Annotated in this window: 115 protein-coding genes, 2 tRNA genes and 2 pseudogenes (2 of these 119 only partly in view); 68 read left to right on the forward strand and 51 right to left on the reverse strand. The window is 59.6% G+C overall.

Going from position 1 to position 111,350, the window contains the following annotated elements:
• Positions 1-206, forward strand: partial view of an NAD(P)-dependent oxidoreductase gene (locus tag ABV589_RS21490; protein ID WP_367083514.1) — the end only. The gene continues 691 nt to the left of window position 1, outside the view; 206 of the gene's 897 nt are visible here — the last part of the coding sequence; the start codon falls outside the window, past its left edge; it ends in the stop codon at positions 204-206.
• Here ABV589_RS21490 and ABV589_RS21495 read toward each other — a convergent pair.
• Together ABV589_RS21495 and ABV589_RS21500 are read right to left on the reverse strand one after the other, a co-directional pair.
• Positions 97-2,379 (reverse strand): bifunctional diguanylate cyclase/phosphodiesterase, encoded by a 2,283-nt coding sequence (locus tag ABV589_RS21495; protein WP_045121932.1) that lies wholly within the window; start codon positions 2,377-2,379, stop codon positions 97-99. The genes ABV589_RS21490 and ABV589_RS21495 overlap by 110 nt on opposite strands.
• Before the next feature lie 147 nt (positions 2,380-2,526).
• On the reverse strand, positions 2,527-2,895 hold the full coding sequence (locus ABV589_RS21500; protein ID WP_007969491.1) for a YkgJ family cysteine cluster protein: 369 nt from the start codon (positions 2,893-2,895) through the stop codon (positions 2,527-2,529).
• A 301-nt stretch (positions 2,896-3,196) separates the two neighbouring features.
• Here ABV589_RS21500 and ABV589_RS21505 point away from each other — a divergent pair, with 301 nt between their 5' ends.
• On the forward strand, positions 3,197-4,546 hold the full coding sequence (locus tag ABV589_RS21505) for an MFS transporter (protein ID WP_367083517.1): 1,350 nt from the start codon (positions 3,197-3,199) through the stop codon (positions 4,544-4,546).
• Between the two features lie 186 nt (positions 4,547-4,732).
• Here the strand turns inward: ABV589_RS21505 and rapA are convergent, their stop codons facing one another.
• Positions 4,733-7,579: an RNA polymerase-associated protein RapA gene (gene rapA, locus ABV589_RS21510; protein WP_367083519.1), complete on the reverse strand. Its 2,847-nt coding sequence runs from the start codon at positions 7,577-7,579 to the stop codon at positions 4,733-4,735.
• Between the two features lie 252 nt (positions 7,580-7,831).
• Between rapA and ABV589_RS21515 the strand changes: the two genes are divergently transcribed.
• A complete protein-coding gene (locus ABV589_RS21515) occupies positions 7,832-8,173 on the forward strand; it encodes a hypothetical protein (RefSeq protein WP_003222394.1) in 342 nt (113 codons plus the stop codon).
• Here the strand turns inward: ABV589_RS21515 and ABV589_RS21520 are convergent.
• From ABV589_RS21520 to ABV589_RS21530, 3 genes are all read right to left on the reverse strand, one after another.
• Entirely contained in the window at positions 8,143-9,354 is a 1,212-nt protein-coding gene (locus tag ABV589_RS21520; protein WP_367083521.1) for an aminotransferase class V-fold PLP-dependent enzyme, read from the reverse strand. The two genes, ABV589_RS21515 and ABV589_RS21520, sit on opposite strands and share 31 nt — an antisense overlap.
• Positions 9,351-9,821 (reverse strand): RidA family protein, encoded by a 471-nt coding sequence (locus ABV589_RS21525; protein ID WP_007969495.1) that lies wholly within the window; start codon positions 9,819-9,821, stop codon positions 9,351-9,353. Before ABV589_RS21525 ends, ABV589_RS21520 begins: the two co-directional genes overlap by 4 nt.
• Positions 9,822-9,909: 88 nt before the next feature.
• Entirely contained in the window at positions 9,910-10,776 is an 867-nt protein-coding gene (locus ABV589_RS21530; protein WP_367083522.1) for a LysR substrate-binding domain-containing protein, read from the reverse strand.
• A 180-nt stretch (positions 10,777-10,956) separates the two neighbouring features.
• On the opposite strand from ABV589_RS21530, the gene ABV589_RS21535 reads away from it, so the two are divergent.
• Complete coding sequence (locus ABV589_RS21535) at positions 10,957-11,118, forward strand: hypothetical protein (RefSeq protein WP_007969497.1); 162 nt, start codon at positions 10,957-10,959, stop codon at positions 11,116-11,118.
• 149 nt (positions 11,119-11,267) lie between these two features.
• The gene (ccoM, locus tag ABV589_RS21540) at positions 11,268-11,381 is read left to right on the forward strand and encodes a cytochrome c oxidase subunit CcoM (RefSeq protein ID WP_003222396.1); all 114 of its coding nucleotides are present in this window, start codon (positions 11,268-11,270) and stop codon (positions 11,379-11,381) included.
• Between the two features lie 1,106 nt (positions 11,382-12,487).
• Here ccoM and ABV589_RS21545 read toward each other — a convergent pair.
• Positions 12,488-13,963, reverse strand: a complete 1,476-nt coding sequence (locus tag ABV589_RS21545) for an inorganic phosphate transporter (RefSeq protein ID WP_003222397.1) — start codon at positions 13,961-13,963, stop codon at positions 12,488-12,490.
• 376 nt (positions 13,964-14,339) lie between these two features.
• Positions 14,340-14,540: a hypothetical protein gene (locus ABV589_RS21550; protein WP_003222398.1), complete on the reverse strand. Its 201-nt coding sequence runs from the start codon at positions 14,538-14,540 to the stop codon at positions 14,340-14,342.
• A gap of 655 nt (positions 14,541-15,195) precedes the next feature.
• On the opposite strand from ABV589_RS21550, the gene pcaR reads away from it, so the two are divergent.
• The 11 genes from pcaR (at position 15,196) to pcaC (ending at position 26,281) form a co-directional block, all read left to right on the forward strand.
• Positions 15,196-16,038, forward strand: coding sequence for a pca regulon transcriptional regulator PcaR (pcaR, locus tag ABV589_RS21555; protein ID WP_007963153.1), 843 nt, complete (start codon positions 15,196-15,198; stop codon positions 16,036-16,038).
• Between the two features lie 294 nt (positions 16,039-16,332).
• Positions 16,333-17,679, forward strand: coding sequence for an MFS transporter (locus ABV589_RS21560; RefSeq protein ID WP_367083525.1), 1,347 nt, complete (start codon positions 16,333-16,335; stop codon positions 17,677-17,679).
• Positions 17,680-17,941: 262 nt separating this feature from the next.
• A complete protein-coding gene (locus ABV589_RS21565; protein WP_367083527.1) occupies positions 17,942-18,799 on the forward strand; it encodes a CoA transferase subunit A in 858 nt (285 codons plus the stop codon).
• On the forward strand, positions 18,799-19,578 hold the full coding sequence (locus ABV589_RS21570; protein WP_027614392.1) for a CoA-transferase subunit beta: 780 nt from the start codon (positions 18,799-18,801) through the stop codon (positions 19,576-19,578). The genes ABV589_RS21565 and ABV589_RS21570 overlap by 1 nt, the downstream gene beginning before the upstream one ends.
• On the forward strand, positions 19,575-20,780 hold the full coding sequence (gene pcaF, locus ABV589_RS21575) for a 3-oxoadipyl-CoA thiolase (RefSeq protein WP_367083529.1): 1,206 nt from the start codon (positions 19,575-19,577) through the stop codon (positions 20,778-20,780). The genes ABV589_RS21570 and pcaF overlap by 4 nt, the downstream gene beginning before the upstream one ends.
• Positions 20,781-20,816: 36 nt before the next feature.
• Positions 20,817-21,521: a protocatechuate 3,4-dioxygenase subunit beta gene (gene pcaH / locus ABV589_RS21580; RefSeq protein ID WP_007963162.1), complete on the forward strand. Its 705-nt coding sequence runs from the start codon at positions 20,817-20,819 to the stop codon at positions 21,519-21,521.
• 1 nt (position 21,522) lies between these two features.
• On the forward strand, positions 21,523-22,089 hold the full coding sequence (gene pcaG, locus ABV589_RS21585; RefSeq protein ID WP_003222412.1) for a protocatechuate 3,4-dioxygenase subunit alpha: 567 nt from the start codon (positions 21,523-21,525) through the stop codon (positions 22,087-22,089).
• Positions 22,090-22,368: 279 nt separating this feature from the next.
• Positions 22,369-23,664, forward strand: coding sequence for an MFS family transporter (locus tag ABV589_RS21590; protein WP_367083531.1), 1,296 nt, complete (start codon positions 22,369-22,371; stop codon positions 23,662-23,664).
• Positions 23,665-23,710: 46 nt separating this feature from the next.
• Positions 23,711-25,075 (forward strand): 3-carboxy-cis,cis-muconate cycloisomerase, encoded by a 1,365-nt coding sequence (locus ABV589_RS21595; protein ID WP_367083533.1) that lies wholly within the window; start codon positions 23,711-23,713, stop codon positions 25,073-25,075.
• An 11-nt stretch (positions 25,076-25,086) separates the two neighbouring features.
• A complete protein-coding gene (gene pcaD, locus ABV589_RS21600) occupies positions 25,087-25,878 on the forward strand; it encodes a 3-oxoadipate enol-lactonase (protein ID WP_367083535.1) in 792 nt (263 codons plus the stop codon).
• Between the two features lie 10 nt (positions 25,879-25,888).
• The gene (pcaC, locus tag ABV589_RS21605; RefSeq protein WP_003222417.1) at positions 25,889-26,281 is read left to right on the forward strand and encodes a 4-carboxymuconolactone decarboxylase; all 393 of its coding nucleotides are present in this window, start codon (positions 25,889-25,891) and stop codon (positions 26,279-26,281) included.
• Positions 26,282-26,374: 93 nt separating this feature from the next.
• On the opposite strand, the gene ABV589_RS21610 is transcribed toward pcaC, so the two are convergent.
• The 5 genes and pseudogenes from ABV589_RS21610 to ABV589_RS21630 form a co-directional block, all read right to left on the reverse strand.
• Positions 26,375-27,193, reverse strand: a complete 819-nt coding sequence (locus tag ABV589_RS21610) for a methyltransferase domain-containing protein (RefSeq protein WP_367083536.1) — start codon at positions 27,191-27,193, stop codon at positions 26,375-26,377.
• A gap of 21 nt (positions 27,194-27,214) precedes the next feature.
• Positions 27,215-27,571 carry a DUF1641 domain-containing protein gene (locus tag ABV589_RS21615; RefSeq protein ID WP_007963173.1) on the reverse strand — a complete coding sequence of 119 codons (357 nt, stop codon included), beginning with the start codon at positions 27,569-27,571 and terminating at the stop codon, positions 27,215-27,217.
• A gap of 26 nt (positions 27,572-27,597) precedes the next feature.
• Positions 27,598-28,788, reverse strand: coding sequence for an FAD/NAD(P)-binding oxidoreductase (locus ABV589_RS21620; protein ID WP_367083537.1), 1,191 nt, complete (start codon positions 28,786-28,788; stop codon positions 27,598-27,600).
• Between the two features lie 182 nt (positions 28,789-28,970).
• Entirely contained in the window at positions 28,971-30,230 is a 1,260-nt protein-coding gene (locus ABV589_RS21625; protein WP_367083539.1) for an OprD family porin, read from the reverse strand.
• A 363-nt stretch (positions 30,231-30,593) separates the two neighbouring features.
• Positions 30,594-30,761: pseudogene (locus ABV589_RS21630) on the reverse strand (multidrug transporter); the annotation flags it as partial.
• A 242-nt stretch (positions 30,762-31,003) separates the two neighbouring features.
• Here ABV589_RS21630 and ABV589_RS21635 point away from each other — a divergent pair.
• Positions 31,004-31,501 carry a hypothetical protein gene (locus ABV589_RS21635; protein WP_367083541.1) on the forward strand — a complete coding sequence of 166 codons (498 nt, stop codon included), beginning with the start codon at positions 31,004-31,006 and terminating at the stop codon, positions 31,499-31,501.
• Positions 31,502-31,581: 80 nt separating this feature from the next.
• Here ABV589_RS21635 and emhC read toward each other — a convergent pair whose 3' ends face one another.
• The 3 genes from emhC to emhA are packed head-to-tail and all read right to left on the reverse strand — an operon-like array spanning position 31,582 to position 37,346.
• Complete coding sequence (gene emhC, locus ABV589_RS21640) at positions 31,582-33,042, reverse strand: efflux RND transporter outer membrane subunit EmhC (protein WP_007963178.1); 1,461 nt, start codon at positions 33,040-33,042, stop codon at positions 31,582-31,584.
• A complete protein-coding gene (gene emhB / locus ABV589_RS21645) occupies positions 33,039-36,188 on the reverse strand; it encodes an efflux RND transporter permease subunit EmhB (protein ID WP_007963179.1) in 3,150 nt (1,049 codons plus the stop codon). Before emhB ends, emhC begins: the two co-directional genes overlap by 4 nt.
• A 3-nt stretch (positions 36,189-36,191) precedes the next feature.
• Positions 36,192-37,346: an efflux RND transporter periplasmic adaptor subunit EmhA gene (gene emhA, locus ABV589_RS21650; protein WP_007963180.1), complete on the reverse strand. Its 1,155-nt coding sequence runs from the start codon at positions 37,344-37,346 to the stop codon at positions 36,192-36,194.
• A 267-nt stretch (positions 37,347-37,613) separates the two neighbouring features.
• On the opposite strand from emhA, the gene emhR reads away from it, so the two are divergent.
• Entirely contained in the window at positions 37,614-38,246 is a 633-nt protein-coding gene (gene emhR / locus ABV589_RS21655) for an efflux system transcriptional repressor EmhR (protein WP_027614407.1), read from the forward strand.
• A 344-nt stretch (positions 38,247-38,590) separates the two neighbouring features.
• Here the strand turns inward: emhR and ABV589_RS21660 are convergent, their stop codons facing one another.
• The 4 genes from ABV589_RS21660 to ABV589_RS21675 form a co-directional block, all read right to left on the reverse strand.
• Entirely contained in the window at positions 38,591-39,040 is a 450-nt protein-coding gene (locus tag ABV589_RS21660) for a hypothetical protein (protein ID WP_367083543.1), read from the reverse strand.
• A gap of 159 nt (positions 39,041-39,199) precedes the next feature.
• Positions 39,200-40,249 (reverse strand): alkene reductase, encoded by a 1,050-nt coding sequence (locus ABV589_RS21665; protein WP_007963183.1) that lies wholly within the window; start codon positions 40,247-40,249, stop codon positions 39,200-39,202.
• Between the two features lie 30 nt (positions 40,250-40,279).
• Positions 40,280-41,446: an MFS transporter gene (locus ABV589_RS21670; RefSeq protein ID WP_108590685.1), complete on the reverse strand. Its 1,167-nt coding sequence runs from the start codon at positions 41,444-41,446 to the stop codon at positions 40,280-40,282.
• Positions 41,447-41,451: 5 nt separating this feature from the next.
• On the reverse strand, positions 41,452-41,772 hold the full coding sequence (locus tag ABV589_RS21675; protein WP_003222436.1) for a helix-turn-helix transcriptional regulator: 321 nt from the start codon (positions 41,770-41,772) through the stop codon (positions 41,452-41,454).
• A 169-nt stretch (positions 41,773-41,941) separates the two neighbouring features.
• On the opposite strand from ABV589_RS21675, the pseudogene ABV589_RS21680 reads away from it, so the two are divergent.
• Positions 41,942-42,505: pseudogene (locus tag ABV589_RS21680) on the forward strand (ACP phosphodiesterase); the annotation flags it as partial.
• A 45-nt stretch (positions 42,506-42,550) separates the two neighbouring features.
• Here ABV589_RS21680 and ABV589_RS21685 read toward each other — a convergent pair.
• The gene (locus ABV589_RS21685) at positions 42,551-43,342 is read right to left on the reverse strand and encodes a lysophospholipid acyltransferase family protein (protein ID WP_367083546.1); all 792 of its coding nucleotides are present in this window, start codon (positions 43,340-43,342) and stop codon (positions 42,551-42,553) included.
• Positions 43,342-44,097, reverse strand: coding sequence for an L-ornithine N(alpha)-acyltransferase (gene olsB / locus ABV589_RS21690; protein WP_007963187.1), 756 nt, complete (start codon positions 44,095-44,097; stop codon positions 43,342-43,344). Before olsB ends, ABV589_RS21685 begins: the two co-directional genes overlap by 1 nt.
• Before the next feature lie 153 nt (positions 44,098-44,250).
• On the opposite strand from olsB, the gene ABV589_RS21695 reads away from it, so the two are divergent.
• The 5 genes from ABV589_RS21695 (at position 44,251) to ABV589_RS21715 (ending at position 48,618) form a co-directional block, all read left to right on the forward strand.
• Positions 44,251-45,132: an acyl-CoA dehydrogenase family protein gene (locus ABV589_RS21695; RefSeq protein ID WP_367083548.1), complete on the forward strand. Its 882-nt coding sequence runs from the start codon at positions 44,251-44,253 to the stop codon at positions 45,130-45,132.
• A 137-nt stretch (positions 45,133-45,269) separates the two neighbouring features.
• Positions 45,270-46,349: a serine hydrolase gene (locus tag ABV589_RS21700; RefSeq protein ID WP_367083550.1), complete on the forward strand. Its 1,080-nt coding sequence runs from the start codon at positions 45,270-45,272 to the stop codon at positions 46,347-46,349.
• Positions 46,346-46,651 carry an amidase gene (locus ABV589_RS21705; protein WP_367083552.1) on the forward strand — a complete coding sequence of 102 codons (306 nt, stop codon included), beginning with the start codon at positions 46,346-46,348 and terminating at the stop codon, positions 46,649-46,651. The genes ABV589_RS21700 and ABV589_RS21705 overlap by 4 nt, the downstream gene beginning before the upstream one ends.
• Positions 46,652-46,868: 217 nt before the next feature.
• Positions 46,869-47,459 carry a YceI family protein gene (locus tag ABV589_RS21710; protein WP_367083554.1) on the forward strand — a complete coding sequence of 197 codons (591 nt, stop codon included), beginning with the start codon at positions 46,869-46,871 and terminating at the stop codon, positions 47,457-47,459.
• 1 nt (position 47,460) lies between these two features.
• Positions 47,461-48,618: a phosphatidylserine/phosphatidylglycerophosphate/cardiolipin synthase family protein gene (locus tag ABV589_RS21715; protein WP_367083556.1), complete on the forward strand. Its 1,158-nt coding sequence runs from the start codon at positions 47,461-47,463 to the stop codon at positions 48,616-48,618.
• 126 nt (positions 48,619-48,744) lie between these two features.
• Here ABV589_RS21715 and bglX read toward each other — a convergent pair whose 3' ends face one another.
• Positions 48,745-51,036: a beta-glucosidase BglX gene (gene bglX, locus ABV589_RS21720; protein WP_367083558.1), complete on the reverse strand. Its 2,292-nt coding sequence runs from the start codon at positions 51,034-51,036 to the stop codon at positions 48,745-48,747.
• A 258-nt stretch (positions 51,037-51,294) separates the two neighbouring features.
• On the opposite strand from bglX, the gene ABV589_RS21725 reads away from it, so the two are divergent.
• From ABV589_RS21725 to ABV589_RS21740, 4 genes are all read left to right on the forward strand, one after another.
• Positions 51,295-51,903: a LemA family protein gene (locus tag ABV589_RS21725; RefSeq protein WP_007963199.1), complete on the forward strand. Its 609-nt coding sequence runs from the start codon at positions 51,295-51,297 to the stop codon at positions 51,901-51,903.
• Between the two features lie 13 nt (positions 51,904-51,916).
• Complete coding sequence (locus tag ABV589_RS21730) at positions 51,917-52,669, forward strand: TPM domain-containing protein (protein ID WP_367083560.1); 753 nt, start codon at positions 51,917-51,919, stop codon at positions 52,667-52,669.
• Positions 52,670-52,702: 33 nt separating this feature from the next.
• The gene (locus tag ABV589_RS21735) at positions 52,703-53,320 is read left to right on the forward strand and encodes a hypothetical protein (RefSeq protein ID WP_367083562.1); all 618 of its coding nucleotides are present in this window, start codon (positions 52,703-52,705) and stop codon (positions 53,318-53,320) included.
• Between the two features lie 271 nt (positions 53,321-53,591).
• The gene (locus ABV589_RS21740; RefSeq protein ID WP_367083563.1) at positions 53,592-54,815 is read left to right on the forward strand and encodes an SAM-dependent methyltransferase; all 1,224 of its coding nucleotides are present in this window, start codon (positions 53,592-53,594) and stop codon (positions 54,813-54,815) included.
• Positions 54,816-54,874: 59 nt separating this feature from the next.
• Here the strand turns inward: ABV589_RS21740 and ABV589_RS21745 are convergent, their stop codons facing one another.
• Positions 54,875-55,780: a DMT family transporter gene (locus ABV589_RS21745; RefSeq protein WP_367083565.1), complete on the reverse strand. Its 906-nt coding sequence runs from the start codon at positions 55,778-55,780 to the stop codon at positions 54,875-54,877.
• Between the two features lie 325 nt (positions 55,781-56,105).
• Between ABV589_RS21745 and ABV589_RS21750 the strand changes: the two genes are divergently transcribed.
• From ABV589_RS21750 to ABV589_RS21760, 3 genes are all read left to right on the forward strand, one after another.
• A complete protein-coding gene (locus tag ABV589_RS21750) occupies positions 56,106-56,687 on the forward strand; it encodes a DJ-1/PfpI family protein (protein ID WP_367083567.1) in 582 nt (193 codons plus the stop codon).
• Between the two features lie 13 nt (positions 56,688-56,700).
• A complete protein-coding gene (locus ABV589_RS21755; protein WP_367083569.1) occupies positions 56,701-57,006 on the forward strand; it encodes a ribbon-helix-helix domain-containing protein in 306 nt (101 codons plus the stop codon).
• 193 nt (positions 57,007-57,199) lie between these two features.
• Positions 57,200-57,544, forward strand: coding sequence for a YegP family protein (locus tag ABV589_RS21760; RefSeq protein WP_041070456.1), 345 nt, complete (start codon positions 57,200-57,202; stop codon positions 57,542-57,544).
• A 129-nt stretch (positions 57,545-57,673) separates the two neighbouring features.
• On the opposite strand, the gene ABV589_RS21765 is transcribed toward ABV589_RS21760, so the two are convergent.
• Together ABV589_RS21765 and ABV589_RS21770 are read right to left on the reverse strand one after the other, a co-directional pair.
• Positions 57,674-58,555: a dihydrodipicolinate synthase family protein gene (locus ABV589_RS21765; RefSeq protein ID WP_367083570.1), complete on the reverse strand. Its 882-nt coding sequence runs from the start codon at positions 58,553-58,555 to the stop codon at positions 57,674-57,676.
• A gap of 25 nt (positions 58,556-58,580) precedes the next feature.
• Entirely contained in the window at positions 58,581-59,363 is a 783-nt protein-coding gene (locus tag ABV589_RS21770; RefSeq protein ID WP_367083572.1) for an aldolase, read from the reverse strand.
• Positions 59,364-59,469: 106 nt separating this feature from the next.
• On the opposite strand from ABV589_RS21770, the gene ABV589_RS21775 reads away from it, so the two are divergent.
• Positions 59,470-60,012 carry a helix-turn-helix domain-containing protein gene (locus ABV589_RS21775; protein ID WP_027614428.1) on the forward strand — a complete coding sequence of 181 codons (543 nt, stop codon included), beginning with the start codon at positions 59,470-59,472 and terminating at the stop codon, positions 60,010-60,012.
• Between the two features lie 136 nt (positions 60,013-60,148).
• Here the strand turns inward: ABV589_RS21775 and ABV589_RS21780 are convergent, their stop codons facing one another.
• A complete protein-coding gene (locus ABV589_RS21780) occupies positions 60,149-61,168 on the reverse strand; it encodes a DUF4917 family protein (RefSeq protein ID WP_367083574.1) in 1,020 nt (339 codons plus the stop codon).
• A 154-nt stretch (positions 61,169-61,322) separates the two neighbouring features.
• Between ABV589_RS21780 and yiaY the strand changes: the two genes are divergently transcribed.
• Entirely contained in the window at positions 61,323-62,471 is a 1,149-nt protein-coding gene (gene yiaY, locus ABV589_RS21785; RefSeq protein WP_367083576.1) for an L-threonine dehydrogenase, read from the forward strand.
• A 150-nt stretch (positions 62,472-62,621) separates the two neighbouring features.
• Here the strand turns inward: yiaY and ABV589_RS21790 are convergent, their stop codons facing one another.
• Complete coding sequence (locus ABV589_RS21790) at positions 62,622-63,110, reverse strand: DMT family transporter (protein WP_367083578.1); 489 nt, start codon at positions 63,108-63,110, stop codon at positions 62,622-62,624.
• Positions 63,111-63,187: 77 nt separating this feature from the next.
• On the opposite strand from ABV589_RS21790, the gene ABV589_RS21795 reads away from it, so the two are divergent.
• Positions 63,188-64,111 (forward strand): LysR family transcriptional regulator, encoded by a 924-nt coding sequence (locus tag ABV589_RS21795; RefSeq protein WP_367083580.1) that lies wholly within the window; start codon positions 63,188-63,190, stop codon positions 64,109-64,111.
• Positions 64,112-64,118: 7 nt separating this feature from the next.
• Here the strand turns inward: ABV589_RS21795 and ABV589_RS21800 are convergent, their stop codons facing one another.
• Together ABV589_RS21800 and ABV589_RS21805 are read right to left on the reverse strand one after the other, a co-directional pair.
• Positions 64,119-64,403, reverse strand: coding sequence for a type II toxin-antitoxin system RelE/ParE family toxin (locus ABV589_RS21800; RefSeq protein ID WP_367083582.1), 285 nt, complete (start codon positions 64,401-64,403; stop codon positions 64,119-64,121).
• A complete protein-coding gene (locus tag ABV589_RS21805; protein ID WP_103485684.1) occupies positions 64,393-64,632 on the reverse strand; it encodes a ribbon-helix-helix protein, CopG family in 240 nt (79 codons plus the stop codon). Before ABV589_RS21805 ends, ABV589_RS21800 begins: the two co-directional genes overlap by 11 nt.
• A 108-nt stretch (positions 64,633-64,740) precedes the next feature.
• Between ABV589_RS21805 and ABV589_RS21810 the strand changes: the two genes are divergently transcribed.
• From ABV589_RS21810 to ABV589_RS21835, 6 genes are all read left to right on the forward strand, one after another.
• A complete protein-coding gene (locus ABV589_RS21810; protein WP_367083584.1) occupies positions 64,741-65,457 on the forward strand; it encodes a hypothetical protein in 717 nt (238 codons plus the stop codon).
• A 4-nt stretch (positions 65,458-65,461) separates the two neighbouring features.
• Complete coding sequence (fos, locus tag ABV589_RS21815; protein ID WP_367083586.1) at positions 65,462-65,878, forward strand: fosfomycin resistance glutathione transferase; 417 nt, start codon at positions 65,462-65,464, stop codon at positions 65,876-65,878.
• A 60-nt stretch (positions 65,879-65,938) separates the two neighbouring features.
• Positions 65,939-66,577 carry a LysE family translocator gene (locus tag ABV589_RS21820; protein ID WP_367083587.1) on the forward strand — a complete coding sequence of 213 codons (639 nt, stop codon included), beginning with the start codon at positions 65,939-65,941 and terminating at the stop codon, positions 66,575-66,577.
• Between the two features lie 79 nt (positions 66,578-66,656).
• Positions 66,657-68,006, forward strand: coding sequence for a diguanylate cyclase (locus ABV589_RS21825; RefSeq protein WP_367083589.1), 1,350 nt, complete (start codon positions 66,657-66,659; stop codon positions 68,004-68,006).
• 118 nt (positions 68,007-68,124) lie between these two features.
• A complete protein-coding gene (locus ABV589_RS21830) occupies positions 68,125-68,283 on the forward strand; it encodes a KGG domain-containing protein (protein ID WP_003222499.1) in 159 nt (52 codons plus the stop codon).
• Between the two features lie 75 nt (positions 68,284-68,358).
• A complete protein-coding gene (locus ABV589_RS21835; RefSeq protein WP_027614439.1) occupies positions 68,359-68,862 on the forward strand; it encodes a DUF4142 domain-containing protein in 504 nt (167 codons plus the stop codon).
• A 100-nt stretch (positions 68,863-68,962) separates the two neighbouring features.
• Here the strand turns inward: ABV589_RS21835 and ABV589_RS21840 are convergent, their stop codons facing one another.
• Complete coding sequence (locus ABV589_RS21840) at positions 68,963-69,373, reverse strand: low affinity iron permease family protein (RefSeq protein WP_003222503.1); 411 nt, start codon at positions 69,371-69,373, stop codon at positions 68,963-68,965.
• A 187-nt stretch (positions 69,374-69,560) separates the two neighbouring features.
• Between ABV589_RS21840 and tam the strand changes: the two genes are divergently transcribed.
• Positions 69,561-70,331: a trans-aconitate 2-methyltransferase gene (gene tam, locus ABV589_RS21845; RefSeq protein WP_367083592.1), complete on the forward strand. Its 771-nt coding sequence runs from the start codon at positions 69,561-69,563 to the stop codon at positions 70,329-70,331.
• Positions 70,332-70,457: 126 nt separating this feature from the next.
• On the opposite strand, the gene ABV589_RS21850 is transcribed toward tam, so the two are convergent.
• The 7 genes from ABV589_RS21850 to ABV589_RS21880 all read right to left on the reverse strand — a co-directional run bounded on the left by ABV589_RS21850 (position 70,458) and on the right by ABV589_RS21880 (position 75,663).
• Complete coding sequence (locus ABV589_RS21850; protein ID WP_367083594.1) at positions 70,458-71,186, reverse strand: class I SAM-dependent methyltransferase; 729 nt, start codon at positions 71,184-71,186, stop codon at positions 70,458-70,460.
• A gap of 230 nt (positions 71,187-71,416) precedes the next feature.
• Positions 71,417-72,676: a type II toxin-antitoxin system HipA family toxin gene (locus ABV589_RS21855; protein WP_367083596.1), complete on the reverse strand. Its 1,260-nt coding sequence runs from the start codon at positions 72,674-72,676 to the stop codon at positions 71,417-71,419.
• Entirely contained in the window at positions 72,669-72,986 is a 318-nt protein-coding gene (locus ABV589_RS21860; protein ID WP_003222513.1) for a helix-turn-helix transcriptional regulator, read from the reverse strand. The genes ABV589_RS21855 and ABV589_RS21860 overlap by 8 nt, the downstream gene beginning before the upstream one ends.
• A 287-nt stretch (positions 72,987-73,273) precedes the next feature.
• Positions 73,274-73,347: transfer RNA gene (locus ABV589_RS21865), tRNA-Gly, on the reverse strand.
• 159 nt (positions 73,348-73,506) lie between these two features.
• Positions 73,507-74,391 (reverse strand): alpha/beta hydrolase, encoded by an 885-nt coding sequence (locus ABV589_RS21870; protein WP_367083598.1) that lies wholly within the window; start codon positions 74,389-74,391, stop codon positions 73,507-73,509.
• A 315-nt stretch (positions 74,392-74,706) separates the two neighbouring features.
• Positions 74,707-75,399: a pseudouridine synthase gene (locus tag ABV589_RS21875; RefSeq protein WP_097086657.1), complete on the reverse strand. Its 693-nt coding sequence runs from the start codon at positions 75,397-75,399 to the stop codon at positions 74,707-74,709.
• A gap of 33 nt (positions 75,400-75,432) precedes the next feature.
• Positions 75,433-75,663, reverse strand: coding sequence for a cysteine-rich CWC family protein (locus ABV589_RS21880; protein WP_367083600.1), 231 nt, complete (start codon positions 75,661-75,663; stop codon positions 75,433-75,435).
• Between the two features lie 265 nt (positions 75,664-75,928).
• Here ABV589_RS21880 and ABV589_RS21885 point away from each other — a divergent pair, with 265 nt between their 5' ends.
• Both ABV589_RS21885 and ABV589_RS21890 read left to right on the forward strand, forming a co-directional pair.
• Positions 75,929-76,192, forward strand: a complete 264-nt coding sequence (locus tag ABV589_RS21885) for a hypothetical protein (RefSeq protein ID WP_367083601.1) — start codon at positions 75,929-75,931, stop codon at positions 76,190-76,192.
• A 179-nt stretch (positions 76,193-76,371) separates the two neighbouring features.
• A complete protein-coding gene (locus ABV589_RS21890) occupies positions 76,372-76,770 on the forward strand; it encodes a hypothetical protein (protein WP_007963255.1) in 399 nt (132 codons plus the stop codon).
• 65 nt (positions 76,771-76,835) lie between these two features.
• Here the strand turns inward: ABV589_RS21890 and ABV589_RS21895 are convergent, their stop codons facing one another.
• Positions 76,836-77,948: an enoyl-CoA hydratase/isomerase family protein gene (locus ABV589_RS21895; protein WP_367083603.1), complete on the reverse strand. Its 1,113-nt coding sequence runs from the start codon at positions 77,946-77,948 to the stop codon at positions 76,836-76,838.
• A 132-nt stretch (positions 77,949-78,080) separates the two neighbouring features.
• Between ABV589_RS21895 and ung the strand changes: the two genes are divergently transcribed.
• Positions 78,081-78,773 carry a uracil-DNA glycosylase gene (ung, locus tag ABV589_RS21900; protein ID WP_096796634.1) on the forward strand — a complete coding sequence of 231 codons (693 nt, stop codon included), beginning with the start codon at positions 78,081-78,083 and terminating at the stop codon, positions 78,771-78,773.
• A 159-nt stretch (positions 78,774-78,932) separates the two neighbouring features.
• On the opposite strand, the gene ABV589_RS21905 is transcribed toward ung, so the two are convergent.
• The 5 genes from ABV589_RS21905 to ABV589_RS21925 all read right to left on the reverse strand — a co-directional run bounded on the left by ABV589_RS21905 (position 78,933) and on the right by ABV589_RS21925 (position 84,357).
• Positions 78,933-79,967 (reverse strand): AbrB family transcriptional regulator, encoded by a 1,035-nt coding sequence (locus ABV589_RS21905; protein ID WP_367083604.1) that lies wholly within the window; start codon positions 79,965-79,967, stop codon positions 78,933-78,935.
• Positions 79,960-81,474, reverse strand: a complete 1,515-nt coding sequence (locus ABV589_RS21910; RefSeq protein WP_115986177.1) for a tripartite tricarboxylate transporter permease — start codon at positions 81,472-81,474, stop codon at positions 79,960-79,962. Before ABV589_RS21910 ends, ABV589_RS21905 begins: the two co-directional genes overlap by 8 nt.
• Position 81,475: 1 nt before the next feature.
• Entirely contained in the window at positions 81,476-81,934 is a 459-nt protein-coding gene (locus tag ABV589_RS21915) for a tripartite tricarboxylate transporter TctB family protein (RefSeq protein WP_367083606.1), read from the reverse strand.
• Between the two features lie 58 nt (positions 81,935-81,992).
• The gene (locus ABV589_RS21920) at positions 81,993-82,970 is read right to left on the reverse strand and encodes a tripartite tricarboxylate transporter substrate binding protein (protein WP_027614454.1); all 978 of its coding nucleotides are present in this window, start codon (positions 82,968-82,970) and stop codon (positions 81,993-81,995) included.
• Positions 82,971-83,064: 94 nt separating this feature from the next.
• Positions 83,065-84,357: an OprD family porin gene (locus ABV589_RS21925; RefSeq protein ID WP_367083607.1), complete on the reverse strand. Its 1,293-nt coding sequence runs from the start codon at positions 84,355-84,357 to the stop codon at positions 83,065-83,067.
• A 236-nt stretch (positions 84,358-84,593) separates the two neighbouring features.
• On the opposite strand from ABV589_RS21925, the gene ABV589_RS21930 reads away from it, so the two are divergent.
• Positions 84,594-85,265 (forward strand): response regulator, encoded by a 672-nt coding sequence (locus tag ABV589_RS21930; RefSeq protein WP_003222545.1) that lies wholly within the window; start codon positions 84,594-84,596, stop codon positions 85,263-85,265.
• The gene (locus ABV589_RS21935) at positions 85,258-86,643 is read left to right on the forward strand and encodes a sensor histidine kinase N-terminal domain-containing protein (protein ID WP_367083610.1); all 1,386 of its coding nucleotides are present in this window, start codon (positions 85,258-85,260) and stop codon (positions 86,641-86,643) included. The genes ABV589_RS21930 and ABV589_RS21935 overlap by 8 nt, the downstream gene beginning before the upstream one ends.
• Positions 86,644-86,794: 151 nt before the next feature.
• Here ABV589_RS21935 and ABV589_RS21940 read toward each other — a convergent pair whose 3' ends face one another.
• Together ABV589_RS21940 and ABV589_RS21945 are read right to left on the reverse strand one after the other, a co-directional pair.
• Positions 86,795-87,616: an HDOD domain-containing protein gene (locus ABV589_RS21940; protein ID WP_367083612.1), complete on the reverse strand. Its 822-nt coding sequence runs from the start codon at positions 87,614-87,616 to the stop codon at positions 86,795-86,797.
• A gap of 35 nt (positions 87,617-87,651) precedes the next feature.
• A complete protein-coding gene (locus ABV589_RS21945) occupies positions 87,652-88,593 on the reverse strand; it encodes a folate-binding protein YgfZ (RefSeq protein WP_367083614.1) in 942 nt (313 codons plus the stop codon).
• A gap of 149 nt (positions 88,594-88,742) precedes the next feature.
• Here ABV589_RS21945 and ABV589_RS21950 point away from each other — a divergent pair, with 149 nt between their 5' ends.
• Together ABV589_RS21950 and ABV589_RS21955 are read left to right on the forward strand one after the other, a co-directional pair.
• Positions 88,743-88,997 carry a succinate dehydrogenase assembly factor 2 gene (locus ABV589_RS21950; RefSeq protein WP_003222550.1) on the forward strand — a complete coding sequence of 85 codons (255 nt, stop codon included), beginning with the start codon at positions 88,743-88,745 and terminating at the stop codon, positions 88,995-88,997.
• A complete protein-coding gene (locus tag ABV589_RS21955; RefSeq protein ID WP_367083616.1) occupies positions 88,981-89,433 on the forward strand; it encodes a protein YgfX in 453 nt (150 codons plus the stop codon). Before ABV589_RS21950 ends, ABV589_RS21955 begins: the two co-directional genes overlap by 17 nt.
• On the opposite strand, the gene nadB is transcribed toward ABV589_RS21955, so the two are convergent.
• Positions 89,402-91,018 (reverse strand): L-aspartate oxidase, encoded by a 1,617-nt coding sequence (gene nadB, locus ABV589_RS21960; protein WP_367083618.1) that lies wholly within the window; start codon positions 91,016-91,018, stop codon positions 89,402-89,404. The genes ABV589_RS21955 and nadB overlap by 32 nt on opposite strands.
• Positions 91,019-91,576: 558 nt before the next feature.
• Between nadB and rpoE the strand changes: the two genes are divergently transcribed.
• From rpoE to ABV589_RS21980, 4 genes are all read left to right on the forward strand, one after another.
• Complete coding sequence (gene rpoE, locus ABV589_RS21965; protein ID WP_003172477.1) at positions 91,577-92,158, forward strand: RNA polymerase sigma factor RpoE; 582 nt, start codon at positions 91,577-91,579, stop codon at positions 92,156-92,158.
• A 30-nt stretch (positions 92,159-92,188) separates the two neighbouring features.
• Positions 92,189-92,776: an RseA family anti-sigma factor gene (locus tag ABV589_RS21970; RefSeq protein WP_003222558.1), complete on the forward strand. Its 588-nt coding sequence runs from the start codon at positions 92,189-92,191 to the stop codon at positions 92,774-92,776.
• Between the two features lie 8 nt (positions 92,777-92,784).
• The gene (locus ABV589_RS21975) at positions 92,785-93,747 is read left to right on the forward strand and encodes a MucB/RseB C-terminal domain-containing protein (RefSeq protein ID WP_367083621.1); all 963 of its coding nucleotides are present in this window, start codon (positions 92,785-92,787) and stop codon (positions 93,745-93,747) included.
• 210 nt (positions 93,748-93,957) lie between these two features.
• On the forward strand, positions 93,958-95,388 hold the full coding sequence (locus ABV589_RS21980) for a DegQ family serine endoprotease (protein ID WP_007963275.1): 1,431 nt from the start codon (positions 93,958-93,960) through the stop codon (positions 95,386-95,388).
• An 80-nt stretch (positions 95,389-95,468) separates the two neighbouring features.
• On the opposite strand, the gene ABV589_RS21985 is transcribed toward ABV589_RS21980, so the two are convergent.
• A complete protein-coding gene (locus tag ABV589_RS21985) occupies positions 95,469-96,902 on the reverse strand; it encodes a M48 family metalloprotease (RefSeq protein WP_367083623.1) in 1,434 nt (477 codons plus the stop codon).
• A 98-nt stretch (positions 96,903-97,000) separates the two neighbouring features.
• Here ABV589_RS21985 and ABV589_RS21990 point away from each other — a divergent pair, with 98 nt between their 5' ends.
• Entirely contained in the window at positions 97,001-97,240 is a 240-nt protein-coding gene (locus ABV589_RS21990) for a sulfurtransferase TusA family protein (RefSeq protein ID WP_367083624.1), read from the forward strand.
• Positions 97,241-97,272: 32 nt separating this feature from the next.
• Entirely contained in the window at positions 97,273-98,343 is a 1,071-nt protein-coding gene (locus ABV589_RS21995) for an AI-2E family transporter (RefSeq protein WP_027614463.1), read from the forward strand.
• Between the two features lie 109 nt (positions 98,344-98,452).
• Here the strand turns inward: ABV589_RS21995 and ABV589_RS22000 are convergent, their stop codons facing one another.
• A complete protein-coding gene (locus tag ABV589_RS22000; protein ID WP_367083626.1) occupies positions 98,453-98,926 on the reverse strand; it encodes a peroxiredoxin in 474 nt (157 codons plus the stop codon).
• Positions 98,927-98,936: 10 nt separating this feature from the next.
• Positions 98,937-99,497: a glycine cleavage system protein R gene (locus ABV589_RS22005; protein ID WP_007963284.1), complete on the reverse strand. Its 561-nt coding sequence runs from the start codon at positions 99,495-99,497 to the stop codon at positions 98,937-98,939.
• A 324-nt stretch (positions 99,498-99,821) separates the two neighbouring features.
• Between ABV589_RS22005 and dapA the strand changes: the two genes are divergently transcribed.
• The 12 genes from dapA (at position 99,822) to ABV589_RS22065 (ending at position 109,493) form a co-directional block, all read left to right on the forward strand.
• Positions 99,822-100,700 carry a 4-hydroxy-tetrahydrodipicolinate synthase gene (gene dapA / locus ABV589_RS22010; RefSeq protein WP_367083628.1) on the forward strand — a complete coding sequence of 293 codons (879 nt, stop codon included), beginning with the start codon at positions 99,822-99,824 and terminating at the stop codon, positions 100,698-100,700.
• A gap of 17 nt (positions 100,701-100,717) precedes the next feature.
• A complete protein-coding gene (gene bamC, locus ABV589_RS22015; RefSeq protein ID WP_007963286.1) occupies positions 100,718-101,833 on the forward strand; it encodes an outer membrane protein assembly factor BamC in 1,116 nt (371 codons plus the stop codon).
• Positions 101,834-101,837: 4 nt separating this feature from the next.
• A complete protein-coding gene (locus tag ABV589_RS22020; RefSeq protein ID WP_367083630.1) occupies positions 101,838-102,599 on the forward strand; it encodes an MBL fold metallo-hydrolase in 762 nt (253 codons plus the stop codon).
• A 28-nt stretch (positions 102,600-102,627) separates the two neighbouring features.
• Entirely contained in the window at positions 102,628-103,341 is a 714-nt protein-coding gene (gene purC, locus ABV589_RS22025) for a phosphoribosylaminoimidazolesuccinocarboxamide synthase (protein ID WP_367083632.1), read from the forward strand.
• Between the two features lie 83 nt (positions 103,342-103,424).
• Positions 103,425-103,514, forward strand: a tRNA-Ser gene (locus ABV589_RS22030).
• 1,152 nt (positions 103,515-104,666) lie between these two features.
• Entirely contained in the window at positions 104,667-105,251 is a 585-nt protein-coding gene (locus ABV589_RS22035) for a hypothetical protein (protein ID WP_367083634.1), read from the forward strand.
• A complete protein-coding gene (locus ABV589_RS22040; RefSeq protein ID WP_367083636.1) occupies positions 105,248-105,511 on the forward strand; it encodes a hypothetical protein in 264 nt (87 codons plus the stop codon). Before ABV589_RS22035 ends, ABV589_RS22040 begins: the two co-directional genes overlap by 4 nt.
• On the forward strand, positions 105,508-105,888 hold the full coding sequence (locus tag ABV589_RS22045; RefSeq protein ID WP_367083638.1) for a hypothetical protein: 381 nt from the start codon (positions 105,508-105,510) through the stop codon (positions 105,886-105,888). The genes ABV589_RS22040 and ABV589_RS22045 overlap by 4 nt, the downstream gene beginning before the upstream one ends.
• The gene (locus tag ABV589_RS22050; protein ID WP_367083640.1) at positions 105,885-108,065 is read left to right on the forward strand and encodes a hypothetical protein; all 2,181 of its coding nucleotides are present in this window, start codon (positions 105,885-105,887) and stop codon (positions 108,063-108,065) included. Before ABV589_RS22045 ends, ABV589_RS22050 begins: the two co-directional genes overlap by 4 nt.
• Positions 108,065-108,346 carry a hypothetical protein gene (locus ABV589_RS22055; protein ID WP_367083642.1) on the forward strand — a complete coding sequence of 94 codons (282 nt, stop codon included), beginning with the start codon at positions 108,065-108,067 and terminating at the stop codon, positions 108,344-108,346. Before ABV589_RS22050 ends, ABV589_RS22055 begins: the two co-directional genes overlap by 1 nt.
• Before the next feature lie 347 nt (positions 108,347-108,693).
• Positions 108,694-108,861, forward strand: coding sequence for a hypothetical protein (locus ABV589_RS22060; RefSeq protein ID WP_367083644.1), 168 nt, complete (start codon positions 108,694-108,696; stop codon positions 108,859-108,861).
• Between the two features lie 20 nt (positions 108,862-108,881).
• A complete protein-coding gene (locus ABV589_RS22065) occupies positions 108,882-109,493 on the forward strand; it encodes a helix-turn-helix domain-containing protein (protein ID WP_367083645.1) in 612 nt (203 codons plus the stop codon).
• A 50-nt stretch (positions 109,494-109,543) separates the two neighbouring features.
• On the opposite strand, the gene ABV589_RS22070 is transcribed toward ABV589_RS22065, so the two are convergent.
• Positions 109,544-110,395: an AbiJ-NTD4 domain-containing protein gene (locus tag ABV589_RS22070; protein ID WP_367083647.1), complete on the reverse strand. Its 852-nt coding sequence runs from the start codon at positions 110,393-110,395 to the stop codon at positions 109,544-109,546.
• Positions 110,396-110,788: 393 nt separating this feature from the next.
• Here ABV589_RS22070 and ABV589_RS22075 point away from each other — a divergent pair, with 393 nt between their 5' ends.
• Together ABV589_RS22075 and ABV589_RS22080 are read left to right on the forward strand one after the other, a co-directional pair.
• Entirely contained in the window at positions 110,789-111,007 is a 219-nt protein-coding gene (locus tag ABV589_RS22075) for a hypothetical protein (RefSeq protein ID WP_367083649.1), read from the forward strand.
• Between the two features lie 130 nt (positions 111,008-111,137).
• On the forward strand, positions 111,138-111,350 hold the start of the coding sequence (locus ABV589_RS22080) for a recombinase family protein (RefSeq protein ID WP_367083650.1). Its footprint extends 357 nt past the window's final position; the window shows 213 of its 570 coding nt (coding positions 1-213); the start codon lies at positions 111,138-111,140; its stop codon lies off the right edge, out of view.

A 111,350-nucleotide genomic window follows, 5' to 3' on the forward strand; every position in this document is an offset into this window, starting at 1 on the left:
GCCGTTTTCAACCGGTGAAATGGCACGTGCGCACGCTGCTCAAAGACCTCGATACCGCAGTGAAATTCTCCCGCGAACAAGGCTCGGCCACGCCGATCAGCGGATTGGCCGCACAATTGATGCGCCTGCATGGGGCGCAGGGCTTTTTGCAGAAGGATCCAGCGACACTGGTACAAATGTACCGCGCGCCAGACTCAACGGATTGACCGCATGCGAGTGTTTACGCTGATTGATTTCTTCCAGCACCGGGCGTAACTCGTCCAGCGGCACCGGACGGCTGAGCAGGTAGCCCTGAATGAAATCGCAGCCCGAGCGCTCAAGGAATTCGTACTGCTCCAGGCTTTCCACGCCTTCGGTCACCACCTGCAGATGCAGGGTGTGGGCCATGACGATGATCGCCTGGACGATCTCCATGTCGGCGGTTGCCTTGGGGATGTCGAGGATGAACGAACGGTCGATCTTCAGTGTGTTGAGCGGCAGGCGCTTGAGGTAGGCCAGCGATGAATAACCGGTGCCGAAGTCGTCGATTGACAGCGACACCCCGAGGGCGCGGATCTGCCGCAGCAACACCAGGGTGTTGGCGATGTTGCCCATCAGCGCATTTTCGGTGACTTCCAGTTCCAGGCGTTCCGGCGCGACGCCAGCGGTGCGCAGCGCATTTTCGATTTCATCGGCGAGTTCTTCCCGGGCAAGGTTGAGCGGCGAGCAGTTCCAGGCGATTTTCAGTTCGTCGCAGCCGTGGCGCGTCAGTTCGCCAAGGTCGGTGCAGGCCCGGCGCAGAACCCAGTTATCCAGTTCGGCAATCAGGCCGTTGGTTTCGGCAATCGCGATGAAACGATCCGGGGCCAGCAAGCCATGCACCGGGTGCTGCCAGCGAATCAGCGCTTCGAGTTTGGTCACTCGACCGGTTTTCAGTTCGAAAATCGGCTGGTAGTAGAGCATCAGCCCGTTTTCTTCGCGCAGGGCGTGGCGCAGTTCTTCTTCCAGTTGCAGTTCGAGGCTGGCGCGGGTCTTCATGTTGGAGCTGAAAAAATGCAGGCCGTTACGCCCGGCGCCTTTGGATTGATAGAGCGCCAGATCCGCGTGCTTGAGCAGTTCTTCGCAGGTGGTGCCGTCGTCGGGAAACAGGCTGATGCCGATGCTGGTGGTCATCACCATACGCCGTCCGGCCAGTTCGATCGGCTCCTTCATTTTCAGCATGATCCGTTGCGCCATGTTGCGCGCTTCTTCGCGGTCATGCAGGCCGATCAGGATGCAGAACTCGTCGCCGCCGAAGCGCGCAACCACGTCTTCATGGCTGCGCACCGAGCCTTTGATGTGATTGGCGATGACTTTGAGCAGGGCGTCACCGGCGTCATGGCCGAGGCTGTCGTTGATCCTTTTGAAGTGGTCGATGTCGAGAAACATCACCGCGAGCATGCCGCCTTCGCTGGTTTTCTGGTTGAGTTTTTCGGCGAAGATCTGGTTGAAACCGCGGCGGTTGATCAGGTTGGTCAGCGCGTCGTAATTGGCCACTTGCTGCAGTGACATGCGCGCCTGATCGAGCTGGCCGAGCAGGGCGTTGACCCGGCGCAGGTCGTGCTCCTTGTTCTGCAGTTTCTTGTCGGCGAGTGCCGCACTGATCGCGCTGCCGAGAATCAGCAGGATGATCAGCGCGACCGTCAGACCCAGTTGCAGATGGCTGGTTTCGCTCGCCATGGTCGGCGCGGTGCCTTCGGGCAAGACCAGATGCAACGCGGCCATGCCGGTGAAGTGCATGCTGATGATGCCGGCGCCGAGGATCACTGCGGCGGTGTATTTGAGCAATTGATGAAAACGCCCGCTGCCTTCACGCAGATAACCGGCGACCCACAGTGCGGCGAAGCTGGCGCCGATGGCAATCACGATCGACAGGCAGAACAGCAGTGGCTGATAGTAGGCAGTGGCCGCCGAGTGCATCGCCGCCATGCCGACGTAATGCATGCCGGCGATGCCCAGGCCAATGACGATCGCGGTTTTCAGGTAGTGCACCAGGCTGGGTTGCGGCTCACTCAAGGTGTGCATCGCCAGCCACGAGGCGAGCAGGGCGATCAGCAGGGAGAACAGGGTAATCGCCAGATCGTAGTGGACTTCGATCGGCGCCTGGAATGCGAGCATGGCGATGAAATGCATGGCCCAGATGCCGCCGGCCAGGCACGAGGCGCCGATCCAGCGCCACACCCGTTGCGAGCCCGGGTCTTCGGCATGCCCGACCCGCTCGGCCATGTCGAGGGTGGCAAAACTCGCGGCGCAGGCGACCAGATAGGCCACCAGCACCAGCAAGGGATTATGGGTGCAATCGAGAATGACCTGCCCGCTCTCCGGCAGCTCGGTAACAAACTGCAAACCAAGCCACTCCATAGCATCCCCGTCTGTGAAGTCGTCCCTGCTGCGTCAGCAACGCAGGCGAATGAGAGGAGTATAGAGGCGGTTTTTGCCATGCAAGCGGTAGTGGCACATTGGCGCCAACGATTTCGGCATGAGCTTTATAGCGATTGGCGCTAAATCTCAGGCGCTTTGCTCGTAAGGGATCTGATTCCAGTCAGGCTCAAGCGGCGGCAAGCCGAAGCGGGCGCGCGCCTTGTCGCAATCGACATTCTGTTCGCCGTTTTCCCAGGACGACTCGAATTCGCGGCAGGGGCTGGAACGCTGTTCGTAAATCGAGCACTGCACCTGGCTGCCCACCTCGCCGACCAACGCCGTACACCGCGGCGATTTGCAGTCGGTGCCGTTCATTGCCACCCGACTGGGGCTGATCTGGGTGACCAGTTCATCGGGCACCGTTCCGCCGGAGGAGGCGCATTCACCCCAGAAAAAAGACACGCGAAAATGGGAACAGCAGGCACCGCAATTCAGACACGGACTGACTTCGGACATTGGGAGGGCATCAAAGGGGTTGATCGGCGAATCCGGACGGATCCGGCGGCTATTCTAGGCTTCGCCAAGAACTTGGGAAGGGGGGCGCGAAAGTATTTTTTTGTGGCAGGATTTTGCTGCAAAACCCCCGGTTTATGGGGGATTGCTGCGTTATCAAGGGCTTACGTTTCTTTACAGTGCCATGGCTCATTATCAGGCTGACGAATGATCACAGACAGCACTGGTCCGCCTGTCTAGATTGCAGGTTCCGGGCTCGGATGCGTCGGCAGTGAAGCCCTCATAACAATAAAGAGACGGACCCATGCAGAACTCGACCCAAGCGGCGAATGCCTGGCGCATTCTGTTCCTGTTGTTCCTTGCCAACCTGTTCAATTTCTTCGACCGCACCATTCCGGCGATCATCATCGAGCCGATCCGCATGGAATGGCACCTCAGCGACTTTCAACTGGGGATCGTCGGCACCGCTTTCACCCTGGTTTATGCGATCGCCGGCCTGCCGTTGGGGCGCATGGCTGATACCGGTTCGCGCAGCAAACTGATGGGCTGGGGCCTGGCGACCTGGAGCGCGCTGACGGCGGTCAACGGTCTGGTCGGCAGCTTCTGGAGTTTTCTGCTGGTGCGCATGGGCATCGGTATTGGCGAGGCCAGTTATGCACCGGCGGCCAACTCGCTGATCGGTGACCTGTTCCCGGCGCACCGTCGGGCGCGGGCCATGGGTATTTTCATGCTCGGCCTGCCGTTGGGCCTGCTGTTGGCGTTCTTCACCATCGGCGCGATGGTCAAGGCCTTCGACAGCTGGCGCGCGCCGTTCTTTATCGCGGCGGTGCCGGGGCTGATCCTCGCGGTGTTCATGTTCTTCATCAAGGAGCCGAAACGCGGTGCGGCGGAAACCGTCCAGGTCTCGCAGGAAAGAGTCGACAAGCCGATCCGCCGAGTACTCGCGGTGCCGACATTCTTGTGGCTGGTGATGGCCGGTTTGTGCTTCAACTTCGCCACCTATGCCTGCAACTCGTTCCTGGTGCCGATGCTGCAGCGCTACTTCCTGATGCCGTTGCAGGATGCGGCGGTGGCGACCGGGGTGATTGTCGGTATCACCGGGCTGATCGGCCTGACCCTCGGCGGCTGGATCGCCGACAAGATTCATCAGCGGGTCGCCAACGGGCGGCTGCTGTTTGCCGGCTTCAGTCTGATCATCTCGACCCTGTGCACGGCGTGGGCGCTGCATGCCGGACGGGTCGAGATCGGCGTGTTCGTTGCGGTGTTCAGCGTCGGCTGGCTGTTTGCCTATAACTTCTATACCTGCGTGTACACGGCGATTCAGGACGTGGTCGAACCGCGCCTGCGGGCGACGGCGATGGCGCTGTTCTTTGCCGGGTTGTACCTGCTCGGTGGCGGCTTGGGTCCGGTGGTGGTGGGAGCCTTGTCCGATCACTTTGCCAAATCGGCGATGCTCTCGGCAGGCGCCGAACAGATGACCGAGGCATTCAAGGCTGTGGGGCTGCATGATGCGATGTACCTGATTCCGGTGGCGCTGTTTTTCACCATGGTGTTTCTGTTTCTGGCAGCGCGGTGTTTTGTGCGCGATGCGCAGCGGATGAGGGAGGGGTTGGTGGCTGTGGTTGAGCCTGATGTTTCTGTGGCGACGGCATGATTGCTATCGCTGGCAAGCCAGCTCCCACAGTGACCGAGTCATACGCATAATTTGTAAACACTCCAAACCCTGTGGGAGCTGGCTTGCCAGCGATAAGGCCATCAGCATCAGCCGATAAATACCAGACAAACAAAAAGGCCCGCATCGCTGCGGGCCTTTTCATTTATAGCGTTGGAGCAGGGCGCTTTAACCCGCCACCAACACCCGGATCGCTTCCAGACGCAGTGCCGCTTTATCCAGCATCGCCAGGCCCAGTTCACGCTGCTTGCGCAACGCATCCAGTTCGCTGTCGCGTACGGTCGGGTTGACCGCTTGCAACGCGGTCAGGCGCGCCAGTTCTTCGTCGGTATCGGCGGCCAGACGACGACGGGCCTCGGCCACGCGCTCGGCGTGACGCGGGGTGATCTTGTCTTCACCGGCGTTGATCCGCGGCGTCAGCTGATCGCGCTGGGCCTGGATGAACTTGTTGGCGCTGGCACGTGGCACGCTTTCCAGTTGATCGTTGAGGGTTTCGAACGAGACCCGTGGCGACAGGTCGTTGCCGTTGGCGTCGAGCAGGCAGCGTAGCGCAGCCGGCGGCAGGTAGCGGCCCAGTTGCAGCGAACGCGGGGCCACCACTTCGCTGACGTAGAGCAGTTCCAGCAGCACGGTGCCCGGTTTCAGCGCCTTGTTCTTGATCAGCGCGACGGCGGTATTACCCATCGAACCGGACAGCACCAGGTCCATGCCGCCCTGCACCATCGGGTGTTCCCAGGTGATGAACTGCATGTCTTCGCGCGACAGCGCCTGGTTGCGGTCGTAGGTGATGGTCACGCCTTCGTCGTCGCCCAGCGGGAAGCTGGCGTCGAGCATCTTCTCGCTCGGCTTGAGGATCAGGGCGTTTTCCGAGTGGTCTTCGCTGTCGATACCGAACGCGTCGAACAGGGTTTCCATGTAGATCGGCAGGGCGAACTGGTCGTCCTGCTCAAGGATCGCCTCGACCAGCGCGTCACCTTCGCCAGCACCGCCGGAGTTGAGTTCCAGCAGACGGTCGCGACCGGTGTGCAGCTCTTGCTCCAGACGCTCGCGCTCGGCGCGCGCTTCGTCGATCAGGGCTTGCCACTCGCCGTCATCGGCTTCTTCAAGCAGTGGCAGCAGGCGCGGGCCGAACTGATGCTGCAAGGCGTTGCCGGTCGGGCAGGTATTGAGGAAGGCGTTCAGCGCTTCGTGGTACCACTGGAACAGGCGCTCTTGCGGGCTGGTTTCCAGGTACGGCACGTGCAGTTCGATGATGTGCTTCTGGCCGATCCGGTCGAGACGGCCGATACGTTGCTCGAGCAGGTCCGGGTGCGACGGCAGATCGAACAGCACCAGGTGGTGGGCGAACTGGAAGTTACGACCTTCACTGCCGATTTCCGAGCAGATCAGCACCTGTGCGCCAAATTCTTCGTCGGCGAAGTAGGCGGCGGCGCGGTCACGCTCGAGGATGTTCATGCCCTCGTGGAACACCGTGGCCGGAATGCCGGAACGTACGCGCAGGGCGTCTTCCAGATCCATGGCGGTTTCTGCGTGGGCGCAGATCACCAGCACTTTGGTGCGCTTGAGCATTTTCAGCTGATCGATCAGCCACTCGACGCGCGGGTCGAATTTCCACCAGCGCTGTTCTTCGCTGGCGTCCGGCTGGGCCTGGAAGCTGACTTCCGGGTACAGCTCGGCGTGATCGCCCAGCGGCAGTTCGAGGTATTCGTCCGGGCATGGCAGCGGGTACGGGTGCAGTTTGCGCTCGGGGAAACCCTGCACCGCGGCGCGGGTGTTACGGAACAGCACGCGGCCGGTGCCGTGGCGGTCGAGCAGCTCGCGCACCAGGCGGGCGCTGGCTTCGGTATCGCCATCGTTGACCGCGGTCAACAGGGCTTCGCCTTCGTTGCCGAGGAAACCGTGGATGGTCTTGTGTGCTTCCGGCGACAGGCGCCCCTTGTCGAGCAGTTCCTGAACGGCTTCGGCCACCGGGCGATAGTTCTCGCTCTCGGCGCGGAATGCGGCCAGGTCATGGAAACGGTTCGGGTCGAGCAGGCGCAGACGGGCGAAGTGGCTGTCCTGACCGAGCTGTTCCGGGGTCGCGGTGAGCAGCAGCACGCCGGGAATCACTTCAGCCAGTTGTTCGACCAGCGAATACTCGGGGCTGGCCTTGTCTTCGTGCCACACCAGGTGGTGGGCTTCGTCGACCACCATCAGGTCCCAGCCGGCGGCGAACAAGGCGTCCTGCGCCTTCTCGTCTTCGACCAGCCACTCCAGGGCAACCAATGCCAGCTGGGTGTCTTCGAACGGGTTGGTGGCATCGCTTTCGATGAAGCGTTCTTCGTCGAACAGCGCGACCTGCAGGTTGAAGCGGCGGCGCATTTCCACCAGCCACTGATGCTGCAGGTTTTCCGGCACCAGGATCAGCACGCGGTTGGCACGGCCCGAGAGCAGTTGGCGATGGATCACCAGACCGGCTTCGATGGTTTTACCCAGACCCACTTCGTCCGCCAGCAGAACCCGTGGCGCAATACGGTCGGCGACTTCACGGGCGATGTGCAACTGGTGCGCGATCGGTTGCGCACGCACGCCGCCCAGGCCCCAGAGCGAGGACTGCAATTGGCGGCTGGTGTGTTCCAGAGTGTTGTAGCGCAGGGAGAACCACGATAGCGGGTCGATCTGCCCGGCGAACAGACGGTCGCTGGCCAGACGGAACTGAATGAAGTTCGACAGCTGGGTTTCCGGCAGGGTAACGGCTTCGTTCTGCCCGTTGAGACCGTGATAGACCATCAGTCCGTCGACGTCGTCGACTTCGCGCACGGTCATCTTCCAGCCTTCGAAGTGCGTAATGGTGTCACCCGGCGAGAACCGCACGCGGGTGAGGGGCGCATTCCGTAGCGCGTACTGGCGGGTTTCGCCAGTGGCCGGGTAAAGCACGGTCAACAAGCGGCCGTCCTGTGCCAGAACGGTGCCTAAACCAAGCTCTGCTTCGCTGTCACTGATCCAGCGTTGCCCCGGTTGATACTGCTGCGCCATGCTGCCTGACTCCCACCTTGAAAAAGCGGGCTATCTTAACGGAATGCAGGCTTCAGGGCCAAAGATTACTGGGTAGGAGCTGCCGCAGGCTGCGATCTTTTGATCTACGGAAACACCTGAGTTCTACGTTGTCCCATTAAAAGATCGCAGCCTGCGGCAGCTCCTACAGTGCCAACCCGGTCACAAGTTTGCGACCAGTGGCTCAAGGCGCCTTTGCCGCAGCCGATAGCCTGCTGACAGGAGACCCTTTATATGCTGCCACCGATGCTCCCCCTGAGCGCTGTGCCGATCACTTCCCAGCAGGATCCGATTCGCCAGCGGCCGGACATTCCTCCGGTGGTGCCGGTGCAGGAGAGCTCCAACGAAAGCACGATCGACCTGCAAAAGCGCGATCCGGAAGAGGATCGACTGCTGGCGCGCGAAGAACAGCGTCGCCAGCAGGAGCGTGATCGTCGCCGTCGCGAAGCCGACGAAGACCCGGAAGAGCATCTGGCCGTGCCGGGCACCGAGCTGAATGCCGACAACACCGTGCCGGTGGTGCCGCTGATGGAAGATCAGCCGCGTCAGGGCTTGTGGGTCGATATCGAGATCTGAGGCGAGGCCGCCAGTTCGCCCAGATTGTCCAGCAACGCCTCGATTTCCTCTTCAGTGTTGAGATAACTCACCGCGACCCGCGCCAGGCTTTCGAGCCCGCGGGCCTGCATGTCGAGGGGCGTGTAGGCCACGCCGTTGGCGCCGATGTTGATTCGCCGTGCAGCCAGCGCCTGTTTCAGTTCGACACAATCCCAGCCTTCCAGGGTGAAGGCGATCAGCCCGGACTGTTGGTCCGCCGGACCGAGATTGCGCAGGGTCAGGCCGGGAATGCTCGGCAGGCGTTGACGCAGGTGATCGCTCAAGCGCTGGATGCGTTGGCGAATCGCCCCTGCGCCGATCCGATTGTGTTCTTCCAGCGCATTGGCCAGCCCGGCCAGCAGGGCCAGCGACACTTCACTGGTTTCAAAACGGCGCGCATCATCGCGCAAGGTGAAGCGCCGGCCATCCCACGGGGCTGACAACACATCACGTTGCTGTGGCAACAGCCGTTGCAGAAACGCCCCCCGGATGTACATCAATGCCGTACCGCGCGGGCCGCGCAAAAACTTGCGCCCGGCGCCCTTGAGCACATCGCACTGCAACGCTCGAACGTCGCAGGGCAACTGCCCCAGCGCCTGACCGGCGTCGATGAAGTAGGGGACTCCATGTTGTCGCGCGACCTGGCCGATCCGCTCGGCGGGGTTGATCAGGCCGCCATTGGCCGGCAGCCAGGTCAGGGCGATCAGGCGCACATTGCGGTCGATCATCCGCGCGAGCGCTTGCGGATCGACAGCGCCATCGGTATCGCAGGGGATCACCTGCAGTCGCGCACCGGCCTTTACCGCTTCAGCCATGCAGGCCAGATTACCGGCCCATTCGTGACGTCCGACGAGGATCCGCTCGCCGGGTTGCCATGGCCCCAGCGCATTGAACGCCTGACTCCATGCCGCCGAGCCGCTGCTGGCGAAAGCGACGTCTTCCGGGGCCGCATTGAGCAGTGTCGCGGCGGCGCTGCGTGCTCTGTGCTGCAGTTGAGTATCAGCGGCCTCCATCGGGCCGCCGAGCGCTTCGCGTTGCAACTGCTCGATGATTGCATCGAGGGTTGCCTGGCTCGGAAGGGAGGCACCCGCATGGTTGAAGTGAATGATCCGGGCGCAGCCGGGCGTGGCCGCTCGCAGATATCCGACGGCCTCGGCATTCACGGGAGCAGCTCGAAAATCGCATCGACTTCAACCGCCACACCGCTCGGCAGACTGCACACACCCACAGCGGTACGGACATGCCTGCCCTTTTCACCGAGTGCGTTGACCAGCAGATTCGAAGCACCGTTGGCCACAGCGCCCTGGCGTTGAAAGTCGGGCGTGGTGGCGATAAAAACGCCGAGTCGCAGGATACGTCCCAGCCTGGACAAATCATCGCCCAAGGCATCACCCAATTGCGCGAGCAGGCCCAAGGCCGCCAGTTCGGCAGCCTTGATCCCTTCCTCTTCGCTGATGGCTTCACCCAGACGCCCGATGAAGGCCGGTTTGCCGTCAATCAACGGAATTTGTCCGGAGATGTACAGGCGGTTTTGAGTACCGACCTGATTGACGTAATTGGCGATGGGCTGGCTGGGAGGCGGAAGTTGCAGCCCGAGTTGTTCAACGCGCTTGCTGAGCAGATCTGTCATGTTGAGTCCTCCTGAGTGAGGGCATCAGCATGTTGAAGCGACGGATCACCGACAAACGGATAGATCTAATCCGATGTATCGAAATCGCTCATGGGTGGGCCTTTGCATCCAGCCATTGGCTGAAACTCTGCACGTCTGCCTCGGGCGGGCGCTGGGGAGTGACCAGCCAATAACCGATTTCGCCGTGCAACGGCGGCGTGTCAAAGGCCGGGACCAGCGAGCCCTCCTTGAGCCGGCGTTCGATCAGGCATTGGCGGCCCATGGCGATGCCCTGACCGGCGACCGCCGCCTCGACGACGATGTTGTAGTCATGGAGCATCACGCTGGGGACGTGGCTCAGATCGATGCCGCTGTGCTGATACCAGTCTGTCCATTCGAAAGGCTGGTGCGACTTGGCCATCAGCAACGGACCGTTTTTCACGCCATTGGCCTTGAAGTCGGGGCTGCATACCGGGGTCAGGGTTTCGCTCATGAAGCGTCGGGCCAGGACTTTCGGCCAGCCACCCTTGCCATAGCGGATCGCCAGATCCACCTCGCCGCCAGCGACATCGGCCAGTTGCACGGAGGGCAGCAGTTCGACGTGGATGTGTGGGTATTTCGTGCTGAAATCCGCCAGTCGCGGTGCCAGCCATAAAGTGGCGAACGAGGCGAGCAGGCCAATGCGCAAGGTGCTTGGCTGCTCACCGCGCAGTGGCCGGGTGGCGGCAGCGATGGCGGCGAGGGCAGGTTCGATTTGCTGGTAGTACGCTTGCCCGGCCGGCGTCAGATCGATGGCGCGGGTGCGTCGGACAAACAGGCGCAGGCGGAGAAATTCTTCGAGTTTTTGCACCTGATGACTGACCGCACTCTGGGTCACTGACAACTCGTCGGCAGCCTTGATGAAACTCAAATGGCGGGCCACGGCTTCAAAGGCGCGCAGGGCCATCAGCGGTGGCAGGTCCTGATGCAGGGGCACGGCAAACATCCTTGGGTTCGCGGCAAAGTGCAGATTGTGCGGTGAAAACCGTCATGCGGTACATCAATTGTTCCAGGTCGCCAGCGTCGACGGCTGGTCAGGCTCGGCGCCAGGCGGCATTATTGGCGCAGTCCTGCCTTTGATGCGGCAGTTGTGATTCTTTCAAGCGATGCACCCGCCATGAGCCAAGACGACAAACTGATCGACCTCAGCACCGAACGCGCCAAGCGTGTGCATGACCTCAACGAGAAGCGCCTGAACGAAGTGCGCAAGGCCTTCGAGCAGGCGATGCCGTTGGGAAAAGTTAAGAAAAAGTCGAAAAACAAGCCGAAAAAGCGTTGATCTCCCCCCTGCATCCTTTGATGCAGGTCAGTTATTTTCCCGCCTTTGCCTTCTGTGTTGACCGGACTTGATCCTGGTCAATTTCTGCGCCTGCGTGATTGGTTAACTTAGCTCCATCGCAGCAAAGCAGGGGCCAGGAGGCCACAGTCATGTTTTTCGATAACGTGGTGTTTGCCGGGGTTCTGACCGTAGGTCTCATGGTTCTGTTTTTTGCAGGGTTTGGATTTTTTATCTGGAAGGATGCGAATAAGCGCAAGAAGTAGGTCTTTCCAGGTTTGATGAGCACGCAAGGCATTTTGGGGCGACTTCGGTTGCCCCTTTTTTTTTGTGTCTTGGCGGCCTTTGGGCCGACCAGACTTTGGGTGTGCTTTGTGAATATCCGTTGCTGCGGTAACGGCGGCTTAGGGTTCCGCCCTTACGGCGGGTCACTTTTGACAAACGCCTCAAAAGTAACCAAAAAGGCTTTACCCTGACGTTCGGCCCTCGCTTAGGCTCGGGTTCCTTCGCTGCGGGATTCATCCGGGGGGCAGCGCCTACGGTTTGCTTCGCTGCACCTCCTCTCGCTGTGTTTGGCTGCGCCAAACGGTCGCTGCGCTCCCACCCCCGGATAAATCCCTTCACTCAGCCTGCCGACGGGCCTTGAGATCAAAAGCGGTACTTGAGCTAACGCTCATCGTGTTGAGTGGGGCGGCTTCGCCGCATGGGGTGCACGCTCTCTAAATTGTAGGAGCCAGCCTGCTGGCGATGGCGGCCTACGAGCCGACCAGTCTCTAACTGACTACACCCCATCCAAATGTGGGAGCGAGCTTGCTCGCGAAGGCGGCCTTCCAGCCGACCAGTCTCTAACTGAAAACACCCAATCCCCTGTAGGAACTGCCGAAGGCTGTGATCTTTTGATCTGCTTTGGCTTTGGCTTTGGCTTTGGCTTTGGCTTTGGCTTTGGCTTTGGCTTTGGCTTTGGCTTTGGCTTTGGCTTTGGCTTTGGCTCTGGCTCTGGCTCTTGCTCTTGATGTGGCTTTTGATCTTCAGCCCCTTCGGCAGGCCGAGCGAAGGTGTCCATCAGGGGGTTAGGCGCGCAGCGCCATGCGGCGAAGCCGCATACATCGAGAGGAGGTGCAGCGAAGCAAACCGTAGGCGATGCCCCCGGATGGACACCGTAGCGAGGGAACACTGAGCCTAAGCGAAGTGCCGTACGCCGGGGCAAAGCCTTTTGGGTTACCTTTTCGGCGTCTGGAAAAGGTGACTCGCTGTAAGAGCGAAACCGCCAGCGGCAACAACCGCAGCAACGGATATGCCCCCAATCCAACCAAAGCAAAAAAGGCGCGATCCTTTCGAATCGCGCCTTTTCATCAAAGCTTGAAGCGGTCTATCAGCTACCCAACGCTTTGGACGCCAACCAGAACAGCCCAGCCGACAACGCCACAGTCGCCGGCAAGGTCAGCACCCACGCCAGCAGGATAGTGCGAACAGTCCCACCCTGCAGGCCGCTCTTGTTGGCGACCATGGTGCCCGCCACGCCCGAGGACAGCACGTGAGTGGTCGATACCGGCAGACTGAAGATGTTGGCCATACCGATCAAACTGGCAGTAGTGATCTGCGCCGACATGCCCTGGGAATAGGTCATGCCTTGCTTGCCGATCTTCTCGCCGATGGTCAGTACCACGCGTTTCCAGCCGACCATGGTACCCAGGCCAAGGGCCAGGGCCACCGCGAGAATCACCCAGAACGGGGCGTATTCAGTGGTGGTGGTCAGGTCTTTGCGCAGTTTGTCCAGGTCAGCCTTTTCACGGGCTTCAAGGCCCGGCAGCTTGCCGACTTTCTTCGCGGTGTCATCCAGGCACAACAGATAGCGACGCACTTCGATGCGGCTTTCCGAGGACAGCGAATGGTAGTCCGCTACACCTTTAAGGGTGCCAAGCAGGGCGTTGATGGTCGGTTCGGTCTGCTGCGGGTTGCAGCGGAATTTCTCCGGCAGGTCGCCTTCGACGCTTTTGCCCAGGGCCAGGAATTCGCCCAGGGAGTCGGCATTGCGTTTGTAGAACTGGCTCAGGTGCAGGGTCGCGTCGCGGGTGCGTTCGATCTGGTAGGTGGTGCTGCTCAGGTCGAGTACGAACTGCGCAGGCACGATACCGATCAGCACCAGCATGATCAGGCCGATGCCTTTCTGACCATCGTTGGAACCGTGCACGAAGCTCACGGCCATGGCCGAGATCACCAGGACCAGGCGGTTCCAGAACGGTGGGTGCTTCTTGTCGTCGATCTTGCGGCGCTGTTCCGGGGTCTTGTGCATCTTTGACAGCGGGCGCCACCACTTCAGGCCGATCAGGATCAGCGCGGCGATCAGGAAACCGGCCATTGGCGAGAACACCAGCGAGGCGCCGATGTCGATCGCTTTCTGCCAGTTCACGCCGTCGGCCAACGGGATGTTGTTGATCAGGGCGTTGGCCAGGCCGACACCGAGGATCGAGCCGATCAGGGTGTGGGAACTGGAGGCCGGGATACCGAAGTACCAGGTGCCCAGGTTCCAGGTGATCGCCGCGGCGAGCAACGAGAACACCATCGCCAGGCCATGGCCGGTGTTCACATTGATCAGCAGTTCTACCGGCAGCAGGTGAACAATGGCATACGCCACGCCAACGCCGCCCAGCAACACGCCGAGGAAGTTGAACACACCGGAGAAGAACACCGCCAGGTGAGGCGGCATGGCTTTGGTGTAGATAACAGTGGCTACCGCGTTAGCGGTGTCATGAAATCCATTGATGAACTCGAAGGCGAGGACAAACGTCAGGGCGAGCAAGAGGCTCACAAGCACCCAAGCATCCAGTCCGCTGAATAAATCGATCATGAAGGTTTTCTGACCCGGTCATAAGGGGGCGCGATTATGCCAGAAAAGACTGGAAATCGATCCCCTACCTGCTCATCGGTAGCAATCAATGTCGAATTAAATTGTTGCAAGGTGCAAAGCCCCAGCGTGTTGCAGGGTTTTTCAAGTCATTGATTAGCTTGGAAAAACCTTCAGGCAGCTGGCATTTTGTCGAGTGCGCGAGGCCCTCAAACGTCTGTGTGAAATATCTCTGAAACGAGTCAGACACGCTCCTTTCCCGTTCAGGCCGGGGGAGGTGGGCCGCTGCCCGCGGGTAGCGGGCGCGCAAGGCATGGTCGGGTCACCGCGCTTTTAGCCGGTGGCGACGCAGACCCTCGAAAATCTCAGGATCGCCCGGTCATGGCTCTTCGGTTTTGAGTTCTTCTTCCATCTTTTTCAGTTCTTGCTGGAAAACCTGATCCTGAACGGTCGGGCGTTTGCGCCATGCCTTGCGTTCCGGTTCGGGTTGCGCGGCGTAGGTGGTGACTTCCCCGCCGTAAACTTCCTTGTAACGTTGTTCCTGGCGCTCAAGTTCCGCGCGCAGTTCGTCTTTCGTCACAGTGCTACCTGTTTGAGTTGAGATAAATATCTGGTGAAACGCACGGCAACGAGTCGATTGAACACGTCCAACGAAGGGCCATGCCGGTTCAGGCATTGGCGTTATCGGCAGGGCGATCAAGACTTCCATGTTGCAGGCGGCTACGGCACCAGACTAAAACTGACGCAGCATCAGTTTCCTGTTTCAGCAAGCGCGCTGGCGGTGCATGAATAAAGAGCGTCAGGCGCTGGCCGGGGCTGACGGCAATAGGCATCGGGTCAGCAGGCGGCACCCTCGGCCAATGAAAACGCGGCGCCACTGAGGTGCATTATAGCGGTCGATTCGGGAATGACTATCTTTGCCAAGTTAAAAACGGTTCGGGATGTGTGATCGTTTTGTTACTGACAAGTTTTATCGCTAGTTGAAATTCGCCGAAACCTTTTAAGGACTCGCGTTCAGTTTCTGGCGCCATTAAGTCGATCAACTAATGGGGCATGCAAAGTTGGATGAACAGGTCAGGCGAAGGATTGAAGACGCTGCGAAGGACAGCGGGTGATGGATTGCGATAATCGGTCGGCGGTTCGATAATCGCCCAATCTTGGCGTCTCGACTCTTGTGCATCCGCTGGCGAGTCGCTTGTATAGCCATTGATCCGTGCCGCAAAAAAGGACAAGAAATGAACGATCAAATGCGCAACTCCTTCACCTCCGTGGCGCCGCCGATCGTCGCTTCGCCGGCCAAACGCATCCAGGCGCTGACCGGCGATCCGGATTTCATGACCTCGCTGGCCCGTGGCCTAGCGGTGGTGCAGGCATTTCAGGAGCGCAAGCGGCACCTGACCATCGCCCAGATCAGCCATCGCACGGAAATTCCCCGCGCCGCCGTGCGCCGTTGTCTGCACACACTGATCAAACTGGGTTACGCCACCACTGATGGCCGTACTTACTCGTTGCTGCCCAAAGTGCTGACCCTCGGCCACGCGTATCTGTCTTCGACGCCGCTGGCGGTGTCGGCCCAGCCGTATCTTGACCGCATGAGCGAGCAACTGCACGAAGCCTGCAACATGGCCACGCTCGAAGGTGACGACATTCTGTACATCGCCCGTTCGGCGACCACGCAACGGCTGATCTCGGTGGACCTGTCGGTGGGCGGGCGGCTGCCGGCCTATTGCACATCGATGGGCCGCATCCTGCTGGCTGCGCTCGACGACACCTCGCTGCGCGAATACCTCGACCATGCCGAACTGGTGGCCAAGACCAGCCGTACGCTGCACACCCCGGAAAGCCTGCTCGAATGCCTGCAGGAAGTACGGCAGCAGGGCTGGTGCATCGTCGATCAGGAACTCGAACAGGGCCTGCGTTCGATTGCCGTGCCGGTCTACGACGCGTCCGGCCAGGTAGTCGCGGCGCTCAACGTCAGTACCCACGCCGGTCGCGTCAGCCGTACCGAACTGGAACAACGCTTTCTGCCGGGCCTGCTCAGCGCCAGCCGCGACCTCAGCGCGCAGTTGTTCGCCTGAGGAAGCTGTTCGATAAACGCACAGTGTTGCGTTTATCGAATTGACGCTAAAAGCCTCGGATCATTAATGTCGCGGCAGCGTCATCCGGCGCAGATGTGAATGAGCCTGCCGGATTGTCGACTCCCATAATAATGACAAGAGGCAATTCATCATGCGCATGCTCCCCGACTGTCTCAGCCCCATTCCCTGTTGCCGGATTCACCGCAACATCTGATTTCAGCCTTCTATTCTTGTGACCGTGCCGCTCATTGGCCGGCCGCCGTTCGACTGCGTTTTTTGCGTGGAATAAAAATAATGAACCAGCCTCAGTCCGCTGTAGGTAACTGCCTCGACGTGCAGACCTTCATCAATGCCCAACCGATCTCGCGCTATCAGTGGCGCGTGGTGATCCTGTGTTTCTTGATCGTGTTTCTCGATGGCCTCGACACCGCCGCGATGGGCTTCATCGCGCCAGCGCTGTCCCAGGACTGGGGCATCGACCGCGCGAGCCTCGGCCCGGTGATGAGTGCCGCGTTGATCGGCATGGTCTTCGGTGCATTGGGTTCCGGCCCACTGGCTGACCGCTTCGGGCGCAAAGTGGTGCTGGTTGGCGCGGTGCTGCTGTTCGGCGCTTTCAGCCTGGCCTCGGCCTACAGCACCAACGTCGAGCAACTGCTGGTGTTGCGTTTCCTTACCGGCCTCGGTCTGGGCGCCGGCATGCCCAACGCCACCACGTTGCTCTCGGAATACACCCCGGAGCGTAAGAAATCCTTGCTGGTGACCAGCATGTTCTGCGGCTTCAACCTCGGCATGGCCGGTGGCGGATTCATTTCGGCGAAGCTGATCCCGGCGTTCGGCTGGCACAGCCTGCTGCTGATCGGCGGGATTCTGCCGCTGATCCTCGCGGTGGTGCTGCTGTTCTGGCTGCCGGAGTCGGCGCGTTTTCTGGTGGTGCGCAATCGCGGCACCGACAAAGTGCGCAAGACCCTGTCGCCGATCGATCCGGTCGCCGTCGCGCAGGCCTCGAGTTTCAGCGTGCCGGAACAGAAAACCGTCAAGGCGCGCAACGTGTTCGCGGTGATTTTCTCCGGCACCTACAGCGTCGGCACCTTGCTGCTGTGGCTGACCTACTTCATGGGCCTGGTCATCGTTTACCTGCTGACCAGTTGGCTGCCGACCCTGATGCGTGACAGCGGCGCGAGCATGGAGCAGGCAGCGTTCATCGGCGCGCTGTTCCAGTTCGGCGGGGTATTGAGCGCGGTCGCTGTGGGTTGGGCGATGGATCGCTTCAATCCGCACAAGGTCATCGGCACGTTCTACCTGCTGGCCGGGGTGTTTGCCTACGCGGTAGGGCAGAGCCTGGGCAATATCACGCTGCTCGCGACCTTGGTGCTGGTGGCGGGGATGTGCGTCAACGGTGCGCAATCGGCGATGCCTTCGCTGGCGGCGCGGTTCTATCCGACTCAGGGGCGGGCGACCGGGGTGTCGTGGATGCTCGGGATTGGCCGCTTTGGCGCGATTCTCGGGGCGTGGATGGGCGCGACGTTGCTGGGGTTGGGCTGGAATTTCGAGCAGGTGCTGACGGCGTTGGTGATTCCGGCGGGGCTGGCGACGGCGGCGGTGGTGATCAAAGGCATGGTCAGTCATGCGGATGCGACCTGATATCGCGGTTTAAGCCGAAAAGATCGCAGCCTTCGGCAGCTCCTACATTGGAATGCGTACACCTGTAGGAGCTGCCGCAGGCTGCGATCTTTTGCCGACAACACAGAACGATAGGTTGATAACAATCCGTTCGATAAACGAACACTCAGTCGATTATCGGATTGTTTGGCGTTTTTCAGCGGCTTAATCTGCAGTGACTCCGGCGCTGAACCTCGCGCCTTTTTATCACTGGCGATTCACTACAAAAACGGGAGCCTGCTCCATGGCTGAGATCCTTTCGCTGCACGACGCGGTGAAGCAATTCGTCAACGACGGCGACACCGTCGCGCTCGAAGGCTTCACTCACCTGATCCCTACGGCGGCAGGTCATGAAATCATTCGTCAGGGCAAGAAAGATCTGACCCTGGTGCGGATGACGCCTGACCTGATCTACGACCAACTGATCGGTGCCGGTTGTGCACGCAAGCTGATCTTTTCCTGGGGCGGCAACCCGGGTGTGGGTTCGCTGCACCGACTGCGCGATGCGGTCGAAAAGCAATGGCCGCATGCCCTGGAAATCGAAGAGCACAGCCACGCCGACCTGGCCAATGCCTATGTCGCCGGTGCTTCCGGCCTGCCTTTCGCCGTGCTGCGAGCCTACGCCGGTTCCGACCTGCCGAAGGTCAACCCGCTGATCAAATCCGTGACCTGCCCGTTCACCGGTGAAGTGTTGGCGGCAGTGCCGTCGGTGCGTCCGGACGTCACCGTGATCCACGCACAGAAAGCCGACCGTCAAGGTAACGTACTGCTGTGGGGCATTCTCGGAGTGCAGAAAGAAGCGGCACTGGCGGCCAGGCGCTGCATCGTCACCGTCGAGGAAATCGTCGACAACCTCAACGCCCCGATGAACGCCTGCGTGCTGCCGACCTGGGCTTTGAGCGCGGTCTGCCACGTACCCGGCGGCGCGCATCCGTCTTACGCCCACGGTTACACCGAACGTGACAATCGTTTCTATCAGGCGTGGGATCCGATCGCTCGCGACCGTGAGACGTTTACCGCGTGGATCAACGAATACATCCATGGCTGCGCTGACTTCAGCGAGTTCCAGGCCAAACTGGCTGCTGCTTCGGAGGCCAAGTAATGACTTACACCACCAATGAAATGATGACCGTTGCAGCGGCCCGTCGCCTGAAGAACGGCTCGGTGTGCTTCGTCGGCATCGGCCTGCCATCGAAAGCCGCCAACCTCGCGCGTCTGACGTCGTCGCCGGACGTGGTACTGATCTACGAATCCGGCCCGATTGGCGCCAAGCCCAGCGTGCTGCCGCTGTCGATCGGTGATGGTGAACTGGCGGAGACGGCCGACACCGTCGTCCCGACCGGTGAGATTTTTCGCTACTGGCTGCAGGGCGGGCGCATCGACGTCGGTTTTCTCGGCGCGGCGCAGGTCGACCGTTTCGGCAACATCAACACCACGGTGGTCGGCGACTATCACGCGCCGAAAGTGCGCCTGCCGGGTGCCGGTGGCGCGCCGGAAATCGCCGGTTCGGCGAAGAGCGTGTTGATCATCCTCAAGCAGTCGGCGCGCTCGTTCGTCGACAAGCTCGACTTCATTACCTCGGTCGGTCACGGCGAGGGCGGTGATTCGCGCAAGCGTCTGGGCCTGCCGGGTGCCGGCCCGGTCGGGATCATCACCGATCTGTGCATCATGGAACCGGAGCAGGGCACCCACGAATTCGTGGTCACCGCCCTGCACCCGGGCGTGACCCGCGAGCAAGTGGTCGCCGCCACCGGTTGGGCGATCCGCTTTGCCGACAACGTTGAAACCACGGCGGCGCCGACCGAGGTCGAACTGACTGCACTGCGCGATCTCGAAGCGCGCACCGCCGCCGCCCACGGCCAGGCACCGGGAGAAGCATGATGCGTGACGTGTATATCTGCGACGCGATTCGCACACCCATCGGCCGTTTTGGCGGCGGTTTGTCCGCCGTTCGTGCCGACGATCTGGCCGCGGTGCCGATCAAGGCGCTGATGGAGCGCAATCCCTCGGTGGACTGGAATGCAATCGACGAAGTGTTCCTCGGCTGCGCCAACCAGGCCGGCGAAGACAACCGCAACGTGGCGCGCATGGCGCTGCTGCTGGCGGGCCTGCCGGAGAGCGTGCCGGGGGTGACCCTCAACCGTCTCTGCGCTTCGGGCATGGACGCGATCGGCACGGCGTTCCGTGCGATTGCCAGCGGCGAGATGGAGCTGGCGATTGCCGGTGGCGTCGAGTCGATGTCCCGCGCGCCGTTCGTGATGGGCAAGGCGGACGCAGCGTTCTCGCGCAACATGAAACTGGAAGACACCACCATCGGCTGGCGTTTCATCAACCCGTTGATGAAAGCTCAATACGGCGTCGATGCGATGCCGCAGACCGCCGACAACGTCGCTGACGACTATAAAGTCTCGCGCGCCGACCAGGACGCGTTCGCCCTACGCAGTCAGCAACGCACGGCCGCCGCGCAGGCTGCGGGTTACTTCGCCGAGGAAATCGTCGAAGTGCGGATCGCCCACAAGAAGGGCGAAACGGTGGTCAGCCAGGACGAACATCCACGCGCCGACACCACGCTTGAAGCGCTGACCAAACTCAAACCGGTCAACGGCCCGGACAAGACCGTCACCGCCGGCAACGCGTCCGGCGTCAACGACGGTGCTGCCGCGCTGATTCTCGCTTCGGCGGAAGCGGTGAAAAAACACGGCCTGACTGCCCGCGCCAAAGTGCTGGGCATGGCCAGCGCCGGGGTTGCGCCGCGCGTCATGGGCATCGGCCCGGTGCCGGCGGTGCGCAAACTGATCGAGCGTCTCGGTGTGGCGGTCAGCGATTTCGATGTGATCGAACTCAACGAAGCCTTCGCCAGCCAGGGTCTGGCGGTGCTGCGTGAATTGGGCCTGACCGACGATGCGCCGCAGGTCAACCCGAACGGTGGCGCGATTGCCTTGGGCCACCCGTTGGGCATGAGCGGGGCGCGACTGGTGCTGACTGCGCTGCATCAACTGGAAAAGACTGGCGGCAAGAAAGGTCTGGCGACCATGTGCGTCGGCGTCGGGCAGGGTCTGGCCCTGGCCATCGAACGCGTCTGACGCACAGCTACACGAATAAGAACTGAGGAAAGCGAAATGACTGACAAGCCTGGCTACCGTCGTCCGCAGGAAGGCACCCAGCCCGAGTACCTGCACCCGACGTATCAATCCACCAACCTGCGCTCGCCGTCCAAGCCGTTGGTGTTTCTGCCGCATTCGTTGTCGGAGATCACCGGCCCGACCATCGGTGCCGAACGCGTCGCCGACAAGGACAACGACCTGACCGCCCAGCACGACGGCGAGCCGTTGGGCGAGCGCATCATCATTCACGGCCGTGTGCTCGACGAAAACGGTCTGCCGGTGCCGGGAATTCTGGTGGAGATCTGGCAGGCCAACGCCGCCGGCCGCTACAACCACCAGCGTGATCTGCACGACGCGCCGCTGGACCCGAACTTCACCGGCACCGGCCGCACCGTGACCGACGCCGACGGCTGGTATCAGTTCCAGACCATCAAGCCCGGCGCCTATCCGTGGGGCAACCACCACAACGCGTGGCGCCCGGCGCACATCCATTTCTCGCTGTTCGGGCCGAGCATCCTCACCCGTCTGGTGACGCAGATGTATTTCCCCGGCGATCCGCTGCTGGCTTATGACCCGATCTACAACTGCGTGCCGGACACTTCGGCGAAAGAACGTCTGATCGCCGCTTTCGATCTGGAAAAAACCATTCCGTCCTACGCCCTCGGCTATCGCTGGGACATCGTCTTGCGCGGCCGCGACGCCACGCCGATGGAGAAATAAGATGACGCTGACTGCCACCACGTCCCACACCGTCGGGCCGTACTACCACATCGGCCTGACCTGGCTGAATCGCGAAAACCTCGCCGTCGAACAAACCCTCGGCGAGCGCGTAGCGATCACCGGCCAGGTCGTTGACGGCAACGGCGATGTGGTCAACGACGCGATGCTCGAAGTCTGGCAGGCCAACGCCGCCGGCAAGTATGCGCACCCGGAAGACGAGCAGGACAAACCGCTGGATCCGCACTTCGAAGGTTTTGGCCGAGTGCCGGTGGACGCCGAAGGGCGCTTCCGTTTCACCACGATCAAACCGGGCACGGTCGAAGGCCTGAAGGGCTCGACCCAGGCGCCGCATCTGGTGGTGCTGGTGTTTGCCCGTGGTCTGGTCAAGCACTTGCTGACACGCATCTACTTCGAAGGCGATCCGGCGAACGTCAATGATCCGCTGCTCGAATGTGTGCCCGCCGAGCGTCGCGGGACGTTGCTGGCGAAGCCGGATGCGGCGGGGGTGTATCAGTGGAATGTGATTTTGCAGGGCACTGAGGCGGAGACGGTGTTCTTCGATTATTAAAAGCAAAAGATCGCAGCCTGCGGCAGCTCCTACACAGAGCAACTGTTGATCTACCTGTGGCGAGGGAGCTTGCTCCCGCTGGCTTGCGAAGCAAGCCCAAATCCTGTGAATGCGGTGATTCATATCACCGTGTTTTCCGGTTTTACGACTGCTTCGCAGCCGAGCGGGAGCAAGCTCCCTCGCCACAGTGTCGTGCGGTGCCCTTGACGATGTATCTGTGGAACGGGACTGTTGCGAAGTGTGTCTAGACTCTCACCTGTCCCTTCAGAGTAAAAAACAATGACAACTACCACCGCTCATTACACCGGCGAGGAGCGCAGCAAGCGCATCTTCGCCATTGTCGGTGCCTCGTCCGGCAACCTTGTCGAATGGTTCGACTTCTACGTGTATGCCTTCTGCGCGATCTATTTCGCCCCGGCGTTTTTCCCCTCCGACAACCCCACGGTGCAACTGGTCAACACGGCCGGGGTGTTCGCTGCCGGGTTTCTGATGCGCCCGATCGGCGGCTGGATCTTCGGGCGGCTGGCGGACAAGAAGGGCCGCAAGACCTCGATGATGATTTCGGTGCTGATGATGTGCTTCGGCTCATTGCTCATCGCCTGCCTGCCGACTTACGCCAGCATCGGCGTCTGGGCACCGCTGCTGTTGCTGTTCGCGCGACTGCTGCAAGGCCTGTCGGTGGGCGGCGAATATGGCACCACCGCGACCTACATGAGTGAAGTCGCGCTCAAGGGCCAGCGCGGCTTTTTCGCCTCGTTCCAGTACGTGACCCTGATCGGCGGCCAACTGCTGGCGGTGTTGCTGGTGGTGATCCTGCAGCAGTTCCTCAGCGAAGACGAATTGCGTGCCTACGGCTGGCGGATTCCGTTTGTGGTCGGTGCGGTGGCGGCGGTGATTTCGCTGTTCCTGCGCCGTTCGCTGGAAGAAACCACCAGTAAGGAAATGCGCGAGAACAAGGACGCCGGCAGCATCAGTGCACTGTTCCGCGATCACAAAGCGGCGTTCATCACCGTGCTCGGTTACACCGCCGGTGGCTCGCTGATTTTCTACACCTTCACCACGTACATGCAGAAGTACCTGGTGAACACCGCCGGCATGCACGCCAAGACCGCCAGCTACATCATGACTGGCGCGCTGTTCCTGTATATGTGCATGCAGCCGCTGTTCGGCATGCTCGCCGACAAGATCGGCCGACGTAATTCGATGCTCTGGTTCGGCGCGCTCGGCACGCTGTTCACCGTGCCGATCCTGTTGAGCCTGAAAAGCATCAGCAGCCCGATTCTGGCCTTTGTGCTGATCACCGTGGCGCTGGCAATCGTCAGTTTCTACACCTCGATCAGCGGCCTGGTGAAAGCCGAAATGTTCCCGCCGGAAGTCCGCGCCCTTGGCGTCGGTCTGGCCTATGCGGTGGCCAACGCGATCTTCGGCGGTTCGGCGGAATACGTGGCTCTGAGCCTGAAAGCCGGGGGCATGGAAAACGCCTTCTACTGGTACGTCACGGTGATGATGGCGGTGGCGTTCCTGTTCAGCTTGCGCCTGCCGAAACAGGCGGCGTACTTGCACCACGATCTGTAAACCGATGAGCGCGGGCCGCATTGACCCGCGCCGGCAAGGACTGTTTATGACTCAGCGACCGGGCAATCAATTGTTCGATGCCTATTTCACGGCCCGCGATATGCGCGAGGTGTTCTGCGATCAGGGCCGGGTGCAGGCGATGCTCGATTTCGAAGCGGCGCTGGCCCGGGCCGAGGCGCGGGTCGGGGGGATTCCGGCGTCTGCCGTCGCGCCGATTGCCGCCGCTTGCAATGCCGGTCTGTATGACTTCGCGGCGCTGGGCGAGGCGATTGCCACGGCCGGTAACTCGGCGATTCCACTGGTCAAGGCATTGGGCAAGCAGATCGCCGCGAGCAGCGCCGAGGCCGAGCGCTATGTGCATCTGGGGGCGACCAGTCAGGACGTGATGGATTCCGGGCTGGTGCTGCAATTGCGGCAGGCGCTGGAGCTGATTGAAAGCGATTTGGCAGCGCTGGCCGATTTGCTCGCCACCCAAGCCCAACGGCATGCGGCGACGCCACTGGCCGGGCGCACCTGGCTGCAGCACGCCACGCCCGTCACCCTCGGGATGAAGATCGCCGGTTGGCTCGGCGCGGTGACCCGCAGCCGTCAGCGTCTGCGCGAACTCAAGCCGCGGCTGCTGGTGCTGCAATTCGGCGGTGCTTCCGGCACCCTCGCGGCGCTCGGCGAGCAAGCGCTGCCGATCGCCCAGGCGTTGGCCGAAGAGCTGCAACTGACGTTGCCTGAGCAACCGTGGCACACCCAGCGGGATCGCATCGTCGAGTTCGGCGCGGTGCTCGGTTTGATCGCCGGCAGCCTCGGCAAACTCGGGCGCGACGTCAGCCTGTTGATGCAGACCGAAGCGGCGGAGGTGTTCGAGCCGTCGGCGCCGGGCAAGGGCGGTTCGTCGACCATGCCGCACAAGCGCAATCCGGTCGGCGCGGCGGTGTTGATCGGCGCGGCGACACGGGTGCCGGGGCTGGTCTCGACGTTGTTCAGCGCCATGCCCCAGGAGCACGAACGCAGCCTTGGCTTGTGGCATGCCGAATGGGAAACCCTGCCGGACATCTGCTGCCTGGTGTCCGGTGCGCTGCAACAGGCACGCCTTTTGGCCGATGGTCTGGAGGTCGATGCCGAGCGCATGGCGCGCAACCTCCAATTGACCCAAGGGCTGGTGCTGGCCGAAGCGGTGAGCATCGTCCTCGCGCAACGGGTCGGCCGCGACACCGCACATCACCTGCTCGAACAATGCTGCAAACGCGCGGTGGCCGAACAGCGCCACCTGCGTGCGGTGCTCGGCGACGAGCCGCAAGTGACCGCCGAACTGAGCAGCGCTGAACTGGATCATCTGCTCGACCCTGCGCACTACCTCGGCCAGGCACAAGTCTGGGTCGAGCGCGCAGTGGCCGAACACAACGCATTGTCTGTCTGAAGGAGAGGGCTGTGGCTTTCGTTCAACTCGCCGATGGCGAACTGCACTATCAATGGGACGGCCGGGTCGATGCACCGGTGCTGGTGCTGTCCAACTCGCTGGGCACCGACCTGCACATGTGGGACGCGCAGATCCCAGCGTTCACCGAGCACTTCCGGGTGCTGCGTTTCGACACCCGTGGTCACGGGCAATCGCTGGTGACAGCGGGGCCGTACAGCATCGAGCAACTGGGCCGCGACGTGCTGGGTCTGCTGGATGCGCTGCACATCGAACGTGCGCATTTCTGCGGATTGTCGATGGGTGGCTTGATCGGTCAGTGGCTGGGGATCAATGCCGGTCACCGTCTGCACAAACTGATTGTGTGCAATACCGCCGCAAAAATTGGCGACCCGTCGGTGTGGAACCCGCGTATTGAAACTGTGCTGCGTGACGGCCCGGCAGCGATGGTCGCCCTGCGTGATGCATCGATTGCGCGCTGGTTTACTCCGGACTTTTCCGCGGCCAATCCGGCTGCAGCGAAGAAGATCACCGACATGCTCGCAGCCACTTCGCCGGAAGGTTATGCGGCCAATTGCGCGGCGGTGCGTGATGCCGATTTCCGTGAGCAACTGGCCTCGATCAACCTGCCGCTGCTGGTCATCGCGGGTACCGAAGATGCGGTAACGCCACCGTCTGGTGGGCATTTCATTCAGGAGCATGTGCGCGGCGCCGAGTACGCCGAGTTCCATGCCGCGCACCTGTCCAACGTGCAGGCCGGTGCCGATTTCAGTGATCGGGTGTTGGCGTTTCTGAACGCTCAGTGAGGGAAGATTTGTGGACGAGAAACAACGTTACGACGAAGGCCTGCAAGTGCGCCGTGCGGTGTTGGGCGATGCTCACGTCGATCGCAGCCTGAATGCGCTGACCGAGTTCAATTCGGAATTCCAGGAGATGATCACCCGTCATGCCTGGGGTGACATCTGGACCCGCCCGGGCCTGCCACGGCATACCCGTAGCCTGATCACCATCGCCATGCTGATCGGGATGAACCGCGAGGCCGAGCTGAAACTGCATTTGCGTGCGGCGGCCAACAACGGTGTGAGCCGGGGCGAGATCAAGGAAGTGATCATGCAGAGCGCGATTTATTGCGGGATCCCGGCGGCGAATGCGACGTTTCATCTGGCGGAGTCGGTGTGGGATGAGCTGGGCGTCGAATCCCGGGAGTAGGCATCAGAATCAAAAGATCGCAGCCTGCGGCAGCTCCTACATTTGGAATGCGTTTCCCTGTAAGAGCTGGCGCAGGCTGCGATCTTTTGATCTTCAAACCCTGGCAACAATGAAAATCCGCTTGAACGGAAACAGCGTATGCCCGTTTTTCTCCGGCGGGTAATGCTCGTGCACCCGCATCAGGAAGTGATAGATAAACCGCGCCTGTTCCTCTGAATCCAGCGCCTGCATCACCGGCCGCAGCGCCGAAACCTTCACCCAGTCGTACACCGGTGACTTGCCGTCAACCACCTGCAATTGCTCGGTTTCCCAGATATCCAACGACGTGGTCAGCGGCGCCAGCAAGCGGTAGTAGTCCTCCAGCGTCAACAACGGCCGCGCCGCCATGCGCCGGCGCAGTTCTGCTGTGCCGATGGGGGTGTGTCCCGGGCCGGCATCGTCGAGGGTGTCGAGCATCAATCGATACCACGGGGCATCGCGCCAGTCCGGCATGTGCGCCGCCAGACAGCCGCCGGGGGTGAGATGCCCCAGCAGGCGCGGCAGCAGCTGTTGATGATCGCCGATGAAATGCAGCACCGCCGCCGCGAGCAGCAGGTCGGCGGGTTGTCCGGGTTGCCAATCGAGCAGGTCGCACTCTTGCCATTGGGCGTTGATCGGCAGGCAACGAGCCTGATCAAGCATTTGCCGCGAGCTGTCGACTCCCAGCAACTGCGCACGCGGCCAGCGCTCGGCCAGCAACTGCGTGGCGATGCCGGTGCCGCAGCCCAGGTCATAAATGCGCTTGGGGTCGTGCAGATCGACACGGTCGAGCAATTCGTGGACCGGGCGTTGCCTGAGACGGGAAAACTGCTGGTACGCCTTGGCGTCCCAGTGAGTGCAGGCGTTCCCTGCCGTTTCGAGTTTGGCGCTCATGAGGAGGTCCTCTCTGGCGGATTACAGTTGTCGTCCAATGACGTTGAGGGTTTTCAGAACAACGGCCACGCCTTTGCGTGTGTCCTCTTCATTCAGCAGTTTGAGTAACGCCAGAGTGCCCGGCGCCTCTGACTGTGCCGATACTTCGGCTTTGGCCTTGCGCACTGCATTACTGACTGTCCAGGTGGCGGCAGTGCCGCTCTCGAACAATTGCGCGAGTTTTTCCACCATGGCCGTGTCGAGCAGATCGGCGATGTCGGAAACCAGTGAAAGCAGGTCGACAATATTCTCCAGGCGTCCGCCGTCGATTAACGGCTGCAGTTTTGCCATCAAGGCAGTGAACCCGGGCGTGGCTGACATTTCCTCGGGCATGTTCATGAGCAATCACTCCTCCCTGTGCAGGGTCAAAGCATTCCCCGGGCCACCGCCCAGTAAAGACCGCGATTGAAACCGTTTCTGAGCAGGCCGCCCAATTTGGTCGGGGGTGTCGGCAATACATCGTGGGTGTAGTCGTACCACAGTGGCATCCCGGCATTCAGGCCCATTTGTGCTACCGCCTGTACCCGACCGTCGTATACCGAGTTGGGTGCGCCAAGACGGATCTGGGCGGTGATGTTGTTGGCGATCACCGGCGCCTGGTTATGACAGGCGCCGCCGGCCTTGCTGACCGGCAGATCGACGGTGTCGCCGATCACGTAGACATTCTCCAGGCCGTAGACCTGCAGCGTTTCGTGATTGGTCGGCAGCCATCCTTCATCATTGGCGGCTTGTGAGATGCCGCATTCACGCACCACCTCGACGGCCTGGATTGGCGGAGTAGCCATCAGGATATCGAAGGGTTGCGCATCGCCCTCGGCCGAGTAGGCGACTTTTGCATCGGGATCCACATGGCTCAGGGTGAAGCCGCGCTGAAATTGAATGTTTTTCCGGGCAAAAATGCTCGGCAGGATTTCACCCGTGGGACGCTGCAAGAACAGACAATTGCGCAATAGCTGGGCAACCGTCGGGTAGGTGTAGATGATTTCCACTTGCTCGCGAACGCCCCGGCGACGCAACAAATCATCCAGCATCAATGTCGTTTCCACGGGCGCGATTCCGCATTGGTGCGGGACGTTCGGTGTCTGCGGGAAGGACACGGTAATGAAAATCCGGCCTTTTTCGATGGTGTTCAGGCGTTGCGCCAGCTGCCGGGCAGGAAGGTATTGATAGAAGTGGTCGCCGGCTTCTTGCAGACCCTCGATGCGTTCCGGCGCCGGCACGCAGCCGGTGGCGATCACCAGAAAATCATAGTCGAAGCGCTTGCCGGTTCGGGTGCGCAATTGCTGCCCGGAAAAGTCGAAACGGGTGACTTCTTCAACGTGGAAACTGATTTCCGGGCGCAACAATGAGCGTTCCGCACGTTTGAGTTCCTCTTCGAAGAACTGACTGAACGCCACGTACATGAACGCAGGTTTGTAGTAATGATCGGGGGAACTGGACAGCAATGTGATCGAGACGTCGCCGCGTAGAACTTCGGGATACAGCTTGCCGACCAGTTGATTGGCCAGCATGGTTCCACCTACACCGCCACCGACGATAACTATTCGCTTGCTCATACCTGACCTCCGTGGCCAAGGCGGCTTCGCGTACAGCATCCGGAGATAACGGAAGAAAACTAAGGGCTCCTACAGCAGGCTGGAGAATTTACACACTCTGTTGACTGTATCTGCGCCTCGACAAATCGCCAGTCCGGGCTGACCAATGGTTGATGCCGGCGCCGTAGCGCCGGCGTGCGGGTTCAGAGCAGGCTGATCGGATAGCTGATGATCAGACGGTTTTCGTCGAACTCGTTGTTGCTGAAGTCGCGGCGCAGGGTCGAGTTGCGCCAGCGTACGTTGAGGTCGCGCAGGGTGCCGCTCTGCACGGTGTAGCCCAGTTCCGATTCGCGGCCCCACTCCTTGCCATCGGTGATGGTTCCGGTGTGCACGTTGTCGCCGCTGATGTAGCGGTTCATCAGGGTCAGGCCGGGGATGCCCAGGGCGGCGAAGTTGTAGTCGTGGCGCACCTGCCAGGATCGCTCCTGAGCGTTGTCGTAGCTGGAGTTGTAACTGTCGTTGGCCAGGGTGCCGCCGCTGGTGCCGTTGACGCGCATCCAGGCGCTGTCGCCGGTGAGTTTTTGCAGGCCGACGTAGAAGGTGTTGCCGCCGTAGCGAGCCGAGAACATCCCCGACCAGGTCTTGTTGTCGAGTTCGCCAGCGCGGGCGCTGCCATCGTCCTTGCCGTAGAAGAAGCCCAGGTTGGCGCCCAGCGTCCAGTCGCCGAGTGGCTGGCTGTGTGTCAGGTTGAGGTATTGCTGGCTGTAGATGTCCTTGAGTTCGGCGTTCCACAGGCCGATCTGCGTGCGTTTTTCGTTGAACTGGTATTCACCGCCCTGAAAGTTGAAGCGATCGGAGGTGAACGCCGCTTTGCCGAACATCGACATGTCGCTCATGCTGCTGTCATCGCGCGGGCTGTTGGCGCGGAACTGCCCGCCATACAGGGTCAGACCGTTGATCTCCTTCGAGGTGATCTGCCCGCCACGGAAGGTTTGCGGCAGCGAGCGGCCGTCGTCCGAGCGCAGGATCGGCAGCACCGGCATCCATTCGCCGACCTTCACTTCGGTCTGAGAGAGCTTGGCCTTGAACGCGACGTTGGTGCGACCGAAGTTGTCCGCCGGACGCCCGTCGTGATCCAGCGGCAACAGTTGCGTGCCACCGGTGCCTTTGCCGCCATCGAGCTTTACCGAGTACAGGCCGAGCACGTCCATGCCGAAGCCGACGGTGCCCTGGGTAAAGCCGGATTTGGCGTCGAGAATGAAGTTCTGCGTCCACTCTTCAGCCTTGCCCTGAGCCTTGGTCGGGTTGGTGAAGTTGCGGTTGATGTAGAAGTTGCGCAGGTTCAGGTTGGCGCTGGCGCCTTCGACAAAACCGGCTTCTTCGGCTGCGGCGGGCAGGGCGACGCCGGTCAGGGCCAGGGCGATCAGGCCGGGGAGGGCGTACGGCGCGGTTGGATGAGTCATCGCAGGGTCTCTTGTTATTTTTTTAGGGCGAACGGGTTCGTTGCGCCGCTTTCGGGGCGGGCAAGAAATTGCAGATTCAGGGATAAGGCGGCGGTGATCAGCCGGGCGAGGCAGGGCGCGTGAGCATGGTGTCGAACCTGTTGTTATTGGTGTTGTGGAGCGAATGGTGCGGGGCGCGGTGGGCGGGATTCAATCGGTGAAAGCGGGTTTTGGGCGATTATCGAACAGCAAAAGATCGCAGTCTTGGGCAGCTCCTACAGGGGAACGCATTTCAAATGTAGGAGCTGCCGAAGGCTGCGATCTTTTGATTTTCAGGCAACAAAAAGCCCGCCAAATGGTGGGCTCCTTGTGTTCACCGGATGATCAGAACAGCTTCATCTTCGGCGCTTCTTCTTTCAGCGGTTCGTTCTGCGCGGTCTGCGCATTCCAGCCACCGCCCAGGGCCTTGTACAGGTTGACCGCACTGGTCAGCTGCGCGAGGCGGTCGGTGATCAGTGCCTGTTGCGCGCTGAACAACTGACGCTGGGCGTCGCATGTGAATTTCAGTACCAACGTTGTGCCCCGGATGTAGCGGCTTTTGCAAATCTCTGAATATTCTGAACTTGTTGGGCGCGGCGATTGCAGAAAGTGGCACCAGGAGTTTTTGCTTTCTATAACATATTTCATGCTGATTGCAGTGGTATAAAAAAGTCAACTGTCAGTAGTGACAGTTGTGCGTGAGAGAGAAAGTGGCGTAAATTTTTTGCTCTTGTTATGGAAGGGAAGGGCTTGTTATGAAAGGTTCGAGTGGTGTTGATGTTGGTGAAGTTAAAAAATTTGGTGAAAATTTAAAGCTGGTAAAATCTACAAGTGGGTTCATTGAACTTCGTGTCAAGCGAGAGGGGCAGGAGGATGAAAAGCTGCAGACGGGATGGTTCAACTTCTATATTGAGAGTTGGCGTACTGTAGTTGAGGCCTACTTTGGGGAGGATACGGGCGCCAGAGTACCAGCAGTCATGCTGCTGGCTAATCATAAGTTGCAAAAAAAGACCTACGAAATTAAGAATCCTTTCGACGACGACTGGGAAGTTTGCGCTATGTTTGGAACCGGAAGGCCGAATGGAGGAATTAGTGGGGATGCATTTGGTAAGGGCATACTGAAAGTTCACGGCATTGTTGATAATGACGTGAAGCAACGCATTGATGGAACTTTTTCGTTTAATTATGTAGATCGTGATGGGCAGGTAGTAAAAGTAGAAGCTGATGATTTTTGGGCTGAGTTTGAATATTGATATTTCTGAACGTTTGTTGAGAGATTCTTTCATGCAAAAAAAAGCCCGCCTGGATAGCGGGCTTTTTTCTCAACCAAAGATCAGAACAGCTTCATCTTCGGCGCTTCTTCTTTCAGCGGTTCGTTCTGCGCGGTCTGCGCATTCCAGCCACCGCCCAGGGCCTTGTACAGGTTGACCGCACTGGTCAGCTGCGCGAGGCGGTCGGTGATCAGTGCCTGTTGCGCGCTGAACAACTGACGCTGGGCGTCGAGGAAGGTCAGGTTGCTGTCGACACCGATACGGTAACGACGCTCGGCCAGGCGGTAGTAATCCTGGTTGGCCGCGACAAAGTCACGCTGCGCTTGCAGTTGCTCGGTGTAGGTCTGGCGCGCGGCCAGGCCGTCGGCGACTTCCTGGAAGGCGGTTTGAATCGACTTCTCGTAGTTCGCCACGCCAATGTCCTTCTGGATCTTGGCGTAGTCGAGGCTGGCGCGCAGGCTGCCGGCGTTGAAGATCGGCAGGTTGATCTGCGGCTGGAACAGCCAGGTCCCCGAACCGCCCTTGAACAGACCGGACAGGTCCGGGCTCAGGCTGCCCGCGTTGGCGGTCAGGCTGATGCTCGGGAAGAACGCTGCACGGGCGGCGCCGATGTTGGCGTTGGCCGCTTTCAGGTTGTACTCGGCCTGCAGGATGTCCGGACGACGCTGCAGCAGGTCCGAAGGCAGACCGGCCGGTACGTCGCTGAGCAGATCATCCGACAGCGGTTTGGCCGCTTGCAGATTGGCCGGGATGCCGGTGCCGAGCAGCAGGGTAAGGCTGTTTTCGTCCTGAGCCACCTGACGGGTGTACTTGGCCAGTTGCGCCCGGGCGTTTTCCACCGAGGTACGCGACTGCGCCAGGTCCAGCGCCGAGGCCACACCGACTTCGTTGCTGCGGCTGGTCAGCTTATAGCTTTCTTCAAACGCACCGAGGGTGTCTTGCGTCAGCTTGAGCAGTTCCTTGTCGGCCTGCCAGGTCATGTACGCGTTGGCCACGCTGGCCACCAGACTGATCTGCGTGCTGCGACGCGCTTCTTCGGTGGCGAAGTATTGTTGCAGCGCTTGTTCGCTCAGGCTGCGCACCCGACCGAACAGGTCAAGTTCGTAGGCGCTGATGCCGACGGTCGCGGTGTAGGAGCTGGTGATGCCCGCTTCACCGGTCTGCGAAGCCCGTGCCGGAACGCGCTGGCGACTGCCGGTGGCGTTCGCCGAAACGGCCGGGAACAGGTCGGCACGCTGGATGCGGTACTGAGCCGCATAGGCGTCGATGTTCAACGCCGCGACACGCAGGTCGCGGTTGTTTTCCAGCGATACCTGGATCAGTTGCTGCAGGGCCGGGTCATGGAAAAACTGCTTCCAGCCCTGCTCGGCAGCGGCTTGCGCCGGTGCCTGGGCCGGCGAGTAAGCCGGGCCCTGCGGGAACTGGTTCGCAACCGGTGCTTCTGGCCGCTGATAGTCAGGAATCAGCGAACAACCGCTCAGCACGAAGGCGGCGACTGCGATGGAGAGTAGCGACTTGCTCATTGGCCAGCCTCTTTAGGAGTTTCAGTCGTCTCATCCTGGTCGGCGATTTTACGCTGGCCCATGGACGAAACCGTGACGAAGAACAGTGGGACCCAGAAGATCGCCAGAATCGTAGCCGTGAGCATACCGCCAATCACGCCCGTACCGATCGCATGCTGGCTGCCCGAACCTGCGCCAGTGGAGATAGCCAACGGTACTACACCGAGGACGAACGCCAGCGAGGTCATGATGATCGGTCGCAGACGCATGCGGCACGCTTCGATCGCCGCATCGCGCAGACTGCGCCCTTGTTCATGCAGCTCCTTGGCGAACTCGACGATCAGAATGGCGTTTTTAGCCGCAAGACCGATGGTCGTCAACAGGCCCACCTGGAAGTACACGTCGTTGGACAGCCCACGCAGGCTGGTGGCCATCAACGCACCGATGATCCCCAGCGGTACCACGAGCATGACCGCAATCGGAATCGACCAGCTTTCATACAGCGCCGCCAGACACAGGAACACCATCAGCAGCGACAGGGCGTACAGCGCTGGCGCCTGCGAGCCGGACAGACGTTCCTCGTAGGACAGACCGGTCCAGGAGATACCGACACCGGCCGGCAGCTTCTTGGCAATCGCTTCGACTTCGGCCATCGCTTCACCGGTGGAGTAACCCGGCGCCGGAGACCCGAGAATCTCCATCGCTTCCACACCGTTGTAACGCGCCAGTTTCGGCGAGCCGTAGATCCACTCGCCCTTGGCGAATGCGGAGAACGGCACCATGGTCCCGGCGCTGTTGCGCACGTACCACTTCTTCAAGTCTTCCGGGCTCATCCGCGAGCCGGCCTGGCCCTGGATGTACACCTTCTTGACGCGACCGCGGTCGATGAAGTCGTTGACGTAGCTACTACCGAAGGAGATCGACAGGGTGCTGTTGATGTCGGAAATGCTCACGCCCAGGGCGCGGGCCTTCGCATCGTCGATTTCCAGATGATATTGCGGCTCGTCGTTCAGCCCGTTCGGACGCACCTGGTAGAGCACCTTGCTCTGCGCAGCCATGCCGAGGAACTGGTTACGCGCTTCCATCAGTTTTTCGTGACCGATACCGGCGCGGTCCTGCAGGAACACGTCGAAACCGGTGGCGTTACCCAGCTCCAGTACTGCCGGCGGAGCAAAGGCGAACACCATCGCATCGCGGAAGCTGAAGAAGTGCTGCTGGGCGCGCTGGGCCAGGGCAAACACGCTGTTGTTCGAATCACGTTCGTGCCACGGCTTGAGCATGATGAACGCCAGACCCGAGCTCTGCCCACGACCGGCGAAGTTGAAGCCGTTCACGGTGAACACCGACGCCACTGCGCCCGCTTCCTTATCCAGCAGATAGGAACGCATTTCGTCGATCACGACTTGCGTACGTTCGGCGCTGGAGCCGGCCGGGGTCTGCACCTGAGCGAACAGTACGCCCTGGTCTTCTTCCGGCAGGAACGCGGTCGGAATGCGGGTGAACAGCCAGATCATGCCGACCACGATCAGGACGTAGGCCAGCAGGTAAGGCGCTTTGCGCGACAGCATGTTGCCGACACCGCGCTCGTAGCTTTTCACGCCACGGTCGAAGCTACGGTTGAACCAGCCGAAGAAACCTTTTTTCGGCGTGCCGTGCTCGCCTTTCGGGATGGCCTTGAGCATGGTGGCGCACAATGCCGGGGTGAAGATCAGGGCAACCATTACCGACAGGGCCATGGCCGAAACGATGGTGATCGAGAACTGCTTGTAGATCACACCGGTGGAGCCGCTGAAGAACGCCATTGGCAGCAGTACCGCCGACAGCACCAGCGCGATACCGACCAGAGCGCCCTGGATCTGGCCCATGGACTTTTTGGTCGCTTCCTTCGGTGACAAGCCTTCTTCGCTCATCACCCGCTCGACGTTCTCCACCACGACGATGGCGTCGTCCACCAGCAAGCCGATAGCCAGCACCATACCGAACATGGTCAGGGTGTTGATGCTGAAGCCGAACGCCGCGAGGATGCCGAAGGTACCGAGCAATACCACCGGCACGGTCATCGTGGTGATGACCGTGGCACGGAAGTTCTGCAGGAACAGGAACATCACCAGGAACACCAGCACGATCGCTTCGACCAGGGTTTCAACCACACCCTTGATCGATTCGGTCACCACCGGGGTGGTGTCGTACGGGAACACCACTTCCATGCCTTGCGGGAAGAACGGCTTGAGTTCGTCAATCGTCTTGCGTAGCGCCTTGGCGGTGTCGAGGGCGTTGGCGCCGTTGGCCAGTTTTACCGCCAGACCGGACGATGGCTTGCCGTTGAACTGCGCCGAGATGGTCGAGTTTTCGCCACCCAGACCGACGTCGGCGACATCGCCGATGTGCACTTGCGAACCGTCCTGGTTGACCTTCAGCAGAATCGCCTTGAACTGCTCGGCGGTCTGCAGACGGGTCTTGCCGATGATCGTGGCGTTCAGTTGCTGGCCAGGCAGCGCCGGCAGACCGCCGAGCTGACCGGAAGACACCTGAACGTTCTGCGCCGAGATCGCGCTGCTGACATCAGCCGGAGTCAGGTTGTACTTGTTCAGCTTGGCCGGGTCGAGCCAGATGCGCATCGCGTACTGGGCACCGAAGACCTGGAAGTCACCGACACCGGCGGTCCGCGAGATCGGGTCCTGCATGTTCGACACGATGTAGTTGGACAGGTCGTCCTTGGTCATGCTGCCGTCACGCGACACCACGCCGATCACCAGCAGGAAGTTTTTCACTGCCTTGGTCACGCGGATACCCTGTTGCTGCACTTCCTGCGGCAGCAGCGGGGTGGCCAGGTTCAGCTTGTTCTGAACCTGAACCTGCGCGGTGTCGGAGTTGGTGCCTTGCTCGAAGGTCGCGGTGATGGTCATGCTGCCGTCGGAGTTACTTTCCGAGGACACATAACGCAGGTTGTCGATACCGTTGAGCTGCTGTTCGATCACCTGGACCACGGTGTCCTGAACCGTCTGTGCCGAAGCACCCGGGTAGGTTACGGAGATCGCGATGGCCGGAGGCGCAATGCTCGGGTACTGGTTGATCGGCAATTTCAGGATCGATAGTGCCCCGACCAACATGATCACCAGGGCAATTACCCAGGCGAAAATCGGACGGTCGATAAAAAATTTCGACATGAGTTACTCCCCTTTGCCGCCAGCGGCTTTGTCAGCTGCTTGAGCGGGGGCCGGGTTCTTGGCTACGTTGGTCGCTTCGGTCGGATTGACCTGAACACCTGGGCGAACGTACTGCAGACCTTCGGTGATCAGACGATCGCCGGCTTTCAGGCCATCCTCGATCAGCCACTGGCTGCCGACGGTACGGCTGGCCTTGAGCTGACGCAGTTCAACCTTGTTGTCCGCGCCGACAACCAGCGCGGTCGGCGTACCTTTGAGGTCGCGGGTCACGCCTTGCTGCGGCGCCAGAATGGCCGCGGCGTTGACGCCGGCCTGCAACTGGGCACGGACGAACATGCCTGGCAGCAGGGTGTGATCCGGGTTCGGGAACACGGCGCGCAAGGTCACGGAACCGGTAGTCGGATCCACCGATACTTCGGAGAATTCCAGCTTGCCGTCGAGCTTGTACTGGCTGCCGTCTTCCAGGGTCAGCTTGACCGCTGCCGAGTTGTCGCCGGCCTTCTGCAGACGACCGCTTTCCAGCTCGCGGCGCAGTTCGAGCAGTTCAACCGAGGACTGGGTGACGTCGACGTAGATCGGGTCCAGTTGCTGGATCGTCGCCATCGCGTCGGCCTGACCATTGCTGACCAGCGCGCCTTCGGTCACCGAAGAACGGCCAATGCGGCCGGAGATCGGCGCGTAGACCTTGGTGTATTTCACGTTGATCTGCGCGCTCTGAAGCGACGCTTCCGATTCCATGCGATTGGCGACGGCGGTGTCGAATTCCTGGCGGCTCACGGCCTGCTCATCGACCAGTTGCTTGTAGCGGTCGGAGATCGACTTGGTCGAACGCAGGTTGGCCTCAGCGCTTTTCAGGGTCGCTTCATAGACTGCCGGATCGATCTGATACAGCTGCTGGCCGGCTTTGACGTCGCCGCCTTCCTTGAACAGACGCTTGAGAATGATGCCGTTGACCTGTGGTCGAACTTCAGCGATGCGGTACGCACTGGTGCGGCCCGGCAGTTCCGACGTGAGGGTGAACGCTTGTGGTTGCAGGGTGACGACGCCGACCTGAGGAGGCGGAGCGGCTGGAGCCGCTTCTTCCTTTTTACATCCGCTGAGCAGCGATGCCAGGGCGACGGCAGTGACCAGAGCGGTAACAGCTGGCTTGAATTGCATGAAGATCCTCGGGTCAGGCGCGCACATTGCGCACAAGAAGTGTGAAAGGGTAAAAAAATCGGGTCGAGTGGATAAGTAGCTTGCTAAGGAATATACTTACGTTCATGGTTGTTTGTAAATAGCTTGGCGTCGTACCCACCCTGTTACAAAATGCGTCGCAAGGTTTGAAATTGTAGGCCGGGGAGCTGATTCGTGAGAGATCAGCCCCCTCTTTATTCAGCGGATATTCAGCCATCCCTGAAACATCCCGTTTGAGGTTTTACTGCCATGGTCCGTCGTACCAAAGAGGAAGCTCAGGAAACGCGCAGCCAGATTCTCGAAGCGGCCGAGAAAGCGTTTTATGAAAGGGGCGTGGCCCGCACGACCCTGGCGGATATCGCGACAATGGCCGGCGTCACGCGCGGGGCCATCTATTGGCATTTCAGCAACAAGGCTGATCTGGTGCAGGCGATGCTCGACAGCCTGCATGAACCGCTGGATGAATTGGCCAAGGCCAGCGAGAGCGAGGATGAACTCGACCCGTTGGGGTGCATGCGCAAGCTGTTGATCCATCTGTTCCATCAGGTAGCCCTGGATCCGAAGACCCGTCGCATCAACGAGATTCTGTTTCATAAGTGCGAATTCACCGATGAAATGTGCGATCTGCGCCAGCAGCGCCGCACGGCCAGTCTCGATTGCAACCTGCGCATCGGCCTGACCCTGCGTAATGCGGTCAATCGCGGCCAGTTGCCGGAAGATCTCGACACTGCCCGGGCGGCCATCAGCATTCATGCGTATATCGATGGCCTCCTGTATGGATGGCTGTTGGCGCCGGACAGCTTTCAATTGCATGCCGAAGCCGAGCGCTGGGTCGATACAGGGCTGGATATGCTGCGCCTGAGCCCCAGTCTGCGCAAATGAAACAAAATGCGTAATTGAATCTATCCGTGTCAAGACTTGAAGCGGGGAAATGTCCCTGCTTCAAGACTTTCTGTAATGGGGTGCTTTTATATACGTACGTCGGCCGGGTTGATAGGTAGCGAGCTACGTATTTTGTAGGGGTTTTGTGTCGACTGTGTGAATGAGTGTTAACGCTCGGGCTAAAAGGGCGCCGAGCAGCCGATACGCACCAACCGGTCCGTTTTGTTTCTGTGTCCCCTGTGCCCGATTTTTACCACTGGGCTGCGTCACTTCCGATGGGCTGGAGCCACGGTGGTGAGTTGCCTTGCGCCTTTACCGTTACTGCATGAGGGGGTAACTCTCTATCAGTCCGATGGCGTCATAAATGCGACCATCTTATTACTGTAAGGATAAACCGGGTTTTCATTTGCCAATAATGCGTCGCAGGTGATGGGTTCGGCGCCAATAGAGAAAGCATTTTTATCCCAGAAGAGTTCGAATTTTGGAGCCCGGTGCCCCGCCATTTTCCTGTAGCAATAACTGAGCGAGGTGTCGAACTGTACTTTCTGTTTGTAGTTGGTGTAACAGACGTAAGTGCTGAATATCTCTTTTTTGATATCGTAATCAATAACAATGTCCTGCTTCAGATGAGGATCTCCCTCAAACATCATAAAGACGGTCTGGTAAGGAAGGATCTTATCGATAGGGGTCAAGGGTGGGTGCTTTGGAGAGGAATCATCAAGCCAGAAAGTAGAGTCCGTGGCATTGGTGATTTGCAGGAGAAATGTAAGTTTATTTGGGTCTATATTGTTCATTTTTATATATCCTTGCTTGATTAAGTTGGTTGATGTGCAAGTGGTAAATTGCAAGGCGAAGCTTAGGTTTATATTCTTTCTAAGGCGAATCTTTAAATGTGTGCAAATAAAAAAGCCCTGACTCTTTCGAGGCAGGGCTTACTTGTTGGTTGATGTTTTTTACAGCGCTGGATAATCGATATAGCCGACCGGGCCTTTGCCGTAGAACAGTTCAGGACGCGCATCGTTGAGCGGTGCATCGGCCTTCAGGCGGGCCGGCAGATCCGGGTTGGCAATGAACGGTACGCCGAACGCCACCGCGTCTGCCTTGCCTTCAGCCAGCCAGGCATTGGCGCTGTCCTTGGTGAAGCGTTCGTTGGCGATGTACGCACCACCGAAGGCTTCTTTCAATTGTGGGCCGAGGCTGTCGGCGCCTTCTTTCTCACGGGAGCAGATGAAGGCGATGCCGCGCTTGCCCAGCTCGCGAGCCACATAAGTGAAGGTCTCGGCCAGATTGTCGTCGCCCATGTCGTGGGAGTCGGCGCGGGGTGCCAGGTGCACGCCGACACGGCCGGCGCCCCAGACGTCGATCGCCGCGTCAGTCACTTCCAGCAGCAGACGTGCACGGTTCTCCAGGGAGCCGCCGTAGTTGTCGGTGCGCTGGTTGGTGCTGCTTTGCAGGAACTGGTCGAGCAGGTAACCGTTGGCGCCATGGATTTCCACACCGTCGAAGCCGGCGGCTTTGGCGTTTTCGGCACCGGTGCGGTAGGCCTCGACGATCTCGGCGATTTCAGCGGTTTCCAGAGCGCGCGGGGTCGGATAGTCGGCCAATGGGCGCACCAGACTGACGTGACCCTTAGGCTGGATGGCGCTCGGCGCGACCGGAGTTTCGCCATTGAGGTACGACGGGTGCGAGATGCGGCCGACGTGCCACAGTTGCAGAACGATCTTGCCGCCGGCCGCATGCACCGCTTTGGTTACGTTGGTCCAGCCGCGCACCTGGTCGTTGGACCAGATGCCCGGAGTGTCAGGGTAACCGACGCCCATCGGGGTGACCGAAGTAGCTTCGGACAGGATCAGGCCGGCAGAGGCGCGTTGCACGTAGTACTCGGCCATCAGGGCGTTCGGTACGCGGCCTTCATCAGCGCGGCAGCGGGTCAGCGGGGCCATGATGATGCGGTTGGACAGCTCGAGGTCGCCCAGTTTGATCGGATCGAAAATAGTTGCCATGTGTACAACCCTCGTCAGTGAAGTGGTTAATCAGTGGGTAGCAGGGGCCAGGCCGGCATCGCCGTTCTGACGGAAAGTGATCAGGGTCACCAGCAGCGCGAGTACCGCCAGGGCTGCTGCGGCCAGGGGCACGCTGGTCAGGCCGAAACCGTGGGCGATGACGCTGCCACCGACCCAGGCGCCCAGGGCGTTGCCGATGTTGAAAGCGCCGATGTTCAGGGTCGACACCAGGTTCGGTGCGGCCTTGCCGAAGGTCACCACGTTGACTTGCAGCGCCGGGACGGCGGCAAAGGAGGCGGTGGCCCAGAGGAACAGGGTGATCTCCGTCGGGATCAGCGCAACGCTGGTCCAGCTCAGTACGGTGGAGACCACCGCCATCGCCACGAACACGCCGATCAGGGTCGCGCCGAGACGCTTGTCCGCCAATTTGCCGCCGATGATGTTGCCCACCGTCAGGCCGAGGCCGATCAGCAGCAGGGTCCAGGTCACGCCTTTTGGCGAGACGCCGGTGACGTCACCGAGCAGCGGTGCGACATAGGTGAAGAGGGTGAACATCGACGCGGCGAACAGCGCGGTCATGCTCAGCGACAGCCAGATGCCGGCGCCTTTGAGGGCGGCGAGTTCGGCGCGCATGTCGAGTTTTTCCTCGTCACGCTTGGCCGGCAGGAAGCGGATCAGACCGATCAGCGCTACCACACCGATCACGGTCACCGCCCAGAAAGTCGAACGCCAGCCGGCTTCCTGACCCAGCGCCGTACCCAGCGGTACACCGAGGACGTTGGCCAGGGTCAGGCCGGTGAACATCAGCGCCACGGCGGATGCACGCTTGTTCGGCGCCACCAGCCCGGCAGCTACCACAGAACCGATACCGAAGAACGCACCGTGGCACAGCGCGGTGACGACACGGGCAAACATCAGCACGTTGTAGTCACTGGCGATGGCGCACAGCAGGTTACCGACGATGAAAATCCCCATCAGCGCTACCAGTGCAGCCTTGCGCGGCAGTTTTGCGGTGGCCAGTGCCATGAACGGCGCACCGATGGCCACGCCCAGGGCGTAACCGGTCACCAGCCAGCCAGCGCCGGGGATCGACACACCAAGGTCGGCCGCCACATCGGGCAGCAGGCCCATGATGACGAACTCGGTGGTGCCGATGGCGAAGGCGCTCAAGGCCAGAATGAGTAGCGAGAGGGGCATTTGAGTCAATTCCTTGTGGGAGCGCTGAGCTCTTTGACGATGGCGTCGAGGAACGCCTGGATCACGTCCTCGTTGCGTTTGAAGAAGTGCCACTGGCCGGCTTTCTGGCTGCTGATCAAACCTGCACGCTGCAGGGTTGCCAGGTGGGCGGAGACGGTCGACTGCGACAGGCCGCAGCGTTGATCGATCTGCCCGGCGCAGATGCCGTACTCGTGGTTGTGAATCTGCTCAGGAAACTGGGCTTTGGGGTCTTTCAGCCAGATGAGAATGTCTCGCCGTACTGGGTGTGCCAGGGCTTTTATTATTTCGTCGAGGTCGAGGTTCATGGCTTTATGCTCGTGATCTGTAGCGCTATATCGCGATGAGGCAAACTTTAAATCGGTATTTCGCGATATACCAATATGAATTTGATCTGACGACCGCATAAATCGGTATATCGGGTTATAACGATACGTGTGGTGTAACGATGAAAGCGCGCAGTGCTAAGCTGCGCCCATGAACTATCTCGCACATTTACACCTCGGAGGCCAGCGCCCCGAGCAATTACTCGGCAGTCTGTATGGCGATTTCGTCAAAGGACGCCTGCAAGGGCAGTTTGCGCCGCCGATTGAAGCGGCGATTCAGCTGCATCGGCGCATTGATGTGTTCACCGATCGCCACCCGTTGGTGGACATCGCCCTCGGGCGTTTCACCGCGACCCGGCGGCGTTATGCCGGGATCGTCCTCGACGTGTTTTTCGACCATTGTCTGGCGCGGGACTGGACGCTGTACGCCGATCAACCGCTGGAGCAGTTCACCCGTGACGTGTACCGGGTGCTGTCGAATGAGCGGCAATTGCCCGAACGCCTGGCGCAAATCGCGCCGCACATGGTTGCCAATGACTGGCTGGGTTCGTATCAGGAGTTTGAAGTGCTGGAGCAGGTGCTGCGCGGGATCTCGCGGCGTCTGACGCGGCCTGAGGAGCTGGCGGGGGCGATGCAGGAATTGCGGCGGTTGTATGAGCCGCTGAGTGAGGATTTCGCGTTGTTCTACCCGCAATTGCAAGACTTCGCACAATCCTCAACAGCTCCCACAGGGGCCGGCGGTGATTTTAGCGGTTGTATTTCAGGCGGCGATGGCCGGGCGCATCGGGTTTTTCTGCTTTTCCAGAATCGCGCCAAACAACGCCTTCTGCACCGCCTGCTGCGCGTCGAATGCCAGCGCCGCACGCTCGCGATCCTGACAGGCGATCGGCTTGAGCAGGTGCACTTCGACATCGCCGCAATCATGGCTGAACAGCCGCATCAGGTGCGACAACAGATCATCGTCGCCAATGAACGGTGCCAGCGTGTCGATCTCGCCATCGCGCAGATAACGGATCGCCACCGGTTGCAGCATCACCTCTGAATCAATCGCCGCCGACAGCAGGCGACCATGAAAGGTGCGCAGCGAGCGGCCATCGGTGGTGGTGCCTTCCGGGAACATCAGCAGCGGATGCTGCGTCTGCAAATGGCGGGTCATCTGTTTGCGGATCAACTGGCTGTCACCCGAGCCGCGACGGATGAACAGACTGCCAGCCTTGGCCGCCAGCCAACCCGCCACCGGCCAGGTGCGCACTTCGGCCTTGGACAGAAACGACTGCGGCGTGAGCATGCCCAGCAGCGGAATGTCAGTCCATGACACATGATTGCTGACCCACAGCATCGGCTGCTTCGGCAATTCGCCATGCACAGTCACGCGAAAGGGCAGGGCATGGCTCAGGCGCGCCATGAAAAACCGCGACCAGCGCTGTCGACGTTGCATCGAATGCGCCAGGCCCAGGCGTTCGAACACGCCGAAGACGCTGGCCATGGTCAGGCCCAGCGCCACCACCAGCAGCACCCGCGCGATCCGCGCGTACACCCGCAACCGGCTCATCACACGGCCGCCTTGAAGTGCTTGGCGTAGCGCGGGCAGAGTTCGTCGCGCTTGAGCAGGATGAACACATCGGCGACCTGGAAGTCTTCGTCCCAGCATGGCTCGCCGCAGATCTTCGCACCCAGACGCATGTAGGCCTTGAGCAGCGGCGGCATCTCGGCGATCACGTTCGACGGGATATCCAGCGACGGCAACGGATTTTTCGGTTCGGCGCGCAAATGTTCGGTGCACAGATAACGTTCGCGCAGACGCTGCATGATCGCGTGGGCCTGCACGCCGCCGTCCTGCATTGGAATGCTCGCGCAACCCATCAGGTAGCTGTAGCCGCCCTGATTCAGCACTTCGGCCAGTTCACCCCACAGCACGGCGATGGTGCCGCCGTTGCGGTAGGCCGGGTCGACGCAGGTGCGGCCGATTTCGAGAATCGGGCCTTGCAGATGCGCCAGGCCATGCAGGCTGAATTCTTCTTCACTGTAGAACTTGCCCAGGCTGCTGGCGGCGGTGTGATCGAGCAAACGGGTGGTGGCGACCAGACGCCCGGTGTTCAGGTCACGCACGCCGATGTGGCTGCAGTGAACATCATAGTCATCCATGTCCAGACCCAGTTCCGCGCCTTTCAGCTTGGCGTTGAACTCGCCGCTGAATACGCTGAAGCGCAAGGCCTGGGCTTGCTGCAAGGCCTCGGCGCCGATCAGGCGTTCGGCTTGCAGGCGGCGTTCATTGCCGGTGTCGCTGATGCGGGCGATCTGAGTCATTTGAATCTCCGTACGGGCCTTGAACCCGTCGTGGGTTGCAGCCGATCGACTTTCTTTATGCAGCCATGTTGTGCAAAGTCAGGCTATGTAGCCCCGGTGTCATCGCCATGAACGTTTGGTGATGCTTGTATGACAGCCCACAAGGAGCCTCTTATGCCCTGGCCCAGCCTGCTCGAAAGCCATGAACGCCTGCCCGCCGTGACTGATCTGGCGGAAGGTTTCGCCACCTTGCTGCATCAATTGGGCAACGTGACGCCGTTCGAACTGGCAGTGGCCGGAGGGCGGCGGATGGCGACGCCGGGGCTGGCATTTCTGGTGGGGTATCAGGCGGCGTTGCGCATGCTCTGGCCGAGCGCGCCGCCAAGTCTCGGCGCGTTGTGTGCGACCGAGCAGCGCAGCCTGCGCCCGGCGGACATGCAGACGCGTCTCAGTGATTTGCGCTTGAGCGGGCGCAAGGATTTCGTCACCGCCGGGGATGCGGCGGACTGGCTATTGATCGCCGCGCGCACTGAAGAGCCCGGCGAAACGCCGCGCCTGAGTCTGGCGGTGGTCTATCCCGGCGAACCCGGTGTACGTGTGGAAAAACTCCCGGCGCTGCCGCTGATGCCGGACATCAGTCATGGTCGGCTGCATCTGGATGGCGCACTGTGCGAGCTCCTCGCGGGCGATGGCTGGGATGCTTATGTGAAGCCGTTTCGCACCCTGGAAGATATCTACGTGCTGAGCGCGATGACCGCGTGGTTGTATGGCGTCGGTCAGGACAGCGGCTGGTCGCAGCCGCTGCTGTTGCGCTTGCTGGCGCTGTTGGCCGGGTGCGCGGAGGCGAGCCGCCAGCCGCCGAACAATCCGGCGGGGCATGTGTTGCTGGGTGGGTTGTTTGCGCAGTTTGATGCACTCAAACCCGAGATCGATCAGGTGTTGGCCGAGGGTAATCCGGAGTGGGCGCAGATGTGGCAGCGTGATCAGGGGGTGATGCAGTTGGCGGCCGGTGCGCGGGCCAAGCGCTTGGCCAAAGCCCTGCACATTTCCCTGTAGGAGCTGCCGCAGGCTGCGATCTTCTGATCTTTAAAAGCACAAGCAAAAGATCGCAGCCTGCGGCAGCTCCTACAGTGATCGGCATATTGTCATTTGTCTGGGCCATGATTTTTGCATCCATCGGTTGAGACTTTTCCATGTGCAAAGGCCTGTCCCTGTTTCTGCTGCTGATCAGCTTCACGGTCCAGGCCGGGCAATGGCCCGGTGAGCAATGGCCGGCTGGCGCAAAAATCAGCGGCGCAGCAGTCGAGGCATTGGAGAGCTACGCCTTCCCACCCCGCGACGACACTACCCGCCAAGGCATCCGCACCGACGCTCTGCTGATCATCCGCGACGGCCGGTTGATCTACGAACGCTACGCCGGCCCGACCCGTGCCGAGACCCCGCACCTGACCTGGTCGATCAGCAAAAGCCTGATGGCCACCGTGCTGGGTGTGGCCTATGGCGAAGGCCTGTTCAAACTGGATGATCCGGTCGCGAAGTTTTATCCGGCACTGGAAAAACACCCGGCGATCACCATAGCGGATCTGCTGCACTGGGCCTCCGGGCTGGACTGGCAGGAAGACTACGAATACGCCCCGCTGAAATCCTCGGTGGTGGCGATGCTCTACACCCGTGGGCACCGCGACATGCCCGCGTTCACTGCCAATCACGACGCTTATGCGCCGCCGGGGCAGACGTTCCGTTACTCCAGTGGCGACAGCAATCTGCTGGCGGCGGCGCTGAAGAACATGGTTGGCCCGCAGCGTTATCCCGACTATCCATGGACAGCGCTGTTCGAGCCGTTGGGCATCCGCCACGCCGTGTGGGAAACCGATGCCGGCGGCACGTTTGTCGCGTCCTCTTATGCCTATCTCACGGCGCGGGATCTGGCGCGGGTCGGTCTGCTGATGGCCCGCGACGGGCGCTGGAATGATCGACAGTTGTTACCCAAGGATTGGGTCGCCTTCAACCGCGAGGCTTTTGCCGGCTACAAGGCGCACCAAGACGAAGCGGTGCCCGGTGGCCAGTGGTGGCTCAATCGCCCGGCGGATGGCGCCGCCGCGCCATGGCCTGACGCGCCACCCGACACCTTCGCTGCCCTCGGCCATTGGGGCCAGGCGCTGTATGTGATCCCCAGCGAGAAACTGGTGATCGTGCGTTACGCCGATGATCGCGACGGCAGTTATCGCCACAACGAACTGCTCAAGCGCGTGCTCAAAGCGGTGCAGCCATGAAGCTGGTCAAGCGGATTCTGCTGCTGGCGCTGATCGTGCTGCTGGGCTGGATCTGGCTCGAACGGGACAACCTGTGGGCGTTCCCCGACATCATCAGCGCGTACACGGCGAAGGAATATTGTTCGTGTCGCTACGTGATGAACAACGATGCCGAGTATTGCCGGGGCTATGTGAAACAGTGGCTGCCGACCAGCGAATTCAGCGATGACAGCGCGAGCAAAACCATCATCGTCAGTGGCATGGGCCGTAGCAATCGTGCCCAGTGGCTGGGTGAACGCCAAGGTTGCCGCCTAAATCCCTGAAACCCTCGATCCTCCAGTCAATAGATAACCCTGTGGGAGCTGGCTTGCCAGCGATGACGGTGTGTCAGTCAACAGAGATATAGCCTGTCCCGCCGCTATCGCTGGCAAGCCAGCTCCCACAGGGACTTTCACCAATCGATAGATTTGCGGCGATCAGTTTGCAATAACGGCGTGGGCGGTTAAGGTTCGTGCAGGTTTATCGCCCAACGAGTGTTCAATGTTCAACCGCTCCCTCTACAAAGCCTTCGCCAGTCTGCTGCTGGCCGCTGCCGCGTTGCCGGCGCAGGCCAATTGGTATCTGGACGGCGAATCATCGCGGCTGTCGTTTGTCAGCACCAAGAATGCCCACATTTCCGAAGTGCAACGCTTTCTGGTGCTGCACGGCAAGGTCGATCCGGATGGCCGCGCCGAGGTCGAAGTCGAGCTGGAATCGATCAACAGCGGCATCCCGCTGCGCGACGAGCGCATGCGCAAGGAGCTGTTCCAGATCGAGCAGTTCCCCGAAGCGACCATCAGCACCCGGATCGACCTGCGCCCGATCAACGATCTGGCCCCCGGTGCGCAGCTGGAATTGCGCTTGCCGCTGACCGTCAACCTGCACGGCAAGCAACATGAATACCCGGCGGAGTTGCTGGCCACCCGTCTCGATGACCGGCGTTTTCAAGTGGTGACCCTGGAACCGCTGGTGATCAACGCCGAGGATTTCGACCTGGTGCCGGGCCTGGAAACTCTGCGTAATCTGGCCGGCCTGTCGGCCATCAGTCTGTCGGTGCCGGTGGGTGCGGTGCTGATTTTCACGGCGCGCTGACATGCGCGGCGCGGTGTTTCCATGGCGTGACGGCAACCGTTTCGAACTGTTGATCGACGGCCCGCAATTCTTCCCGCGCATGCTGGTGGAGATTGCCCGCGCCGAAGAGCAGGTTGAACTGGAGCTGTATCTGGTGGAGGCGGGCGCCTGCGCCGAAGCCGTGGTTCAGGCGCTGGTCCAGGCTGCCGAGCGCGGCGTGCGGGTACGCTGCCTGTTCGATGACTACGGCAGTCTCGCGTTTACCCTGCACCTGCGTCAGCGCCTGACCAAGGCCGGGGTCGAATTGCGTTTCTACAATCGCCTGAACTGGCGGCGCTGGGTCGGCAATTTCTATCGCGATCACCGCAAATTGCTGCTGGTCGATCAGCGTCTGGCAGTGGTCGGCGGTACCGGTGTCACCGATGAGTTCTGGACCCCGGGGCAGGACACCAGCGAGTGGCATGAAGTGATGGTGGAAATTCGCGGCCCGCTGGTACTCGACTGGCAAGTGCTGTTCGACCGCCAATGGATTGCCAACCGCCATCGCCGGGCGTGGAAACCTACGGCGCATGTCGGCCTGCCACGCTTGCCCAAGGTCCCGGACATGGGCGAGGGCATGGGCCGCGTGGCCTACGCCGATGCGCGTCAGCATCGCGACATTCTGCAATCGTTGTTTCGCGCCCTCAACAGCGGGCAAAAACGCATCTGGATGGCCACCCCGTATTTCCTGCCGACCTGGAAAATCCGCCGCTCGCTGCGCAAGGCTGCGGCCCGTGGTGTCGATGTGCGGCTATTGCTGACCGGGCCGCGCACCGATCACCCGTCGGTACGCTATGCCGGCCATCGCTACTACCCGCGCCTGCTCAAGGCCGGGGTGCAGATCTTCGAATACCAGCCGTGTTTCCTGCACTTGAAAATGGTCCTGGTGGATGAGTGGGTGAGCATCGGTTCGTGCAACTTCGATCACTGGAACCTGCGCTTCAATCTGGAGGCGAATCTGGAGGCGCTGGACCCGGCGTTGACGGCAGCGGTGGCGGAGAGTTTCGAGAGGGACTTCGGCCTGAGTCAGCAGGTCAGTCTGGAAGAGTGGCAGCGCCGGCCGTTGTGGCGGCGAGTGAAGCAGCGGATCTGGGGCTGGGTGGATCGGCTGGTAGTCAATATTCTCGATCGACGCGGATAACCGCCAAACACCATTCCCCTGTAGGAGCTGCCGAAGGCTGCGATCTTTTGATCTTGTGTTTCTAAACCAAATCAAGATCAAAAGATCGCAGCCTTCGGCAGCTCCTACAGGGTATTGCGGTGTTTGTTACAGCAACTCAAAACTCTGCTGCGTCACATCCTGCGAATCCAGGCCGATCTGCACGTTGAACTTGCCAGGCTCGGCCGCGTACTTGAGCTGGGCGTTGTAGAACTTCAGGTCATCTTCGGTGATGGTGAAGTGCACGACTTTCTGTTCGCCGGCCTTGAGCATGATTTTCTGGAAGTTCTTCAGTTCCTTCACCGGGCGAATCATCGAACCGGCGACGTCCTGGATGTACAACTGCACCACGGTTTCGCCGTCACGCTGGCCGGTGTTTTTCAGGGTGACACTGGCATCGAGCTTGCCGGTCTTGTTCAGCGTGGTTGACGACAGCGCCATGTCGCTCAGCGTGAACCGGGTGTAGCTCAGGCCGTAACCGAACGGGAACAGCGGGCCGGTGGTGTCATCGAAATACTGCGAGGTGTAGTTGCCCGGTTTGCCCGGCGTGAACGGCCGGCCAATGCTCAGGTGGTTGTAGTAGGTCGGGATCTGGCCCACGGAGCGCGGGAAGGTCACCGGCAGTTTGCCCGACGGGTTGTAGTCGCCGAACAGCACGTCGGCGATGGCGTTGCCGCCCTCGGTGCCGCTGAACCAGGTTTCCAGAATCGCATCAGCCGACTGATTCTCTTCGAGAATGGTCAGCGGACGGCCGTTCATCAACACCAGTACCAGTGGTTTGCCGGTGGCTTTCAAGGCGCGGATCAGTTCGCGCTGGTTTTCCGGGATGTTCAGGTCGGTGCGGCTGGAGGACTCGTGGGACATGCCACGGGACTCGCCAACGGCGGCGACGATCACGTCGGCGTCCTTGGCCGCTTTTACCGCTTCGTCGATCAACACGTTGGCCGGGCGCGGATCATCGACCACTTCCGGGGCGTCGAAGTTGAGGAAGTTCAGGTAATCCAGAACCTTCTTGTCGCTGGTGATGTTCGCGCCACGGGCGTAGATCAGGTTGGCCTTGTCGCCGATCACCGAGCTCATGCCGTCGAACAGCGTGACCGACTGCGCAGGTTTGCCCGCAGCGGCCCAGCTGCCCATCATGTCGATGGGTGCCTTGGCCAATGGGCCGACCAGCATGACTTTTGCGTCTTTCTTCAGCGGCAGGGTGTCGTTCTGGTTCTTCAGCAGCACCATGCTGCGACGTGCCACGTCACGCGCTTCGGCGCGGTGCAGACGGCTTTCGGCGTAGGTGTCGGCCGGATCATCCTCGGCCTTGCCGATGCGCAGGTACGGGTCCTTGAACAGGCCCATGTCGTACTTGGCGGCGAGCACTTCGCGCACCGCGTTGTCGATGTCTTTCTGTTCGATCTCGCCGGACTTGAGCAGCCCCGGCAGCTCTTTGCCGTACAGGGTGTCGTTCATGCTCATGTCGATGCCGGCCTTGATCGCCAGCTTCGCCGCTTCACGACCGTCGGCGGCCACGCCGTGCTTGATCAGTTCGAAGATCGCGCCGTGGTCGCTGACGGCCAGGCCCTTGAAGCCCCAGTCCTTGCGCAGCAGGTCGTTCATCAGCCAGGTGTTGGCGGTGGCCGGAATGCCGTTGATCGAGTTCAACGCCACCATGACCCCACCGGCACCGGCGTCGATCGCCGCACGGTACGGTGGCAGGTAGTCCTGGTACATCTTCACCGGGCTCATGTCGACGACGTTGTAGTCGCGACCGCCCTCGACCGCGCCATACAGGGCGAAGTGCTTGACGCTGGCCATGATGCTGTCGGCTGCGCTCGGCGTGTCGCCCTGATAGGCCTTGACCATCACTTTGGCAATGCGCGAGGTCAGGTAGGTGTCTTCACCGAACCCTTCGGAGCTGCGGCCCCAGCGCGGATCGCGGGAGATGTCGACCATCGGCGCGAAGGTGATGTCGAGGCTGTCGGCCGCAGCTTCTTTGGCGGCAACGCGCCCGGACTGGCCGATGGCGTCCATGTCCCAGCTCGAGGCCAGGGCCAGCGGAATCGGGAAAATCGTACGGTGACCGTGGATCACGTCGTACGCAAAAAACATCGGAATCTTCAGGCGACTGCGCATCGCCGCGTCCTGCATCGGACGGTTTTCCGGGCGAGTGATCGAGTTGAACGTGCCGCCGATGTTGCCGGCGGCGATCTCTTTGCGGATCAACTCGCGAGGCATTTCCGGGCCGATGCTGATCAGGCGCAACTGGCCGATCTTTTCATCGAGGGTCATTTGCTTCATCAGATTGCTGATGAACGCGTCCTTGTTTTCCAGGGGTGCCGGGGTCGTGGCGGCCAATACTTGATGACTGGCCAGGCTGACGAACAGACCCAGCAAACACAGCTTCTTCATGAATATTTTTCTCAAGGGCCCAAGCGGCAATGCAATGCCGGCCAGCCAAAAGTTAGGGAGCGACTATTGTTGTTCGGGTGCAGGCTCAAAATGACCGAGCCAAAAACGCCCGCCGACACTCGGCAGCGTTTGCGCAGGGCCTCTTTTTAGCCCATCGGCCCGTTGCAATCCAGTGGCGCGGCCGATTATGCCCCAACCGCCGATGCAGAAGGTTTCACGGTCGGTTTTTTATGAAATACGCCAGGGAGCATCACTTTGATGAATGTCAGTCCAACCTACCGTTCGCGTTTGCAGGTCGCCACGCTGCTGGTCCTCGCCACCTTGTTGACCGCGTGCGGCATCAACAATATCCCGACCCTTGATGAACAGGCGAAAGCCGCCTGGGGCCAGGTCCAGAACCAGTATCAGCGCCGTGCCGACCTGATCCCCAACCTGGTGGAGACTGTCAGAGGCTACGCCAAGCATGAAGAAGCAACGCTGACCGCAGTGGTCGAGGCGCGGGCCAAGGCGACGTCGATCCAGGTCGATGCCAGCACCCTCGACAACCCGGAAAAACTCAAGCAGTTCCAGCAGGCCCAGGATCAGTTGAGCGGTGCGCTCAGCCGTCTGATGGTGGTCTCCGAACGTTATCCGGACCTGAAGGCCAACCAGAACTTTCTCGCCCTGCAATCGCAGCTCGAAGGCACGGAAAACCGGATTGCCGTGGCGCGGCGCGATTTCATTCTGGCGGTGCAGAAGTACAACACCGAGATCCGCACCTTCCCCGGTCGCCTCTGGCACAGCGTGATGTACAGCGACCTGCCGATTCGCGAAACCTTCGAAGCCACCACCCCCGGTGCGGAAAAGGCCCCGGAAGTGAAGTTCTGACCCGAGGTTATTCATGCGTGTGTTGAAGATAGGCCTGGTGCTGATGCTCTGGCTGTTCGCCGTCAGCGCCCGGGCCGAGTTGACGTTCCCGGCGCTGAGCGGGCGGGTGGTGGACGGAGCGCAGATGATCGAGCCGTCGGTGCGCGCCCAGTTGAGCCAGCAATTGCAGGCTCACGAGCAGGCCACCGGCGAGCAACTGGTGGTGGTCACGGTGCCTGATCTGCAGGGCACCACCATCGAGGATTACGGCGTGCAATTGGGCCGGCACTGGGGCATCGGCCAGAAAGACAAGAACAACGGCGCGCTGCTGATCGTTGCCCGTGACGAGCGCAAGCTGCGCATCGAAGTCGGCTACGGTCTGGAGGATCGGCTGACCGATGCGCAGACCTCGGTGATCATCCATCAAGTGATCACCCCGGCGTTCAAGGCTGGCAATTTCAGCAAGGGCATCAGCGACGGCGTGGCGGCGATGCTGGTGGTGCTTGGCGGCAATCCGCTGGACGAGCCGTCGACGGTGTATGAGTCGAGCGGCGATCCGCAGAGCGATTTTGTCTCGCGTCACCCGCTGTTGTTCGTTTTTCTGGTGGTGTTGTTCATCCTGACCGTGTTTGTCTGCCAGATGCTCGGTATCCTTCCCGCCGGCCGGGGTGGCTCCGGTGGCGGAGGCGGTTTCGGTGGTGGTGGTTTTGGCGGCGGTGGTGGAGGTGGGGGCTTCAGCGGCGGCGGGGGCAGTTTCGGCGGCGGCGGTTCGTCCGGCGGCTGGTGAACACACAACAATAATGATCAGGCACTTTTCGACATGGCATTACTGACTGAACACGAACAACGCAAAGTCGCCGAGGCGATCGCCCGGGTCGAGCGCGACACCGACGCCGAACTGGTCACCGTGCTGGCGGCCCGCGCCGATGACTACGCGTACATTCCGCTGCTGTGGGCCAGCCTGCTGGCGCTGCTGGTGCCGGGCATCGTTCATTACCTGACGGGCTGGCTGACCATGCGCAGCCTGCTGCTGGTGCAGTGGGGGTTGTTCATCGTCCTGTGCCTGCTATTTCGTCTGCCGAAAATCACCACTCATCTGATCCCGCGCCGCGTGCGCCACTGGCGCGCATCGAACCTGGCGCGGCGGCAGTTCCTCGAACAGAACCTGCACCACACCGTCGGCAGCACCGGGATGCTGATCTTTGTCTGCGAGGCCGAGCGCTACGTGGAGATTCTGGTGGACGAGGGGATTTCCCGACGGCTGGACAACAACAGCTGGGACACGATTGTCGCCGCGTTCACCGAGCAGGTGCGCCAGGGCCGCACGCTTGAAGGGTTCGTGACCTGCATCGAGGCCTGCGGTGAACTGCTCAAGGTGCACGTGCCGGTGACGCAGGTGAGGAATGAATTGCCCAATCGGTTGATCGTGTTGGGTTGAGTCTCTGGGCGCAGTCATTCCCTGTGGCGAGGGAGCTTGCTCCCGCTGGGGCGCGAAGCGGCCCTGAACCCGGTAAACGCGGTTTGTCTGGAGTAAGTAGTCGCCTGTTTTAACGACTGCTGCGCAGCCGAGCGGGAGCAAGCTCCCTCGCCACAAAAGACCCGGTGCAATAGGTTCTGGTGCCGTTGGGTAAATAAGAGCGTGTCCCCAACCGCCATCCCCCCTAAAATACCCGCCACTTCCGATTTCGCCCGTTCGAGGCCGCTTGTCCATGTCCGTTACCGCCCCATCCGCGCCGTCTGCCAAACCCACGCCAGACCATCACGCCCAGTTCATCGAGCTGCTGCAAACCAGCCTCGAACAGAACGGTTTCATCAAACTGGTGCTGGCCAAATACGTGGGCGAAGAGGCGGATCTGCAGCGGATCATCATCAAGGCGGTGACGGTCAAGGCGCAGCCCAACCTGTCGTTCGTCTATCGCTACAAGACCCGCGACATCACCAAGAACCTGCCGCTGAGCGAAGGTGTGGCGGTGATTGCCGAGCTGTTGCCGGCCGCGTTCAAGAATGCGCATCTGCTGACCGTGACCGACGAAGCCCAGCTCGAATACAGCAAAAAGGGCAAGAGTTCGCTGTTCAAGAGCAAGCCTCAGCAATTGCGTGAAGCACCGTCCGCCGAGCACAACCGTGAGAAAAACCGTTTTCTGGACCTGAGCCGGCCGTTCCTCAAGGATCTGGGCGTGACCAACGCGCAGCATGAGCTGATCCCGGCGATGTCGCGCAAGTGGAAGCAGATCAACAAGTTCATCGAAGTCTTCAGCCACGCCCTGACCTCCTCACCGCTGGCGCTGGACAAGCCGGTGCGGGTGGCGGATTTCGGTTCGGGCAAGGGCTACCTGACGTTCGCGATTCACGATTACCTGCGCAACACGCTCAAGGCCGAAGGCGAAGTCACCGGCGTCGAGCTGCGCGAAGAAATGGTCAACCTGTGCAACGCCGCTGCGGCCAAGCTGGAACACCCGGGGCTGGTGTTCAAGTGCGGTGACGTGCGCAGCGTGGCGCCAAGCGAACTGGACGTGATGATCGCCCTGCATGCCTGCGACATCGCCACCGACTACGCGATCCACACCGGCATCCGTTCCGGCGCGTCGATCATCATGTGCTCGCCGTGCTGCCACAAGCAGATCCGCCTGCAGATCCAGAGCCCGGCGCTGCTCAAGCCGATGTTGCAATATGGTCTGCACCTGGGCCAGCAGGCGGAAATGGTCACCGACAGCCTGCGCGCGTTGTTCCTCGAAGCCTGCGGTTACGAAACCAAAGTGTTCGAGTTCATCTCGCTGGAACACACCAACAAGAACAAGATGATTCTGGCGGTGAAACGCGCCGAGCCGGTCGACCCGGCCCAGTTGCTGGTGAAGATTGCCGAGTTGAAAGCGTTCTACAACATCAGCGAGCACTGTCTGGAAACGCTGCTGCGTTCGGATGGATACCTCTGATCCTGTGGGAGCGAGCTTGCTCGCGAAAGCGGACTGACAGTCAACGATGATGTCGACTGTTACGGCCCCTTCGCGAGCAAGCTCGCTCCCACATTTGATTTTACTGCGGTCTTGCGCCCGAGCATCACCGTCGCGATCACCCCACAGGCAAACACCCAGGTGATCGGCTCGACATGTTCGCCAAAGAACAGCGCCGAAAACGCGATGGTGAAAAAGATCTGCAGTAACTGGATCTGACTGACCCGCGCGATCCCGCCCATCGCCAGCCCGGCGTACCAGGCGAAGAACCCGAGGAACTGCGAAAACAGCGCCACATAGCCGAACGCCCACCAGGCCTTGGCTGACACTGCACCGTGATGTTGCAGCGCCAGATACAAGACTGGCCCGATCAGCAGCGGCGTCGACAGCACCAGCGCCCAGCAGATCACCTGCCAGCCGCCCATTTCCCTGGCCAACCGGCCACCCTCGGCATAGCCCAGACCACCGACGGCAATTGCGCCGAGCATCAACAAGTCACCGGCCTGAATGCTGCCGGCACCGGTGTACAGCGCGTAGCCGAGCACCAGCGCACTGCCCAGCGCGGCACAGGCCCAGAAGGCTTTTGACGGACGCTCGTGTGATAACCACGCCGCATACAGCGCCACGCACAGCGGCTGCAAACCGTTGACCAGTGCGCCATGGGACGCCGGCAAGGTCTGCATGGCCCACGCCGACAGCACCGGAAAGCCGAGAATCACCCCGGCGATTACCAGGCTCAGGCCTTTGACCTGCTGCCAGGTCGGCCACTTCTCGCGCCGCCATAACAACAGCGCCGCCGCCGGAATTGCCGCAAACAGCGCGCGGCCGAGGCCGTTGAGCAACGGATGCAGTTCCTGCACCACAATCCGGGTGAAGGGCAGGGTCAGGCTGAAAATCACAACCCCGAGCAGGCCGAGGGCCATGCCGGTGTTTTCGCGCGAGGACATGATGAGAACCAGAATAGAAGGTGGCAGGGGATTGCCTTAATCAAGCCATAAACCGGGGCGCTCGGGCTGGTACAGCCAGGCAAAGAGTTATCCATACAGTTGGATCCCCTGTGGCGAGGGAGCTTGCTCCCGCTGGGCTGCGAAGCGGCCCCCGCTTTTTTCAGGAAAACTGTGCAAACAGGTTTTGCGCCTGCTGCGCAGTCGAGCGGGAGCAAGCTCCCTCGCCACAAAGGCGGGGAGGCGTAGTAGCCGGTTGTTACCCGCCCCAACGGATAAGGTCTACCTTGAATACTCCTGCAAGCCGTTTCCCAGAGGAGTCCTCCCCATGGCCGCGAAAAAAATCCTGATGCTGGTCGGCGATTACGTCGAAGACTACGAAGTGATGGTGCCGTTCCAGGCCCTGCAAATGGTCGGTCACACCGTGCACGCCGTGTGCCCGGACAAGGTCGCGGGCAAGACCGTACGCACCGCGATCCATGACTTCGAAGGCGACCAGACCTACAGCGAGAAACCCGGACACCTGTTCGCCCTCAACTTCGACTTCGCCAAGGTCGCCGAGGCCGATTACGACGCGCTGCTGATTCCCGGCGGTCGTGCGCCGGAATACCTGCGCCTGAATGAAAAGGTGCTGGCGCTGATAAGAGCATTCGACAAGGCTGGCAAACCGATTGCCGCTGTGTGCCACGGCGCGCAATTGCTGGCAGCAGCAGGGGTTCTGGAAGGTCGCGAATGCAGCGCCTATCCGGCCTGCGCCCCGGAAGTGCGACTGGCTGGCGGCACGTTCATCGATATCGCGGTGACCGACGGCCACGTTCAAGGCAATCTGGCGACTGCACCAGCATGGCCGGCGCATCCGAACTGGCTGGCCGGTTTCCTCGGCCTGCTCGGCACCCAAATCACCCTGTAACGAGGATCCGCCGATGTGCGAGCTCTACGTCAAGGCCGACCCGATTCTCTACGAATCCCGCTCGCGCTCGCTGCGCATCTGCGGCGTGGTGACGACGCTGCGCCTGGAAAACCAGTTCTGGGACATTCTCAGCGAAATCGCCGAAGTCGATGGCATGACCACCAATCAACTGATCGCCAAGCTGTATGAAGAGGTGATGGATTATCGTGGCGAGGTGGTGAATTTTGCTTCGTTTTTGCGGGTGAGCTGTACGCGGTATCTGGGCCAGCGGCGCACGTCTGCGTCGGCGTTGTCGGTGGTACGGGCGGGGGTAAAATAGCCCCGACCGAGTTGACCCCATCGCGGGCAAGCCCGCTCCCACAGGTTTCTCTGATGCTCACAAAATTTTGTGGTCGCTGAAGAACTCTGTGGGAGCGGGCTTGCCCGCGATGGCGCTGGTACAGGCGACAGAAGTCCTGGGCTGGTCTTTACTCACTGGCGCAAAACCTCTCAACCGCCAAGGAGAATTGAGCATGTCCGGATGGTACGAAGTGAGCAAAAGCAGCAACGGCCAGTTCAGGTTTGTGCTGAAGGCCGCCAACGCCGAAACCATTCTCACCAGCGAGCTCTACACCACCCGCGCGGCTGCCGACAGCGGCATTGCTTCGGTGCAGACCAATAGCCCGCTGGATGAGCGCTACGAGAAAAAGACCACCAAGGATGGTCATCCTTACTTCAACCTGAAGGCTGCCAACCACCAGATTATCGGCAGCAGCGAGTCGTACTCCAATGACGCCGCGTGTGCCAAAGGCATCGCCAGCGTCAAGGCCAACGGGCCGAGCAAAGTGATCAAGGACAAGACTTTGCCGGTGCTCTGAACCCGGCACATCCCTCTGTAGGAGCTGGGGCACGCTGCGATCTTTTGATCTTGATTTAAACATCAGGATCAAAAGATCGCAGCCTCGTTTCACTCGACAGCTCCTACAGGGTTTTGTGTGTTGCTGGTATCAGCGCAGGGTCTTGAGGATTGCTTTTAGCTGACCTCGCCCAGCCTCGTTCAGCGGAAACACCGGCAACCGCGGATCACCGACCTCCAGCCCCGTCTCGCGTAGCCCGGCCTTGATCGTCGCCGGCAAACCGCCCTTGAGGATGAAGTCCAGCAGCGGCAACTGGCGGTAGAACAACTCACGCGCCCGTTCCAGATCACCGGCCAGAGTGGCTGCGTACAGATCCAGATTCAGCTGCGGGATCAGGTTCGGCGCGGCGGTGCACCAGCCCTTCGCCCCGGCGGCAAACGCTTCCAGCGCCAGCGGATTGCAGCCGTTGTAGAACGGCACCTGACCGTCGCCGAGCAATTGAAGCTTGTGCATGCGCTGAATGTCGCCGGTGCTCTCTTTGACCATGGTCACGTTGTCCACGCCGTTGACGATGCGCAGAATCAGTTCCACCGACATGTCGGTGCCGCTGGTGGCCGGGTTGTTGTAGAGCATGATCGGCACGCCGATGCTGTCGCCGATGGCGCGGTAATGCGCGAGGATTTCCGCTTCCGTCAGCTTCCAGTAAGACGCTGGCAGCACCATCACCACGTCGGCGCCGTGGGCTTCGGCGAAGCGTGCGCGGCGTACGGCTTTGGCGGTGGTCAGGTCGGACACGCTGACAATGGTCGGCACCCGTTTGGCCACGTGTTTGATGCTGAACTCGGCGACCTGATCCCACTCGGCGTCGCTGAGGTAAGCGCCTTCGCCGGTGCTGCCAAGCGGGGCGATGGCATGGACGCCGCTGTCGATCAGGCGATCGATGGATTGGCCGAGTGCCGGCAGATCGAGGCCTTCGCCGTGGGCGTCGAACGGGGTGATGGTGTAGCCGATGATGCCGTGAATATTGGACATGCGGTGTCTCCTTGAAAAGCTGAAATCAGTTCAGGCAATCGGCGTGTTGGCGCAGGTTCTGCCGGGCGTAGTAGTTGAAAGCGGCGGCGTGGCGCTTGGGTTTCGACACCCAGTCATGGGCCTCGCGACCCAGTTGCGGAATGATCGGCTTGATCGTCCCGGCGGCCATCGCCAGCAGCTGCAGTCTGGCGGCGCGCTCGATCAATTGGGCGATGACGCAGGCTTCTTCGATCGTGCTGCCGGTCGACAACTGGCCGTGGTGCGACAGCAGAATCGCGCGCTTGTCGCCCAGTGCCCCGGCGATCAGTTCGCCTTCCTCGTTACCAACCGGCACGCCTGGCCAGCCTTCGAGAAACGCGCAGTCGTCGTACAGCGGGCACAGATCCATGTGGGAAATCTGCAGCGGCACTTCCAGCATCGACAGTGCGGCAATGTGCGTCGGATGGGTGTGGATGATGCAGTTCACGTCCGGCCGGGCGCGGTAGACCCAGCTGTGGAAACGGTTGGCCGGGTTGGCCATGCCGTGGCCTTCGAGCACTTCCAGGTCTTCGTTGACCAGCAGCAGATTGCTCGCGGTGATTTCATCGAAACCCAGGCCCAGTTGTTGAGTGTAATAGGTCCCCGGTTGTGGGCCGCGAGCGGTGATTTGTCCGGCCAGACCGGAGTCATGACCGTTCTCGAACAGGATCCGGCAGGTCAGCGCCAGCTTTTGCCGGTCAGTCCACGTATTATCCGCCAGGGTGTTTTGCATCTGGGTCAGCGCTTGCTTGACCAGTTGCGCTTTGGGTAGTGCTAATGTCTTGGCCATGTCTGTGTCCTTTGGGTGAGTGCAAATGACACGAAAGAGCCTATATGACACAAAGTGTCATAAGCAAGCATGAATTGTCGCTTCCTTGATGGAATAACTGCTGCGCATGTCTATCCGTTTGAAATTATTGAGAAAAAAACTTGGCGTAACGCTTGAGGCACTGGCCGAAAAATCCGGCATGACCAAGAGTTATCTGTCGAAAGTCGAACGCGGGTTGAACACTCCGTCGATTGCGGCCGCGCTGAAACTGGCGAAAGCGCTGAACGTGAAGGTCGAGGAACTGTTCTCCGAAGACAACGTCAGCCTCGACAGCTACAGTCTGGTGCGCAGCCACGAACGCCAGTCACTGGCGGCCAATGATCAGAGCCCGGGCTATGCGGTGCTGGCGCATCAGGTCAGCGAACGCAACCTGCTGCCATTCATCATCTACCCGCCGCGCGAATTCACCGACAAGACCTTCAAGGAGCACTTGGGCGAGGAGTTTCTGTTCGTCCACGAAGGGCAGGTGGAAGTGGATTTCATGAATGAGCGGGTGCTGCTGGAGCGCGGCGATGCGCTGCATTTCAATGCGCAGAAACCGCATCGGATCCGGTCGGTGGGCGAGGTGCAGGCGCAGTTGCTGGTGGTGGTGCACAGCAGCGAAGAATGAGCCGATTCTGCTGTTGTGGCGAGGGAGCTTGCTCCCGCTTGGCTGCGCAGCAGTCAGCGCTTTGCAGCTTGATATTTGGGGGCAGCTTCGCTGCCCAGCGGGAGCAAGCTCCCTCGCCACAGGTGATGTATTGGCTTCAGACTTCGACGGGCACTGACAACTTCGGATCACCCAACGCATGCGTCTTCGCATCAAAAAACCGCAACGCAACCCCGGTGCCCTCGAACACCTTCGCGTAATGCCGTTTCTGATGCTGGATGAACGCCGCACTGCGCGGATAAATCGAGATCGCCACGGTCGCAGGTTTTGCCAGCCGCAGCGCCCGCACGATGTGCGCATCCTGCTCGCCCAGCGCATGCCCGAAGATGCACAGGTTGTGCGCGTGCCCCAATAACTGCTCATAACAGAACGACAGATAATCCGAACTGCGGATGGTCTTGAGCTTGTCCGCGCTCGGCCCTTCGGTGACGAACAGCGGCACATCATCCAGGGTCTTGATCGTATTGTTGATCGCGAAACTGCCGAGCAGGGTGCCCTCGGTCGAGGTCAGTTTGCGCGCGGTGCCGTCCTGATTGCGCACCAGGTGCAGGCCACCGTGCAGGTACAGCAGACGCGGTTTGGCACTGGCGCTTGCGCTCAGATCGAAACTGGCGTCGGGGCCGTTGAACAGGTCGTCGATGGCTTCGCTTTTGTGTTGCAGCGCCCAGTAGTTGAGCAGATCGTAATTGGTGGTGAACACCGTGCGATAACGCGCCAGCTCGTCGTTGAGCGTGGCCAGGGTCGAGGTCTGCACCAGGCGCCATGGAATGTGCACCGCATGCACGGCGTTGATCAGCGCTTCCTTGATCGCGTAATAGCGATTGCGCGGTGCGGCCGAACTGACCGCCAGCGCCTTGTTGACCCGGCTGGTAGTTTTCAGCGCACCGAGTACCTGCTCGAAGCTACGCGTCTGCATCGCATCGAACACGCTCAGTTCCGACGGGCTCAGTGGCTTCTCTTCCACGGTGCGCGCGTTTTCGAACAGCGAGTCGTAGCCGAAATCGTCCCACACCGCGCGACTGGCGCCATTGCCCACCAGCAGACCGTTGAAGTCGGCGGTGGCGCGCAGGGCGCTCCAGTCTTCGAGGGTGGCATCGACATCCAGAAAATCGCTCATTGCTTGGCACATCTCAAAACATAGGGGCTGATGGACGGCGACTTTATCACGAGCGGGCATTGAGCCAGATCAACATCGGTGCTGACCGATCGGTCGATTCTGTGCACATCCGCCGGATCGGAGCAGTCGATTCGGCCCCAGTCAGGAGACGCGCATGAGCAGCACTTTTTTCATTCCGGCCGTAAACATCATGGGCAACGGATGCCTGGACGAGGCCATGGTTGCGATCCGCAACTACGGTTTTCGCAAGGCGCTGATCGTCACTGATACGGGGCTGGCCAAGGCTGGCGTGGCAACCATGATCGCCGAGAAACTGGCGATGCAGGACATCGATTCGGTGATCTTCGATGGCGCCAAACCCAACCCGAGCATCGCCAACGTCGAGTCCGGTCTGGCGCTGCTCAAGGACAGTCGCTGTGATTTCGTGGTGTCGCTGGGCGGTGGTTCGCCCCATGACTGCGCCAAGGGCATCGCCCTGTGCGCAACCAACGGCGGGCAGATCCGCGACTACGAAGGCGTCGATCAATCGAGCAAGCCGCAGCTGCCGCTGATCGCTATCAACACCACCGCCGGCACCGCCAGCGAGATGACCCGTTTCTGCATCATCACCGACGAGTCACGCCACGTGAAAATGGCCATCGTCGACCGCAACGTCACGCCGCTGCTGTCGGTCAACGACCCGGCGCTGATGGTCGCCATGCCGAAAAACCTGACCGCCGCCACCGGCATGGACGCGCTGACCCACGCCATCGAAGCCTACATTTCGACCGCGGCCAACCCGATCACCGACGCCTGCGCACTGAAGGCCATGACTCTGATCAGCAACAACCTGCGTCTGGCGGTGCGTGACGGCAGCGACCTCGCGGCGCGGGAGAACATGGCTTACGCGCAGTTCCTCGCCGGCATGGCGTTCAACAATGCGTCGCTTGGCTACGTGCATGCGATGGCGCACCAGTTGGGCGGTTTCTACGACTTGCCCCATGGCGTGTGCAATGCAGTGTTGCTGCCGCACGTGCAGACTTTCAACGCGCTGGTCTGCGCCGAACGCCTGACTGACGTCGCCCACGCCATGGGCGCGGACATCCGTGGTTTCAGCCCGGAAGAGGGCGCTCAGGCGGCGATCAACGCGATCCGTTGTCTGGCCAGGGACGTCGACATACCGGGCGGCCTGCGTGAACTCGGCGCCAAGCTCAGCGATATTCCAGTGCTCGCCACCAACGCACTGAAAGACGCGTGCGGTCTGACCAACCCACGGACGGCGGATCAGCGGCAGATCGAGGAGATTTTCCGTAACGCGTTTTGAGCAGGGTACAGCCTCGACACGTTCCGAGGTTTTTCGCGCCACCTCTGACGCCATCGCGAGCAGGCTCACTCCTACAGGGGAACGCATTTCAACTGTAGGAGTGAGCCTGCTCGCGATGGCTGTCTTCCAGACATCGAATAACCCTCTGGATTAACCGACTGCTGCCACATTCCTCTCAAACACCCCACCAAACTGAATCAACATCACCCCGCCAATCAGCAACAACGCCCCCAGCGCGCGCGATAACGTCAGCTGTTTCTCCACCAGCCCGAACAGCCCGAAGTGATCAAGCAGCATCGACGCAATCACCTGCCCGGCCAACGCCAGCGCAACAAATCCCGACGCGCCGAGCCTGGGCAGCAACATCACCGCCAGCGCCACAAAACACACGCCGAACGCACCGCCAGCCCACATCCACAAGGGTGCCTTGCTGATAAAACCCAGCGACGGCAGCGGCAGGCGCAACGCCAGAATCACCGGCACCAGCACCAACACACTCACCAGCAACGAGGCCAGAGTTGCCCACAACGGATGGCCGAGTCCCCGTGCCAGGTTGCTGTTGATCGCACTTTGAAACGGCACCACCGCCCCGGCAAACGCGGCCAGCAGCAACAAACCGGTCCACTGCAACGTACTCATGATCACTCTCCAACAGGTTTTGCTGGACTCTAAGGTATTCGTCGCGCAGATTTAAATTCCGTTTTGTCATCCAGAACATGCACAAGATGAATGATCTGCGCCGTATTGATTTGAACCTGCTGGTAGTCCTCGATGCCTTGCTCAGCGAGCAGCACGTCACCCGCGCTGCCGAGCGGCTGCACCTGAGCCAACCGGCAGTCAGCCATGCGCTGGCGCGTCTGCGCGACTTGCTCGGCGATCCGCTGCTGGTGCGCGCCGGTTCGACTTTGGTGCCCACGGCGCGGGCGCTGGAACTGGTCGCGCCGCTCGCAGAAGCGTTGGCCCAAGTGCAATCGCTGTTGGCGCCCAACACTTTCGATCCGGCGACTGCGCGGCGGACCTTTCGCGTGGCGATGTCCGACTACGGCGCGGCCATCATCCTGCCCGGGCTGATCCGCACCCTGCGCCGAGAGGCGCCGGGCATCGACCTGCAAATCAGCCATGCCAGCCGCGAAGGCATGCTCGAAGGCGTGCTCAACGGCGACATCGACCTGGCCGCCGGGGTGTTCCCGGAAATGCCCAACGAGTTGCGCTGCAGCGCGCTGTTCGAAGAACGCTACGTCTGCCTGCTGGATCGCCGCAGCTTGCCGGCCGACGGCGTACTGGATTTGCCGACTTACCTGTCGCGCCCGCATGTGTTGCTGGAAATGCGCGGCAGCGGCACCCCGGAAATCGAACGAGCGCTGACCTCATTGCGCGAACGCCGCCGCGTCGCCATCAGCCTGCCGCACTGGAATGTCGCGCCGCAGTTGATCAGCGGTACGGATCTGATTCTCACGGTGTCGTCGCGCAGCGTGCGCGAGATTGATCAGCAGGAACTGATTGTGCTGCCGCCACCGTTCGAGATCGCGCCGTTCACGTTTGTGCTGGCGTGGCATAGGCGCCGGGGTGGGGATCAGGCGTTGAACTGGTTGAATCGCCGGATTGAGGAGGGGATAGATCGATCCGGGAGCCGCGATTGATAATGGCCTACCACGTGCGCGGAGGAAGCCTGCGAGTATGGAAGACGCGCAGAACCTGAAGTCGGCCCTGACGAACCCGGTACGGAATCAGATAGGGGCGATCAGGGAGCGCCCACTCTCTGGTTCCGGGCAAACGTCCCTCGCGCCCGGAGGCAGGAAAGCGGGCAAGGTGATCGACGCAGTCGAGAATGGCTTGAACAAACTCTGAGGCTGCCTGCGGATTTTCAATCGCGATGTAGGCCGCTTCGTCATCGAGATTCCTGAGTGCGGTACGCAGCCACTCAACGCGCATTGGCATTCCATTTGTTGGCGATCGCCCTGACGTCATCGGCAGAAGCGAAATCACCGGCATCGGCTTCGTTCAGCGCTTTTTGGATTTCTTCAATTTGCCAGGCTTCGCGCGCCAGGTATTCGCGCAATGCATCGACTGCCAGATAGGACTTGCTGCGCCCGGTCGCTTTGGCGAGGTTGGCCAGCGTATCTGCAATTTCGTCGGGAAGCCGCAAAGACATGACGGACATGATGATCTCGGTGTAGTGGTTTGTAGTGCAACATACTACAGCGTCATACTTGTCCCGGCCCGCCATTCGTCTAACGGTTGCGCACATGACTTTTATCAAGGAAGAAACATGACCTGCAGAAACACCTTCATCCTGGCTTTTGCATTTATGGCCATCACCACCCAGGCCCACGCCGCCTGCACAACCAAGAGCTTCGACGGCAAATCCATGTCGCGCTGCAATGTCTGGCCGGCGTTTCCGAGTCAGGCGATTTCGGTCAAATCCACCTATCTTGCCGATTCCGGTAGCGACGATGCCGGGGCGTTCGATCTGGAACTGGCGCTCCTCAACGCGAGCAACGCCAAACCCATTGCCACCTACCGTAAGCCGGGCGCCTACAACTCCGATGCCGTGCGCCTGGATGATGTGCGCATCGACACGGCGCGCTACCGATTGACGCCGGATATCCGCGCCTTTGGGTTGCGCGCGAAGTTCGCGCACAGTTCCCATGCCATTCCCTACGAAAAAACCGATCTGGCGCTGTATGTGCGCGAGGGCGATGAGTTACGTCCGGTGCTTGAAGGCCTGGTGGTCTTCAAGGACAACGGTGAGTTCGTAAATGACTGCGAGGGCTACAGCAAAAAAATCCGCCGGACGCTCGAGATCGCTCCAACGAGCCACAATGGTTTCGCCGATCTGATCGTCACCACCAGCGGCAGCAAAATGAAAAACACCCGGTCCGGCAATCAGTGCATATCGACAAACACCGAGCTGAAGAAAAAGCAGATCACCCTGACGTACGATGGCCAGCAGTACAACGTTCCTGAAGACCTCAGAGGTTACTGATCCCATGCTCACCGGTCTCAACCACCTGACCCTCGCCGTCAGCGATTTGCCCCGCAGCCTGGCGTTCTATCGCGATGTGTTAGGTCTGCGCGTCGAAGCGACATGGGATGCCGGTGCGTATCTGTCGCTGCCGGGGCTGTGGTTGTGCCTGTCGCTGGATGCGCAGCGTAACGGCGAGCCGTCCGTCGACTACACCCATTACGCGTTCAGCCTCGCCGAGGCAGATTTTCCGTTGTTTGTGCAGACGCTAAAAGCGGCGAATGTGAGGGAATGGCGCGACAACCGCAGTGAAGGCGCGTCGTTCTACTTTCTCGACCCTGATGGCCACAAGCTCGAGGCTCACGTCGGCGATCTCGCGTCGCGACTGGCAGCCTGTCGGCACAAACCGTACGCGGGCATGCGTTTTTACGACGCGTCGTGATCTGGCGTTGCGGGCTGATATAGACTGGCCATCACTTGTACTGGCGACAGCAGGTTTTTCATGACTCCATCGCTGCTAATGGCCGTTCTGGCCTCGGGTTTCATTTACGGCATCACGCCAGGGCCTGGCGTTCTGGCGGTGTTCGGCATCGGCGCGGCGCATGGCCGGCGGGCCGGGGCCGGGTTTCTTTGCGGCCACCTGCTCGGTGATGTGGTCTGGTGCAGCACCGCGCTGATCGCGATCGTTGGCGCCCGCGAGATCGGCAGCACCGCGTTCGATGTGCTCGGCGTGCTCAGCGGCTTGTACCTGTTCTGGCTCGGCTGGCGTGCAGTGCGGGCCAAACGTCGCAGCGCTGATCAGCCACAAGGTGCAGCGCGTCAGCCTTTCTGGCACGGCATCCTGTTCGGCCTGACCAATCCCAAGGCTTACCCGGTGGCGGTGGCGACCTTTACCGCGCTGCTGTCGAGCCGTGCCGAACTGCTCAACTGGTCGATGCTGCCGGCGCTGATCGCCCTGAGCTTCTTCGGCGGATTGCTGGCTTACGCTATCTTGATCGGCGTTGTCGGCGCCCAACGGGTACGCACGCTGTATCAGCGCCATGAGCTGATGATCACGCGGTTGTGTGGCGTGATGTTTATCGGTTTTGCCATCAATGCGCTGGTGCATGCGCTGCCGGGATTGCTGCCGAACAAGGCTTGAAGTTGTGTGCAGGGATGTGTGAACAAAGGGTCAGGGATGGTTGATCAGTGCTGCATTGTCCGGACATCCACGCTGAACCATGGAAAGCCGAAATTCCGCGCCGCTGGCGAGTTACATGGACCTGTTGCTGGATGCCGTCTGTGCGGTGGACAGGCAGGGCCGTTTCGTTTTTGTCAGCGCCGCCTGCGAGCGTATTTTCGGTTATACCCCTGAAGAACTGATCGGCCGGCAAATGATCGAGCTGGTGCATCCCGCAGACCGTCAGCGCACTCTCGCTGCCGCCCGCGACATCATGGGTGGCGAACCCAAGCACAATTTCGAAAATCGTTACGTGCGCAAGGATGGCCGCATCGTCAACATCCTCTGGTCGGCGCGCTGGTCGGAGGTCGACCAGCTGCGCATCGCCGTGGCCCGCGACATCACCGAGCGCAAGCAGGCGGAATCGCGTCAGGCTGCGCTGTATGCGATTTCCGAGGCGGCGCATGTCGCCGAAGACTTGCTGGCGCTGTTCAAACGCATCCACCTGATCATCGGCGAATGGTTGCCGGCGCTGAATTTCTCCGTGGCGCTGTACGACGAGCACTGTGCGCAGTTGAATTTTCCCTATCACGTCGATGACCACGAATTGCAGCCCGAGCAACCGGGCACCGTCACCGGGCGTTTGTGTACGGAGGTCATCCGCAGCGGTCAGCCGATTCTGCTGACGCCGGACAGCCCCGACGCCTCGCCCGACTTCGCCGCGCTGGTGACGGGGCAGGACTCACCCTGCTGGCTCGGTGTGCCGCTGAATTCGAAGAACGGCACCATCGGTGCGCTGATCGTCAAAAGTCTGCCGGGCGGCGAGCGTTACACCGAGCAGGACAAGGAATTGCTGCAATACGTCTGCGCCCAGGTCGCGACCGCGATCGAGCGTCAGCAACTGCACGCGCGGCTCAAGCGCATGGCGCAGTACGATCAACTGACCCAGCTGCCCAATCGCGGATTGCTCAAAGAGCGCCTCAAGGCTGCGTTGGCTGCTGCCCGCGAAACCTCGGGAAACATGGCGCTGCTGTACGTCGATCTGGATCGCTTCAAACAGGTCAACGACACATTTGGCCATGCGGTCGGCGACATGCTGCTGCAAACGGTGGCGAGCCGGCTCAAGGGCTGCGTACGCGATACCGATACCGTGGCGCGCATCGGTGGCGACGAATTCGTGGTGCTGTTGCACAGCGTTCACGCCGCTGAAGACGCCGACATCGTCGCCGGAAAAATCCGCCAGGTACTGATGAAGCCGATGCGCCTGGACGGTCACAACCTGCACATCGAACCGAGCATCGGTGTGGCCCGTTATCCCGAACATGGCAGCGAGGAACAGCAACTGTTCCGGCATGCCGACCAGGCGATGTACACCGCCAAACGCCTCAATCATCGGGCGGTGGATAACTGAGCCAGTGCGCGCCGTTCGTCGCGGCGCGGGCAACTTTTCTAAACCTTTGGCAGTCCGGCAATTCTCAATCTAGGCGGGCACCTGCTCGCCAACGATCAATACCAAGAGGAAGAGAATCATGCCTAATTCAAGAAACTCGAACTCGGGAAACTTCGCCAACGATCGAACGAAGGCCTCTGAAGCCGGTCGCAAAGGTGGGAAAACCACCACCACGACAGTCGACAAAGAGCCTGCGAAAACCGAAATGGGCCGCAAGCCAGCTCAGAAGTCGAAGTAGTCGGTGAGGTAGTTTTGATTGAGAGGCGGGGGCGCAAGCCCCCGCTTGAATTTGCAGAGATAGGAGGGCGCGACCATGAGCCGGATGGCCACCCAGATACGTCGTTTCAGTTTTGCCACGCTGTTGGGTTTGTTCGCGGGCACAGCATTCGCCCAGTCGCCTGCCGACTTCATCAACGATGCGTCCGCCAAAGGCATGGCCGACATCGAAGCCAGTCGTCTGGCGCACCAGAAATCCGAATCCAAAGAGGTCAAGGATTACACCATCGTCGTGATCAATGACCGCACCACGGCCAACCAGCATCTGGCGAAGATCGCGAAGAAACTCGATCTGCCGGTCGCGCCCCGTGAAGAAATCGCCGACAAGGCCAAGACCATGATCCCGCAGGTTAAAGACGGCGAAACCTTCGATCAGGCCTACGCCGCGAGCCAAGTGAAAGCGACCGAAGAAGCGATCCAGCAGATTCAGCAGGAAGCGCAGTCGACCGACGTGCCGGAAATCAAGGCCTTTGCCGACGAGACACTGCCAAAACTGCAAAGCCATCTGGAAATGGCGCGAGCGCTGCAAGCCAGCCGCTGATACTACCTGCCAATCAAAAGATCGCAGCCTGCGGCAGCTCTTACACCATTCCATGTAGGAGCTGCCGCAGGCTGCGATCTTTTGCTTTGTTCAACTTTACTTAGCAGTCATTCAAATCCTGCTTCGGCTTGCTCTTCTCCCCCAGCCCATCAAGATTGAACACCTCGCTTTCCCCCAGGCTGCGGTAATGCTTGCGCAGCGCCTCGAGTTGTTTGAGATCCAGCGATTCCAGCCCGAGCATCGCGTTCTGCGCTTCTTTATTCACCCGCAGCAACTCATCAAGCTTCAGGTGCAGGATGTCGGTATCGCGGTTCTGCGTGTTCTGGATCAGGAACACCATCAGAAAGGTGATGATCGTGGTCGAGGTGTTGATGATCAGTTGCCAGGTGTCATTGAAATGAAAAATCGGCCCGCTCAACCCCCACAGAAAAATCAGGATCAATGCGCCCATGAACGTTTTCGGGCTACCGGCCCAGAGGGCCAGGGTCTGGGAGATTTTCGCGAATTTCATTGCCGTGTTCCTTATTGGGAGAGCTTGAAATTCAGACATCCGGGGCGCGATGAAAATTCTACTTACAAATGACGTCTGCCAAAAATTGTGAGGGTGAAGACATCCCTTGCAATAAGCCTCTCTGGAACTGTCCGCAGCGCTGCCTGTATTGTGACGAACCGCAGGAATGTCCCGACAGGAGAACGCAATGAGTTGGTCCGCCAGACAATACGTCGCTTTCGAAGATGAACGCACCCGCCCGGCCCGTGATCTGCTGGCGGCGATTCCCACGGTTCAGGCGCGATCGGTGGTCGATATCGGTTGTGGCCCGGGTAACTCTACCGAACTGCTGGTGCAGCGTTTCGAGCAGGCGCAGGTCCGAGGGCTGGACAGCTCGGCGGACATGATTGACGCGGCGCGCAAGCGGCTGCCGCAGTTGCAGTTCGAGGTCGCGCAAATCGATAGTTGGGCGGATCAAGGGCCGTTCGATGTGATCTTCGCCAACGCCGTGCTGCAGTGGGTGCCGGATCACGCGACGTTGCTGCCGGCGTTGGCGGGTAAACTTTCGGACGGTGGCAGTCTGGCGATCCAGATGCCGGACAACCTCAACGAGCCTTCCCATCGACTGATGCGCGAAGTCGCCGCCAATGGCCCATGGGCCGCGAAACTCGCCGGCGCCGCCGGGCAGCGCACCGACATGGCGAGTGCCAGCGAATACTTCTCGATGTTGCGTCCGCACTGTTCGCGGGTCGATGTGTGGCGTACTACCTATCACCATCAGTTGTCAGGTGGAGCGGCGGGGATCGTGGAGTGGTTCAAGGGCAGTGGCTTGATTCCGTTTCTGAGCCCGCTGAGCGAAGAGGAGCAGACGCAGTATCTGCAGCAGTACCTGGCGGCCGTTGCAGAGGCGTATCCGGCGTTGCCGGATGGTTCGGTGCTGTTGCCGTTTCCTCGGCTATTTATCGTCGCGACTCGCTAAGGGCAAACAACAATTCTGTGGCGAGGGAGCTTGCTCCCGCTGGACTGCGAAGCAGGCCCAAGGTCTTCGGGGCACTTCGCGCCCCAGCGGGAGCAAGCTCCCTCGCCACAATGCATGTTTCGCGAGTTAGCGCTGCACCGCCACCAACATCATCATCGGCCGCTCCCGCTCTTCCGCCAGCGCCGGTTGCGCCGCCACCTCCGCATCGCTCGGCCCCCATTCATTGACATGGCGAATGGCAAAGCCCGCCGCGATCAACGAATTCAACAGCGTGCCAATCGTGCGATGCTGCTTGATCACCCCGTCGGCCAGCCAGTGGGTCACCCGCTCGCCTTCCATTTGATAACTGTCCAGCGGCCAGCGCTTGTGACCGTCGCTGTCGACCAGCCAGCCCGGATTGCGCGGGGCCATGAAGATCGGGTGTTCGATGGAGAACACAAAATGCGAACCCGGTTTCAACGCTACGTACAGACGAGCGAACAACCCTGGCAGGTCCTTGATGTAATGCAGCGCCAGCGAACTGTAGGCCAGATCGAAACTGCAGGTCGGCAGGTCGATGTGTTCAAGATCGGCGCGTTCATAGCGGATGTTCGCCGCCGTAGTGGTTTCACGCGCGCGCTCCAGCATCTTTTCCGAAACATCCAGCCCCAGCACATTGGCGGCGCCATGTTCACTAGCCCAACGGCTGAACCAGCCATAGCCGCAGCCGAGGTCGACCACATTCAAGTCGTGCATCGATGGCAGCAAAGCCTTGAGCGCCGGCCACTCCGGCGCGGCATCGAGGCCACCGATTGAACGGTTCATCTGACTGTAACCCTGGAAAAAATCCGGGTCGTCGTAAATGTTTTGCGTCATGGGGGAAATACTCTTTTGAGTTCGGTCATCAGCGGCAAAGTGGCCGCGCCATGGAGTCCCTCGAAAGTCAAAACGCGTATTCGTCGATGGCCGCGCAGGGGGGAGGGTGGTGGGTGAAGTGGAAATGCTAGCGGGTCGTGGGGAGGGTGAGAACCGTGGGTGTGTTGTGGATCTGTAATGTCGGAAAAATCTTCAGGGTTTCAAAAAGTGTGATTTGCAAGGATATGCAGTCATCGCAACAACTTGATGTTGTGATCAATTCGGCTTTGAATGGTACGCAGGGTTTCCTGAGTGATCGCGCCAGGATAACGATCATTTGCCACAGTTGAGAATTGGCTGGATACGTCGCAAAAGCGCTCAATGATAACTCCTGCCTCATAGGCACCAACCTCCGCTTCTGCTGCCAGTCCAAGCATGGCCTTTCGGTCGATTTCCAACGCTTCGCCCATCACATCCATCTGGTGATAACCACCCGGCCCCTCGCAAAAGGTCACATCGTAGGCCGGGGCTAATTTCCAGTCGCCAGTTCGTGACATGGTGTAGGCAAAGTTTTTGGGGTGATCGTCTCGATTGTGGAACGCAACGTTGAATACAGCTCGCTCGAACGCTCGAGCTTTTTCTCGTACATCATTGGTGCATCTCTGCGTCGCGCGCAGGAAGTTGACGTAGTCCAATGCTCCAGGGGATCGAAAATCTGCTCCGGTGAAAGCTGCGAGACTTTGCATGGGGACGCGCAGCCCGTCCTGTCGATCAAAGCGTTTGCTGGCGAAGGCAGCCATTCCGTCTGACAGACTGAAGTATTGCGTGTCTGGTGTTTGAATGCCGCAGAGGCGCAAGCACTCGGCATAGACCATTTCGATAGCGCACACTTCGGGGTGTTCGTGCTGGGCCGGGAATTTCACCAGCCATGCTTCAAAAGCCGGAGTGGCGGCAGTGGTGAACGTCCCGGTATCAGGATCGCGATAGACCAGAGCCTTGGGTCTGGCACCTTGCGGAGAGCCTCCAACCAGCAGCAACTTCTGAAGAAGCTCGCCCCCTTCACCTTTCAGCACTTGTTGCACTTCGGCTGCAAGCAATTCAATGGGAACATGCATCTGCGGTTCTAGCACCTCAGGCGCCACAGGCTTGAACGACATGGCGCCCATGGCATTGTTGCCAATGTAGGCCAGTCGCTCCAAGGGGCCGATGCGTGCGGGATTCAGGCCGCGACGTTTGAATAGACGATCCATCAGCAGCATGCCCCAACCGTCGGGCAGCGAGTCATAGACGGGGCCTGGCAATCCCAACTGATGTTGCGGGAAATCCCGGCTTAATTTTGCGCCTTGTAAAGGAAGTTTCAGGGACGAAAGTTCGAGTCCTCTTTTTTTCGCTTCGTCGCTGTACTCAAACACCACCAGCGGACGGCCGGTCAGCGCTGCGGTGGAAGCCAGTGTGCCCCACCGCCAATGGTCACCCCAACCCTCGTAGTAGACGTCTACTTTCTCAAGCATTGTCGGATTTCCTTTTGATGCGGTAACGCTTGGCACTGTTTTCGTAGCGCAGGATGTCGTCCAGAGTTTCAAGCTTTGGCAAGAACAGGTTTTCGAGTTCCTTGCTGCGTCCAAGTACCATGGCGACGCGCACCAGATTTTCGAAGCCCACATTACGCCCGGCCTCAAGATTGGATACCGTGTTGGTTCCGATGCCGGCACGTGCGGCCACATCTGCTTGTGTCATCTCCAGAGCGAGTCGATCAGTGCGCAGGCGTTCACAGATCCGCTTGACGATCTCACTTGGCTTGCTAAGGCTCAAATCCAACATAATGGGTCTTACACCTCAAAAGCTACTTTAAACCCGGTAATTCTGGATTTATCCAGGAATTTGTCATCCATGCGTTATTCCTGTTTATTGTGGCTTATCTTTTAAAAATCGCAATAACCCACAGAAAAATGGAATTATTCAAATTTGGTTGAGGAGAGGTCCGAGTCAGGAGAATCATCATTCATGGTGCCTTGCCACAAATCCCGGACACAAAAAAACCGGCCCTGTAGGCCGGTTTTTTCTGTTCCTGCATCCCCCGTGATAACACGACGTGGGACCTGATTGAGTGGAGCGGGTAGAGGGAATCGAACCCTCAACTAAAGCTTGGGAAGCTTTCGTTTTGCCACTAAACTATACCCGCTCAGAGCGGCTGACTTTGTACCAGAGTCGGGCGCAGATTTGAAGTTTTTCTTTTGCTCGCAGCGCGTTACAGCATTGAAAACGGTCATCCGCGGGCGAATCTGCAGGACAGTCCATGCTGGTTTTTCAGCCCCACAGACTCGCTCGCGACGACGCTTTTTCAAATGGCCAATGCATGGTGATCCTGGACGAACGAGTAGCGCGTTCGGCTCGACTGTTGTGACGGTTTCAGGAAACCGAGCAGGGCGTTCTGGCTATCGCGGCACGCAGCCTTGTGCTCCATGTCGAGGAAGTGCCCAGTGGCCTGCAGCGTGGTGAAGGTGCTGTGCGCCACGTGGTTGGCAAATATCCGAGCGTCTTCAGCGGCGGTGTACTCATCCCATTCGCCGTTGAGAAACAGCACCGGCACGTTGATCTTCTTCGCCGCATTCAAATAGCACTGACGATCGCTGTGCAGTACGTCACTGATATGGAAGTGCATCTGTCCGTATTCGTGCTCGGCCAGGCTGCTGACGTGGCGATAGTTGAAGCGCTTGAACAGTGACGGCAGGTGTTTGCCGATAGTGCTGTTGACCAGATGCCCGACGCGGTCGCCGTCGCGTTGGCCGAGGTAATCGACACCGCGCTCAAGGTAATCAAGCATGTGTGCGTTGATCACCGGCGAGAACGAGCTGATCACGGCTTTCTCGATACGCCGCGGCTGTTGCGACAGGGCAACCAGAGTCGCCGCACCACCCCAGGAAAACGACAGCACGTGTTCGGCGCCGAAATGGTCGATCAACTCCAGCAAGATCAGCCCTTCGACTTCCTTGGTCAGATGTTTCTCGTGACGGTTGTGGATTTTCGACTTGCCCGCGTAGGGTTGGTCGTAGCAAACCACGTTGAATTGCGGGTGCAGGTTTTTCACAGTCTGTGCAAACGACGCAGTCGTGGCCATCGAGCCGTTGACCAGGATGATGGTCTTTTCTGCGGCGTCTGCGCGATAGAACTCCGTGTAAACCCGATACTGACCCTGTATATCCAGCACAGCGATTTCTGGCCTCATGTCATAAGACTCCTGGCAAGCAAGCGGGTATGCGCGCAAATAGAGATTGCACGAGCTTTGTGACAGGTAGGCATACGCCTGGAATTTGCTTGGCCCATGTCGATCCATGACTGCGGTCGACGGGTGTTGTTATTGGCGGGCAGTCTGCCGGCTGAGGCGCAACCCGAGGGCTGACGACCGGCAAAAAGTTTCTTGGAAGTATGTTGTGACTCATCGGTCACAATTTGGCCGACGTCCTGATTCAAGCAGTGGGAGAGGGATCGCGCAAGTGCCGTTGGTAAATTGTTCGACAACTTCTGCTGAGCGGTCGCCGGCTTAGAACAAATGGATCTCTTCGGTGCGCAAGGCGCGATACTCGCCCGGTTTTAGCGCGTTATCCAGCGACAGCGGGCCCATGGATTCGCGGTGCAGGCGCAAGACTTTGTTGTTGAAGTGACCAAACATGCGCTTCACCTGATGGTAGCGACCCTCGACGATGCTCAGGCGCGCCGCTCTTGGGCCGAGCACTTCGAGTTGCGCCGGTTGCGTGGTCAGGTTTTCGAAGGCGAAGTAGATGCCATCGGCAAACGTGAGGGCGTATTGCGGCCCGATCTCCTGTTCGGTCTCGACGTAATAGACCTTCGGCAGTTTGGTCTGCGGTTGGGTCAGGCGTCGCGACCAACTGCCATCGTTGGTGATCAACATCAGTCCGGTGGTGTTGAAGTCGAGGCGACCGGCGATGTGCAGGTCGTCCTTGTCCGGTTCATCGATCAGGTCAAGCACGGTCGGGTGCTGCGGATCGCGAGTGGCGCTGACGCACCCCGGCGGTTTGTGCAGCATGAAGTAGCGTGCCGGTTTGCCGAGTTGCAGGACTTCTTCATCGACTTCGACGCGGCTGAACTCCAGCACTTCGCTGTGCGGGTCGCTGACGACTTTTCCGTCGATCCGCACGCGCTTTTCCACCAGCAACAGACGAACCTGCTGACGGTTATAGCGGGGCAGGTTGCTGAGAAAACGGTCGACGCGCATGGTCAGGAATCGGCGAACAAAGGGCTGCGTATCTTACGGGATCGGCCGCGCCGCTGCCTGCAGTTGCGCCTCCACTTGAGCGCAGCGCGGACACAGGCAGGATTTGTCACGCAGCGCCGCCGGCAGCGCTTCAAGCACGGCGGGGTCGATGCTCACGCCATAGCACCAGCAGGCCTGATCGGCGGTGCGCGGGTCGGCCAGGGTGCAATCGTTACGTGCGCCGCAGGCCGGGCAGAGGTCGGGTTTGGTGTCGGAATCAGGCATAAGTCGGGTGAGGCATTTTTCCACGCAGGTGCGGTTACGGCCGATTTGCTTGGCCCGTTGCATCGCATGATCGGCCCGGGACGGTAGCCTGTGCAAGCTCGCAGGCCAACCGTGGGAGCAAACCTGCTACCACAGAGGATTTTCAGTGTGACTGACGCCGCTGATCTGAAGCCTTTCCGCGCCCGGCACTTGCCCCCGACGTGACAGTCAAAACTGTGTCGGCTGCGCTGTCTTGCTGCGGCCGCTGGTCTTTCAGGAGGCCGTCATGAGTACTTCAAAACTGTTGCGCCGGGTGCTGCTGGGAGCGGTGCTCGGCCTGGGTCTGTCCGGGTGTTATTACTACGCCGGTCCTTACGATGCTTACCCCGCCACTTACTACTATCCCGGCTATTACTCACCTTATTACTACGGCGGTTATTACGGCCCGCGCTATTACGGTGGCGGACATTATTACTACGGCGGCTACGGTTATCGCGGTGGTTATGGACGCGGTTATCACGGCGGCGGCTATCACGGTGGGCACCACTGATCGGCGGCTGAATGAAAGTGTTTTTCAAATGAACAGGATTTCATCAATCACATGTTTCAACTTGTTACGAAAGCGCACCAGATTCGGAAAACGCTGTCTGATTATTCGTCAGTCACCCAATAAACGACTGATGCCTGCCAGCGTCGCTGGTGCGGCTACCCGCGGTCCAGGAGGCCGCCATGTATCGACGAATTCTTCTACTTGCTGCGATGATGTTTTCCGTTGCCGGTTGCGCTCCCTACTCCTACGCAGACAGTTATTACAGCTCAGAGGTCTACACCTCACCCGCTCCGGCGTACTACAACACTGGCGGCACCTATTACAGCGGTGGCAGCACCTACTACTCGGCCCCGCGCTACTACCAGGCGGCCCCGCGTTACTACCAACCGGCCCCGCGTTATTACTCGGCGCCACGTTACTACCAACCAGCGCCGCGCTACTACGAGAGCCGCCGCTGGCACGACAATGATCGCGGGCGCTGGGACGGGCACCGTGGTGGGGGTTGGGATCGTGACCGTGGTGGCCGTGATCATCACGGTAACCGCGGTGACCACGGCGGTCGAGGTGGTCGCTGGTAATTCACCGCAAACAAAAAAGCGGCGCATTGAGCGCCGCTTTTTTGTGCCTGCGATTTGCCGGGTGTTCAGTAAACCGTCAAATCCGCCAACGGATGCCGACCTTCCCACACCTTGTGAAAATGCGCCTCGACCACCGCATCCGGCACGGTATTGATATCCGGCCAATGCCAGTGCGGTTTCTGATCCTTGTCTATCAATCGTGCGCGCACGCCTTCGCTGAATTCCGGGTGCCGGCAGCAATTGAGGCTCAGGGTGTATTCCATCTGGAACACTTCGGCCAGCGACAGGTAGCGAGCGCGGAGGATCTGTTCCCAGACCAGATGCGCGGTCAGCGGCGAGCCTTCGCTCAGGGTGTTCGCGGCGCGGGCGATCAGCGGGTCGCTGCTGTCGCGTTGCAGGCTGATGGCTTTCCAGGCGCAGGTGACGTCGCTGACGTCGAGCAGTTCGTCGATCTGCTGACGGCGCGGCAACCACTGCGCTTCGGGCATCTGCCCCACGGCTTCCTGTTGCAGGGCCTTGAACAGACTGTTGAGCTGCATGTCGGTCTGTTCCTGCCAATTCAGTTGCAGCAGGCCTTCGATCAGTTGCGGTTGCTGTTCTTCAAGCAGGAAGCGATCGGCCAGATCCAGATCGATGGCATCGCGCCCGTTCATGTGCGCGCCGGTCAGGCCAAGAAACAGACCGAGCTTGCCCGGCAACCGTGAGAGAAACCAACTGGCCCCGACGTCCGGATACAGACCGATGGTGATCTCCGGCATTGCCAGGCGACTACTTGGTGTGACGATCCGCGTGCTGGCGCCTTGCAACAGGCCCATGCCGCCGCCGAGCACGTAACCGTGGCCCCAGCAGATCAGCGGTTTGGGGTAGGTGTGCAGGTTGTAGTCCAGGCGATATTCGGCGGCGAAAAACTGCGCGGCCAGTGGTGGGACTTCGCCGGGATGGGCGCGACAGGCCTCCACCAGGCTGCGCACCTCGCCGCCGGCGCAGAACGCCTTGGCACCGTTGCCGCGCAGCAGCACGCAGACGATTTGTGAATCCTTGGCCCAGGCGTTCAGTTTGTCGCTCAGGGCGTTGATCATCGGCAAGGACAGCGCGTTGAGCGACGTTTCAGCATCCAGGCTGGCGATTCCGAGGCGGGCGCCGTCGGTGCCGGTGAGTTCTTCGAAGTGCAGATTCATCGTGACCTCGATCGGGAATTTGAGCGTTCAGTATGATCGCTGTGTGGGAAAGTGCCGGATCTGCGTCAGATCAATTGACAAGCGTGGTCGGCTTTCCTAGGGTTCGCCCCATTGTTTTTGCCGGGTATGACCATGACTGCTGACGACCGTATCAAACTCGAACCAAGCTGGAAGGAGGCACTGCGTGCTGAGTTCGACCAGCCTTACATGGCAGAGTTGCGCACTTTTCTGCAGCAGGAGCGGGCGGCCGGCAAGGAAATCTACCCGCCGGGACCGCTGATTTTCAACGCGCTGAATTCGACGCCGCTGGATAAAGTCAAAGTGGTGATCCTCGGCCAGGACCCGTACCACGGCCCGGGCCAGGCCCACGGCTTGTGCTTTTCGGTGCAACCGGGCGTGCCGGCGCCGCCGTCGCTGGTCAACATCTACAAAGAGCTGAAACGCGACCTGAACATCGACATCCCCAACCACGGTTACCTGCAGAGCTGGGCCGATCAGGGTGTGTTGATGCTCAACACCACCATGACCGTCGAGCGCGCCAATGCCAACGCGCACAAGGACAAGGGCTGGCAGTTCTTCACCGACCGGATCATCGAACTGGTCAGCGAACGCCAGCCGCACCTGGTGTTCATGCTGTGGGGCGCGCATGCGCAGAGCAAGCAGAAACTGATCGATGCGACCAAGCACCTGGTGCTGACCTCGGTGCATCCGTCGCCGTTGTCGGCTTATCGTGGATTCCTCGGGTGCGGGCATTTCAGCCGGACCAACAAGTTTCTCGAGCAGAATGGCGAAGCGCCGATCGAGTGGCGTCTGCCGCCGATTTGACTGGCTGAGTAAATCTGTGGCGAGGGAGCTTGCTCCCGCTCGGCTGCGCAGCAGCCGCAAAACCTGTGATTTCGGTGTGCCAGAAGCACCCGGTTCAAGGATCTCGGGTCTGCTGCGCAGCCCCGCGGGAGCAAGCTCCCTCGCCACAGTGACGCGGTGTTACTCGGGATTACGGTTCCAGTACTTGAACAACGGTTCCGCCAGAAACAGCACGAACAGCAAGCGCATCACCTGCATCGCCGTCACCAGCGGCACCGACAGTTGCAGGGTCTCCGCCGTCAGACTCATCTCGGCAATCCCCCCGGGCATCATGCCCAACGTCAGCGAGCGCAGATCCAGATGGGTCAGCGCGCTCAAGCCCAACGCCGCCAATGTGGCGATCAACATGGTCAGCGCCGTGCCGATCAATGTCCTGCCCATGAATGACGGTGCGCGGCGGAAGAACTGTCGATTGAAGTGACAGCCCAGCCCGCTGCCGATCAGCCACTGGCCGATCTGGCTGCCGCCGTCGGGCAGGCCGATGTGCAGATCCCAGGCAATGCTCACCGTGGCACTGACCAGCAACGGGCCGAACAACCACGGATTGGGTTGACGCAAACGCTGCCAGAGCCAGGCGAGCAGGGCGCCCGCAGGAAACAGAATCGCCAGCCAGCGCCAATCGACGTTGCCAGCGTGGGAAATCGGCGTGCCGTCGCCCAGCAGATACTTGAACGCGGCCGGCACGCACAGCACCACCACCAGCACCCGCAGACTCTGCCCCGCCGCGACATGGCTGAGCAGCGCGCCATTGCGTGCGCCGAGGTTGACCATCTCCCCGGAGCCGCCGGGCATGCTCGAGAAAAACGCCGTGGCGCGATCCTCGCCGGTGCGGCGCATCAACCACACGCCGACCACCGCCGACAGACTGGTGACCAGCGCACCGAAGAAGATCAGACCGAAGTGACTCAGCACCTGCTCCATCACCACCGGGGTGAAGTGCAGGCCGATGCCGATACCGACAATCCATTGGCCGCATTTGCGCCCGCCGGGGATTTCCGTGAGTTGCCACGGGGTCAGGCAGCGCACGAGGATGATCGCCAGCAGCGAGCCGACCATCCACGGCAGTGGCCAGCCGATCTGGCTGGCGATAAAACCGCCAAGCAGACCGACCAACGGGGTCGCCCACCAGCTTCTGAGGGAGGAGCGGTCAGACATCGGCGATGGCGCGTTGCGCCGCCGAACGTTTGCGCCAGATGCGCAGCAGCGGCATCAGCAACATGATCGCGGTCAGGATCCACACACCGAAAGTGATCGGGCTCGACCAGAGGATTTCCAGCGCACCGTTGGAGATCGACAGCGCACGACGCAGGTTCTGCTCCATCAGCCCGCCGAGAATGAAGCCCAGAAGCACCGGCGACAACGGGAAATCCAGTTTGCGCAGGATGTAACCGAAGATGCCGATGCCGACCATCAGGAACAGGTCGAACGTGGTCGCATGCACGGCGTAGACGCCGATCCCGGTGATGATCGCGATCACCGGCACCAGTGCCCAGTTCGGCACGGCGAGGATGCGGGTGAAGATGCGGATCATCGGGATATTCAGGATCACCAGCATGATGTTGGCGATGAACAACGAAGCGATCAGGCCCCAGACGATGTCCGGTTGCTGTTGGAACAGCAGCGGCCCCGGGGTGATGTTGTACAGCGACAGCGCGCCGATCATCACGGCGGTAGTGCCGGAACCGGGTACACCGAGGGTCAGCATCGGCACCAGCGCGCCGCAGGCCGACGCGCCGATCGCGGTTTCCGGGGCGGCGAGGCCACGGGCGTCACCCTGACCAAATTTGCCGCCAGTACCGGCGATGCGTTTTTCGGTCATGTAGGCCACGGCACTGGCCAGCGTCGCGCCGGCACCTGGCAACACGCCCATGATGAAACCCAGCAGGCCGCAACGGATGTTCACCACGAACACCGACGCCGCTTCCTTGAAGTTGAACATCATGCGCCCGGTGGCCTTCACCGCTTCCTGACCGCGATGGGTTTTTTCCAGCAGCAGGAGGATTTCACTGACCGAGAACAGACCCAGCACCAACACCACGAACTGAATGCCGTCGGTCAGGTGAATGTTGTCGCCGGTGAAGCGATAAACACCGCTGTTGGCGTCGATGCCGACGGTCGACAGAAACAGGCCGATCAGCGCCGCAATAAAAGTCTTCAACGGACGATCACCGGCCATGCCGCCGAGGCAGACAATCGCGAACACCATCAACACGAAGTATTCCGCCGGGCCAAAGGCAATCGCCCATTTCGCCAGCAGCGGGGCGAATAGCACCATGCCGCAGGTGGCGATGAACGCGCCGATGAACGAACTCCATGCCGACAGCGACAGCGCGACACCGGCCAGACCTTGACGCGCCATCGGATAGCCGTCGAGGGTGGTCATCACGGTCGAAGCTTCGCCCGGAATGTTCAGCAGGATCGAGCTGATCCGCCCGCCGTATTCGCAGCCGAGATACACCGCCGCCAGCAGAATCAGCGCCGACTCCGGTGGCAGGCCAAGGGCGAAGGCGATCGGGATCAGCAGGGCCACGCCATTGATCGGACCCAGGCCCGGCAACAGCCCGACCACGGTGCCGATCAGCGTGCCGGTCAGGGCCGTGACCAGGTTGTACGGACTCAGCGCGACGCCGAAGCCCTGACCCAAATAACCGAGAGTATCCATATCAGTTCTCCAGAACGTCGAGCAGGCCCAGCGGCAGTGGAACGTCCATCAGACGGTCGAACAGCAGGTACAGACCGATGGCCATCAACGTTGTCACCACAATGCTCGGCAGCCAGCGACCGCCATACAGGCGCGCCATCGGGATGCCGATCAGGATGCTGCTGAGGATGAAGCCCAGCGGTTCGAACAGACCGGCGAAGACCAGCAGTAACAGCACGCAGACGCCGATCTTGGTCAGGGTTTGGCGATCCAGTGGCGGCTCTTCTTCGCTGTGTTTGATCGGTGCCGGGCGGAACACCATGTACAGCAGCGCCGCGGCCATCAAGCCGAGCATCAGCAGAGGAAAGGCGCGCGGGCCCACCGGTTCATAAGAAAAAGCCGCTTGATACGGCCACGCCATCAGGGCCAGGCCGACGCAGGCCAGCAATAGCACCGAGGCGAAAATGCGTTGTAAGAGCATGGGAAACTCCTGGGCCGTGGCCTCGATGCGCGAGGCCGCAGCCGCTAGACAGAGACGATCACTGAATCAGGCCGAACTCTTTGGCCAGCACTTTGTAGTCCGCGACCTGCTTCTTCACGTAGGTGTCCAGCTCCGGGCCGGTCATGGCGAACGGGAACAGTTCACGCTGATCGCGCAGCTTGGCGAACTCATCGGAGGCCAGCAGTTTGTCGAAGGCGTCTTTCCACCAGGCGTAGTCTTCGTCGCTGACTTTTGGCCCGAGGTAGAAACCACGCACCACCGGCCAGACGATGTCGTAGCCTTGCTCACGGGCAGTCGGGATGTCTTTCATTTCCGGCTCGTCGATGCGCTTGTCGGCGAATACCGCCAGCAGACGCATGTCACCGCTCTGGATGTGCGGCATGGAGTCGGAGATGTCGGTACTGCCGACCTGGATGTGACCACCGAGCAGAGCAGTGGCGATTTCACCGCCGCCTTCGAGGGCGACGTAACGCAGGTCACGCGGGTTGATCCCGGCAGCCTTGGCGATCAGTGCGGTCTGCATCCAGTCCTGACTGCCGACGGTGCCGCCGGAGCCGATGACCACGGAGCTCGGATCTTTCTTCAGGGCTTTGACCAGATCGTCGAGGGTCTTGTAGGGCGAATCGCTTTTCACCGCGATGGCGCCGTAACTGGTGCCGACGGCAGCCAGCCAGCGCACATTGGTTTCATCGAAACGACCGAACTTGCCTTGTGCCAGGTTCAGCAACGAACCGCTGGACCACGCCACCAGCGTGCCGGCATCGGCCGGGCGCTGGGCAACCACCGCGTTGTACGCCACCGCGCCGACACCGCCGGGCATATAGGTCACGCGCATCGGTTTGGTCAGCAGTTTTTCGTTGACCAGCGCGCTCTGCGCCAGTTTGCAGGTCAGGTCGAAACCGCCGCCGGGGGAGGCCGGGGCGATGCATTCCGGACGTTTCGGTTCGGCCATCAGCTGGCCGGCGAACAGCATGACGCCAGCGGCCAGAGCAACTTTACGCAGTGACAAATTCATTGGTTTCTCCACAGTCTTGTTGTTGTAGGGTTTCATGTAGGAGCTGCCGCAGGCTGCAATCTTTTGATCTTCAACACTCCGGCATTTCAATCAATTACCAAAGAGCAACGCTATAGCTCACCAGCAACCGCACTTCATCCGCATCGCGAGCCGAGTAGTTGGAACGGTAAGTGGCATTACGCAAACGCAACGCAACGTCCTTCAGGGCGCCGCTTTGTACTACATATTTGATCTCGGTGTTGCGCTCCCACTCTTTGCCTTCTTCGCCGTTCTTGAGCTTGATGTTGTCACCGCTCAGGTAACGGCTCATGAACGACAGGCCGGGGATGCCGAGGCGGGCGAAGTCGAAGTCGTAGCGCGCTTGCCAGGAGCGTTCCTCGGCACCGGCGAAGTCGTTGATCTGCACGAAGTTGACCAGGTACGGGTCGCTGCCATCGACATACGGGAAGGCGCTGTCGCCGGACATGTGCTGATAACCGGCGCTGAACTTGTGGCCGCTCAGGGCGTAGCTGACCAGACCGTTGAGCGAGCGGTTATCGATTTCGCCACCACGGGCCGCGCCCTGATCGTCACTGACGGCAAAGCGCAGGTCGGTGGCGAAGGTGCCCGGTCCCATTGGCCGCGAGGCAACGAGGCCGAAGAAGTGCTGGTTGTAGACTTCATCGAGTTGGGCGAAGTGGTAACTGCCGGTGATCTTGTCGGTGAACTTGTAGTCCACGCCGGCAAAGTCGAAATGCTTGCCGGCGGCCGTGCCGGCAAAACGGCTGTTCTTGTTGTTGAGGGCAATGTCCTCGAAGTCGGTGCTGTCGCGATCCTTGGCCTTGTCCAGACGCCCGCCGGTGAAGGACAGGTTCTTGATCTCTTTGGAGGTCAGCAGACCGCCTTCAAAGGTCTGCGGCAGGATGCGTCCGTCGTTGGGTTTGAGGATCGGCAGTTCGGGAATCAGGCTGCCGATTTTCAGTTCGGTGGCGGAAATTTTCACTTTGCCGGTCAGGCCGACTTTCGAGTATTCGTTCGCCGCGCGCCCGTCATCGTGGGTCGGCAACAGGCCGGTGCCGGTGCGATCCGGGCTTGAATCAAGTTTGACCCCGAGCATGCCCAGCGCATCGACACCGAACCCCACGGTGCCGTCGGTGTAACCCGATTGCAGGTTGAGCATGAAACCCTGCGCCCATTCATCACGCTTGCTTTGCTGGGCACTGGTGCCGTCGCGAAAGTCACGGTTGAAGTACATGTTGCGGGTTTCGAAAGTGGCGGAACTGTCTTCGATGAAGTCGGCGTAGCTCAGCGGCGAAAAACCGGCGAGGGCAGCGGTGCTGGCGAGGGTGGCGTGGCGCAAACGAGAAGGACGAACAGGCGTAGAAGCCTTGGTCTGCAAGGACGGCATGCGGGTGTACTCCGTTTATTGTTCTTATTGGTCGAAAACGCTTCAAGGCGTTTTTCGTAGCGCTGTGTGGCAGCAGCGACGGCAGTCGAAACTGTCCGTGACCGGACTCTAACGACCCAACCTTTCGCTAACCTTTCAGCTGGATTTCGCGGGTTTCGGGCTTCACAGCGGCGGTTGCGGCTGTAAACTCCGCGGCAAAGAGTGGCGTCGGCCATCCCTGAATGAGGTAGAGATCCATGCGTGTTCTGCTCGTCGAAGACCATTTGCAACTGGCCGAAAGTGTCGCCCAGGCGCTCAAGAGCACCGGTCTGACCGTGGACGTGCTGCACGATGGCGTGGCCGCCGACCTGGCGCTGGGCAGCGAGGAATACGCGATGGCGATCCTCGATGTCGGCCTGCCGCGCATGGATGGTTTCGAAGTGTTGGCGCGCCTGCGCGCGCGGGGTAAAAATCTGCCGGTATTGATGCTGACCGCGCGCAGCGACGTGAAGGATCGAGTCCACGGCTTGAATCTCGGCGCCGACGATTATCTGGCCAAACCGTTCGAGCTGACCGAACTCGAAGCCCGGGTCAAAGCCCTGCTGCGGCGCAGTGTGCTCGGTGGGGAGCGTCAGCAGCGCTGCGGCGTACTGGCATACGATCTGGACACCCGGCGCTTCAGCCTCGGCGAAGAACTGTTGACCCTGACCTCCCGCGAGCAAGCGGTGCTCGAAGCCCTGATCGCCCGCCCGGGACGGGTGATGAGCAAGGAGCAACTGGCCGCACAGGTGTTCGGTCTCGACGAAGAAGCCAGCCCCGATGCCATCGAAATCTACGTGCATCGCCTGCGCAAGAAACTCGACGGCCAACCGGTGGCGATCGTGACTTTCCGTGGCCTCGGTTACCTGCTGGAAAGCCGCGATGCATAAGCCCAGCAGTCTGCGCTGGCGGTTGCTGTGGAACCTCGCGTTGTTGCTGGTGGTGTTGATGCTCGCCAGTGGTCTGAGCGCGTACTGGAACGGGCGCGAAGCTGCCGACACGGCTTATGACCGAACCCTGTTGGCTTCGGCGCGAACCATTGCCGCCGGCCTGTCGCAGCGCGACGGCACGCTCAGCGCCGACGTGCCCTACGTGGCGCTGGATACCTTCGCCTACGACAGTGCCGGACGGATTTACTACCAGGTCAACGACATCCATCAGAAGCTGATTTCCGGCTACGAAAACCTGCCCGGACCACCACCCGGTACGCCGAGAACCGACGATTATCCAGCGCTCGCGCGCTTCTATAACGCGACCTATCGCGGGCAGAACGTGCGCGTGGTCAGTCTGCTCAAAGCGGTCACCGAGCCGAACATGAACGGCATGGCGGAAATCCGCGTCGCCGAAACCGACGAGGCGCGGGTCAGCATGGCCCGCAGTCTGGCGGCCGATACACTGCTGCGTCTGGGCATGCTCGCCATCGGCGCCCTGTTGCTGGTGTGGTTTGCGGTGAGTGCCGCGCTGCGCCCGCTGGAGCGTTTGCGCACGGCGGTGGAGGAGCGTCAGCCCGATGATTTGCGGCCCCTGCCGCTGGTGGAAGTGCAACATGAATTGTGGCCGCTGGTGCGCGCGCTCAATCACTTCACCGAACGCTTGCGCGGGCAATTCGAACGACAGGCGCAGTTCATCGCCGATGCTGCACACGAACTGCGCACGCCATTGGCGGCGTTGAAGGCGCGGCTGGAGTTGGGGTTGCGTTCCAGTGAACCGGAAACCTGGCGCAGCACGCTGGAATCCTCTGCGCAAAGCACCGATCGCCTGACCCATCTGGCCAATCAACTGCTGTCGCTGGCGCGGGTGGAAAACGGTGCCCGGGCGATAGCCGAGGGCGGCGCGCAATTATTGGATCTGAGTCAGTTGGCCCGCGAGTTGGGCATGGCTATGGCGCCGTTGGCTCATGCGCGCGGAGTGGCGCTGGCGCTTGAGGCGGATGAGCCGGTGTGGCTGCGCGGTGAACCGACGTTGCTCAATGAGCTGCTGAGCAATCTGGTGGACAACGCGCTGGCGCATACGCCACCGGGCGGCAACGTGATTCTGCGGGTCGCGGCGCCGGCGGTGCTTGAGGTCGAAGATGACGGGCCGGGGATTCCGCTGGAGGAGCGTGATCGGGTATTCGAGCGCTTCTACCGGCGTAATCAGCAGGTCGCGGGCTCAGGGTTGGGGCTGGCGATTGTCGGAGAGATCTGCCGGGCGCATCTGGCGCAGATCAGCTTGCACGATGGTGAACAGGCCGGCTTGAAGGTTCGGGTAAGTTTTATTGCCGGATAGAGCCCGGAGGGCTTTTGTGGCGAGGGAGCTTGCTCCCGCTCGGCTGCGCAGCAGTCATGATCCCTGAGTGCACGGTTTGCCTGATGAAGGGAGATCGCCTGGTTTTGGGGCCGCTTCGCAGCCCAGCGGGAGCAAGCTCCCTCGCCACAAGTCAGTAAAACATCGTTCGCGATTCTTCCAGATCCGCGCACAATTGCTTGTTCTCCGGATCGATCCCAAGCTTCCTGAATGCCGGCACGCTGAGCGGGTCAATCCGCGCAATCGGATGATCGCTGTCCTTGTGGCAATACAGGCTCGCCACCTGCACCAGATCGACGTAATCGAGGTGTGCCGAGTCGCGTATGAAATCCAGATACAGCCCCGGCAACGCCACCAGTTGCTCGGGAAATTCCCAGACCCGCAACAGCTTGTCGCCCAGCAACGGGTGAATATGGTCGATCACATGGTTGAGGCTGACCGGGTCCGACAGCAGTTCGTAGTGATCTTCGGCGTAGGTCAGGATCGGCAGCACGCCGATCTGATGCACCAGTCCACCCAGCGCCGCCTGATCAGGTTTGAGTTGGGTGTGACGGCGGCACAGGGCGTAGCTGACGCCGGCGATCTCCAGGCTCTTGCGCCAGACTTCGCGCATCTTCTGTTCGACCACCTCGGAGCGGGCGTGGAAGATCTGTTCCATCACCAGCCCGATCGCCAGGTTGCTGCTGTAGTTCACCCCCAGTCGGGTGATTGCGGTGTGCAGGTCGGTGACTTCCTGGGTCGCGCGCAGCAACGGGCTGTTGACCACTTTGATCAGGCGCGCCGACAGCGCCGTGTCGCGGCCAATCACTTTGCTCAGGTCGCTGACACTGATCTCCGGGTCTTCGGCGGCCTTGCGAATTTGCAGGGCCACTTCCGGTAATGTTGGCAGAACCAGGTCATCGTTATCGATGGCCTCAACCAAATCCTGTTGGACCTTATCCGCCAGCTCGCTCATGTAGATTCTCTAGGGTGTTGCAACAAAAGCTGCGATCAGCGCTGGATTTCGCGGTCGCGATCCAGTTCGTAGGGCAGGTCGAGCAAATGCAGGGCTGGCCCTTCCAGGGCGCCCAGGTGCAGATCACCCGCTTCGGCAGCTTCGGCCTGCAACACCGCGAGCAGTTCAATCTTTTCTGCGGCGCGGGCCGCAATCACCACTTCGCCGATGGCGCTGTTGTGGCTCGGGGCGAACAGCGGGGTGCCCGGCTCCGGCAGTTCGCTCGCGTCCAGTTGCACGCGATAGAGGCGACGCTTGAGCTTGCCCAGGTACTGCATGCGCGCGACGATTTCCTGGCCGGTGTAGCAACCTTTCTTGAAACTCACGCCACCGACGGCCTGCAGGTTGAGCATCTGCGGGATGAACAGCTCGCGGGTGCTCGGCATGACCTGACCGATACCGGCGCGGATCTGCCCCAGCAACCATTGGTTCAACTCGCCTTCAGGCAGGGCGGCGGCCAGTTTGGCCTTGATGACGTCGGCTTGATCGGCCGGTACCCAGAGTTCGGCGCGATCCGGCGAGACGCGAATCGCGATCAGGCCTGCGTTGCGCACCACGCTGTCGGTCTCGCTCGGCAGGTCCAGACCCAGGCTGGCCAGCGCCTTGTCGCCATGTTCCAGACCAAAGCGCACCCAGGCGGCGCTTTCGTCGGTCAGTTTGGACTTGGAGAACACCGCGTACTTTTTCAGGTCCGCCAGTTGTGGCTCCAGCAGTTCGCTGGCCATCGCCAGCAGCACGCCGTCACCTTCGAGCAGAATGCGGAAGCTCGACTGCATCCGGCCTTTTTGCGTGCAGCGCGCGCCCAGGCTGGCCTGGCTGTCGCTGAGGTAATTGATGTTGCAGGTCAATTGGCCTTGCAGGAATTTGCCGGCATCCACGCCGCGAACCGCGAGTACGCCTTCATGAGACAGGGTGCAGAAAAAAGCAGAATCGGCCATGGGTCATCGCAGGGTAAAAAGTCTGGGGCACATCATAAGGGCGCGTTGTTGAAATGGGTAGTTGATAAAGGATCGGTGGTGCCCGACCAAAGCCGACTGTGCGACCCGCGCCGGGGCTGTATACTGCGCGCCTATTTGAGGAGGGCTCCATGGTCGAACAAGTTGAACTCAATCGCCTCTTCTGGCACAGCCGCCGCGGCATGCTGGAACTTGACGTGCTGCTGGTGCCGTTCGTGAAAGAGGTCTATCCGCACCTCAACCAGGTCGATCGCGACTTGTATGTCCGTCTGCTGACCTGTGAGGATCAGGACATGTTCGGTTGGTTCATGGAGCGCAGCGAATCCGAAGACCCGGAGCTGCAGCGCATGGTCCGGATGATCCTGGACCGTGTTCAGCCCAAGTAATACGTTCGAATGCCGCTGGCATGCCTCACGGCAGTTGCTGGCGGCATATCTGTTGGCCCAGGCGTTCGCTCTGGGTGTGTTGTTTCTCCTGTCGATTCCACTCTGGGCCAGTCTGCTCGGGGCTGTCGCCTGTCTGCTGCACGCCGTGTGGGCGTTGCCACGGCAGATTCTGCTGAAGCATCCGCAGGCTTTTTGCGGATTGCGCCGCGACGCCGATGGCTGGCAGTTGTGGAATCAGGCGGGCGGTTGGCAATCGGTGCAACTGCGCCCTGACAGCCTGGCGTTGCCCTTGATCGTGGTATTGCGCTTTCGTTTGCGCGGGGAGCGGCGGGTGCGCTCGATCTGTGTACCGCGAGACTCGCAGGCAGCGGATGTGCACCGACGCCTGCGAGTGCGGCTCAAGTTCAGCCGGCGTAGGTGGGCGGCACCAGAATAGTGTCGTGCGCCTCGGGCAACAGGTTCGGATAGTCGAGGGTGTAATGCAGACCGCGACTTTCCTTGCGCTCCATGGCTGAGCAGATCATCAGTTCGGCGACTTGCGCCAGATTACGCAGCTCGATCAGGTCGCGGCTGACTTTATAGTTGCTGTAGAACTCGTCGATCTCGTCCAGCAACAGACGCACGCGGTGCTGCGCCCGTTGCAGGCGCTTGTTGGTGCGCACGATGCCCACGTAGTCCCACATGAAGCGGCGCAGCTCATCCCAGTTGTGGGCGATGATCACGTCCTCATCGGAATCGGTTACCTGGCTGGCGTCCCACTCGGGCAGGGCGGTTGGCGCGGTGACGTCATCCAGTTGCGCAAGAATGTCCGCTGCCGCCGAGCGCGCATAAACGAAGCATTCGAGCAGCGAGTTGCTGGCCATGCGGTTGGCCCCGTGCAGGCCGGTGAAGCTGGTTTCGCCAATGGCGTACAGCCCCGGCACGTCAGTGCGACCGTGTTGGTCGACCATCACGCCACCACAGGTGTAGTGCGCTGCCGGTACGACCGGGATCGGCTGCTTGGTGATGTCGATGCCGAAACCCAGGCAACGTTCGTAGACGGTCGGGAAGTGGCTTTTGATGAAGGCTTCAGGCTTGTGGCTGATGTCGAGATACACGCAGTCGACGCCCAGGCGCTTCATTTCATGGTCGATGGCGCGGGCGACGATGTCGCGTGGCGCCAGTTCGGCACGTTTGTCGAAGCGCGGCATGAACCGTTCACCGTTGGGCAGCTTCAGGTGTGCACCTTCGCCACGCAAGGCTTCCGTGATCAGAAAACTCTTGGCCTGCGGGTGATACAGGCACGTAGGGTGGAACTGGTTGAATTCCAGGTTCGCCACCCGGCAGCCCGAACGCCAGGCCATGGCGATGCCGTCACCGCAGGCACCGTCGGGGTTGCTGGTATAGAGGTAGACCTTGGCCGCGCCGCCGGACGCGAGGATCACGAAGCGTGCGCCGTAGGTATCGACTTCGCCGGTCGCGCGATTCAGCACATAGGCGCCGAGGCAGCGCTCACCTTCCATGCCCAGACGCCGTTCGGTGATCAGATCAACGGCAACTCGCTGCTCCAGCAGTTCGATGTTGCTGCGTTCTTTGGCTTGGGCGAGGAGGGTGGTGAAAATCGCTGCGCCGGTTGCGTCGGCGGCATGGATGATGCGCCGATGGCTGTGGCCACCTTCGCGGGTCAGGTGGAATTCGAAACCGCCGTCTTCGGTGCCGGACTGTTCGTCGCGGGTGAACGGCACGCCCTGGTCGATCAGCCACTGGATGGCTTCGCGGCTGTGCTCGACGGTGAAGCGCACCGCGTCTTCATGGCACAGACCGCCGCCGGCGTTCAGAGTGTCGTCGACGTGGGATTCGACAGTATCGGTATCGTCCAGCACGGCAGCGACGCCGCCCTGGGCCCAATAAGTCGAGCCGTTGGCCAGATCACCTTTGCTCAATACGGCAATGCGCAAATGACCCGGCAGGGTCAGCGCGAGACTCAAACCAGCAGCGCCGCTGCCAATCACCAGAACATCGTGTTGAAACTGTTGGCTCATTTCAGGATTCCGCTCAAAGCGACCCGGATCGGGGTTGGCGCAAGACAGCTGGATCGGCGAGTCAAGACAGCCACACAGCCCACTAGTATATAGAGGGGTGGAGCGGCACAATAGCCGGGCTCGTATGGCATTGTGAAACTACTGTGACGACAAAAGCTTGACGCTTCGTCGGACGTTTTTTTCTGTCGTTTTGGGAAAAGGCGACTGTATCGAGGATGAAACAGGCTTTTTCAGCACACGGTTGCTCGATGTCGCTTCAGCGCGGCTATAAATAATTGGAACTTTTGCCAGAGGCCCAAGATCAATAGTCAGTTGCCAGAAGCACGGGACAGTGTCGGCTTCAATGCAGAACCTGCGATTGGGTTTTTGCCGGCGAACCGATGACAAGATTATTCGCGCAGCCGGTTTATCCCGCGCTGCGTTTTTCGTGCGTGCCAAATCAGAGCCCGCAGGAAACTTGCCTGGAGGGGGAGAACTTTTGCGAAAAGCCCGAGTCTATGTTTGCAAGTCTGGTCGTTTAGTTATGCAAGCCTCCTCCATGCTTATCGAGGAGTGTTCATGCTAACCCAGGAAGAGGATCAGCAGCTGGTCGAGCGCGTTCAGCGTGGCGACAAGCGAGCTTTCGATCTGCTGGTGCTGAAATATCAGCACAAAATTCTCGGGTTGATCGTGCGTTTCGTGCACGACACCCATGAAGCCCAGGATGTGGCTCAGGAAGCCTTTATCAAGGCCTACCGAGCACTAGGAAACTTTCGCGGAGACAGCGCGTTCTATACGTGGCTTTACCGCATTGCTATCAACACGGCAAAGAACTATCTGGTATCACGCGGCCGCCGGCCGCCGGATAGCGATGTAAGTTCTGAAGATGCAGAGTTCTACGACGGCGATCATGGCCTCAAGGATCTCGAATCACCGGAACGCGCATTGCTGCGGGATGAGATCGAAGGCACCGTCCATCGAACCATTCAGCAACTGCCAGAGGATTTACGTACGGCTTTAACTTTACGTGAATTCGATGGTCTGAGTTACGAGGACATTGCGAGCGTCATGCAGTGTCCGGTGGGTACCGTGCGCTCCCGGATTTTCCGCGCCCGGGAGGCCATCGATAAAGCCCTGCAGCCGTTGTTGCAGGAAAACTGAGACAGCGGCGACAGCCAAGAGAGGAACGCCATGAGTCGTGAAGCCCTGCAGGAATCGCTGTCCGCAGTGATGGATAACGAAGCGGACGAACTGGAATTGCGTCGAGTGATCAATGCACTGGACGATGTTGAAACCCGTGAGACCTGGGCTCGTTATCAGATCGCTCGGGCAGCCATGCACAAGGATCTGCTGCTTCCGCGTCTGGACATTGCTGCGGCAGTTTCTGCTGCGCTGGAAGACGAAACGGCTCCAGCCAAAGTATCCCGCGGGCCTTGGCGCAACCTGGGTCGTCTGGCCGTTGCAGCTTCGGTGACCGTTGCAGTACTGGCCGGTGTGCGCTTGTATAACCAGGACGAAATCGCTGGCGTCGAGCTGGCTCAGCAGTCCAATCAGCCTTCGCTGGTTGCACCGCAGGTCAAGGGCCCGGCTGTCCTGGCTGGTTACAAGGAAAGCTCGGAAACCACTGGCCCGATGGCCAATGGCGTCCTGCAAGGTCAGCCAGGCTGGCACGATCAGCGTCTGCCAGGCTATCTGCGTCAGCATGCCCAGCAGGCTGCATTGAAAGGTACTGAAAGCGCTCTGCCTTATGCGCGTGCAGCAAGCATGGAAAACCGTTAAGGAGGATCATGCGCGCCATACCTCTACTTTCGCTTCTGCTCAGCGGCTGGTTCATTGTTCCAGCCCATGCCGACGAGGCCCAGGACTGGTTGATCCGCCTGGGTCAGGCCGAGCAGCAGCAAAGCTTCCAAGGCACTTTCGTATACGAGCGTAACGGTAGTTTTTCTACCCACAATATCTGGCATCGTGTCCAGAACGGTCAGGTCCGCGAGCGCTTGCTTCAGCTCGACGGCTCGGCTCAGGAAGTCGTACGTGTTGATGGGCATACTCAATGCGTCAGCGGCACCCTGATTGCGGGGTTGGGAGATTCTCCCAACTCGACCGCTCGTTCGCTTGATCCCCAAAAGCTGAAAAACTGGTATGAGCTTGCCGTCATTGGCAAGTCGCGCGTGGCCGGGCGTGATGCGGTTATCGTATCGCTGACGCCTCGCGACCAGCATCGCTATGGTTTCGAACTGCATCTGGATAAACAGACCGGCTTGCCACTGAAGTCGTTGTTGCTCAACGACAAGGGACAGCTACTGGAGCGCTTCCAGTTCACCAGCCTCGATACCGCTGAAGCCCCGTCGGACAAAGACCTGCAGGCTGGCACCGAGTGCAAGGCCGTTACTATTGATAGTGACAAGGCTTCTGCGGTGAAGACGGCTCAGGTCTGGCATTCTGATTGGCTGCCCCCAGGCTTCGTACTGACCAGCAGCACCTCGCACAAAGATCCGCAAACCAAGACTCAGGTCAGCAGCCTGATGTATGACGACGGGCTTGCGCGTTTTTCGGTATTTCTTGAGCCGTTGAACGGTGCAACAGTGACCGACACCCGCACGCAGTTGGGGCCGACTGTCGCTGTTTCCCGCCGCCTCACTACGCCTGAAGGTGAGATGATGGTGACGGTGGTCGGCGAAATTCCAATCGGCACGGCCGAGAGGATTGCCCTTTCGATGCGCAACGATGGCGCTGCAACCAGCAAGCAGTGAGCTGATTTCAGTCATTTCCACTTCTTCTTCGAGACGTAGATGAAATGTTTGCTCAGCATTTTCATTTGCAAATCACCCGAAAGTTTTTTATAGGTCAGAGCCTCACGGCTCTGGCCTTGTCTGTCGTTCCCGGAACAAAAATGCCGGCCTGCGGTTCCCGGTGTTCCTTGCTCCATATCGCTTAACCCTGCTCGTCGTAACGGGAGCTGTATGTCGATACTTAGCTTGAAGTCTTATCTGTCCATTTTCGCCACCGTGCTGGTACTGGGTCAGGCTGTCCCGGCTGTCCAGGCGGCCGACCTGCCGGATTTCACCCAACTGGTTGAACAGGCCTCGCCTGCCGTGGTGAACATCAGTACCACGCAGAAACTGCCGGACCGCAAGGTGAACCAGCAGATGCCTGACCTGGAAGGCTTGCCGCCGATGTTGCGCGAGTTCTTCGAGCGCGGCATGCCACCTCAGCAGCGTTCGCCGCGCGGCGATCGTCAGCGTGAAGCGCAATCGCTGGGTTCGGGCTTCATCATTTCCTCGGATGGCTACATCCTGACCAACAACCACGTGATTGCTGATGCCGACGAAATCCTCGTGCGTCTGGCAGATCGCAGTGAAATGAAAGCCAAGCTGATCGGCACCGATCCACGCTCCGACGTGGCCCTGCTGAAGATCGATGGCAAGGATCTGCCGGTGCTCAAGCTCGGCAAGTCCCAGGACCTGAAGGCGGGTCAGTGGGTTGTGGCGATCGGTTCGCCGTTCGGCTTTGACCACACCGTGACCCAAGGCATTGTCAGCGCCGTCGGTCGTAGCCTGCCAAACGAAAACTACGTGCCGTTCATCCAGACCGACGTGCCGATCAACCCGGGTAACTCCGGTGGCCCGCTGTTCAACCTGAACGGTGAAGTGGTCGGGATCAACTCGCAGATCTACACCCGTTCCGGTGGCTTCATGGGCGTGTCGTTCGCCATCCCGATCGATGTGGCGATGGACGTTTCCAATCAGCTGAAAAGCGGTGGCAAGGTCAGCCGCGGCTGGCTGGGCGTGGTCATCCAGGAAGTGAACAAGGATCTGGCCGAGTCGTTCGGTCTTGATAAGCCGGCCGGTGCGCTGGTTGCACAGATTCAGGATGACGGTCCGGCAGCCAAGGGTGGCCTGCAAGTGGGTGACGTGATCCTGAGCATGAACGGTCAGCCGATCGTCATGTCCGCCGACCTGCCACACTTGGTCGGTGCGCTGAAAGCGGGCGCCAAGGCCAACCTTGAAGTGATTCGTGACGGCAAGCGCAAGAATGTCGAGCTGACCGTCGGTGCGATTCCGGACGAGGACAAAGAGCTGGCAGCACTGCCGAAATCCGGCGCGGAAAGCAGCAGTAACCGCCTCGGTGTGTCGGTGATCGAGCTGACCGCCGAGCAGAAGAAAACCTACGACCTCAAGGGTGGTGTGGTGATCAAGGATGTTCAGGATGGTCCTGCGGCACTGATCGGTCTGCAGCCGGGTGACGTGATCACTCACCTGAACAACCAGGCCATCGGCTCCACCAAGGAGTTCGCCGAGATCGCCAAGGCGTTGCCGAAGAATCGTTCGGTGTCGATGCGCGTTCTGCGTGAAGGTCGCGCGAGCTTCATCACCTTCAAACTGGCTGAATAATCCGCTAGCGGTGAAATAGAAAACCGCCTCGAAAGAGGCGGTTTTTTTATGCCTGAAACATTTGCCTCGTCGAGGAAAACTCAGCCCATCATGTCCTTGATCATGCGCTCCTGCTCCATTAGCTCGCGCTGGCGTGCATCGATCCGCGAGGACAGCGGGAAGTTGCTGCCCGCCTTGCGCTTGGCAAAGTCGAGTTGCTGGATCGCCTGACGATAATCGCCGACCAGCGCGAAGTACTCGGCGCGAGCCTGATGCAGACCAATGATGTTCCCAGAGAGACCACGGGTTTCCGCGACCTGATACCACACGTCAGGATCATTCGGACGGGATTTGAGCAGGCTGTCGAGGGCTTTCTCCGCGTCGGCGGTGCGATTCTGTTTCAGCAACAGGTCGACCCGAACCTGATTCAGTGGATAGTTGCCCGGATACTGGGTGAGCATTCGGTCAACCCGCGTTTGCGCATCCGGCAGACGGTTATTGGTAATGTCCAGGTCGATCTGCGCGAGGTTGTAGATGATCTCGTTGGGCGACCTGGCCAGCAGCTGTTTGAGGTTTTCCCGGGCTTCGTTGAGCTGGCCGCCCTTGATCTGAGCGATCGCCAGGCCGTAGCGCGCCACGTCGTTTTTCGGATTTTCATCCAGTTGTGCACGGAAGCGCTTGGCGCCCAGTCCCGGGGTTTCTTCATAGATCAGCTGAACGCGGGCGCGGATCAGTTGATAACGCATGCTGTCTTCGATGCCGCCCGCCGGTGCTTGTTCTGCGCGGTTACGGGTGTCGGCGATACGCGACTCGGTCACCGGGTGAGTCAGCAGAAATTCTGGCGGCTTGGCGTCGAAGCGATACTGGCGCATCAGGCGTTCGAACATGGTCGGCATCGAGCGCGGGTCGTATCCGGCCTTTTCCAGGTTGAGGATACCGATGCGGTCGGCTTCCTGTTCATTCTGGCGTGAAAAGGTGCGTTGCGACTGAATGGCTGCGGCCTGAGTACCGGCGATGGTCGCGATCCCGGCATCACCGCCTCCGGCGGCAGCAATCACGATGCCGGCGAGCAGCGCCGCCATCATCGGCACCTGCATCCGCTGCGAGGCTTCGACGCCGCGCGCGAAGTGGCGTTGCGATAAGTGCGCCAGTTCGTGAGCCAGTACCGAGGCATATTCGCCTTCGGTCTGCGCGTTGAGAAACAGACCACCGTTAACCCCGACCACCCCGCCCGGTGCCGCGAAGGCGTTGAGCTGCGGGCTGTTGATCAGAATGAATTCCAGGCGCCGATCGGTGACCTGGCTGGTTTCCACCAGCTTGTAGACGCTGGATTCGACGTAGTCTTTGAGCTGCGGATCGTTGAGCTGTGCAACCTGACTGCGCAACATCGCCAGCCAGGCGCGGCCCAGCTGATATTCCTGTTGCGGAGAGACAATGGCAGAACTGGCGTCGCCAAGTGACGGCAGATCGTCGGCAAAGCCCGGTGAGGCGAGCAGGCAAGCGAGCGTCAGCAGGGTAGGGCGCAGAAATGTCATGCACAAAGCCTTAGAAGACAAAGACCTTACTGTAGCCGGACACCGGGCTTGCGACCAGATATTCTAGGCGCCTCAACCACCTGAACCGGAGTGACGCAATGACTGACGCTGTAGCCCATGACTGTGAATTGGACGCCAGTGGCCTGAATTGCCCGTTGCCGTTGCTCAAGGCCAAGATGGAGCTCAACAAGTTGCCCTGCGGCGCGGTGCTCAAGGTGATCGCCACGGATGCAGGCTCGCAGCGCGACTTCCGCACCTTTGCCCGTCTGGCCGGTCATACGCTGCTGCGCGAAGAAGACGAAGCAGGCGTCTACCGTTACTGGTTGAAAAAAGCCTGAAGCCGACAGCGTAAAAGACCTAAGGATTATTGATGTTCAAAGTGTTACGCGACTGGATTCAGCGCTACTTTTCCGACGAAGAAGCGGTGGTGCTGGCGGTGCTGCTGTTTCTCGCCTTTACCGCGGTGCTCACACTTGGTGGCATGCTCGCGCCGGTATTGGCCGGCATGGTGCTGGCGTATCTGATGCAGGGGCTGGTACTCGCACTGGAGCGTATGCGCGTGCCTGGCGCGGCGGCGGTGGGGCTGGTGTTTGCGCTGTTCATGGGCGTGTTGCTGGTGTTCATCGTGGTGGTGTTGCCGCTGCTGTGGCATCAGTTGATCACACTGTTCAACGAGCTGCCGGGGATGCTCGCCAAATGGCAGTCGCTGCTGTTGCTGCTGCCCGAGCGCTATCCGCATCTGGTCTCGGATGAGCAGGTACTGCAGGCTATCGAAGCGGCGCGTGGCGAAATCGGCAAGTTCGGCCAATGGGCGCTGACCTTTTCCCTGTCGAGTCTGCCGCTGCTGGTCAACATCATGATCTATCTGGTGCTGGTGCCGATTCTGGTGTTTTTCTTCCTCAAGGATCGGGCCATGATCGGCGAGTGGGTGCGCGGCTATCTGCCCCGTGAGCGAGCGCTGATCACCCGCGTGGCGCAGGAAATGAACCGGCAGATCGCCAACTACATTCGTGGCAAGGTCATCGAGATCGTAATCTGTGGCGGCGTGACTTACATCGCGTTCGTCGCGCTTGGCCTCAACTATGCGGCGCTGCTGGCGTTGCTGGTCGGGGTGTCGGTGGTGGTGCCGTACGTCGGCGCGGTGGTGGTGACTGTGCCGGTGTTGCTGATTGCGTTGTTCCAGTGGGGCTGGAGCGATCAGTTCATCTATCTGATGGCGGTCTACGGAATCATTCAGACCCTGGATGGCAACGTGCTGGTGCCGTTGCTGTTTTCCGAGGCGGTCAATCTGCACCCGGTGGCGATCATCTGCGCGGTGCTGCTGTTTGGCGGGCTTTGGGGATTTTGGGGTGTGTTCTTTGCGATTCCGCTGGCGACGTTGTTCAAGGCCGTGCTGGATGCCTGGCCGCGCAAGGAGCCTGTGGTGGCTCCATTGCTATAAAAGCAAAAAGATCGTCCGATCGCGGCCCGAGCCTGCGGCAGCTCCTACAATTGGAATGCGTTTCCCTGTAGGAGCTGCCGCAGACTGCGATCTTTTGATCTTTTGATCTTCAGGCTTTATTCAGCGCCTGAGCCGCAGCCAGCACCGCATCCACATGTCCCGGCACTTTCACGCCGCGCCATTCCTGGCGCAGCACGCCATTCTTGTCGATCAGGAATGTGCTGCGATCAACGCCCAGGTATTCCTTGCCATACAGTTTCTTCAACTTGATCACGTCGAACAGCTGGCAGACGGCTTCGTCCTTGTCGCTGATCAGCTCGAAAGGGAATTCCTGCTTGCACTTGAAGTTCTCGTGGGACTTCAGGCTGTCGCGGGAAATGCCGAAGATTTCCGTGTTGGCATCCTGAAACGCCGCGTACTGGTCACGAAAACCCTGGCCTTCGGTGGTGCAGCCCGGAGTGCTGTCCTTCGGATAGAAGTAGATCACCACTTGCTTGCCCTTCATAGCGGACAGGCTGACGGTCTGCCCGCTGGTGGCAGGTGCTTCGAAATCCGCAACCGGTTGGTCGATGACAACGGCCATGAAAGCTTCCTTACATTGGGTTTTGTGGGCGCCAAGGTTCGATCAGCGCATCCAGGTTCATCGCGTCGGCGAAGTCCAGGAACTGGTCGCGCAGCCAACTGATCTGGGTGCCGGCGGGCAGGGTCACGGTGAACGTGGCGTTGAGCATGGTGCCGCCGGTCTGCGGGGCCTGATAGGTGTCGCAGGTCAGGTTTTCCAGCTCGACGTTGTGATCCATGAAGAACTGGCACAGTTCATTGATGATGTCCGGGCGATACGCCGAGCTGACATAAGCCACGTAGGGCAGGGCCTGCGGGCGGTTTTCCAGCGCCGCGCTGCGCACCACGTTGACGGTGAAGGCGTGGCGCTTGGCCAAGGTCGGCAGGCTGCCTTCGAGGCGGGCCAGGGCGTCCCAGCTGCCGGAGATTTCCAGCACCAGGGCGCTGCACTCGCCGTGACGAGTCAGGCGGGAGGTGACGACGGCGCAGCGATTTTCATGGCTGGCGCGGCACAGGACGTTAGTCAGCTCCATGGGGTTGGCGCCAAGGGCACTGATGACAAGGAATTGTTCGCGAACTGTGGGGGTGGACATGCAGCATTCCTAAAGCGATGAGCGGTCGGTAGGTCGATGGGCGTTGGCCGTCGGGAGTTTCTGCGCGTGCCGATTCAGAAAGCCCCGGGCCACGGCTCGCAATTCGCTCCAATAATGGTGGAGCGTGCAGCAGCGACGCTGGAACGGGACCTGGGAGGCCGAAAAGGGAGGCTGGAACCCGGCGTACAAGCTGATCTGTACCGATCAAAGTCTGAAGGGTAGCGAAAACCGACGCCAAGGGGAATGGCGGCGCAGTACTTCGCTTGTGCAAGCATCTTGGCGCCAGTACCATTACCGCTCTCTTTTTCCGGCAGGAGCGTTTTCATGATTCGGGGCAGTATGGTGGCACTGGTCACACCCATGGATGCACAAGGGCGTCTTGACTGGGACAGCCTCCGAAAACTCGTGGACTTCCACCTTGAAAACGGTACCCACGCCATTGTCGCGGTCGGTACTACCGGCGAATCGGCGACCCTTGATGTAGAAGAGCACATCGCCGTCATCAAAGCCGTGGTCAAGCAGGTCGCAGGCCGCATCCCGGTGATCGCCGGTACCGGCGCCAACTCGACCCGCGAAGCCGTCGAGCTGACCCGCAACGCCAAAGAAGCCGGCGCCGACGCCTGCCTGCTGGTGGTGCCGTACTACAACAAGCCGACTCAGGAAGGCCTGTACCAGCACTTCAAGCACATTGCCGAAGCCGTCGACATTCCACAGATTCTGTACAACGTTCCCGGCCGCACCTCCTGCGACATGCAGGCCGAGACCGTGATTCGCCTGTCCAGCGTGCCGAACATCATCGGCATCAAGGAAGCCACTGGCGACCTGAAACGCGCCAAAGCCATCATCGACGGCGTGAGCAAGGACTTCATCGTGCTGTCCGGCGATGATCCGACTGCGGTCGAGCTGATCCTGCTGGGTGGCAAAGGCAACATCTCCGTAACGGCCAACGTCGCCCCGCGCGAAATGGCTGACCTGTGCGAGGCTGCGCTGAACGGCGACGCCGAGACCGCACGGGCGATCAACGAAAAACTGATGCCGCTGCACAAGGACCTGTTCATCGAAGCCAACCCGATTCCGGTGAAGTGGGCTTTGGTTGAAATGGGCCTGATGCACGAAGGCATCCGCCTGCCGTTGACCTGGCTGAGCGCTCCTTGTCATGAAACGCTTCGCACGGCCCTGCGCCAGTGCAGCGTCCTGGTTTAATTGAGGAAGTACAACGCATGAAGCGAATGGCCGGACTTTCCGCACTTGCCTTGATTATCTCCAGCACCAGTGGCTGCGGATGGGTCTGGGGCCCGGAAGGTTATTTCCGTGACCGTGGTAGCGATTACCTGGAAGCGCAACAGACTGCACCGATGCAACTGCCACCGAATGTCAGCACCTCCAAGCGTCTGGATCCGCTGTTGCCGATCCCGCGCAACGTGGCTGATGACACGGCGAAGGGCGAATACGTGGTACCGCGCCCGCAACCGCTGACGGCGGTTGCCGAGGCGACCGACTACTCGCTGCAGAAGAGCGGTGACTCGCGTTGGGTCGTGGCCCAGCACCCACCGGCTGAAGTGTGGCCAGTGGCGGTGCAGTTCTTCCAGGACAACGGTTTCCGTCTGGATGAGCAGCGCCCGCAAACCGGTGAATTCACTACCACCTGGCAGCATTCCGACGAACTGTCCGCCGCTGTGGCCAAGCGCCTGAGCGCCGCCGGTGTCGGTTCCGACAGCGAAACCCGCGTGCGGGTGCGTATCGAGCCGGGCGTGCAGCGCAACACCAGTGAGATCTACGTGGTCAGCGCTGAGCGTCCTGCGGGCAGCACCGCCGACGTCGATTTCACCAACCGTTCGGTCAACACTGGCCTGGACGCCGCGCTGGTCGACGACATGCTCGCGAGCATGAGCCGGATCTCCGAGAAGGGTGGTTCGGTGTCGATGCTGGCTTCGCGTGACTTCGATACCCCGAGCCGTGTCAGCCTCAGCGAAGACGGCAGCGGCAACCCGGTACTGAACGTCGGTCCGGATCTGGATCGTGCCTGGTCGAGCGTCGGTCGTGCGCTGGAGCAAGGTCAGTGGCGCGTTGAAGACATCAACCGCAGCCTGGGCCTGTACTACATCAACCTGGCCGAAAAAGCCGAGAAGAAAGACGACAAGCCTGGTTTCTTCAGCAGCCTGTTCGGCAGTGCGCCGACCAAGGAAGAAGTTGAAGCCCGCGCCGAACGTTATCAGGTGCGCCTGAGCAAGGTCGGCGAGAACGTTCAGGTCACCGTCGAGAAGAATATCAACACCGTCGCGCCGGCCGATGTGGCGCGCAAAGTGTTGAGCGTGATTCAGGACAACCTGGGCTGATCACATGCGCTTTGCCGTTCTCGGCAGCGGTAGCCAAGGGAACGGCACGCTGATCGCCAGCGCTGATACGTATGTGCTGGTGGATTGTGGTTTTTCCCTGCGGGAAACCGAAAAACGCCTGTTGCGCCTGGGTGTGAACCCGGCGCAACTGAGCGCGATACTCGTAACCCACGAACATGCCGACCACGTGCATGGCGTGGGTTTGCTGTCTCGGCGCTACAATCTACCGGTCTACCTCAGTCGCGGCACACTGCGCGGGATGCGCAAACCGATCGAACCCGCAGGCTTTCTGGCCGGCGGCGATCAGCTGCAGATCGGCGCACTGAACATCGGGGTCATTGCCGTGGCCCATGATGCGCAGGAGCCGACCCAGTACGTATTCAGTGATAACGAGCAGCGGCGCTTCGGCCTGCTGACCGACCTGGGTTCCTACTGCGAGCGGGTGCTGGACGGCTATCGGGATCTCGATGCGTTGATGATCGAATCCAACCACTGCCGCGACATGCTGGCCCGTGGTCATTACCCGTACTTTCTCAAGCAACGGGTGGGCGGCGAGCTGGGACATTTGAACAACCATCAGGCGGCATTCCTGGTGGCCGAGTTGGGGTGGCAGGGCTTGCAGCATCTGGTTCTCGCCCACCTGAGCAGCAAGAACAACCTGCCGCAGCTGGCCCGGCAATGTTTCGTCGACACCCTCGGGTGCGACCCGGACTGGCTGCAACTGGCCGATCAAGATTCAGGGCTCGACTGGCGCCATATCGCCTAGCCCATCTACTTAGCAAGCGGAGCCCATCATGGAAAAACGTGAAGAACTCTACCGCGGCAAAGCCAAATCGGTTTACAAGACCGACGACGCTGACCGCTTGATCCTGCTGTTTCGCAACGACACCTCGGCGTTCGACGGCAAGCGCATCGAGCAGCTCGACCGCAAAGGCATGGTGAACAACAAGTTCAACGCCTTCATCATGCAGAAACTCGAAGCGGCCGGCATTCCGACCCAATTCGACAAACTGCTGGGCGACAACGAGTGCCTGGTGAAGAAGCTGGACATGATCCCGGTCGAGTGCGTCGTGCGTAACTACGCCGCCGGCAGCCTGGTAAAACGTCTGGGCATCGAAGAGGGCATGAAGCTCAACCCGTACACCTTCGAACTGTTCCTCAAGGACGACGCCAAGGGCGACCCGTTCATCAACGAATCCCACGTCGTGGCCTTCGGCTGGGGCACCGCCGAGCAACTGGCGCGCATGAAAGAACTGTCGCTCAAGGTCAATGAAGTCCTGAGCAAGCTGTTCGACGACGCAGGCCTGCTGCTGGTGGACTTCAAGCTTGAATTCGGCGTGTTCAGCGACGGCTCGATCGTCCTCGGCGACGAGTTCAGCCCGGACGGCTGCCGTCTGTGGGACAAGGACACCAAGAAGAAGATGGACAAGGACCGCTTCCGTCAGGGCCTCGGTGACGTCATCGAAGCCTACGAAGAAGTCGCCAATCGTCTGGGTGTACCGCTTTAATCGACGCAAGCATCTGATAGCACGAAGAAATTTTCGAAAGAGGGTTTGCTTTCGGCAGAAGTGTTGTTATGATGCGCGCCGTTGGAGAGATGCCAGAGTGGCCGAATGGGACGGATTCGAAATCCGTTGTACCTTCACCGGTACCTAGGGTTCGAATCCCTATCTCTCCGCCATACATAGAAAAGCCCCGTAGATTAAAGTCTCGGGGCTTTTTGCATTCTGGGATTCTACGTAACGGTTCTACGTAAAATACTTTCGTTACAGGCCCTCGCTCTATGGCTATAGCGTCTTATCTATCCCGCGCTCATCTAGCCCACGCTGAACTCGTTCGGCGTCTGTGTGAGGCTGTGAAGCATCAAGCGGAGGTAAGCTCTTGGTGAGCGAAAGGTAGTCTGGCGGATTTGCCTAGAAAGCCTCAATTCTCTGAGGCTTTCTTGTTGCGGCGCTCTTTATGCGTAGGAGATCAGCTTCCACGTAACAGCTTTGCCGTTATGCGGTGGGAATACATTTCCTTTGGCGATTGGTGCGGTAGTAGAGGGTGTGTCTTGCGATTTCCAAACACCACTCTCTGGTGATTTTTCGCCGGTTTTCCCCGTAGTTCCTATTGGTGACTTGCTCATTTCACATCCCCATGGCAGTTGTTGCCCAAGCCGCAATAGGCAGCCTGAAAGCAATATGAGCCTAGTCTGGATCCAAGCAATATCAAGGTGATGGCAAATCTTGAAACATTTCAGGCTTTGGCTGTATTGGCTTGGGCCGTGGCAAATACGACATTATGTACAGCATAGGCGACATTGGCACGTGTTTTGCTTATTGTATGGTTGTAATCCCTAGAATTCGTGGTATAATAAGTACACAGAGACAGAAGATTTATTCGCTCTCTGTTCTACTCCAAATTCAGAACACTTAAACCGAACCGGGGTTGCAACCGAGTTCGGTTTTTCTGTAGGCCAAGGATCCTTTAGTCCTGTCACGTTCTAGATAAGTGGGCGGGCCAATACTTGTCACAACTAGCTGGACTGCTCCTAAGGGAGTTCGGCTGAGGGGAAGTTGTTAGATCCTTCCTCGGCCCGTCAATCCTACGGGTAGCCTTCATAGCCGGCATGGATAACTAATTTCATAACGCTGTAACCATTCTGGCCAGAGCCTAAAAATTCTGGCCATTTTTTCGTGCCCGGTAATCCGCGTAACAGCGCATACCCTACAACAACATTCAAGGATTCAATATGGCGAAAGTAACCTATCAGCCCTGTGCTGTATGCAATACCAAGTTCCCCGTTAGGCCGCAAGCCCCGCACGCTAAGTTCTGCTCTACGAAGTGCAGAATGCAGCATCACCGCCAAGAAAAGCAAAACGCTACACCAACCACAATAACCAAAGAGGTAACACCGTTAATGAAAGAATCACAACTGTTCCAACCAGATGCAGCGTATCTAAAGCGTCTACAAGACATCGAAGTGGATTTTTACAAGGATCGCACTCAGTGCAATATCCAAGGGCGTGAGCAACTTGGAATCATGGAAGAGTTCGAGGTGCAAGGATTGCAACAAGCTCTCGACCGCTATGCCGAATTGACTACCGTGCAAGGCTACCGAGCGACCGGAGAAATCGCTCATCTGCCCAAGCTGATTGCAGGGCCAACAGTAGACTGGGTAGTTCTCTCGCTTCGCAAGCCAGAATCACAAGTCGAAAAAGAGATTGCTCAAATCAAGGCTCAAGTTGAGTCTGACTATCTTGCCCAGCTAGCCGAGGCTAAAGCTGCTTGTGTGGCGAAGGAAGTAGAGTCGCTGATTGCCAACGAACGCCGTAAGAAACGACAAGCTGAGTTGGATGTTAAGGCAACACAAGAAGCAGAAGAATACGCCCGTGTAGAAGCTGAAGTGCTGGCAGCTCTTGGAGGCAAACAATGACCGATAAAATCGATCCAAGCACTCTATCAGGTACAGAGCTGTTGCTTAGACTTAAGTACGCTAAAGATACACTCTCTACAAGCCCTGTAGAGACTCCTGTAGAGGTCGTTACAAAACAAGCGTTACCAGTAGATGAAGAAGCCTCGGAAGAGGCTGTAATCGCGTTTAAAGCTGCTCTGGAGTTGCTTGCAGCTAAAGAGCGTGCCGCTAAGTTGCTTGAGGCTGCTAAAAAAGCACACGAGGATAAGAATAACCAATGACAAACCGCGTCACCGAACAAACTGGGTTGAAAAAGTCCCAACCGCAATACCACAGCATCACCCGCATGACAGGCCACCCAAAAATCAGAATGTTCACCTGTGCTATGGGGCAATGGCTTCGCAAGTATCATGGCTTCGATATCGATTTTAGTTACCAATGGGTGAGACACGAAGACGGCAGTTTGTACTTCGCACTTACCGGCTCGCGCTCTGTGCAAGATGTATTCGCCGCCTACGTAGATAACAACCAAGGCGATTACTACGACACCGCTAACGTTGTTCAATACGGACGCAACACTCCGGCATTCCATCGTGCTTTTAATAAGCTGCTGGAATCGAGACAGCTCCGCCACGGTTACGGGGAGTCTAAACGATGAATTCTGAAGTCATCGCCAAGCTCATTGGTGTTCTCCAGTTCCAAGTGGATATCTCCGGCCTTCAACGCTTTGAGCGTGGCTTGGCTCAAGCACGCCAGAAGATGATGGCTCTGTCTCGTGAGGCAGATGTTCTAGGTAAGAAACTGGGTGCCAAGATGGGCATCAAGCTTGATAGCGCTGGACAAGAGAAGCTAGCCAAGACGGTAAGAGCCAACCTCGACCGAGAGCTAAAGCTTGAGCAGGCTGTGCAACGCACCAGACGTGCAACGTTCACCGCTGAACTACAGGGGCAGAAGCTCATCAACCTTCGCCAGAAAGAAGGGGCAGCAATCCAGTCCCAGGCCCTGCGCGATAAGATCGCTCAGGCCGTTCTAGATGCCAAGTCAGCCAAGGCCGAAGGCGAGCGTTTGAAGGTGTCGGGCGCGGCACTCAAACAGGCTCAATCCATTGAGCAGCACAAGGCTCGTCAAGCTCGCTGGGAAGCACTCCTAGGCCAGCAGCAACAGAAGACCGCCATCCTGCAACAGAAGCAATTCCAAGCAATGACGGCAACTCAGAAAGCCGAGTTTGCTCTACAACAATCAAGGCTGAGTGCACACCGTGCAGCAGTGAAGTTTGCTGCACAGCAAGAGGCTGCAAAGCTTCGTGCTCAACGTCTCGAAGTAAGCCACGCTCAGAAGGGTGAGCGCTTCCAATGGGCTCAAACCCGGCAAGCTCATTGGGAGGCTAAGCGTAACGAACCTAGCCCCTCTACAGGCTTTATGGGTCTTGGAACCGGGGCTCTCGCCCTAGGCGGTGTCACCGCTGGTCTAGCTGCAATTGTGGGAGCTGTAAGCGCCCTTGGAGACCGTCTCTCCGCTACACAGGCCCGAGTGTCTGAGAGTCAGCAACTTGAAAACGTCCTGTCTCAGGCGGGGGGCAAGAATCCTGCTAACGCGGAATTCGCCAAATCGGAATGGCTACGGATCAATGCGAAATATGGCACTGAGGCTAGTCTTGAATCCGCTAAGGCGTACCGAACATTCCTGATGGCGGAAATGGCTCGTGGTCGTAGCATCAGCCAAGCCACTGGCACATATGAAACACGCCAAGCAGCCTTTCGCGGTGCTGGGATGACTTCCGAGGAACAGCGCCGTGCAAACCTGCAACTCCAGCAGATTGCGAGCAAATCACAGGGCGATAGGGAAGACCTGAACACCTTCTCCGAAGCAGCGCCATTGCTGGTGGAGCCAATCCGCCGTGCATGGGCTGAACGTAACAAGCATGCCCTTGACGCCAATCTAGAGAAGGATTTCAGAGCCAGCACCAAGACAGGCAACCTCAAGGCAATTGACTTCACTAAGGGTATTGAGTTGTTCGTGAAGGAAAACGCCGCTGCAATTGAACGTCAGAGTGGCAGCATCGATGCCAACGCGACTCGCCTTTCCAATCAGAAATTCTTGCAGCAGCAAGGGTTGGATCAGAGTCCGGAATTGATCAACTCGATCAATGAAAGGATCAAGAGTGAAATGGAGCTGACAGAGGCATTGAAGCCTTTGAAAGAGGCTGCGGTACAGGCTGACATTGCTCTCAACAAAATGGCTGCGTCTTTTGCTCGGTTTATCTTCGGGAAAGATGATACTCCGGAGCAGGCAGCTAAAAAGATCGACGGCCTATCACCTGATCAGCCTGCGATTGATGTAAGTGCGCTCAGTACGCCTAAGCCATCTACCGGTGAGAAACCTCAAGATCCAATTAACCGCTTGTTCCGCTGGTTTACGAACTCTCCTGATTACGATGAAGGCCCTGCGAACAAAGTTAGAGCGCCGCAAATGAACACGCTAGGAATGCAGTTTCCGAAGCTTGATCTATCTAAGCTAAGGCTTGACATGGATATGGGTGAATTGGCTGAGCGAATTGGTGAGTATCAGCGCTTCCGCCCTGACACATTTGAGCCAATCACCTCAAGAGACATGATGCGGACGTCTGGCTCATCTGTTGAGTACCCAGTGCAGCAAATCACCACTACAAATGAGCATGTCACTAACAATAACAACACAATTTCACCGTCCATCACTGTGAATGTAAACACAGTCGGGGGTGATGAAGTGCTAGGTAAAGTTATCGGTGACGAAGTTGATGCACGGATGCAAAGGATGCTGAGAGAAACACAAGCCAATCAGAAAGAGCTTTACTGATGGTTTCCGTTATTCGGGCGATTGTGCTGGCTGCAATCGCGCAGGTAATGATACTGGCGCTGCTCATTGGCTATCTGTTTGTGCACACCGACAACATGGCGAAAACCTACGCTCTCTTAGCAGAGCGTAACGCCAACTCATATACAACTGAGCTAGTGCACGATCAATACAACCAGTTGCAGGTCGAGCAGTCCCGAGAGAGAGCGCAGCTCCATAATTGGGTTGATAAGCGAATTGACTTGAAGCTATCCGAGGCTTTGAGTCGAGGTCAGAACAGGTAGTCATTCTGCTTCAAGTCTACAGGGGGGAAATTCCCCTATGTACACAGGGGAAAATCCACTACGTCACAGGGGGGAAAATCCCCTACTAATAAGACTGATAATAACAAGAAAGAAATAGTAAGACTGAATGCGGTGTGTGAATTCGCTCACTGCGTTCGCTGCATCGTGTGCACCCTCTGGGTTTCTTGCACCTACAAAGCAGAAGAGCTTTTTTGTTCTGTGTAGGGAATTGTGATTGATCGTGCAAGGATCATCAATTAGCGGTGCACACACCCTATGGAAATAACATTGAGTCCATACAGGTCATTCTGACCGCTGTGAGATTTTACCGTGCAAGGAGAAATGAAATGAATATTCAATTTCGTCAACACAGCCGTGAATGGTTAAAGGCCAGTAACGGTAATGGTGGCCCTAGTGCAGCAGCTCGTGTTGCACAGATGATTGAAATGATTGCCCTCTACCGAACTGGGGCAATGGAAGAAACCAAGTTCTTGGAACAAATGAAAAGCCTATAATCAAATATACGAGGAATACGATGACCGAAGCATTTTGCCAGATCCCTAAGGAAATGATGCGTGCTACACACTGGATTAGTAAAACCACTGGCCAGCAATTCAAACTCACAGGTACACAGAAAATCATCTGGGTGCACATGGTTGACCGTTACAAGTTTTTCCAATCGCTGGGCAATGATTGGTTTGATGATCAAGAGGACATTGCTAAGGATACTGGGTGCGACGTTAGCACTGTGAAGGGGTTCATTAAGCTGTTGGTGGAACATGGGTATATGGTTGTGGAGCGTAAGAAACTTCGTGGTTTCGTATACTCCAATAGCTACAAGATTGTAGCTCCACTGCATTTATACGATAGAGGCGCCTCTGGATCCCTGTGTGAGCAATCTTTCAATGCTGTTGCGACATCGGCAGCCTCAATTGTTAGTGCCCGTGTGATCGCACCACAGGCGGCTGTAGAGCCACTAGCTTTTCCACTAGATGCGTATATCGACAACCCTGTGAGGACTCCTGTAATCGTACATGAAACAGTGCGAGGTTTCGCCGATACACTGGATGAGGAGATTGATTACGATGTTCCTGTACTTCCCAAGGGGCTTGCTAATAACTCAAGCGAACCAGACCTTTGGGGGTGATCCAGATCAGTCAATTCCTGGCCTTACGATGCAAGGCCAGAACTCCGTGCTCAGTCTTCTACACTGTCGATTGCGAAGTTGATAAAGGCTGAACAGCAGATGAGCATGAATCTAGCATCTGCTTTGGTTGGTGCGGCAGCATTGTCTAGTAACGCATGTCTGATGCCACTGGCGTCACTGGTGTAGCCATAGAGGGTGAGGAAAGCTGATTTCAAGCTCCCGTGCAGATTATGCTTGGTCTCAAGAATCTTCAGTGCCTGTCCTAGCGTAGCCTTATCATCGCCCACGAGCTTCTTTGCAAGAGACTCAACAGCGCTTATGCTTTCTTTAATTGAATTTCGGTAGTCCGGGTTTTCCCTGTCAGTTAGTAGGCCGAGCGCTGTTTGAAGATGGGTTCTAGCGCCAGTATATTTGTCAGATCCCGAGATTGCCTTTTCAACCTCCTCAATCTCATCACTAGACGTGATAGGTGTGACCTTTCCAGAAACGAAACGGTAGGCTGAGTTTTCGCGCTCGAGAACCCTATTAAACTCTTCCACGAGAATTTGCTCAGAGCCGTTATAATTTAGACCTACTATGAATTCCAAAAAACTATATACGCGATGCCACTTCATTTTGAAGAAGTTTTCACGTATTGCTTTTTTGAATTCCGGCCATTTATAAGGAATTGTATCTACAGGCACCTTGTGGAACTCAGAGAATACCAGTTCCGCGAACTTTTGAAAGTTTGACCCGGCTAGCATATCTGGGAAGTATTCTTTCGACTGGTAGAAGCTTGAAAAAAGCTTGAGTGTTAATACATTCCAGAGAGCATTCTGCAATGCAATATCAATACTTTCGACTTGAGCCACCTTCACATCAGGAGCTAGACCCATTCGCTGTGAGAAATCCATTGTCACCATGGCACCTCATCTTCTGATATCAGTCATCGCCTTCTAGGGCTAGCGCCTGATTGCTGATGAGTAGTGTACTACGCTGGCAGGTGGCCATTGAGGTTTTGTCTAACAAGATGAGAATCCTCTGAAAACCCACATGAAACCCTACTGAAACCTTGTCACTGAGGACAGCTCTTTGCATGCCTCTGGTTAGAGCTTCGCTCTGCAAGCCAGCATTTTCGGGGCTTGCCAGATTGCACGGATAAGCTGGATTCGGTGCGGACGCCTCAAGTTGAGGTTTCTACGCCAAAACGGTAGTTTTGAGCCGGAATCACCAATTTTTGCAAAACCACATCACCCAGCCCCAGCCTACCCAGAGCTGCGCTACGATTCCTGCACCACCCCTCAAGGATGATTGCCATGTCACACAATACAAGTGCCAACATCGCCACGGCTGATGCGCTCACGATCTTGCTGAGCAACCAGCACGGGATCGCAGCAGCGCTGGAGGAACTCGCTCAGTGGGTAGCTAGCCAAGGAGGCGATGACGCCGCCGACAATGCCCTAGCCGCACTAAATGGACTGGATACTCATGCCCGAGCGCTCACTGACGCGATTTATCAGCTTCGTCAGGTGTAGGTCTCAACAAACGACCGTTAAACGATACCATTCTGACAAGCGGTATCGAGTATCATCTAAATAGGCTTCTTGATTTGTTGATGCGCTGGTAAGCTGATACCACGTTAAACGATCCCAAGAGCTAACTGCTATGTCCCGCACATTCCTTTATGCACGCTGCTCAACAGCCTCACAGTTCACCGAGAACCAGACCTTAGAGGTCAAGGCTGCTGGTTTCGATGTGCAGGCTAGCCGGGTGGTCGAAGAAACTATCTCAGGCAGCATCGCTGCTAGTGAGCGTCCCGGCTTCAAGAGGCTCCTAGATCGCATGGAGAGCGGTGACGTGCTGATCGTTACCAAACTT

The organism is Pseudomonas sp. HOU2 (assembly GCF_040729435.1).
Classification (GTDB): Bacteria; Pseudomonadota; Gammaproteobacteria; order Pseudomonadales; family Pseudomonadaceae; genus Aquipseudomonas.

Coding starts and splice junctions, on each gene's coding strand:
- ABV589_RS21495 (WP_045121932.1), bottom strand. CDS start 2,379: ATGGAGTGGCTTGGTTTGCAGTTTGTTACCGAGCTGCCGGAGAGCGGG.
- ABV589_RS21500 (WP_007969491.1), bottom strand. CDS start 2,895: ATGTCCGAAGTCAGTCCGTGTCTGAATTGCGGTGCCTGCTGTTCCCAT.
- ABV589_RS21505 (WP_367083517.1), top strand. CDS start 3,197: ATGCAGAACTCGACCCAAGCGGCGAATGCCTGGCGCATTCTGTTCCTG.
- rapA (WP_367083519.1), bottom strand. CDS start 7,579: ATGGCGCAGCAGTATCAACCGGGGCAACGCTGGATCAGTGACAGCGAA.
- ABV589_RS21515 (WP_003222394.1), top strand. CDS start 7,832: ATGCTGCCACCGATGCTCCCCCTGAGCGCTGTGCCGATCACTTCCCAG.
- ABV589_RS21525 (WP_007969495.1), bottom strand. CDS start 9,821: ATGACAGATCTGCTCAGCAAGCGCGTTGAACAACTCGGGCTGCAACTT.
- ABV589_RS21535 (WP_007969497.1), top strand. CDS start 10,957: ATGAGCCAAGACGACAAACTGATCGACCTCAGCACCGAACGCGCCAAG.
- ccoM (WP_003222396.1), top strand. CDS start 11,268: ATGTTTTTCGATAACGTGGTGTTTGCCGGGGTTCTGACCGTAGGTCTC.
- ABV589_RS21545 (WP_003222397.1), bottom strand. CDS start 13,963: ATGATCGATTTATTCAGCGGACTGGATGCTTGGGTGCTTGTGAGCCTC.
- pcaR (WP_007963153.1), top strand. CDS start 15,196: ATGAACGATCAAATGCGCAACTCCTTCACCTCCGTGGCGCCGCCGATC.
- ABV589_RS21560 (WP_367083525.1), top strand. CDS start 16,333: ATGAACCAGCCTCAGTCCGCTGTAGGTAACTGCCTCGACGTGCAGACC.
- ABV589_RS21565 (WP_367083527.1), top strand. CDS start 17,942: ATGGCTGAGATCCTTTCGCTGCACGACGCGGTGAAGCAATTCGTCAAC.
- ABV589_RS21570 (WP_027614392.1), top strand. CDS start 18,799: ATGACTTACACCACCAATGAAATGATGACCGTTGCAGCGGCCCGTCGC.
- pcaF (WP_367083529.1), top strand. CDS start 19,575: ATGATGCGTGACGTGTATATCTGCGACGCGATTCGCACACCCATCGGC.
- pcaH (WP_007963162.1), top strand. CDS start 20,817: ATGACTGACAAGCCTGGCTACCGTCGTCCGCAGGAAGGCACCCAGCCC.
- pcaG (WP_003222412.1), top strand. CDS start 21,523: ATGACGCTGACTGCCACCACGTCCCACACCGTCGGGCCGTACTACCAC.
- ABV589_RS21590 (WP_367083531.1), top strand. CDS start 22,369: ATGACAACTACCACCGCTCATTACACCGGCGAGGAGCGCAGCAAGCGC.
- ABV589_RS21595 (WP_367083533.1), top strand. CDS start 23,711: ATGACTCAGCGACCGGGCAATCAATTGTTCGATGCCTATTTCACGGCC.
- ABV589_RS21610 (WP_367083536.1), bottom strand. CDS start 27,193: ATGAGCGCCAAACTCGAAACGGCAGGGAACGCCTGCACTCACTGGGAC.
- ABV589_RS21615 (WP_007963173.1), bottom strand. CDS start 27,571: ATGAACATGCCCGAGGAAATGTCAGCCACGCCCGGGTTCACTGCCTTG.
- ABV589_RS21620 (WP_367083537.1), bottom strand. CDS start 28,788: ATGAGCAAGCGAATAGTTATCGTCGGTGGCGGTGTAGGTGGAACCATG.
- ABV589_RS21625 (WP_367083539.1), bottom strand. CDS start 30,230: ATGACTCATCCAACCGCGCCGTACGCCCTCCCCGGCCTGATCGCCCTG.
- ABV589_RS21635 (WP_367083541.1), top strand. CDS start 31,004: ATGAAAGGTTCGAGTGGTGTTGATGTTGGTGAAGTTAAAAAATTTGGT.
- emhC (WP_007963178.1), bottom strand. CDS start 33,042: ATGAGCAAGTCGCTACTCTCCATCGCAGTCGCCGCCTTCGTGCTGAGC.
- emhB (WP_007963179.1), bottom strand. CDS start 36,188: ATGTCGAAATTTTTTATCGACCGTCCGATTTTCGCCTGGGTAATTGCC.
- emhA (WP_007963180.1), bottom strand. CDS start 37,346: ATGCAATTCAAGCCAGCTGTTACCGCTCTGGTCACTGCCGTCGCCCTG.
- emhR (WP_027614407.1), top strand. CDS start 37,614: ATGGTCCGTCGTACCAAAGAGGAAGCTCAGGAAACGCGCAGCCAGATT.
- ABV589_RS21660 (WP_367083543.1), bottom strand. CDS start 39,040: ATGAACAATATAGACCCAAATAAACTTACATTTCTCCTGCAAATCACC.
- ABV589_RS21665 (WP_007963183.1), bottom strand. CDS start 40,249: ATGGCAACTATTTTCGATCCGATCAAACTGGGCGACCTCGAGCTGTCC.
- ABV589_RS21670 (WP_108590685.1), bottom strand. CDS start 41,446: ATGCCCCTCTCGCTACTCATTCTGGCCTTGAGCGCCTTCGCCATCGGC.
- ABV589_RS21675 (WP_003222436.1), bottom strand. CDS start 41,772: ATGAACCTCGACCTCGACGAAATAATAAAAGCCCTGGCACACCCAGTA.
- ABV589_RS21685 (WP_367083546.1), bottom strand. CDS start 43,342: ATGAGCCGGTTGCGGGTGTACGCGCGGATCGCGCGGGTGCTGCTGGTG.
- olsB (WP_007963187.1), bottom strand. CDS start 44,097: ATGACTCAGATCGCCCGCATCAGCGACACCGGCAATGAACGCCGCCTG.
- ABV589_RS21695 (WP_367083548.1), top strand. CDS start 44,251: ATGCCCTGGCCCAGCCTGCTCGAAAGCCATGAACGCCTGCCCGCCGTG.
- ABV589_RS21700 (WP_367083550.1), top strand. CDS start 45,270: ATGTGCAAAGGCCTGTCCCTGTTTCTGCTGCTGATCAGCTTCACGGTC.
- ABV589_RS21705 (WP_367083552.1), top strand. CDS start 46,346: ATGAAGCTGGTCAAGCGGATTCTGCTGCTGGCGCTGATCGTGCTGCTG.
- ABV589_RS21710 (WP_367083554.1), top strand. CDS start 46,869: ATGTTCAACCGCTCCCTCTACAAAGCCTTCGCCAGTCTGCTGCTGGCC.
- ABV589_RS21715 (WP_367083556.1), top strand. CDS start 47,461: ATGCGCGGCGCGGTGTTTCCATGGCGTGACGGCAACCGTTTCGAACTG.
- bglX (WP_367083558.1), bottom strand. CDS start 51,036: ATGAAGAAGCTGTGTTTGCTGGGTCTGTTCGTCAGCCTGGCCAGTCAT.
- ABV589_RS21725 (WP_007963199.1), top strand. CDS start 51,295: ATGAATGTCAGTCCAACCTACCGTTCGCGTTTGCAGGTCGCCACGCTG.
- ABV589_RS21730 (WP_367083560.1), top strand. CDS start 51,917: ATGCGTGTGTTGAAGATAGGCCTGGTGCTGATGCTCTGGCTGTTCGCC.
- ABV589_RS21735 (WP_367083562.1), top strand. CDS start 52,703: ATGGCATTACTGACTGAACACGAACAACGCAAAGTCGCCGAGGCGATC.
- ABV589_RS21740 (WP_367083563.1), top strand. CDS start 53,592: ATGTCCGTTACCGCCCCATCCGCGCCGTCTGCCAAACCCACGCCAGAC.
- ABV589_RS21745 (WP_367083565.1), bottom strand. CDS start 55,780: ATGTCCTCGCGCGAAAACACCGGCATGGCCCTCGGCCTGCTCGGGGTT.
- ABV589_RS21750 (WP_367083567.1), top strand. CDS start 56,106: ATGGCCGCGAAAAAAATCCTGATGCTGGTCGGCGATTACGTCGAAGAC.
- ABV589_RS21755 (WP_367083569.1), top strand. CDS start 56,701: ATGTGCGAGCTCTACGTCAAGGCCGACCCGATTCTCTACGAATCCCGC.
- ABV589_RS21760 (WP_041070456.1), top strand. CDS start 57,200: ATGTCCGGATGGTACGAAGTGAGCAAAAGCAGCAACGGCCAGTTCAGG.
- ABV589_RS21765 (WP_367083570.1), bottom strand. CDS start 58,555: ATGTCCAATATTCACGGCATCATCGGCTACACCATCACCCCGTTCGAC.
- ABV589_RS21770 (WP_367083572.1), bottom strand. CDS start 59,363: ATGGCCAAGACATTAGCACTACCCAAAGCGCAACTGGTCAAGCAAGCG.
- ABV589_RS21775 (WP_027614428.1), top strand. CDS start 59,470: ATGTCTATCCGTTTGAAATTATTGAGAAAAAAACTTGGCGTAACGCTT.
- ABV589_RS21780 (WP_367083574.1), bottom strand. CDS start 61,168: ATGAGCGATTTTCTGGATGTCGATGCCACCCTCGAAGACTGGAGCGCC.
- yiaY (WP_367083576.1), top strand. CDS start 61,323: ATGAGCAGCACTTTTTTCATTCCGGCCGTAAACATCATGGGCAACGGA.
- ABV589_RS21790 (WP_367083578.1), bottom strand. CDS start 63,110: ATGAGTACGTTGCAGTGGACCGGTTTGTTGCTGCTGGCCGCGTTTGCC.
- ABV589_RS21795 (WP_367083580.1), top strand. CDS start 63,188: ATGCACAAGATGAATGATCTGCGCCGTATTGATTTGAACCTGCTGGTA.
- ABV589_RS21800 (WP_367083582.1), bottom strand. CDS start 64,403: ATGCGCGTTGAGTGGCTGCGTACCGCACTCAGGAATCTCGATGACGAA.
- ABV589_RS21805 (WP_103485684.1), bottom strand. CDS start 64,632: ATGTCCGTCATGTCTTTGCGGCTTCCCGACGAAATTGCAGATACGCTG.
- ABV589_RS21810 (WP_367083584.1), top strand. CDS start 64,741: ATGACCTGCAGAAACACCTTCATCCTGGCTTTTGCATTTATGGCCATC.
- fos (WP_367083586.1), top strand. CDS start 65,462: ATGCTCACCGGTCTCAACCACCTGACCCTCGCCGTCAGCGATTTGCCC.
- ABV589_RS21820 (WP_367083587.1), top strand. CDS start 65,939: ATGACTCCATCGCTGCTAATGGCCGTTCTGGCCTCGGGTTTCATTTAC.
- ABV589_RS21825 (WP_367083589.1), top strand. CDS start 66,657: ATGGAAAGCCGAAATTCCGCGCCGCTGGCGAGTTACATGGACCTGTTG.
- ABV589_RS21830 (WP_003222499.1), top strand. CDS start 68,125: ATGCCTAATTCAAGAAACTCGAACTCGGGAAACTTCGCCAACGATCGA.
- ABV589_RS21835 (WP_027614439.1), top strand. CDS start 68,359: ATGAGCCGGATGGCCACCCAGATACGTCGTTTCAGTTTTGCCACGCTG.
- ABV589_RS21840 (WP_003222503.1), bottom strand. CDS start 69,373: ATGAAATTCGCGAAAATCTCCCAGACCCTGGCCCTCTGGGCCGGTAGC.
- tam (WP_367083592.1), top strand. CDS start 69,561: ATGAGTTGGTCCGCCAGACAATACGTCGCTTTCGAAGATGAACGCACC.
- ABV589_RS21850 (WP_367083594.1), bottom strand. CDS start 71,186: ATGACGCAAAACATTTACGACGACCCGGATTTTTTCCAGGGTTACAGT.
- ABV589_RS21855 (WP_367083596.1), bottom strand. CDS start 72,676: ATGCTTGAGAAAGTAGACGTCTACTACGAGGGTTGGGGTGACCATTGG.
- ABV589_RS21860 (WP_003222513.1), bottom strand. CDS start 72,986: ATGTTGGATTTGAGCCTTAGCAAGCCAAGTGAGATCGTCAAGCGGATC.
- ABV589_RS21870 (WP_367083598.1), bottom strand. CDS start 74,391: ATGAGGCCAGAAATCGCTGTGCTGGATATACAGGGTCAGTATCGGGTT.
- ABV589_RS21875 (WP_097086657.1), bottom strand. CDS start 75,399: ATGCGCGTCGACCGTTTTCTCAGCAACCTGCCCCGCTATAACCGTCAG.
- ABV589_RS21880 (WP_367083600.1), bottom strand. CDS start 75,663: ATGCCTGATTCCGACACCAAACCCGACCTCTGCCCGGCCTGCGGCGCA.
- ABV589_RS21885 (WP_367083601.1), top strand. CDS start 75,929: ATGAGTACTTCAAAACTGTTGCGCCGGGTGCTGCTGGGAGCGGTGCTC.
- ABV589_RS21890 (WP_007963255.1), top strand. CDS start 76,372: ATGTATCGACGAATTCTTCTACTTGCTGCGATGATGTTTTCCGTTGCC.
- ABV589_RS21895 (WP_367083603.1), bottom strand. CDS start 77,948: ATGAATCTGCACTTCGAAGAACTCACCGGCACCGACGGCGCCCGCCTC.
- ung (WP_096796634.1), top strand. CDS start 78,081: ATGACTGCTGACGACCGTATCAAACTCGAACCAAGCTGGAAGGAGGCA.
- ABV589_RS21905 (WP_367083604.1), bottom strand. CDS start 79,967: ATGTCTGACCGCTCCTCCCTCAGAAGCTGGTGGGCGACCCCGTTGGTC.
- ABV589_RS21910 (WP_115986177.1), bottom strand. CDS start 81,474: ATGGATACTCTCGGTTATTTGGGTCAGGGCTTCGGCGTCGCGCTGAGT.
- ABV589_RS21915 (WP_367083606.1), bottom strand. CDS start 81,934: ATGCTCTTACAACGCATTTTCGCCTCGGTGCTATTGCTGGCCTGCGTC.
- ABV589_RS21920 (WP_027614454.1), bottom strand. CDS start 82,970: ATGAATTTGTCACTGCGTAAAGTTGCTCTGGCCGCTGGCGTCATGCTG.
- ABV589_RS21925 (WP_367083607.1), bottom strand. CDS start 84,357: ATGCCGTCCTTGCAGACCAAGGCTTCTACGCCTGTTCGTCCTTCTCGT.
- ABV589_RS21930 (WP_003222545.1), top strand. CDS start 84,594: ATGCGTGTTCTGCTCGTCGAAGACCATTTGCAACTGGCCGAAAGTGTC.
- ABV589_RS21935 (WP_367083610.1), top strand. CDS start 85,258: ATGCATAAGCCCAGCAGTCTGCGCTGGCGGTTGCTGTGGAACCTCGCG.
- ABV589_RS21940 (WP_367083612.1), bottom strand. CDS start 87,616: ATGAGCGAGCTGGCGGATAAGGTCCAACAGGATTTGGTTGAGGCCATC.
- ABV589_RS21945 (WP_367083614.1), bottom strand. CDS start 88,593: ATGGCCGATTCTGCTTTTTTCTGCACCCTGTCTCATGAAGGCGTACTC.
- ABV589_RS21950 (WP_003222550.1), top strand. CDS start 88,743: ATGGTCGAACAAGTTGAACTCAATCGCCTCTTCTGGCACAGCCGCCGC.
- nadB (WP_367083618.1), bottom strand. CDS start 91,018: ATGAGCCAACAGTTTCAACACGATGTTCTGGTGATTGGCAGCGGCGCT.
- rpoE (WP_003172477.1), top strand. CDS start 91,577: ATGCTAACCCAGGAAGAGGATCAGCAGCTGGTCGAGCGCGTTCAGCGT.
- ABV589_RS21970 (WP_003222558.1), top strand. CDS start 92,189: ATGAGTCGTGAAGCCCTGCAGGAATCGCTGTCCGCAGTGATGGATAAC.
- ABV589_RS21975 (WP_367083621.1), top strand. CDS start 92,785: ATGCGCGCCATACCTCTACTTTCGCTTCTGCTCAGCGGCTGGTTCATT.
- ABV589_RS21980 (WP_007963275.1), top strand. CDS start 93,958: ATGTCGATACTTAGCTTGAAGTCTTATCTGTCCATTTTCGCCACCGTG.
- ABV589_RS21985 (WP_367083623.1), bottom strand. CDS start 96,902: ATGACATTTCTGCGCCCTACCCTGCTGACGCTCGCTTGCCTGCTCGCC.
- ABV589_RS21990 (WP_367083624.1), top strand. CDS start 97,001: ATGACTGACGCTGTAGCCCATGACTGTGAATTGGACGCCAGTGGCCTG.
- ABV589_RS21995 (WP_027614463.1), top strand. CDS start 97,273: ATGTTCAAAGTGTTACGCGACTGGATTCAGCGCTACTTTTCCGACGAA.
- ABV589_RS22000 (WP_367083626.1), bottom strand. CDS start 98,926: ATGGCCGTTGTCATCGACCAACCGGTTGCGGATTTCGAAGCACCTGCC.
- ABV589_RS22005 (WP_007963284.1), bottom strand. CDS start 99,497: ATGTCCACCCCCACAGTTCGCGAACAATTCCTTGTCATCAGTGCCCTT.
- dapA (WP_367083628.1), top strand. CDS start 99,822: ATGATTCGGGGCAGTATGGTGGCACTGGTCACACCCATGGATGCACAA.
- bamC (WP_007963286.1), top strand. CDS start 100,718: ATGAAGCGAATGGCCGGACTTTCCGCACTTGCCTTGATTATCTCCAGC.
- ABV589_RS22020 (WP_367083630.1), top strand. CDS start 101,838: ATGCGCTTTGCCGTTCTCGGCAGCGGTAGCCAAGGGAACGGCACGCTG.
- purC (WP_367083632.1), top strand. CDS start 102,628: ATGGAAAAACGTGAAGAACTCTACCGCGGCAAAGCCAAATCGGTTTAC.
- ABV589_RS22035 (WP_367083634.1), top strand. CDS start 104,667: ATGCAGCATCACCGCCAAGAAAAGCAAAACGCTACACCAACCACAATA.
- ABV589_RS22040 (WP_367083636.1), top strand. CDS start 105,248: ATGACCGATAAAATCGATCCAAGCACTCTATCAGGTACAGAGCTGTTG.
- ABV589_RS22045 (WP_367083638.1), top strand. CDS start 105,508: ATGACAAACCGCGTCACCGAACAAACTGGGTTGAAAAAGTCCCAACCG.
- ABV589_RS22050 (WP_367083640.1), top strand. CDS start 105,885: ATGAATTCTGAAGTCATCGCCAAGCTCATTGGTGTTCTCCAGTTCCAA.
- ABV589_RS22055 (WP_367083642.1), top strand. CDS start 108,065: ATGGTTTCCGTTATTCGGGCGATTGTGCTGGCTGCAATCGCGCAGGTA.
- ABV589_RS22060 (WP_367083644.1), top strand. CDS start 108,694: ATGAATATTCAATTTCGTCAACACAGCCGTGAATGGTTAAAGGCCAGT.
- ABV589_RS22065 (WP_367083645.1), top strand. CDS start 108,882: ATGACCGAAGCATTTTGCCAGATCCCTAAGGAAATGATGCGTGCTACA.
- ABV589_RS22070 (WP_367083647.1), bottom strand. CDS start 110,395: ATGGTGACAATGGATTTCTCACAGCGAATGGGTCTAGCTCCTGATGTG.
- ABV589_RS22075 (WP_367083649.1), top strand. CDS start 110,789: ATGTCACACAATACAAGTGCCAACATCGCCACGGCTGATGCGCTCACG.